Source organism: Acinetobacter sp. S-1 (assembly GCF_059579785.1).
This window is the reverse complement of the sequence record NZ_CM184207.1, coordinates 1-115,343: the sequence shown is the minus strand read 5'-3', so window position 1 is coordinate 115,343 and position 115,343 is coordinate 1. Positions and strand designations below refer to the sequence as shown.

Annotated in this window: 100 protein-coding genes, 2 tRNA genes, 3 rRNA genes and 1 pseudogene (1 of these 106 running past the window's edge); 47 read left to right on the top strand and 59 right to left on the bottom strand. The window is 40.2% G+C overall.

Features of this window, described 5'->3' with window-relative positions; all coding sequences use genetic code 11:
- Nucleotides 1–353, top strand: partial view of a phosphate regulon transcriptional regulator PhoB gene (gene phoB, locus AC52J8_RS00530; protein WP_000650776.1) — the 3' portion only. 358 nt of this gene lie to the left of the window's left edge; only the last 353 of its 711 coding nucleotides appear in the window; its start codon lies off the left edge, out of view; its stop codon occupies nt 351–353.
- A 9-nt stretch (nt 354–362) separates the two neighbouring features.
- Nucleotides 363–1,721, top strand: coding sequence for a phosphate regulon sensor histidine kinase PhoR (gene phoR / locus AC52J8_RS00525; RefSeq protein WP_086399894.1), 1,359 nt, complete (start codon nt 363–365; stop codon nt 1,719–1,721).
- 68 nt (nt 1,722–1,789) lie between these two features.
- On the opposite strand, the gene AC52J8_RS00520 is transcribed toward phoR, so the two are convergent.
- On the bottom strand, nt 1,790–2,986 hold the full coding sequence (locus AC52J8_RS00520; protein WP_198912081.1) for an alpha/beta fold hydrolase: 1,197 nt from the start codon (nt 2,984–2,986) through the stop codon (nt 1,790–1,792).
- Nucleotides 2,987–3,227: 241 nt separating this feature from the next.
- Between AC52J8_RS00520 and AC52J8_RS00515 the strand changes: the two genes are divergently transcribed.
- On the top strand, nt 3,228–3,986 hold the full coding sequence (locus AC52J8_RS00515) for an AcfC family putative adhesin (protein WP_086399893.1): 759 nt from the start codon (nt 3,228–3,230) through the stop codon (nt 3,984–3,986).
- A 26-nt stretch (nt 3,987–4,012) separates the two neighbouring features.
- Here the strand turns inward: AC52J8_RS00515 and AC52J8_RS00510 are convergent, their stop codons facing one another.
- From AC52J8_RS00510 to pncB, 4 genes are all read right to left on the bottom strand, one after another.
- Nucleotides 4,013–5,233 carry an acetamidase/formamidase family protein gene (locus AC52J8_RS00510; RefSeq protein ID WP_086399892.1) on the bottom strand — a complete coding sequence of 407 codons (1,221 nt, stop codon included), beginning with the start codon at nt 5,231–5,233 and terminating at the stop codon, nt 4,013–4,015.
- Between the two features lie 427 nt (nt 5,234–5,660).
- Nucleotides 5,661–6,512: an archaetidylserine decarboxylase gene (asd, locus tag AC52J8_RS00505; protein WP_086399891.1), complete on the bottom strand. Its 852-nt coding sequence runs from the start codon at nt 6,510–6,512 to the stop codon at nt 5,661–5,663.
- Nucleotides 6,509–7,357 (bottom strand): sulfurtransferase, encoded by an 849-nt coding sequence (locus AC52J8_RS00500; protein WP_017481840.1) that lies wholly within the window; start codon nt 7,355–7,357, stop codon nt 6,509–6,511. Before AC52J8_RS00500 ends, asd begins: the two co-directional genes overlap by 4 nt.
- 148 nt (nt 7,358–7,505) lie before the next feature.
- Nucleotides 7,506–8,720 carry a nicotinate phosphoribosyltransferase gene (gene pncB / locus AC52J8_RS00495; RefSeq protein WP_032006658.1) on the bottom strand — a complete coding sequence of 405 codons (1,215 nt, stop codon included), beginning with the start codon at nt 8,718–8,720 and terminating at the stop codon, nt 7,506–7,508.
- Nucleotides 8,721–8,888: 168 nt separating this feature from the next.
- On the opposite strand from pncB, the gene dtd reads away from it, so the two are divergent.
- The gene (gene dtd / locus AC52J8_RS00490) at nt 8,889–9,332 is read left to right on the top strand and encodes a D-aminoacyl-tRNA deacylase (protein ID WP_086399890.1); all 444 of its coding nucleotides are present in this window, start codon (nt 8,889–8,891) and stop codon (nt 9,330–9,332) included.
- A 43-nt stretch (nt 9,333–9,375) separates the two neighbouring features.
- On the opposite strand, the gene AC52J8_RS00485 is transcribed toward dtd, so the two are convergent.
- Both AC52J8_RS00485 and aciT read right to left on the bottom strand, forming a co-directional pair.
- Nucleotides 9,376–9,855 (bottom strand): SCP-2 sterol transfer family protein, encoded by a 480-nt coding sequence (locus tag AC52J8_RS00485; RefSeq protein WP_086399889.1) that lies wholly within the window; start codon nt 9,853–9,855, stop codon nt 9,376–9,378.
- A 251-nt stretch (nt 9,856–10,106) separates the two neighbouring features.
- Entirely contained in the window at nt 10,107–10,442 is a 336-nt protein-coding gene (gene aciT / locus AC52J8_RS00480; protein WP_002119105.1) for a ciprofloxacin tolerance protein AciT, read from the bottom strand.
- Between the two features lie 113 nt (nt 10,443–10,555).
- Between aciT and AC52J8_RS00475 the strand changes: the two genes are divergently transcribed.
- Nucleotides 10,556–10,828 (top strand): hypothetical protein, encoded by a 273-nt coding sequence (locus tag AC52J8_RS00475; protein WP_086399888.1) that lies wholly within the window; start codon nt 10,556–10,558, stop codon nt 10,826–10,828.
- Nucleotides 10,829–10,851: 23 nt separating this feature from the next.
- Here AC52J8_RS00475 and serB read toward each other — a convergent pair whose 3' ends face one another.
- Entirely contained in the window at nt 10,852–12,075 is a 1,224-nt protein-coding gene (serB, locus tag AC52J8_RS00470) for a phosphoserine phosphatase SerB (RefSeq protein ID WP_005804373.1), read from the bottom strand.
- 59 nt (nt 12,076–12,134) lie between these two features.
- Between serB and AC52J8_RS00465 the strand changes: the two genes are divergently transcribed.
- From AC52J8_RS00465 to glmS, 8 genes are all read left to right on the top strand, one after another.
- Complete coding sequence (locus AC52J8_RS00465; RefSeq protein WP_078224885.1) at nt 12,135–13,442, top strand: hypothetical protein; 1,308 nt, start codon at nt 12,135–12,137, stop codon at nt 13,440–13,442.
- A 241-nt stretch (nt 13,443–13,683) separates the two neighbouring features.
- The gene (ribBA, locus tag AC52J8_RS00460; RefSeq protein ID WP_002119278.1) at nt 13,684–14,805 is read left to right on the top strand and encodes a bifunctional 3,4-dihydroxy-2-butanone-4-phosphate synthase/GTP cyclohydrolase II; all 1,122 of its coding nucleotides are present in this window, start codon (nt 13,684–13,686) and stop codon (nt 14,803–14,805) included.
- A gap of 11 nt (nt 14,806–14,816) precedes the next feature.
- The gene (ribH, locus tag AC52J8_RS00455; protein ID WP_002119264.1) at nt 14,817–15,287 is read left to right on the top strand and encodes a 6,7-dimethyl-8-ribityllumazine synthase; all 471 of its coding nucleotides are present in this window, start codon (nt 14,817–14,819) and stop codon (nt 15,285–15,287) included.
- A 3-nt stretch (nt 15,288–15,290) separates the two neighbouring features.
- The gene (gene nusB / locus AC52J8_RS00450; RefSeq protein ID WP_002119137.1) at nt 15,291–15,740 is read left to right on the top strand and encodes a transcription antitermination factor NusB; all 450 of its coding nucleotides are present in this window, start codon (nt 15,291–15,293) and stop codon (nt 15,738–15,740) included.
- 16 nt (nt 15,741–15,756) lie between these two features.
- Nucleotides 15,757–16,674: a thiamine-phosphate kinase gene (thiL, locus tag AC52J8_RS00445; RefSeq protein WP_086399887.1), complete on the top strand. Its 918-nt coding sequence runs from the start codon at nt 15,757–15,759 to the stop codon at nt 16,672–16,674.
- The gene (locus tag AC52J8_RS00440) at nt 16,652–17,167 is read left to right on the top strand and encodes a phosphatidylglycerophosphatase A family protein (RefSeq protein WP_032023096.1); all 516 of its coding nucleotides are present in this window, start codon (nt 16,652–16,654) and stop codon (nt 17,165–17,167) included. Before thiL ends, AC52J8_RS00440 begins: the two co-directional genes overlap by 23 nt.
- A 16-nt stretch (nt 17,168–17,183) precedes the next feature.
- Nucleotides 17,184–18,548, top strand: coding sequence for a bifunctional UDP-N-acetylglucosamine diphosphorylase/glucosamine-1-phosphate N-acetyltransferase GlmU (gene glmU / locus AC52J8_RS00435; protein ID WP_032005035.1), 1,365 nt, complete (start codon nt 17,184–17,186; stop codon nt 18,546–18,548).
- Between the two features lie 12 nt (nt 18,549–18,560).
- On the top strand, nt 18,561–20,399 hold the full coding sequence (glmS, locus tag AC52J8_RS00430) for a glutamine--fructose-6-phosphate transaminase (isomerizing) (RefSeq protein ID WP_075383265.1): 1,839 nt from the start codon (nt 18,561–18,563) through the stop codon (nt 20,397–20,399).
- A 242-nt stretch (nt 20,400–20,641) separates the two neighbouring features.
- Here glmS and AC52J8_RS00425 read toward each other — a convergent pair.
- Nucleotides 20,642–20,936 (bottom strand): annotated as a pseudogene (locus tag AC52J8_RS00425) (hypothetical protein).
- Nucleotides 20,937–21,834: 898 nt separating this feature from the next.
- On the opposite strand from AC52J8_RS00425, the gene AC52J8_RS00420 reads away from it, so the two are divergent.
- Nucleotides 21,835–22,458: a LysE family translocator gene (locus AC52J8_RS00420; protein ID WP_000624238.1), complete on the top strand. Its 624-nt coding sequence runs from the start codon at nt 21,835–21,837 to the stop codon at nt 22,456–22,458.
- Here the strand turns inward: AC52J8_RS00420 and murI are convergent.
- The 10 genes from murI to hutC all read right to left on the bottom strand — a co-directional run bounded on the left by murI (nt 22,445) and on the right by hutC (nt 34,635).
- Nucleotides 22,445–23,245, bottom strand: coding sequence for a glutamate racemase (murI, locus tag AC52J8_RS00415; RefSeq protein ID WP_208753420.1), 801 nt, complete (start codon nt 23,243–23,245; stop codon nt 22,445–22,447). The two genes, AC52J8_RS00420 and murI, sit on opposite strands and share 14 nt — an antisense overlap.
- 23 nt (nt 23,246–23,268) lie before the next feature.
- Nucleotides 23,269–23,907, bottom strand: a complete 639-nt coding sequence (locus AC52J8_RS00410; protein ID WP_208753421.1) for an HAD family hydrolase — start codon at nt 23,905–23,907, stop codon at nt 23,269–23,271.
- Between the two features lie 104 nt (nt 23,908–24,011).
- Nucleotides 24,012–25,838: a DUF885 domain-containing protein gene (locus AC52J8_RS00405; protein WP_202733065.1), complete on the bottom strand. Its 1,827-nt coding sequence runs from the start codon at nt 25,836–25,838 to the stop codon at nt 24,012–24,014.
- A 252-nt stretch (nt 25,839–26,090) separates the two neighbouring features.
- Entirely contained in the window at nt 26,091–27,011 is a 921-nt protein-coding gene (hutG, locus tag AC52J8_RS00400; protein WP_202733066.1) for a formimidoylglutamase, read from the bottom strand.
- A 10-nt stretch (nt 27,012–27,021) separates the two neighbouring features.
- Nucleotides 27,022–28,227, bottom strand: a complete 1,206-nt coding sequence (hutI, locus tag AC52J8_RS00395) for an imidazolonepropionase (RefSeq protein ID WP_202733067.1) — start codon at nt 28,225–28,227, stop codon at nt 27,022–27,024.
- A 51-nt stretch (nt 28,228–28,278) separates the two neighbouring features.
- Nucleotides 28,279–29,691, bottom strand: coding sequence for an amino acid permease (locus tag AC52J8_RS00390; protein WP_000081461.1), 1,413 nt, complete (start codon nt 29,689–29,691; stop codon nt 28,279–28,281).
- A 64-nt stretch (nt 29,692–29,755) separates the two neighbouring features.
- Entirely contained in the window at nt 29,756–31,294 is a 1,539-nt protein-coding gene (gene hutH, locus AC52J8_RS00385; protein ID WP_000421598.1) for a histidine ammonia-lyase, read from the bottom strand.
- 87 nt (nt 31,295–31,381) lie between these two features.
- Nucleotides 31,382–33,049, bottom strand: a complete 1,668-nt coding sequence (gene hutU, locus AC52J8_RS00380) for a urocanate hydratase (RefSeq protein WP_014207979.1) — start codon at nt 33,047–33,049, stop codon at nt 31,382–31,384.
- 261 nt (nt 33,050–33,310) lie between these two features.
- A complete protein-coding gene (locus AC52J8_RS00375) occupies nt 33,311–33,886 on the bottom strand; it encodes a HutD/Ves family protein (RefSeq protein ID WP_032005044.1) in 576 nt (191 codons plus the stop codon).
- Entirely contained in the window at nt 33,883–34,635 is a 753-nt protein-coding gene (gene hutC / locus AC52J8_RS00370) for a histidine utilization transcriptional repressor HutC (protein ID WP_014207981.1), read from the bottom strand. The genes AC52J8_RS00375 and hutC overlap by 4 nt, the downstream gene beginning before the upstream one ends.
- Nucleotides 34,636–34,991: 356 nt before the next feature.
- Between hutC and AC52J8_RS00365 the strand changes: the two genes are divergently transcribed.
- Complete coding sequence (locus tag AC52J8_RS00365; RefSeq protein ID WP_086399283.1) at nt 34,992–36,104, top strand: acyltransferase family protein; 1,113 nt, start codon at nt 34,992–34,994, stop codon at nt 36,102–36,104.
- A gap of 34 nt (nt 36,105–36,138) precedes the next feature.
- Here AC52J8_RS00365 and zigA read toward each other — a convergent pair whose 3' ends face one another.
- The 3 genes from zigA to AC52J8_RS00350 form a co-directional block, all read right to left on the bottom strand.
- Entirely contained in the window at nt 36,139–37,404 is a 1,266-nt protein-coding gene (gene zigA / locus AC52J8_RS00360) for a zinc metallochaperone GTPase ZigA (RefSeq protein ID WP_086399282.1), read from the bottom strand.
- A gap of 142 nt (nt 37,405–37,546) precedes the next feature.
- Complete coding sequence (zrlA, locus tag AC52J8_RS00355; RefSeq protein WP_086399281.1) at nt 37,547–38,233, bottom strand: D-Ala-D-Ala carboxypeptidase ZrlA; 687 nt, start codon at nt 38,231–38,233, stop codon at nt 37,547–37,549.
- Between the two features lie 163 nt (nt 38,234–38,396).
- Nucleotides 38,397–39,785 (bottom strand): amino acid permease, encoded by a 1,389-nt coding sequence (locus tag AC52J8_RS00350; RefSeq protein WP_057075442.1) that lies wholly within the window; start codon nt 39,783–39,785, stop codon nt 38,397–38,399.
- 356 nt (nt 39,786–40,141) lie between these two features.
- On the opposite strand from AC52J8_RS00350, the gene fahA reads away from it, so the two are divergent.
- The 4 genes from fahA to AC52J8_RS00330 all read left to right on the top strand — a co-directional run bounded on the left by fahA (nt 40,142) and on the right by AC52J8_RS00330 (nt 43,708).
- Nucleotides 40,142–41,449, top strand: coding sequence for a fumarylacetoacetase (gene fahA, locus AC52J8_RS00345; RefSeq protein ID WP_005066628.1), 1,308 nt, complete (start codon nt 40,142–40,144; stop codon nt 41,447–41,449).
- Entirely contained in the window at nt 41,436–42,068 is a 633-nt protein-coding gene (maiA, locus tag AC52J8_RS00340) for a maleylacetoacetate isomerase (protein WP_086399280.1), read from the top strand. Before fahA ends, maiA begins: the two co-directional genes overlap by 14 nt.
- Before the next feature lie 17 nt (nt 42,069–42,085).
- Entirely contained in the window at nt 42,086–42,634 is a 549-nt protein-coding gene (locus tag AC52J8_RS00335; RefSeq protein ID WP_002119119.1) for a VOC family protein, read from the top strand.
- Between the two features lie 294 nt (nt 42,635–42,928).
- The gene (locus AC52J8_RS00330; RefSeq protein WP_005066619.1) at nt 42,929–43,708 is read left to right on the top strand and encodes an IclR family transcriptional regulator; all 780 of its coding nucleotides are present in this window, start codon (nt 42,929–42,931) and stop codon (nt 43,706–43,708) included.
- A 66-nt stretch (nt 43,709–43,774) separates the two neighbouring features.
- Here AC52J8_RS00330 and hppD read toward each other — a convergent pair whose 3' ends face one another.
- A complete protein-coding gene (gene hppD, locus AC52J8_RS00325; RefSeq protein WP_002119157.1) occupies nt 43,775–44,830 on the bottom strand; it encodes a 4-hydroxyphenylpyruvate dioxygenase in 1,056 nt (351 codons plus the stop codon).
- A gap of 528 nt (nt 44,831–45,358) precedes the next feature.
- Here hppD and AC52J8_RS00320 point away from each other — a divergent pair.
- Nucleotides 45,359–45,829: a 2-thiouracil desulfurase family protein gene (locus tag AC52J8_RS00320; RefSeq protein ID WP_068929670.1), complete on the top strand. Its 471-nt coding sequence runs from the start codon at nt 45,359–45,361 to the stop codon at nt 45,827–45,829.
- A 20-nt stretch (nt 45,830–45,849) separates the two neighbouring features.
- Here the strand turns inward: AC52J8_RS00320 and AC52J8_RS00315 are convergent, their stop codons facing one another.
- From AC52J8_RS00315 to pncA, 3 genes are all read right to left on the bottom strand, one after another.
- A complete protein-coding gene (locus AC52J8_RS00315; RefSeq protein ID WP_086399279.1) occupies nt 45,850–47,193 on the bottom strand; it encodes an MATE family efflux transporter in 1,344 nt (447 codons plus the stop codon).
- A gap of 176 nt (nt 47,194–47,369) precedes the next feature.
- The gene (locus tag AC52J8_RS00310) at nt 47,370–48,308 is read right to left on the bottom strand and encodes a bile acid:sodium symporter family protein (RefSeq protein WP_017402861.1); all 939 of its coding nucleotides are present in this window, start codon (nt 48,306–48,308) and stop codon (nt 47,370–47,372) included.
- A gap of 53 nt (nt 48,309–48,361) precedes the next feature.
- Nucleotides 48,362–49,006, bottom strand: coding sequence for a bifunctional nicotinamidase/pyrazinamidase (gene pncA, locus AC52J8_RS00305; protein ID WP_017402862.1), 645 nt, complete (start codon nt 49,004–49,006; stop codon nt 48,362–48,364).
- Nucleotides 49,007–49,334: 328 nt separating this feature from the next.
- On the opposite strand from pncA, the gene dapA reads away from it, so the two are divergent.
- From dapA to AC52J8_RS00280, 5 genes are all read left to right on the top strand, one after another.
- Entirely contained in the window at nt 49,335–50,228 is an 894-nt protein-coding gene (gene dapA, locus AC52J8_RS00300) for a 4-hydroxy-tetrahydrodipicolinate synthase (RefSeq protein WP_017402863.1), read from the top strand.
- Between the two features lie 15 nt (nt 50,229–50,243).
- The gene (locus AC52J8_RS00295) at nt 50,244–50,846 is read left to right on the top strand and encodes a lipoprotein-34 precursor (NlpB) (protein WP_079381043.1); all 603 of its coding nucleotides are present in this window, start codon (nt 50,244–50,246) and stop codon (nt 50,844–50,846) included.
- Nucleotides 50,847–50,882: 36 nt separating this feature from the next.
- Nucleotides 50,883–51,602 carry a phosphoribosylaminoimidazolesuccinocarboxamide synthase gene (gene purC / locus AC52J8_RS00290; protein WP_002119240.1) on the top strand — a complete coding sequence of 240 codons (720 nt, stop codon included), beginning with the start codon at nt 50,883–50,885 and terminating at the stop codon, nt 51,600–51,602.
- Between the two features lie 191 nt (nt 51,603–51,793).
- Nucleotides 51,794–51,997 carry a hypothetical protein gene (locus AC52J8_RS00285; protein ID WP_005804340.1) on the top strand — a complete coding sequence of 68 codons (204 nt, stop codon included), beginning with the start codon at nt 51,794–51,796 and terminating at the stop codon, nt 51,995–51,997.
- 149 nt (nt 51,998–52,146) lie between these two features.
- Nucleotides 52,147–52,983 (top strand): formate/nitrite transporter family protein, encoded by an 837-nt coding sequence (locus AC52J8_RS00280; RefSeq protein ID WP_086399278.1) that lies wholly within the window; start codon nt 52,147–52,149, stop codon nt 52,981–52,983.
- A gap of 13 nt (nt 52,984–52,996) precedes the next feature.
- On the opposite strand, the gene AC52J8_RS00275 is transcribed toward AC52J8_RS00280, so the two are convergent.
- The 3 genes from AC52J8_RS00275 to AC52J8_RS00265 form a co-directional block, all read right to left on the bottom strand.
- Nucleotides 52,997–54,262 (bottom strand): replication-associated recombination protein A, encoded by a 1,266-nt coding sequence (locus tag AC52J8_RS00275; RefSeq protein ID WP_086399277.1) that lies wholly within the window; start codon nt 54,260–54,262, stop codon nt 52,997–52,999.
- Between the two features lie 105 nt (nt 54,263–54,367).
- Nucleotides 54,368–55,540: a PQQ-dependent sugar dehydrogenase gene (locus tag AC52J8_RS00270; protein ID WP_197738956.1), complete on the bottom strand. Its 1,173-nt coding sequence runs from the start codon at nt 55,538–55,540 to the stop codon at nt 54,368–54,370.
- Nucleotides 55,541–55,650: 110 nt separating this feature from the next.
- The gene (locus tag AC52J8_RS00265; RefSeq protein ID WP_086399276.1) at nt 55,651–56,109 is read right to left on the bottom strand and encodes a YcgN family cysteine cluster protein; all 459 of its coding nucleotides are present in this window, start codon (nt 56,107–56,109) and stop codon (nt 55,651–55,653) included.
- 193 nt (nt 56,110–56,302) lie between these two features.
- On the opposite strand from AC52J8_RS00265, the gene AC52J8_RS00260 reads away from it, so the two are divergent.
- The 8 genes from AC52J8_RS00260 (at nt 56,303) to ahr (ending at nt 61,590) form a co-directional block, all read left to right on the top strand.
- On the top strand, nt 56,303–56,461 hold the full coding sequence (locus AC52J8_RS00260) for a DUF1328 domain-containing protein (protein WP_002053759.1): 159 nt from the start codon (nt 56,303–56,305) through the stop codon (nt 56,459–56,461).
- A gap of 172 nt (nt 56,462–56,633) precedes the next feature.
- Nucleotides 56,634–57,371, top strand: a complete 738-nt coding sequence (locus AC52J8_RS00255) for a dienelactone hydrolase family protein (RefSeq protein WP_086399275.1) — start codon at nt 56,634–56,636, stop codon at nt 57,369–57,371.
- A 184-nt stretch (nt 57,372–57,555) separates the two neighbouring features.
- Entirely contained in the window at nt 57,556–57,918 is a 363-nt protein-coding gene (locus tag AC52J8_RS00250) for an HIT family protein (RefSeq protein WP_014207996.1), read from the top strand.
- Nucleotides 57,919–58,058: 140 nt separating this feature from the next.
- Nucleotides 58,059–59,093: an A/G-specific adenine glycosylase gene (gene mutY / locus AC52J8_RS00245; protein WP_086399274.1), complete on the top strand. Its 1,035-nt coding sequence runs from the start codon at nt 58,059–58,061 to the stop codon at nt 59,091–59,093.
- Between the two features lie 47 nt (nt 59,094–59,140).
- Complete coding sequence (locus AC52J8_RS00240; RefSeq protein WP_086399273.1) at nt 59,141–59,677, top strand: M23 family metallopeptidase; 537 nt, start codon at nt 59,141–59,143, stop codon at nt 59,675–59,677.
- A 9-nt stretch (nt 59,678–59,686) separates the two neighbouring features.
- Nucleotides 59,687–59,932, top strand: coding sequence for a hypothetical protein (locus AC52J8_RS00235; protein WP_001287364.1), 246 nt, complete (start codon nt 59,687–59,689; stop codon nt 59,930–59,932).
- A 30-nt stretch (nt 59,933–59,962) separates the two neighbouring features.
- The gene (locus tag AC52J8_RS00230) at nt 59,963–60,523 is read left to right on the top strand and encodes a DNA-3-methyladenine glycosylase I (RefSeq protein ID WP_086399272.1); all 561 of its coding nucleotides are present in this window, start codon (nt 59,963–59,965) and stop codon (nt 60,521–60,523) included.
- A gap of 38 nt (nt 60,524–60,561) precedes the next feature.
- The gene (gene ahr / locus AC52J8_RS00225; protein WP_086376005.1) at nt 60,562–61,590 is read left to right on the top strand and encodes an NADPH-dependent aldehyde reductase Ahr; all 1,029 of its coding nucleotides are present in this window, start codon (nt 60,562–60,564) and stop codon (nt 61,588–61,590) included.
- 2 nt (nt 61,591–61,592) lie between these two features.
- Here the strand turns inward: ahr and AC52J8_RS00220 are convergent, their stop codons facing one another.
- On the bottom strand, nt 61,593–63,017 hold the full coding sequence (locus tag AC52J8_RS00220) for an aminotransferase-like domain-containing protein (protein WP_208753422.1): 1,425 nt from the start codon (nt 63,015–63,017) through the stop codon (nt 61,593–61,595).
- A 90-nt stretch (nt 63,018–63,107) separates the two neighbouring features.
- On the opposite strand from AC52J8_RS00220, the gene AC52J8_RS00215 reads away from it, so the two are divergent.
- A complete protein-coding gene (locus AC52J8_RS00215) occupies nt 63,108–63,482 on the top strand; it encodes a hypothetical protein (RefSeq protein ID WP_057085406.1) in 375 nt (124 codons plus the stop codon).
- On the opposite strand, the gene AC52J8_RS00210 is transcribed toward AC52J8_RS00215, so the two are convergent.
- Nucleotides 63,466–64,368 (bottom strand): LysR family transcriptional regulator, encoded by a 903-nt coding sequence (locus AC52J8_RS00210; RefSeq protein WP_057069173.1) that lies wholly within the window; start codon nt 64,366–64,368, stop codon nt 63,466–63,468. The genes AC52J8_RS00215 and AC52J8_RS00210 overlap by 17 nt on opposite strands.
- A 120-nt stretch (nt 64,369–64,488) precedes the next feature.
- On the opposite strand from AC52J8_RS00210, the gene dkgB reads away from it, so the two are divergent.
- Both dkgB and AC52J8_RS00200 read left to right on the top strand, forming a co-directional pair.
- Nucleotides 64,489–65,292 carry a 2,5-didehydrogluconate reductase DkgB gene (gene dkgB / locus AC52J8_RS00205; protein ID WP_017481886.1) on the top strand — a complete coding sequence of 268 codons (804 nt, stop codon included), beginning with the start codon at nt 64,489–64,491 and terminating at the stop codon, nt 65,290–65,292.
- 4 nt (nt 65,293–65,296) lie between these two features.
- The gene (locus tag AC52J8_RS00200) at nt 65,297–66,487 is read left to right on the top strand and encodes an MFS transporter (RefSeq protein ID WP_005066574.1); all 1,191 of its coding nucleotides are present in this window, start codon (nt 65,297–65,299) and stop codon (nt 66,485–66,487) included.
- 41 nt (nt 66,488–66,528) lie between these two features.
- On the opposite strand, the gene AC52J8_RS00195 is transcribed toward AC52J8_RS00200, so the two are convergent.
- Together AC52J8_RS00195 and dapB are read right to left on the bottom strand one after the other, a co-directional pair.
- Nucleotides 66,529–67,182, bottom strand: coding sequence for an START domain-containing protein (locus tag AC52J8_RS00195; protein WP_002119284.1), 654 nt, complete (start codon nt 67,180–67,182; stop codon nt 66,529–66,531).
- 50 nt (nt 67,183–67,232) lie between these two features.
- Nucleotides 67,233–68,054 (bottom strand): 4-hydroxy-tetrahydrodipicolinate reductase, encoded by an 822-nt coding sequence (gene dapB / locus AC52J8_RS00190; RefSeq protein WP_002119175.1) that lies wholly within the window; start codon nt 68,052–68,054, stop codon nt 67,233–67,235.
- 183 nt (nt 68,055–68,237) lie between these two features.
- On the opposite strand from dapB, the gene AC52J8_RS00185 reads away from it, so the two are divergent.
- Complete coding sequence (locus AC52J8_RS00185) at nt 68,238–68,591, top strand: hypothetical protein (RefSeq protein WP_086399269.1); 354 nt, start codon at nt 68,238–68,240, stop codon at nt 68,589–68,591.
- 114 nt (nt 68,592–68,705) lie between these two features.
- Here the strand turns inward: AC52J8_RS00185 and dnaJ are convergent, their stop codons facing one another.
- From dnaJ to AC52J8_RS00165, 4 genes are all read right to left on the bottom strand, one after another.
- The gene (gene dnaJ / locus AC52J8_RS00180; protein ID WP_002119101.1) at nt 68,706–69,818 is read right to left on the bottom strand and encodes a molecular chaperone DnaJ; all 1,113 of its coding nucleotides are present in this window, start codon (nt 69,816–69,818) and stop codon (nt 68,706–68,708) included.
- 103 nt (nt 69,819–69,921) lie between these two features.
- The gene (locus AC52J8_RS00175; protein ID WP_002119294.1) at nt 69,922–70,299 is read right to left on the bottom strand and encodes a membrane protein; all 378 of its coding nucleotides are present in this window, start codon (nt 70,297–70,299) and stop codon (nt 69,922–69,924) included.
- Nucleotides 70,300–70,438: 139 nt separating this feature from the next.
- Nucleotides 70,439–73,564 carry an efflux RND transporter permease subunit gene (locus AC52J8_RS00170; RefSeq protein WP_060465152.1) on the bottom strand — a complete coding sequence of 1,042 codons (3,126 nt, stop codon included), beginning with the start codon at nt 73,562–73,564 and terminating at the stop codon, nt 70,439–70,441.
- Nucleotides 73,561–74,667, bottom strand: a complete 1,107-nt coding sequence (locus AC52J8_RS00165) for an efflux RND transporter periplasmic adaptor subunit (RefSeq protein ID WP_086399268.1) — start codon at nt 74,665–74,667, stop codon at nt 73,561–73,563. The genes AC52J8_RS00170 and AC52J8_RS00165 overlap by 4 nt, the downstream gene beginning before the upstream one ends.
- Nucleotides 74,668–74,815: 148 nt before the next feature.
- On the opposite strand from AC52J8_RS00165, the gene AC52J8_RS00160 reads away from it, so the two are divergent.
- The 4 genes from AC52J8_RS00160 to AC52J8_RS00145 all read left to right on the top strand — a co-directional run bounded on the left by AC52J8_RS00160 (nt 74,816) and on the right by AC52J8_RS00145 (nt 80,858).
- Nucleotides 74,816–75,439, top strand: coding sequence for a TetR/AcrR family transcriptional regulator (locus AC52J8_RS00160; protein WP_032036289.1), 624 nt, complete (start codon nt 74,816–74,818; stop codon nt 75,437–75,439).
- A gap of 170 nt (nt 75,440–75,609) precedes the next feature.
- On the top strand, nt 75,610–78,294 hold the full coding sequence (gene ppc / locus AC52J8_RS00155) for a phosphoenolpyruvate carboxylase (protein WP_086399267.1): 2,685 nt from the start codon (nt 75,610–75,612) through the stop codon (nt 78,292–78,294).
- Between the two features lie 297 nt (nt 78,295–78,591).
- Nucleotides 78,592–79,887 carry a solute carrier family 23 protein gene (locus tag AC52J8_RS00150; protein WP_086399266.1) on the top strand — a complete coding sequence of 432 codons (1,296 nt, stop codon included), beginning with the start codon at nt 78,592–78,594 and terminating at the stop codon, nt 79,885–79,887.
- Between the two features lie 80 nt (nt 79,888–79,967).
- Nucleotides 79,968–80,858 (top strand): LysR family transcriptional regulator, encoded by an 891-nt coding sequence (locus AC52J8_RS00145; RefSeq protein WP_086399265.1) that lies wholly within the window; start codon nt 79,968–79,970, stop codon nt 80,856–80,858.
- Nucleotides 80,859–80,866: 8 nt separating this feature from the next.
- On the opposite strand, the gene AC52J8_RS00140 is transcribed toward AC52J8_RS00145, so the two are convergent.
- The 3 genes from AC52J8_RS00140 to ilvD all read right to left on the bottom strand — a co-directional run bounded on the left by AC52J8_RS00140 (nt 80,867) and on the right by ilvD (nt 85,107).
- Nucleotides 80,867–81,598, bottom strand: coding sequence for a sulfite exporter TauE/SafE family protein (locus tag AC52J8_RS00140; RefSeq protein ID WP_198912080.1), 732 nt, complete (start codon nt 81,596–81,598; stop codon nt 80,867–80,869).
- 77 nt (nt 81,599–81,675) lie between these two features.
- Nucleotides 81,676–82,965 carry a hypothetical protein gene (locus tag AC52J8_RS00135; protein WP_017386207.1) on the bottom strand — a complete coding sequence of 430 codons (1,290 nt, stop codon included), beginning with the start codon at nt 82,963–82,965 and terminating at the stop codon, nt 81,676–81,678.
- A gap of 312 nt (nt 82,966–83,277) precedes the next feature.
- Nucleotides 83,278–85,107, bottom strand: a complete 1,830-nt coding sequence (gene ilvD / locus AC52J8_RS00130; protein WP_039766669.1) for a dihydroxy-acid dehydratase — start codon at nt 85,105–85,107, stop codon at nt 83,278–83,280.
- 347 nt (nt 85,108–85,454) lie between these two features.
- On the opposite strand from ilvD, the gene fmt reads away from it, so the two are divergent.
- Nucleotides 85,455–86,417 (top strand): methionyl-tRNA formyltransferase, encoded by a 963-nt coding sequence (fmt, locus tag AC52J8_RS00125; RefSeq protein WP_086399264.1) that lies wholly within the window; start codon nt 85,455–85,457, stop codon nt 86,415–86,417.
- Nucleotides 86,414–87,718, top strand: a complete 1,305-nt coding sequence (rsmB, locus tag AC52J8_RS00120) for a 16S rRNA (cytosine(967)-C(5))-methyltransferase RsmB (RefSeq protein WP_086399263.1) — start codon at nt 86,414–86,416, stop codon at nt 87,716–87,718. Before fmt ends, rsmB begins: the two co-directional genes overlap by 4 nt.
- Before the next feature lie 40 nt (nt 87,719–87,758).
- On the opposite strand, the gene AC52J8_RS00115 is transcribed toward rsmB, so the two are convergent.
- Both AC52J8_RS00115 and AC52J8_RS00110 read right to left on the bottom strand, forming a co-directional pair.
- Entirely contained in the window at nt 87,759–87,902 is a 144-nt protein-coding gene (locus AC52J8_RS00115) for a methionine/alanine import family NSS transporter small subunit (RefSeq protein ID WP_016142648.1), read from the bottom strand.
- A gap of 12 nt (nt 87,903–87,914) precedes the next feature.
- Complete coding sequence (locus AC52J8_RS00110) at nt 87,915–89,393, bottom strand: sodium-dependent transporter (RefSeq protein ID WP_086399262.1); 1,479 nt, start codon at nt 89,391–89,393, stop codon at nt 87,915–87,917.
- Between the two features lie 639 nt (nt 89,394–90,032).
- Between AC52J8_RS00110 and AC52J8_RS00105 the strand changes: the two genes are divergently transcribed.
- Nucleotides 90,033–90,737, top strand: coding sequence for a TIGR04219 family outer membrane beta-barrel protein (locus tag AC52J8_RS00105; protein ID WP_079381041.1), 705 nt, complete (start codon nt 90,033–90,035; stop codon nt 90,735–90,737).
- Between the two features lie 48 nt (nt 90,738–90,785).
- Here the strand turns inward: AC52J8_RS00105 and AC52J8_RS00100 are convergent, their stop codons facing one another.
- The 7 genes from AC52J8_RS00100 to tyrS form a co-directional block, all read right to left on the bottom strand.
- The gene (locus tag AC52J8_RS00100; RefSeq protein WP_032012858.1) at nt 90,786–91,382 is read right to left on the bottom strand and encodes a glutathione S-transferase family protein; all 597 of its coding nucleotides are present in this window, start codon (nt 91,380–91,382) and stop codon (nt 90,786–90,788) included.
- A gap of 161 nt (nt 91,383–91,543) precedes the next feature.
- A 5S ribosomal RNA gene (gene rrf / locus AC52J8_RS00095) occupies nt 91,544–91,658 on the bottom strand.
- 186 nt (nt 91,659–91,844) lie between these two features.
- Nucleotides 91,845–94,735, bottom strand: a 23S ribosomal RNA gene (locus AC52J8_RS00090).
- A 352-nt stretch (nt 94,736–95,087) separates the two neighbouring features.
- A tRNA-Ala gene (locus tag AC52J8_RS00085) sits at nt 95,088–95,163 on the bottom strand.
- A gap of 55 nt (nt 95,164–95,218) precedes the next feature.
- Nucleotides 95,219–95,295, bottom strand: a tRNA-Ile gene (locus tag AC52J8_RS00080).
- Between the two features lie 59 nt (nt 95,296–95,354).
- Nucleotides 95,355–96,892, bottom strand: a 16S ribosomal RNA gene (locus AC52J8_RS00075).
- Together the 16S, 23S and 5S rRNA genes with 2 tRNA genes alongside form the textbook arrangement of a ribosomal RNA operon.
- Nucleotides 96,893–97,810: 918 nt before the next feature.
- Complete coding sequence (gene tyrS / locus AC52J8_RS00070; RefSeq protein WP_002115433.1) at nt 97,811–99,043, bottom strand: tyrosine--tRNA ligase; 1,233 nt, start codon at nt 99,041–99,043, stop codon at nt 97,811–97,813.
- A gap of 61 nt (nt 99,044–99,104) precedes the next feature.
- Between tyrS and AC52J8_RS00065 the strand changes: the two genes are divergently transcribed.
- Entirely contained in the window at nt 99,105–100,232 is a 1,128-nt protein-coding gene (locus AC52J8_RS00065) for an anhydro-N-acetylmuramic acid kinase (protein WP_086400376.1), read from the top strand.
- A 127-nt stretch (nt 100,233–100,359) separates the two neighbouring features.
- Nucleotides 100,360–101,202, top strand: a complete 843-nt coding sequence (locus tag AC52J8_RS00060) for an alpha/beta fold hydrolase (RefSeq protein WP_086400375.1) — start codon at nt 100,360–100,362, stop codon at nt 101,200–101,202.
- A gap of 60 nt (nt 101,203–101,262) precedes the next feature.
- On the opposite strand, the gene erpA is transcribed toward AC52J8_RS00060, so the two are convergent.
- From erpA to AC52J8_RS00040, 4 genes are all read right to left on the bottom strand, one after another.
- Nucleotides 101,263–101,598 (bottom strand): iron-sulfur cluster insertion protein ErpA, encoded by a 336-nt coding sequence (erpA, locus tag AC52J8_RS00055; protein WP_002115421.1) that lies wholly within the window; start codon nt 101,596–101,598, stop codon nt 101,263–101,265.
- Nucleotides 101,599–101,722: 124 nt separating this feature from the next.
- Complete coding sequence (locus AC52J8_RS00050; RefSeq protein ID WP_005804873.1) at nt 101,723–102,727, bottom strand: putative solute-binding protein; 1,005 nt, start codon at nt 102,725–102,727, stop codon at nt 101,723–101,725.
- Nucleotides 102,728–103,079: 352 nt separating this feature from the next.
- A complete protein-coding gene (locus AC52J8_RS00045) occupies nt 103,080–104,087 on the bottom strand; it encodes a putative solute-binding protein (protein WP_140157928.1) in 1,008 nt (335 codons plus the stop codon).
- A 255-nt stretch (nt 104,088–104,342) separates the two neighbouring features.
- Nucleotides 104,343–105,347, bottom strand: coding sequence for a putative solute-binding protein (locus tag AC52J8_RS00040; RefSeq protein ID WP_005804874.1), 1,005 nt, complete (start codon nt 105,345–105,347; stop codon nt 104,343–104,345).
- A gap of 253 nt (nt 105,348–105,600) precedes the next feature.
- Here AC52J8_RS00040 and AC52J8_RS00035 point away from each other — a divergent pair, with 253 nt between their 5' ends.
- Entirely contained in the window at nt 105,601–107,529 is a 1,929-nt protein-coding gene (locus AC52J8_RS00035; protein ID WP_005804875.1) for an ATP-binding cassette domain-containing protein, read from the top strand.
- A gap of 50 nt (nt 107,530–107,579) precedes the next feature.
- Here the strand turns inward: AC52J8_RS00035 and AC52J8_RS00030 are convergent, their stop codons facing one another.
- The 6 genes from AC52J8_RS00030 to dnaA form a co-directional block, all read right to left on the bottom strand.
- A complete protein-coding gene (locus AC52J8_RS00030; protein ID WP_496538855.1) occupies nt 107,580–108,506 on the bottom strand; it encodes a TolB-like translocation protein in 927 nt (308 codons plus the stop codon).
- A 135-nt stretch (nt 108,507–108,641) separates the two neighbouring features.
- Nucleotides 108,642–109,034: a cytochrome b562 gene (gene cybC, locus AC52J8_RS00025; protein ID WP_086400373.1), complete on the bottom strand. Its 393-nt coding sequence runs from the start codon at nt 109,032–109,034 to the stop codon at nt 108,642–108,644.
- Nucleotides 109,035–109,069: 35 nt separating this feature from the next.
- Nucleotides 109,070–111,538: a DNA topoisomerase (ATP-hydrolyzing) subunit B gene (gyrB, locus tag AC52J8_RS00020; RefSeq protein ID WP_002115497.1), complete on the bottom strand. Its 2,469-nt coding sequence runs from the start codon at nt 111,536–111,538 to the stop codon at nt 109,070–109,072.
- 52 nt (nt 111,539–111,590) lie between these two features.
- A complete protein-coding gene (gene recF, locus AC52J8_RS00015) occupies nt 111,591–112,673 on the bottom strand; it encodes a DNA replication/repair protein RecF (RefSeq protein ID WP_002115479.1) in 1,083 nt (360 codons plus the stop codon).
- Nucleotides 112,674–112,687: 14 nt separating this feature from the next.
- The gene (gene dnaN / locus AC52J8_RS00010; RefSeq protein ID WP_002115478.1) at nt 112,688–113,836 is read right to left on the bottom strand and encodes a DNA polymerase III subunit beta; all 1,149 of its coding nucleotides are present in this window, start codon (nt 113,834–113,836) and stop codon (nt 112,688–112,690) included.
- A 97-nt stretch (nt 113,837–113,933) separates the two neighbouring features.
- On the bottom strand, nt 113,934–115,343 hold the full coding sequence (dnaA, locus tag AC52J8_RS00005) for a chromosomal replication initiator protein DnaA (protein ID WP_002115442.1): 1,410 nt from the start codon (nt 115,341–115,343) through the stop codon (nt 113,934–113,936).

Sequence of the window (115,343 nt, the reverse complement as noted above, 5' to 3'; positions counted from 1 at the left end):
CAGTTCTGCGCCGCGCGAATGCATTAAGTGGCGAAAAAACCATTGATGCTAATGGCTTAATTCTTGATCCTGTAAGCCAGCGTGTTAGCTTTGGTAACAGTATTTTAGATATGGGCCCAACTGAATATCGCTTACTTGCGTTTTTTATGACCCATCCAGAACGTGCATATACGCGTGCCCAGTTGCTCGATCAGGTATGGGGCGGTAATGTATATATTGAAGACCGCACTATCGATGTGCATATCCGTCGTTTGCGTAAAGTGTTAGAACCTTTTGGTGTTGACCGATTTGTTCAGACTGTACGTGGAACTGGCTACCGTTTCTCAACACGTGCAGATTTAGCCGCAGGTTAACCAAGATTTATGTATGAACCCTACCCCGTCCCTGAACAGGTACGTGAACAAAAGCTTTTTCGCTACAGTAGTTTATGGACGTTTGCCAAACAAGATTTACGGCTTTTATTATTTTTTCTAATTATTGCCGGTTTAGTCGGTTTCGGTATTGGGTATTTCTGGAGCTGTATTTTTATCGCCTTCGTGGTGTTTTTTACACTCCAGTTGCGTTCTTTATATCTGGTCAATGACTGGATTGCGAATAAACCTTATGACGTTCCTCCAAACCTTAACGGGATTTGGGGGGCATTGTTATTTAATGTTTACCGTGCTCAGCGTCAGGAACGAATTGTTCAGGCCGAAATGGTCGGTTTAATTGACCGGGCTCAGTCTTCATTAGTTGCTCTTGCTGAAGCGGTTGTACTCATTGATGACCAACATCAAATCGAGTGGTGGAACCCTGCTGCGGAACGTTTGTTAGGAATCAGTCCTCTCGACCGTGGCCGCAACTTATTAACGATTTTACGTCAGCCAACCTTTATTGAATATTTTAACAATATTGATCAGGCACCTGATGGAATTAAGCTTCACTCAAATTTTGATGATGACCGTTATGTGCAGGTTAAACTCACAAGATTTGGTGGAGAAAGTCGTTTATTGGTGGCTTACGATGTGACTCGTATGCACAACCTTGAGCAAATGCGTAAAGACTTTGTCGATAATATTTCGCATGAGCTTCGTACCCCATTAACCGTGCTCAGTGGTTATATCGAAACCTTTACCGATCAGGAAGATATTAGCCCACGCTGGAAACGTGCATTTGACCAGATGCAATCACAAACCAAACGTATGAATGCGTTGGTCAATGATTTACTACTGTTATCAAATTTAGAAAATAATAAGAAAATTGCAAAAAACCAGATTATTGAAATGCCGAGTTTAATGAATCAATTGTTTGATGATGCTCAGGCCTACAATGCCGATTATGGACACACGCTCAATTTACATATTGATAGCCACTGTGACCTGATTGGTTCAGACATGGAAATTGCCAGTGCGTTTAGTAATTTAATTACCAATGCTATCAAGTACACACCAAAAGGCGGAACCATTACCATCGGTTGGCATGATGATGGTGAACATGCTTACTTTAGTGTGCAAGACACGGGCATCGGAATTAACCCTAAACATTTGCCACGACTGACTGAACGCTTCTATCGTGTTGATAGCGACCGTAGTCGTCAAACAGGTGGTACAGGTTTAGGCTTAGCCATTGTAAAACACGTGCTTATGCAACACGGCGCGTATTTAGATGTTCAATCTAAAGAAAATGAGGGATCAACATTTACCGCAGTTTTTCCAAAAGAAAGACTCTATAACATGACCTAAATTTGGCCCTCTCACATTCAAAAAGCCGACTCATGAAAAGTCGGCTTTTTTGTAGCATTTAAACCAATTTACTTAAAATTAGAGCAATAAGATTTTGTCTGATTTTTCTCTATTACGTTTAAAAAACTAGTGGCAAAAGTATTACTTTGACGCAATGCATCACGGTGATCGCCACCATCAATCGTTTGATAAATAGTTGGTTTTTTTAATTTACATAGCTGCTGATAATAAGCAGATGTTCCTCTAGGGTCGACTAAATGATCTTTAGAACCCTGAACAATCATTAACGGTACGGTAGGCACCATATTTTCAATAGACTGCTGTTTTAAATAAGCCAAAAGAGGTTTTAAATCTGCATTAGGGCGAAATATGCTAGAAGGAGACTTCTTCAAATCAGATTGAAGTTCAGATAAACAGCGGCTACGCGCTTGAGTTAGCACCGTATTCATTTCTGAACTGACTAAGTTTTCAGGAACAATGCTTGGTTCTGCTGCTTGTGCTCCCAATAACACAATTGGGAAAAAAGCAGCCACACTAGGTTCTGGGTTCGGATTAGTTTTCACATATTCTGCAATGCCTTCGTATTGATAGCCGCCTGGCGCAAGAGCGATTGCCCCTTTTAAATCTAGTTCGGGAGCATCTTTTTGACCATAAGCCGCCACTGTAATAGCAGCAGCCCCGCCTTGACTATGCCCCATCACCAACCACTGTTTATTGAAGTCTTTTGGCTTGAGCATATGTAATGCACGCACTGCATCAACCACTGTATGCAGTTGGCTCTTTGCATTCATGTAAGGATGCCCACCCGGTGTACCTAAACCTTGATAATCAGGTGCAACAACCGCATAGCCTCGTGCAAGCCAACCATCTAAAGCTTTGGAAGCAACTTCCTGATATGAATGAACTGGTCCACCGGCATAATCACCCGAAGGTGCACAAGTATCAGCAACCCCAGTCGTACCATGCGCCCAAGCAAGTATCGGCCAGCCATTTTTTGGTGGCGTTCCTTTTGGCAATAAAATAAAAGCCGATGCAACAATAGGTTCGCCCTGAATACCTCGACTACGATAATTTACTAATAAGCGCTGATCTGCATGAGGAAACAAATCCGTCACAGCTTGCTGTTCTAGCGACAATATTGAACCCGGTTTTTCGCTCACAATTTGCTTACCCAAATCTGTAATGGGAGCAGCCATAGCAGAACCAGACACCAAACAAGCGCTGCTAAATAAAATTTTTAAAAAAGAATTACTTTTTCTAATCAAGGGATTACTCCTCTATTATTTACAATATATCTATTTAAATAATTAATTTATAAAATATAAATTACCATAGAATCTTCTATATTTATATTCAACTCAAAATAATTTACATTTATATAGTCTCTTAAAATCTCATTAAAATATATTTTAAAGAAATGTATTATAAATATCGTTTCAAAAATTAATCCCATTTCAATAATAAAAAATATATGCTGATATTTTCTTAATTACGATAGCGATTAAAATGCCAAAACAAAAATTTATACCCTACCTGATTTTTCTTATTCTCGGTTCTCTATCTATCCATAGTTTTGCAGATGTACAAGTATATGGTCCGGGTGGGCCAGCACCCGCTATGAAAGAAGCCGCCAAACAATTCACCAATAAGACAGGAATAACAGTTCATGTGACTTCTGGTCCTACTACTCAATGGTCTGAAAAGGCGAAACTAGATGCAGATGTTATCTATAGTGGTTCCGAAGCCATGATGTCTGATTTCGAAAATACATTTTCTGAGCAAATTATAAAAGACTCGATAGAACCTTTATATTTACGCCCCGCAGCGATTTTAGTGAGAAAAGGAAATCCTAAAAATATTAAAGGATTTAAAGACCTCGCTAAATCTGGCGTTAAGGTTTTAGTTACACATGGTGCAGGTCAAGTTGGTATGTGGGAAGATATCGCTGGCAGATCTGGAAATATTCAATTAACAAAAGCTTTTCGAAAAAATATTGCCACCTATGCAGCCAACACAGGTATTGCCAAGAAAAACTGGGAAGAAAATACCAGCTATGATGCTTGGTTAGTCTTTAATATTTGGGGAATCAGTAACCCAGACATTGGGCAAATTATACCTATCGAACCAGAGCTAGTTGTCTATCGTGACACAGGCGTAGCCTTGACTAAACATAGTTTAAAAGATGCCGAGGCTAAACGTTTTGTAGAGTTTTTATCGTCTCAGCAAGGTAATGCTATTTTCAAAAAATATGGTTGGACTAAATAAAAAAGGGAGCTTGGCTCCCTTTTTTATTATTTACTCTCAAACTCTTTAAAATCAGCTTTTCTGATTTTTGCATGAATACCTTTGGTTTTATCTACTACTTGTGAAACTTCAAAATCCGTTGCTGCGCTTAAATAGGCATACGCTGTCGCTTCATCAATACCGTATTCTTGGTTTAAGAAACGAATGGCTTCACGTGTAGATTTCTTCATCGCTTCATCAAGATCTTCATCTAGACCTGGCGTAATCCAAAACTCAGCATTTTCAGCTAAAGGTTGTTTTAGCTCTTTGCCCGGTATTTTGTCCTTACCTGCTTTGAGTAAGGTAAATTTCAACGTGGCGCGGGCTGAAGCTTCTAGTGCCGTTAATGCTACTTCGCCATCCCCTTGCGCGAAATGACTATCACCCGTATAGAATAATGCACCTTTAACCTGAACAGGATAATAGGCTGTTGAACCTGCACCTAGTTCATTAATATCAATATTTCCACCATACATTGCAGGTGGTACAGAGTGAACAGGCTCAGACGTATTGGCTGCTACCCCCATAATTCCCATAAAAGGATAGAGCGGAAAACGTATTGATTTACCAGATTCTGTTTTTAATACACCTTCGTATTCACCTTTAGCATTTTTTTCGATTGGGGTGAAAATCGATACATTTCCATAACGTTCAGGATGCTCAGCCGATGCATTTTCTTGCTTTGCTTTTTTAGGAAACTCCCCTACTAAAGCACCTTTACCATGTCGATTTGAAATCACACCGTAAGGAACACGTGGCTCAACTTTAAGTACTTCAACTTTCAGAATATCACCGGGCTGTGCGCCTTCAATTGCAACAGGGCCTGTCACAATATGCGGCCCATCTTTATGAAAATCATGCTTTAAATTTGACTGCGTAATTGTTTTTGCATCTTCCAAGATTTCATTAGATTTGACACCTTTCGATTGAAAGAACTTTTCAGCATTACGCCCTTGGTCTTCAAGCAAACCTTCATGAGAAACCGTATCAAATGTCACAATACTACCCGACGGAACGGTAAGGACGGGTTTGGCATCCCGATTCGGTAAATAACCCCATGTAATGGTATTTAAAGTAGATGGAACGTAATAATTACCTTTATATTCCCCATTTTGAAGTTGAGTAGGTTGTTTTGAAATTTGATTTAAAACTTTAAAATCATTGGCATGGGTGAGTGAAATACAAAGTACAGATAAAACCGAAGCTGTCAGGCGTTTAACTTTTAACATGATTTCAGAACCTAAAAAATATGAAAGTTACAGTAAAGTCCTGAACAATTAGCAAGCATTGTGCCAAGGCTAAAGTTGTGTAATATCTAAAAAGTGCTTCATGCTTATAAAAAACTAAATAAATTTTTTAGATTTAATAACTTATCTTCAAATAAAATTAAAACCTCGACTTAAGTCTAACTTAAATATTTCTTTCTATTTTTATTTATTAATTTTCAGTCATATTAATATTTTTGCTCTATCCAGATACATATTTATACACTAGCTTATATAACGTACCAACTTAGATCACTTAATAATAATTATATTTCTATATAATATAAATCCAAACATAATTATATATTTTAGGTTTATATAATTTAAATCAAAAAAAACCCTGAATAATTAAAGTCAGGGTTTACTTGTTTTTAGGGAGCTATATAACGGACTAAACGGTATGTCCCATGCGCTCGCCCATTACAACTACAGACTCAGCTTTAAAACGTTGTTCCCATTCGATCTTATCTTTTTCAAATAAAATAACAGCTGTAGAACCTAAATAAAAACGTCCAAGCTCAGCACCTTTCTCTAGCTTTAACTGATGATGTTGCAATTCGATACGGCCTGAAGGTTTTACCTTGCCTGTTGCCACAGTTTCAATACCTGCAACAATCATTGCACCCACTAACACAACAGCCATACGGCCAAGTTCAGTATCGAACAAACACACCATACGTTCATTACGAGCAAATAATCCAGGTACATTTTCAGCAGTGACCTGATTTACCGAAAATAGCTCGCCTGGCACATATAATGTTTCTGTTAATGTCCCTGCAAATGGCATATGAACACGATGGTAATCACGCGGTGATAAATAAACTGTCGCGAACTCACCGTCTTGGAATGGCTGAGCAAGTTGTGGATCGCCAATGAGTTTCTCTACAGAGAAACTTTGACCTTTTGCTTGAAATACTTCACCCGCAGTGATCTTACCAATTTGGGAAATTGCACCATCTGCTGGTGAAACAATGCTATCTGCATTTTCATCAATCAGACGTACACCTTCTTTTAATGCACGGGTAAAAAAGTCATTAAAAGATTTATATTTCAGTGCATTGCCTTGTTCAGCAATCGATAAATCAATCCCATATTTAACTTTAAACGCATGAATAACAGCGTTTTTCACAACTGGATTTTCACTCGCAGCAACTTTACCTACCACACGGCTCAATTGATGCTGTGGTACAAGGTTTTGTGCCTTAATAAATAATTCTTTTTTTAATCGAGATGTGAAACTCACGACGGTGATTCTCCAGTAATAATAGGACTATCGAGGCGATTGCCCCATTCACTCCACGCACCATCATAGGCTTTTGCTTCCCAGCCCAAGAGTCTAGCCAGAATATAAGCCAAACCGGAACGGTGATGTGACTGGCAGTACACAACTACAGGTTGTTGTAAATCGAACCCAAGTTGTTCAAGGCGCTGCCGCGTGCGTTCAAGCGGATGCAATTTTAGATGATTTTGACGATTAAGTGCAGTACTCCATTCAAAATGGAGGGCATTTGGAATGTGACCGCCGCGTCGCGCTGCTAAACGGACACCACTATATTCATCACTCGTCCGGCAATCCCACAGTTGCACACTTTCTTGCTCAACTTGTTTGCGTAGCTCTTCATAGTTCACACGGAACTGAGCGGCATGTGATAAATCAATTTGAATTAAGTCTGTAACAGGAGAAATTTTTTCAACTTCTGCTGTAGTTGGTAAGCCTGCACCTAACCATGCATGGATACCGCCATTAATTAAACTGGTACGGGTGAATCCTAAGCAATGCAAATTCCAGATTAAACGCCCAGCCCATGCCCCACCTTCATCGTCATAAACCACAACATGATGATTAGGTGAAATATTCAATTTTTCAATAAGTGCTTGCAAACCCGCTTCATCTGGCAAAACACCAGTGGCTTCTTCTTGTTGAGCCACTAACCATTTAGGCTGTAAATGAATGGCATGTGGAATATGGAGTTGTTCATAAACCGATGCACGGCTCAAATCTATAATCCGAATATATTCATTGCCTAAATAAGGCACTAATTCTTCTGCTTCTATTAATAAATCGAGTTTAAAATCAGGGAGTGTCATCGTCATGGTTTCTTTTTATACCAGCTTATTTTCAATCTTAGCATAAGCATATATCTAACAAACTCTGATTTTCTGCTACGCTTTAGCAGAAAATCAGATATCAGCATTCTCACTTTTAAAAATAAAAAATAGTGAGACTACTTTTTACTTAAACCACTTCTTCAAGTTCTTCGATTTCAAAAACCTGACGTAAATAGGCCAAGAAAGTATCATTGTCAGTCATGGTTTTACCCGGACTATCAGAGATCTTCGCAACCGACTGACCATTACATTCAACCAGTTTCAGCACAATATTCAGCGGCTTTTGCCCCATGTCGTTGGTTAGGTTAGTTCCAATACCGAAACTCACCTGAAAACGATCTTTAAAGTATTGATGTAATTCCCATGCCTTTGGCAAATTAAGACCATCGCTAAAGGTCAGCATTTTGGTTTTGGTATCAATTTTTAATTTACGATAGTGCGCATAAGCCTTATCACCCCATTCATACGGGTCGCCACTGTCATGACGTAAGCCATCAAATAGTTTGGCAAAATACAGGTCAAAGTCGCGTAAGAAAGCATCCATCCCTACCACATCAGTTAGGGCAATTCCTAAATCTCCACGGTACTCTTGTACCCACGTTTCTAAAGCAGCTTTTTGGAAATCACGCAAACGTACATCAAGTGCCTGAAAAGCCTGTAGGAATTCATGTGCCATGGTCCCGATCGGTGTAATGTTAAGCTCTTTAGCCAACAACACATTACTTGTACCACGGAACACATTTGGTACAGTTTTATGAAATGCCGCTACGACATGTTTTTGCCAAGCAAAGCTATAACGACGACGTGTACCAAAATCAGAAACTAAAAACGGTGGATCGTTTGGCTTTTGAGATTTTTCATATTGCTGAATCAAATCGAGTTTTGCTTGTAAACGGCGTTCGCCTTCAGCCCAAACTTGATCTGTTTTGATACGGCTAAAATACAACTCGTTTACAATGGCTAGGACAAAAATCTCGAACATCATCGCCTGAACCATCGGTCCTTCAATATGAATATCTAAACGACCTTCGGCATCAATACTAGCCTGAATAAAACGACGTTTGAGTTGGAATAATTCTAAGTAATCGACAAAGTCGCTTTTAATAAATCGTAATTTTCTTAAATATTGTAGCTCGTCTTCTTTATATTTGAGATTACATAAATGGTCGAGTTGCTCGTTTAAGTCATCCAAAATATCCACTAATGGATAGACTGTATCTTCTAAGTTTCTGCAACGAAAATGATAGACACTATGTGTTTGTGGGAATTTATGCAGAACCACTTGTAGCATCGTAAATTTGTACAAGTCTGTATCTAGTAAAGAATGGATAATTGGAGACATAGTCAATGATTATTCGCTTGCTTCTTAGCATTAAAGCATATTTTTATGGATGAATTACGAGGTTTTATACCATTGTTGCAGTTCCATGAAATTTCCTTTTAAAAATCATTTAATTTAAATTCTGCTAAACTACGTTAATTCAATTAATTATAGAAATTTGCTTTAACTATGCGCGCTTTAATACAACGAGTTCTTGAAGCCAAAGTGGTTGTAGAGGGTGAAACTACAGGCGAAATCCAACACGGCCTATTAGTGTTTTTAGGCATTGGCCGAGATGATACTTTGACTATTGGCCAAAAGCTTATTGATAAGATTTTGAAATATCGAATTTTTGATGATGAACAAGGCAAAATGGGTTGGAATGTGTCTCAAGCAAATGGTGGAATCTTGCTTGTGTCACAATTTACCTTGATGGCACAAACACAAAAAGGTTTACGCCCAGACTTTGGCCCAGCAATGCCACCTAGCGACGCAAAAGCGTTATATGAACAATTGGTTGAATATACACATTCTCAATTTGAGAAAGTTCAAACTGGAATTTTTGCAGCTGATATGAAAGTTCATTTGATTAATGATGGTCCGGTGACATTCAATCTAGAAGTCGAAGCATAAATATAAAAAAACTCCCAAAATGGGAGTTTTTTATGTTTGGCAATTAACGTCCAGTTTTCTCTTTAATAAAAGCACGTGCCTGACGTACTTTATCTTTTACTGGTTTTGGTAACTTAGGCGGAATGAGCTTAGCAACTTGGTTGAACCATACCAATAGGCTGAAGTCACCTTCCATTTTAATGCTGCCATCTTGCATACCCGTCATAAATGCTGTTGGGTCACCTTTGATCAAAGTTTTTACACCTTGCTCACTGTCTGCAAATTGCAAAATAAAATCAGCTTTTTCAGGTGCGCCTGTAACAGTATCAATCTGACCATTATTAATAATGATCTGACGTGCAACACCTAAATCTGTACCGATCTGAATACGGAATGCGCGGTCATGAATCAGTTCAATAAACTTAGGGCTAGTACGCGCCAACTGCTTCATACGCAGCACTAAACCTGCTACCAACAAATCTAATGGGTCTGTACTGACATCAACAAGAGGTAACTTGACTACAGGTATGGAAGAAAGTTTCATGAACATTCACGCCTATTGTATTTTTATGAAAACTTTAGAGCAAAACTTAGCAAGGACATACCATTGCCTGTGTTTTATGCATCAATTGATATTTTTTAGCTGGCAACGCAATCTAGATGAAACGTCAACAGACCCATCTATCGTAGCATAACTGGCTATTTTTTAATAAATGCTTTGTATAATAAAAATCACGTTTCGTAAATGAAAAAGGCATGCTGTGCATACCTTTTTACCGTTAGATAACAATTTAATTATCGGCTAGAACATTGCTGCTGATCATCTTCATATACTGGCGTGTGTTCTATATATTGGCGATTTGCCAATGCCTTTTGTGCTTGTTTATCCTCACGTAACAAAATAAATGTAACCATTACCATCGCTAGACTTAATGCAGTTAAATAACTATATGTGACTGGCATTTCAAAAGTGACTTGAACTCCAAAACGGACCACTTCCAATAGCCCCCAAAAGAACATCCCTGCAAGCATAAAACCAAGCCAACGACGGTAAGGAGAAAAGAAAACAGCAACAAGCGCGACAGCAATTAAGCTGAATCCGGCGATAGCGGCAAAATTCGCTGTTACCATAGAAACCTCCGTCTTAATGAAAACGTCTAAAAACATTCGGTCTTTAATACCCGACCTCATTCCAAAAACAACTTTAATTCATGATTTGTGTTGAAGCTTACGATGCATTATGGATGTTTTTTTTTAGAAAAAAAGACCCGTTTTTTCTTAATGCGACATACTTTGTCGCAACATTCTTTTGTCATTACATTTTTGTAAAATTCAAAAAGTTCGATTCCCTATATGGCATCAATTCTGGCGTGTCATTACAAAAAAATATGCTGTTTTTAAGGACCAAAATAAGTTTTTTTCAGATTTTTTTATTGCCTTTTTTCTGTGCAAAATTTTGTCTTAACTTGCTTGTTTTTATGACTATTCTGCATAAAAAAAGCGCTACTCTGAAGTAGCGCTTAAAGCTTATCCATATAGGTTAAGCACGATTTAAATCTTTATCATGCATACCGAGTAAATACAGCACACCATCTAAACCAACACTTGAAATCGCTTGATTTGCATTTTGGCGTACTAATGGTTTTGCACGATAGGCAACACCTAAACCTGCAATCGCAAGCATCGGTAAATCGTTTGCACCATCGCCTACTGCCATCGCTTGCTCTAGAGAAATACCCATTTTATTTGCAAGTTCGCGTAATAACTCAGCTTTACGAGCGCCATCTACAATCGCACCTTTTACTTCGCCTGTTACGAAGCCGTCTTGCACATCTAAAATGTTAGCGTGAACTTCATCAATACCGAGTTTGCCTTGTAAATATTCAGCAAAATACTGGAATCCACCAGATAAAATTGCCGTTTTATAACCAAGTGCCTTTAAGGTCGAGATAAGACGCTCTGCACCTTCGGTAATGGTTAAACGCTCTGCAATTTTAGGTAAAACAGCAGCATCAAGCCCTTTTAATAATGCAACACGTGCACGGAAGCTTTGCTGGAAATCAAGCTCACCTTGCATTGCTCTTTCAGTAATTTCAGCAACTTGAGCACCTACCCCTGCTTCAATCGCCAACTCATCAATCACTTCTTGTTCAATTAATGTTGAGTCCATATCGAAACACACCAAACGGCGGTTACGGCGATAAGCGTTGTCTTCTTGCACAGCAACATCAATATTTAATTCGCTTGAAAGAAGCAAACATGCAGCACGCATGGCTTGTGCATCTAAAGTTGGGCCGCTACTTAGACCAAACTGTACACAGGCACGACGTGGGAATGCGCTATCCTTTTCAAAGTCTACACGACCTGATAAACGCGTTACTGTTTCGATGTTAAAGCCTTGGCTAGACACAATTTTTGTAACTGCTTGTAAGTGTGCCGCAGTGAGTTCTGGGGCTAAAGCCGTGACGATATAACGAGTACGTCCGCCTTCACTTACCCATTGATCGTATTCTGCGCCCGTGATTGGTTTAAAGCGCACTGTTAAGCCAATATCATGTGCTAAAATCAGAATCTCTTTCATTGCCAATGCGGTCGCAGTTTCATTATCAGAAGCGACCACAATGCCTAATGTAAGTTGATTATGAATAACAGCCTGACCTACATCCAGTATTTGCAATGAATGTACGGATAGTACTTGCATTAATCGGGTAAACTGGTTTGGTTGGTCCGGTCCTAAAAAGGATATAAGAATGATTTCTCGCATGAATTGACTCTAGTCTGAGTGACAACTATTGTAAGAATCATAATCGAATTTCAATATAATTGCCTTGGAAGTTTAACTTGATTGCGCCTAGACAAGGGCTATTTGCTAGCCTACTGATCGTTAGTTTTGCATTGCATACCTTTTTATTGGTCATTGCAACGACACACCAGCTTAATGAAAACCGTGCGAGTCAAGGTCAGCTCATGACCAGTCAGCTCGTTGCAGACAGCTTATCTGAGCTTGAACCTGCTAATACGGTGTCTTTAGCTCTGATTGCCAATCGCTATGCGACCAATCCAAGTGTTGCGTCTATTCGCATTCTTGATGCGAACAAACAGGTTCTAGCAACGAGCGGAATTTCTAAAACCCGCCAAGGCGAAATTTTTGCTCGTGATGCCCTTCAAAATGAAAAGAAAGTGGGATCTATCGAAGTTACGTTGATTCAGCCAAGTATTGGAGAAATTCTTCGTACTCAATGGCTTGCAATTTTAGCTTCTCTGTTTTTGCATGTTTTATTGTGGCTTGCCTATCGCGCGATTGCTCGTCCAACCCGTAGCGAATATTTGGCACGTATTAATGAAGAAAACCGCTTAAAGCATGAAATTCAGCAGTTAACTCAAGCATTGGCTCTAGAAAAACAAAATACGGTAACCTTGGTTGCACAAGCTCAGCAACAAGCTAAAGCGAAACCAGCAGCTCGCCAACAAGCCGAAAAAACTTCAGATTCAGCTGACCAACATACGTTGGCACTCAATATTCAGTTTTATGACCCTAAACAGTTATTAAGCAGTGTTAACCAATCGGTATCTGTTCCTTATTTCAAACTCTGCCAGCTCTTTTTAAACAAGAGTATTGAGTTATGCGTTAAGCATTACCAATTGAAACTCACAGATATTGAAGTAGTAGATGAGTTTAATGCCGACGGTGCGACACTTGCGATTTCAACCTCTCATCCACATGCCGTAGAATGTCTGCTTATGATTGGAACCGTATTCCAATTACTTTCAGATGTTTTATATAAACGTTACCGTGAAGATAAACGTTTTGCGCTGCAAACTCGTAGTGCAACATGTAATGCTGTAGAAGCTATGCAAATCGATGCAAAAGAAGCTGCTCAACGTTTAGCACAGCATCTTCACGCTAAAGAGTCTGCTTTATATCTCGAAAATGAACAACTCAAAGCAATTCAAGACAGCTACCAACTTGTTGCAATGCCAAACCCAAGCAATGTGATGACACGTCATGCATTTATGATCAATGGTATGAATGCAGAATGTGCTGAACTTGCCCAAAATATCCGGACTGAAATTTTAATGGGGAAAAAATCAATTCCACAAAATGATAGTCCAAGTAGTGCAGCTTCATAAAAAGTAACTACGCGCATCAGAACCTAGCCTTTTGGCTAGGTTTTTTTTTATTTAAATTCATAGCTTTTATTTAAAAATACTCCATTTTCTTATGATTTATTTGTATAAATAAATCTCGATCTATTCTTAGAGGTCACAAATTTGGATAAATCAGAATCATAGGCAAAATTCTCTAAACAGCGTAAACTATGCAAAATTTATTAAATAGAAATTGTCTTACGACAAAAAAAGGTGAAAGCGAATGCCGCTGAGTCGTGTTGAAGATCTTGTCGCCGATATTCGTGCAGGCAAAATGGTTATCTTGATGGATGACGAAGATCGCGAAAATGAAGGTGATCTTGTCATTGCAGCAACGCATGTTCGTCCTGAAGATATTAACTTCATGATTACCCATGCACGTGGTCTAGTTTGCCTAACGCTAAGCCGTGAGCGCTGTAAACAGTTAAACCTTCCGTTGATGGTTGACCAAAACGGTGCTCAGCACAGTACAAACTTTACCTTATCAATTGAAGCCGCTGAAGGGATTACCACGGGTATTTCAGCAGCAGAGCGTGCACATACTATTCAAGCTGCTGTCGCAGCGCATGCAAAACCAACTGATATCGTACAGCCGGGCCATATTTTCCCGTTAATGGCACAACCAGGTGGTGTTTTACATCGTGCAGGCCATACCGAAGCAGGTTGTGATTTAGCACGTTTAGCAGGTCTTGAACCAGCTTCTGTCATTTGTGAAATCATTAATGAAGATGGCACAATGGCACGCCGTGCAGATTTAGAAATTTTTGCCGAGAAGCATGGCTTAAAAATTGGTACAATTGCGGACTTGATTCACTACCGCATGACCAATGAGCAAACGGTTGAACGTCTGGATCAAAAAACCATTCAAACAGAATATGGTTCATTTGAACTTTATCGTTATCGTGAGATTGGTAACCCGGACATTCATTTGGCTTTAGTTAAAGGCGAGCCAAAAGAAGGTGTTACAACAGTACGTGTGCATGGTTTTAGTCCAATTCGCGATTTGCTTAAGCTAAATAAAGCTGATGGTGAACCTGCGTGGAACTTAGACCGTGCCCTACAGACGATTGCAGCGAGTGATCGCGGTGTTTTAGTCTGGATCGGTCAAGATCATTTGCAAGACTTGGGACCAGCGTTGGATGATTTAAATAAGCCAAAACCGGTGAAATCCAATGCAGCACTTTCACATCAATATCAAACCATTGGTGTCGGTGCTCAAATTTTGCGTGATTTAGGTGTTGAAAAAATGAAGCTTCTTAGCTCACCATTACGTTTCAATGCTTTATCTGGCTTTAATTTAGAAGTAGTGGAATATGTCACTGCTGATCAAATCACAACGAAATAATCGAGGTTGCTATGGCAATTCGCCGTATTGAAGGTTTATTACATCTCGCAAGCGAAGGTCGTTATGCGATTTTAGTGGGTCGTTTCAACAGCTTTGTTGTTGAACACTTATTGGATGGTGCAATCGACACATTAAAACGTCACGGTGTAAATGAAGATAACATTACTGTTATTCACGCTCCTGGCGCATGGGAACTCCCGATTGTTGCTAAAAAATTAGCTACATCAAACCAGTTTGATGCAATCATCGCACTTGGCGCAGTGATTCGTGGTAGCACACCACACTTTGACTTCGTTGCTGGTGAATGTGCTAAAGGTTTAGGTGTAGTGGCGTTAGAAAGCAGCTTGCCTGTCATCAATGGTGTATTAACTACTGATAGCATCGAGCAAGCCATCGAACGTTCAGGTACAAAAGCAGGAAACAAAGGTAGCGAAGCTGCATTGACTGCTATTGAAATGGTTAATTTATTAAAGGCAATTTAAAGCATGTCTCAAACACTGCAAGCCGCTTATGCAGCAAAACGTAAAGCACGTCGTTTTGCTGTACAAGGTATTTATGAGTGGCAAATGAGTCACAACCCTGTACATGAAATCGAAGCACGCACCCGTGCTGAAAATGCAATGCACAAGGTAGACTTAAACTACTATCACGAACTTCTAACACAAGTGATTGCACAGCACGAAGATCTTGATGCATTACTTATTCCGGTACTTGACCGTGAACTTAGTGCACTTGATGGTGTAGAGCTCGCAACATTACGCTTGGGTGCTTACGAGTTACGTGATCATTTAGAAGTACCTTACCGAGTAGTTCTAGATGAAGCTATTGAACTCGCTAAACACTTTGGTGGAGCAGATAGCCATAAATATATTAATGGCGTTCTAGATCGTTTAAGTTCAACACTACGTAGTGCTGAAAAACAACAAGCAAACTAATAGGTTTGAAGTTGATATGGCTGAGTTTTCTATTATTGAACAATACTTTAACAGACAATCTTACACAGATGTCACCTTGGGTATTGGAGATGACTCAGCCTTAATTACCCCTCCCGTAAACCAACAATTGGTGATCTGTGCAGATACACTCGTTGCTGGACGTCACTTCCCTCTTGATACTTCTGCCCATGCAATTGGCTGGAAAAGCTTAGCTGTCAATCTTTCAGATATTGCAGCAATGGGGGCAAAACCGCATAGTATTTTACTGGCGCTCAGCCTACCCACAATTGATCATGAATGGCTTGAAGGATTCAGTCAGGGAATTTATGACTGCTGTAATCAATTTGGTGTTGCTCTGATTGGTGGAGATACAACCCAAGGCCCTCATCTCACCATTACTGTCACGGCCATGGGCTGGATTGAAACCGGACAAGCCGTGTTACGTTCAGGTGCCAAAGTCGGTGACTATGTTTGTGTGAGCGGTCAAGTGGGTGATGCCGCATATGGTTTACAGCACCTAGGTCATCCATTACAAAAAAGACTAGACTACCCGACTCCACGTTGTCAGCTTGGACAACAGCTGAAGGGGTTAGCATCTAGTATGATTGATATTTCTGATGGATTAGCCCAAGATTTAGGCCATATTTTAAAAGCTTCAAAGGTTGGTGCCCGATTACTTTTAGAAAAGTTACCAATTGATTCAACACTAGAAGAACTACCAGAACAACAGCGCTGGCAATATGCTTTAGCTGGTGGTGATGATTACGAGCTATGTTTTACAATAACACCGCAAAATTATGAAAAACTTTTGCAAAAACAACTAGACATTAAGATTACAATGATCGGAGAGATCGTTGAGCAAACACAACTAACTTTTGAGCACTTGGGTTCAGATTACCCATTGCAAATTCATGGATACCAACACTTTGCATAAGCCACCGATTCATTTTAAGGACATGTCTTGGTTCAACCGCTGCATCGTTTTCTGTGGAGTTGGTTTCGGATCTGGTCTCGCACCTAAAGCTCCCGGTACTTTTGGCTCTGCCTTTGCCCTACTCTTCATTCCAATCTGGTTATCGCTTGGATTTAACTTAAGCTTGATCGCTATCCTCATCATGTCCTTGGTCGGGATTTATATTTGTGGCCAAACTGCAAAAGTTATTGATGTACACGATGATGGTCGAATTGTGTGGGACGAGTTTGCAGGTCAATCTATTACCTTCCTTCCTCTGCTTTATTTACAACAAATGAATTGGATGTGGGTGATTGGGGGATTTATATTATTTCGACTTTTCGATGTTTGGAAACCTTGGCCTATACGCGTTATTGATCGTCAAGTGCATGGTGGTTTTGGTATTATGCTTGACGATATTATTGCCGGTGTATGGGCTGCTCTTTGTACACTAATTATTATCCATTTGAGTTAAATCATTAGAGTTATACATGTCAACTACCGTCATTATTCTTGCTGCTGGCAAAGGAACGCGTATGCGTTCTCAGCTTCCTAAAGTACTACAACCTTTAGCGGGTCGCCCACTTTTAGGACATGTCATTCAAACAGCAAAAAAAATACACGCAGAAAATATTATTACGATTTATGGACATGGTGGTGACCACGTCAAACAAACTTTTGCACAAGAAAAGATTCAATGGGTTGAACAAGCAGAACAACTAGGTACAGGTCATGCAGTACAAATGACTTTACCCGTACTTCCTAAAGACGGTATTTCATTAATTCTTTATGGTGATGTACCTTTAGTACGTCAAACAACGCTAGAGCAACTTGTTGAAGTTTCAAGTAAAACGGGCATTGGCATGATTACTTTACATGTCGACAACCCGACAGGTTATGGTCGTATCGTTCGTCAAGAAGGTAAGATTCAAGCAATTGTTGAACATAAAGATGCAACAGAAGCTCAGCGTCAGATTCAAGAAATCAACACAGGTATTTACTGTGTTAGCAACGCAAAACTTCATGAGTGGTTGCCTAAACTTTCAAATGAAAATGCGCAAGGCGAATATTATCTAACTGACATCGTAGCAATGGCTGTTGCAGATGGTCTAGAAATCGCATCTATTCAACCAGAGCTCGCTTTTGAAGTTGAAGGCGTCAATGACCGCTTACAACTTGCTGCACTTGAACGTGAGTTCCAGCAACAGCAAGCAAAAGAGCTTATGCAACAAGGCGTAACTTTTGCAGACCCTGCACGCTTTGACTTACGCGGTTCTGTGAAAGTTGGACATGACGTTCGTATTGACGTAAATGTGATTATTGAAGGTGACTGTGAACTGGGCGATTTTGTAGAAATCGGCGCTGGTTGTATTTTAAAGAACACCAAAATTGCGGCAGGCACTAAAGTTCAAGCCTATAGCGTTTTTGATGGTGCAGTAGTTGGTGAAAATGCTCAAATTGGACCATTTGCACGCTTACGCCCAGGCGCTAAATTGGCAAATGAAGTACATATCGGCAACTTTGTTGAAGTTAAAAATACAACGATTGGATTGGGTAGTAAAGCTAACCATTTCACCTATTTAGGTGATGCAGAAATCGGTGCTGAATCGAATATTGGGGCAGGTACGATTACTTGTAATTACGACGGTGCAAATAAACACAAAACCACTATTGGCGATGCCGTTTTTATCGGTTCTAATAGCTCGCTGGTTGCTCCGGTGACCATTGGGAATGGCGCAACAGTTGGTGCGGGTTCTGTGATTACGAAAGATGTAGCCGAACAAAGTCTCTCCTTTGAACGTGCGCAACAAATTTCAAAAGCAAATTATCAACGTCCCCAAAAGGTTAAAAAATAAGAGGATTGAAGTATGTGTGGTATCGTCGGAGGCGTTGCAGAACGTTGTGTAACCGAGATTTTAATTGAAGGTTTAAAACGTCTTGAATACCGCGGTTATGATTCTGCGGGTGTTGCTTTACTGAATAACCAACAAATTTTACGTGAGCGTCGTGTAGGTAAAGTTATTAATCTTGCCGATGCAGTTGCTGAACACCAGCTTACAGGGGCTATCGGGATTGCACATACCCGTTGGGCAACACACGGTAAACCAACTGAAAACAATGCTCACCCGCATATGTCTGGTAAGGTTGCTGTTGTACATAACGGTATTATTGAAAACTACCAAGAATTAAAAGACGACCTTCAAGCTTTAGGTTACGTTTTTACTTCTCAAACAGATACTGAAGTTGTTGCACACTTAGTTGCTGAAGCATTAAAAAGTACAGATAGCCTTTTAGAAGCTGTTGAAACTGTTGTACCTCAGCTTAAAGGTGCTTACGCGCTAGGTATTATCCACAGCGATTATCCAGATGAACTTATTACTGTACGTGAAGGTTCACCACTCGTGATTGGCGTAGGTATTGGTGAAAACTTTATTAGTTCAGACCAACTTGCACTTTTGCCTGTAACTAACCGCTTTATGTACCTAGAAGAAGGCGATATTGCACGTCTTACACGTACTTCAATTGAAGTATTTGCAAATGGCGAACGCGTTGAACGTCCAGTAAGAGAGCTTGATGCAACCGTAAGCAGTGCATCAAAAGGTGAATACAAGCACTACATGCTCAAAGAAATTTATGAGCAACCAGAAGCAATCAAGCAAACAATTTCTCAAGCGCTTGATGGCAACAGCTTACGTGATGATTTCTTGAAAAATGCTGATGCAGATTTCAACAAAATTCAAAGCGTACAAATCATTGCTTGTGGTACAAGTTACCACTCAGGAATGATTGCGAAATATTGGTTTGAGCAATTGATTGGTGTGCCTTGCCAAGTTGAAATCGCAAGTGAGTTCCGCTATCGCACTCCTGTAATTGTCGAAAATACACTTTATATTTGTATTTCACAGTCAGGTGAAACTGCCGATACTTTAGCTGCACTACGTGAAACTCAAAAGCGTGCGAAAGCAAACAATATCGATATTCAGACTTTGACTATCTGTAACGTTGCTACGTCTTCAATGGTTCGTGAAACTGATCATCACTTATTGACGCTTGCTGGTCCTGAAATTGGTGTTGCTTCAACTAAAGCGTTTACGACTCAGCTTGCTGCGCTTATGTTGTTAATCTTGAAAATTGGTCAAGTTAAACAACGTATTAGCCCTGCTCTGCTTGAAGAAATTACACGTGAGTTATGGCACAGCCCGAAAGTTATTCTTGATACGCTTAAACATGATCCAGAAATTTTGCGTTTGTCTGAATTATTCGTTGAAAAAAATCACTGCTTATTCTTAGGTCGTGGTACGAATTATCCAATCGCATTGGAAGGCGCATTAAAGCTAAAAGAAATTTCATATATTCATGCAGAAGGCTATGCAGCTGGTGAGTTAAAACACGGCCCATTAGCACTTGTTGATAATGAAATGCCGATCGTCATTCTTGCTCCAAATGATGAAATGCTTGATAAGCTAAAATCAAATATGGAAGAAGTTCAGGCACGTGGTGGTGAATTATTTGTTTTCGCTGATGAAAATAGCGGAATCAATGAAAAAGACCGTCAACACGTTGTGCATATTCCAGCAGTAAACGAATGGCTAGCTCCAATTGTTTATAGCGTACCAGTTCAGTTGTTGTCTTATCACGTTGCTGTATTACGTGGTACAGACGTTGACCAGCCACGTAACTTGGCGAAGTCAGTAACTGTAGAGTAATTCAAAAAGATCATTATTAAGGCATCACTTGCTTTAATAACTGATTGATTAAGCCCGATATGTATTCAATGCATATCGGGCTTTTTTATTGCCTTCATACAGATATACAGAAGCTTTTCCACGAAAGAAAATCTAGTTTAATAGTAGAGAACACCCCCATCTAGGACCCTATGTCACAATGGACTTTTACTTTTGCGCTGATTTAAAGTTTGAGAGATCATTGCGACACAGAGATAAAGGAACTAAGCGAACTTAGCCCATTTCAGTTTTGTCGCAGCGTTGAATGCTGCTAAACAAATTAGGGGCAAAGTCCTGTGGGAGAACAGGACTTTGCAAACTGGTGTGTTTTAAACGTTGCACGATTTGAGGTGAATACACTTGCGCGAGCTGTTGGCAAACACAATTACAATTGGCTTGCATGTGTTCACCTGACAAGCAAATTCTTTTAAATTCCTGCTGAGCATTGGCTTCATCATTTGTAATACTGTAAGCACCGACCACAAGGTTTAAAAACAATATAAATTTATGAAGTTTCATATTATTCTCATGATTATTTATATCTTTAAATAAAATAAAAATATTATTCGTTTAAATATTAAAATAATTTTTTAAATAATAATTAATCCTCCCACCAGAATAGGAAAACAAAATAATTAAGATTATAAAATAAAAATAATTTATATATTTAAAAAATCAGGACATAGAAAATCCAAATTTTAAATAAATAAAATAGTTAAATGAGAGAGAAAATGAGTTTAAATTGTGGCATGGCCAACTCCTTAAAAATGGAGTCCTACCACCAAATCACCGTCAATTGATTAGGGTGGCAGAACGAAAGAGGGTTGACAGACTAGACTTAGCGACCAGCACGCGCGAACGCGTCCCCCTTCCGCCCTACCATAGAGAAAAAGGGGGCACAAAGGTTCCACATGGGAAATACTGAGGAAGTATAACCCATTTGCTAAGTACGGTCTGTCAAAACCGACTGGCAATGTAGGCCAGCAACGAAATATTAATCGCTATAATAAAGAACGTCAATTTATTTTAATGAAAAAGTTTAAATATAATAATTTAATTAATATTTAAATAATATTATCCTTATTTTTATATTTACATCTTTTAATTAAATTTAAAATATAAAATTGGGTTATATATATTTAGTTAATAAAATAGATTTATCGTTAATTTTAATTTAACAGTTTGTATAAATATATCCGATGAGAAAAGTTAAGTATAAAAAATATCTTAATCTAGGTACTCTGAGCTTAGAGTTTTGTAATTGAGATTTTTTGACAGTGACTCTAAAAGTTAGATCAAGTTATTTTGAGTTTTTATAGCCATAAATCTGATTATAAAATTGAAATACTTATAAATTTCATATACTTTAAATTGTTTAAAATTCACTCAAAAATAGTAACAATAAGATAGGTAAAACATGATTTCTTTAGAGCTTTTCATTACATTTTTAATTACTACAATTATTTTTGCTTATATTCCGGGTCCAGCAATGCTGTATACCGCTGCACAGACGCTTTCTCGTGGTAGAAAATCTGGTTTGATGGCTGCATTTGGAATTTTCGTAGGAGGTTGTTTTCATATCATAGCGGCGTCTTTAGGCTTAACGACCATCTTTCAAATCATTCCAAAACTCTATGATATTATTAAAATTTTAGGTGCTTTGTATTTAGTTTGGTTAGGCATTAAATTAATTAGATCGACCTCGTCCCCGACTCTTCAGCAAAATGTTGAAAATGGTCAGTTATCTTTGAGGCAGAGCATTCTGGTCGAAGTTTTAAACCCTAAAACCGCTATTTTTTATATCGCTTTTTTACCTCAATTTATTAATACCTCATTAGATTTTCCAGTTTGGTCTCAGTTCATCATTTTAGGGCTGATTGTGAATCTGATCTTTGTTTCTGCTGATGTGGTTTGTGTGTTTTTAGCCAATTACATTAGTCAAAAATTAACTAAATCGAAGAAGCCCCAAAAATCTATGTCAGTGATGGGTGGACTCATTTTTATGGGGCTAGGCGTTTTTCTTGGCTTTAAAAATCAGTAGTTTCTACAGGTAAATGTTTACCTAACAAAGAAAAAGTCACGTCCGCAACTTCCAACGGGTCTGAACTGGTCCAAATAATATGATTCCCCTCATTTGGACTTTCAGAACTTAAATCATATCTATTTAATTGGCGCATTAAATGTGTGGTAACTGCTTCCGAAGGCTCAATAATTTGGATATCACGACCTACAATTTCCTGAATCGTATCTGAGACAAACGGATAATGTGTGCATCCTAAAATAATCGTATCAACTTTTTGCTCGACCAACGGCGCCAAAATATTTTTTAAATAATCTTTAACTTCCGCGGTATGCGCTTTGCCCGTTTCAATTTTCTCGGCTAAACCAATACATGGCACTAAAGACACTCTAATATCTTGCGCATACGTTTCAATTAAACTTTTTAAGTTTTTGCCCTTCACCGTGGTTGCAGTTGCCAAAACCGCAATATGCTTACTTTGAGTGATTGCTACTGCGGGTTTTACGGCTGGTTCTATCGCAATAAGTGGCACATTAATTTGCGCTCTAATCGTTTCAATCGCTACAGCCGTCATGGTATTACAAGCAATTACGATCGCTTTGCATTTGCCCTGAGTAACTAGGTTTGAAATTAAATGCGTGGTTCGTGAAACAATCCAGTCGCTATCTTTGTCTCCATACGGGACATATTTCGAGTCGGCGAAATAGATAATATCTTCATTCGGAAGGGCCTGCCGAATGTACTTAAATAGAGACAGCCCGCCTAAACCAGAATCAATCATTCCAATCGGGTTGTTATTGTTATTCATGGTTTGTCCTGTATTTCATATATTTAGAAAAATTCTTTCATGGTTGCCAAGTCATTGAGCACGACTTTGGGCTGAATAGTTTTTAATTTTTCAGCCGATGTATAACCCCAACCTACCGCAGCAAAATCAATGCCTGCTTTATGTGCAGCTTCGCCATCAGTCGTTTGGTCGCCGACATAAATGGCTTGGTTTTTATTTAAATTCAAAATATTGAGAACACGCTTAATTCGTTTAGCTTTGCCAAATATAGACGAGCCACCATCAATATGGCTAAAAAGTTCACATAGTTCTGTACCAAGAATACTTTGACAGTTTTCTTTAGAGTTTGAAGTAATAATTGCGAGCATATATCCCCGCTTATGCAGTTCAATTAAGTGGTCCCGCATGCCTTCAAACATGTAAACGTCTTGGTCTCTTTCTTTCATTAAACGAATGAAATCTTTGGCAATCCAAGGCAGTTTCCACCTAGAAACATTCATCTCTTTCATAATTTCTTTTGGTGAAAGATGTTTGTACTGCTCTACTTCATGTAGCTCTACAGATTTAAATTTATACTTCTTGGCAAGCTGATTTAAAGCACCTAAAAAAAAGCTAAAGGAGTCGACTAAAGTACCGTCCATATCAAAAATAATAGCTTGGTATTCTTTTAAAGATTTTTCCATTTTAAAGTTCTGAAATAAAATATATTTTTTATAATTATATTCTGTTTTCTATTGGTTTTTAAATCAGGCCCAATGAGGACCTGACCTAAATTTCGATTTTTGTTTTAAGCTGCCGCTTTTTGTTCCTTAATCCAATTTTTAATACGTGCATCCAGAATATTTAAAGGCAATGTTCCTGCATTTAAAATCATGTCATGGAATGCTTTGATATCAAAACGGTCTCCAAGCTCATGTTTCGCGAGCTCTCGAAGCTCTAAAATTTTCAGTTGTCCCATCTTATATGCTAATGCTTGGGCAGGAATAGCAATATAGCGATCTGTCTCTGCCTGAATATCAGGCTCGTCTAAAGCAGAGTGTTCTCGCATAAAATCAATCATTTGCTGACGGGTCCACTTTTTATAATGTACTCCAGTATCGACCACTAAACGGCAAGCACGGAACAACTCACTCGATAGTCTTCCATAGTCTGAAAGCGGGTCTTTATAGAAACCAACATCTTTACCCAGTTGCTCTGCGTAAAGTGCCCACCCTTCAATATAGGCGGTGTGATTCGGCTGCTTTCGGAACATAGGTAAATTAGGCAAGTTTTGGGCAATATCAATCTGCATATGGTGGCCGGGAATCGCCTCATGGTAAGCAGTCGCTTCCATTGATATTTTGGAACGTTCAGAGAAGTCGCCAGTATTTACATATACTTGTCCGGGGCGTGAACCATCAGGCGTGCCTTGGTGATACTCCGCACCTGCCGCTTCTTTTTCTCGATATTGTTCTACAGGTAAAACTTCGACTTTATTTTTGGGTAATAAACCAAATAGCTTCGGCAACTCTGGTTGCATTTGGGCAATATATCCCCGATAAATCTCTAAAATTTCTTCACGAGATTTTGGGAAAACCGCAGGATTTGTTTTTAAAGATTGTTGGAAACTTTTTAAGTCATTGAAACCTTGTGCTTTGGCAATTTTCAGCATTTCCGCTTCTATACGAGCAACTTCTTTTAATCCGAGCTGATGAATAGTTTCAGGGCTTTCAGAGGTTGTCGTATTGTTTTCTACATAAAAGCGATAGAGCTCGTCACCGTTTGGCAAGCTCCATATACCCTCGTGTTGTCGTCCATAGGGTAAGTAATCTTTCTGAATAAACGTCCCGAGTTTTTGATAGGCAGGTCGAACATTTTGATCTATGGCCTGTAGTATTTCACGGCTTAAACGCTCTTGTTCTGCTTTCGAAATATTTTTTGGAAATTGCTTTAATGGAGAAGCAAACACACTGTCTTTCCCTGCGGGAGTTGCAATGTTATTAATCTGCTTTGCCACCTTTTCAATTAAATATTTGGGTGGCATCAAACCATCTTTTTGTCCTTGTTTCGCTAACTGAATACCTTGATCAAGAATAAGAGGAATTCGTTTTAAACGAGAAATATAGTCTTGATATTGCTTAGCATTATCAAATGGAATCGAACTAATAAATCCCGGAAATTGTAAATGTAGGCCCCACATTTGATTAAAAGGCATCTCATACAATTTCAAATCATAATTTTTAAGTGTTTCTTTCAACTGATAAATCATTAAATCTTTATTTAATTGATCAGTTGCTGAAAACCCTGTGCTATCAATCGCATCAAAACGTTTTAAAAAATTTTGCGTACTTTTTTTATCTTTCTCGATCTGATTTTTTGAAAGCTCTGTCCATCGATTGTTGTAGCGTAAATCTCCTAAAACGGTTGCAGTTTCAGGACTATTTTTCAAAGCATATTCCCACTGTTCCTGTAAAAGTTGGTTTAAAGCTTTCACGCGAACAGAGATATCACTCTTTTGTTTAGATTGTGATTTTTCGATGGTATTTGTATTTATTTCGGGGGGTGTAGCATTAGAAGAATGAGACATCCAAAATAAAACACTGATACAAGCAAAATGTAAGGTTCTGTTTTTCATTTAATTATCCAAACATATTTAACGAAGTTTAAAATATAGACAAAACAAATTACGTGCCAAGCAGCCTACAAAATAATGTAAAAATCGAGTATTTTTTAACTCAATGATTTTATAAATTAATTTTCTTTTTAATTAAATTATTTATAGTTGCTATCTTTATTCCGAATCTGACTTTAATTTACTAGAAAGTCAAAAAAAGAGCACATGAGCGATCTCAGTGCACTTTTTTATTTCTACATTAAAAATTGTTTCTCAAGAAAACAAATATTGATAAACAATGTATGCAGCCAGTTTTGCTGTTCTATTGTCTAAATCAAATTTTGGATTGCACTCAGCAATATCTAAAAGTTTGATTTTTCCAGTCTCTTGAATATGCTTAAAAATTGCTTCAAAAGTAGCTAAATCAATTCCTTTTACAGCAGGTGCACTGACTCCCGGTGCAACCGCAGCCGTGAATACATCTAAATCAATCGTAACGTACAAACAGTCTACTTTTTCGATAAAAGCATCAACCGCTGCAAGCACGTTTGGTAGGTTAAAAATATTAACCTCATGGTCACGTAAATATGAACAATTTAGAGCATCGGCTGTATCAAACAAAACTTTAGTATTGGCATGGTTGGCGACCCCAATACATAAATAATTAAATTGTTTTTGATGCTGCTCTGAAAGTCTTGCTGCTTGTAAAAAAGGTGTTCCAGAAGTTGCATGCTCTGCTTCACGCAAATCGAAATGGGCATCGAAATTAATAATGCCTATTTTTTTATCTGGTGCGTGGGCTTGTACATATTGGAACAGACCGCTAAAGCTACCAAATGCGACTTCATGTCCACCACCAAGTACAATCGGTTTTAAACCATTTTGTAGGCTGGTTGAGACTTGCTCCGCCAACTCGGTTTGTGCTTGCTCTAAATTGTCATATTCACAGGTCACTGTACCCAAATCGACAATACTGACTGGACGATGGATAGGTAAATTGGCAAGCTGATTACGGATTGCATCTGGCGCATCAGCAGCACCGACTCGGCCTTTGTTACGCTTCACGCCTTCATCAGAGCTAAAACCAATCAACGCAAATTCAGCATGTTGGGTTTTATTCATAATATGGTGAATACGTTGGTGTGCTTCACCTTCGCCATCATGGCGACCTTGCCATTTAAATGTGTGATTCATGTGACACCGTTTAAAAAATAACTTCTTGTCCATGCTGAACGACTCGCTTAGGCAAATCGCCGCCAAGCCAGTAAACAATTTCAGATGGATGCTCAATATCCCAAGCTATAAAGTCAGCGACTTTACCCTGCTCCAAACTGCCGTGTGTTTGCTCTAAACCAAGTGCTTGTGCAGCATGAATGGTGACACCCGCTAATGCTTGCTCAGGCGTTAAGCGGAAAAGTGTGCTGCCCATGTTGAGCATTAAACGTAAAGAAAGTGCTGGAGATGTACCCGGATTTAAATCACTCGACAGCGCAATACGCACTCCGTGTTTAATAAGACTTTCAATCGGTGGATACTGTGTTTCACGCAATAAATAAAAGGCACCCGGTAATAACACAGCGACCGTACCCGACTCTGCCATGGCTTTGACATCGTCTTCAGTCATGTACTCTAAATGGTCTGCCGACAAAGCATGATAACGTGCTGCCAAGCTTGAACCACCTAGCGATGAAAGCTGTTCGGCATGAAGCTTAACCGGTAGATTCAAAGACTGTGCTGTTTTAAAAACACGTTCAACCTGAGCTGGTGAAAATGCCAAATGCTCACAGAATGCATCAACTGCATCGACTAAACCTTCTGCATGCAGTTTAGGCAACATTTCTGTACAGATATGCTCGATATAAGCATCGCTTTGGTCTTTGTACTCTGGCGGTAACGCATGTGCAGCCAAGCAAGTGCTTTTTACCGTCATTGGTAAAGCTTCACCAATTTGACGGATCACACGCAGCATCTTGCGTTCATTTTCGTAATTGAGTCCGTAACCAGACTTAATCTCGATAGTGGTTACACCGTCTTGTTGCATACAGCGAATACGTTTAAGTGCTGAGCTTAGTAATTGTTCTTCGCTTGCTTCACGTGTTGCACGAACTGTACTGGCAATACCGCCACCGCTTGCTGCAATTTCAGCGTAACTTACGCCTTGCAAGCGTTTTTCAAACTCAACACTACGGTTGCCACCAAATACGCTATGCGTATGACAGTCGATCAATCCCGGGGTAACCCAAGCGCCATTTAAGTCAACTGTTTCGGAATAAGTGTCGGCAGGAAGTTGTTGTTGTTTTCCAATCCAGTGAATGAGATGCCCTTCTGTGACGATTGCAGCATCTTCAATGTAGGAATATTGCCCATTTTGCATGGTCGCAATGTGGCAATTTTGCCAAAGTTTTTTCATTAGCCCATCCTCAAAACTGCCTAATAGTTCAACCATTAGGCAGTTCATTTGTTAGCTTTCTATCTCAACATTTTGCTGGATAGGATTACTTTCCTTTCCCAAGCTCTGCTCTGGCTTGACCCAAATGCGATAAGCAATCGTTAACAGAGCAAGCCAAGTGATTCCCACATAAATTGCAGGACGTGAATCTGGGAAATACCCCATCATGACTAAGATGAACGCCATAAAACCAATCGCAAACGCAGGTGCATATGGCCAACCCCAGATAGGGAAATCAAGTGCTTTAATCTCAGCAGTAGATAACTTACGGCGCATCGCAACTTGCGACAGCAAAATCATGAGCCACACCCAAACAGTTGCAAAAGTTGCAATTGATGCAATGATCATGAATACATTTTCAGGAATCAGGTAGTTCAGCACCACACCAATTAATAGCACACCTGCCATAACCACTACGGTCATCCATGGCACACCATTACGTGATAATTTCTGAAAAACTCGAGGTGCTTGACCACGATTTGCCATGCCATAAAGCATACGGCCAGCACCAAACACATCACTATTAATTGCCGAGATTGCAGCGGTCACCACCACCATATTTAAAATATGCGCAGCAGATGGAATTCCTAGATTTTCAAAAATTTGAACGAATGGACTACCTTGGCTACCAATTTGATTCCATGGGAAAATCGACATGAGTACAAAAATGGTCAATACATAGAAAAGTAAAATACGTACTGGAACAGCATTAATTGCTTTTGGTAAAGTGGTTTTCGGATCTTGTGACTCACCTGCTGTAATACCAATAATTTCGATACCACCGAAAGCAAATACAACCACAGATAAACATGCAACTAAGCCGGCAATCCCATGTGGCATAAAGCCATCATAAATCCATAAGTTTTGAATCCCCGGAACTACACTGCTATGGTCAGCATGGAAGCCGTAGAACATTAAACCGATTCCACCTAAAATCATGGCAACAATGGCGCTCACCTTGACAATAGACAGCCAAAACTCGAGTTCGCCAAAGACTTTAACGTGAATGAGGTTAATGGCACCTAAGAACATAATCAGGGATAAAATCCAGATCCACCGTGGTACATCGGGATACCAGAACCCCATATAAATACCAAAAGCAGTCACATCGGCAATTGCAACAATCACCATTTCAAAGACATACGTCCAACCTGTCGTAAAACCAGCCAATGGACCAATGTACTGTGATGCATAGTGGCTGAATGAGCCAGAGACAGGATTATGGACAGCCATTTCACCCAATGCGCGCATAACGATATAAATTGCAATCCCTGCAACGATATACGCAAGTAATACTGAAGGCCCTGCCATTTTAATGGCAGTTGCCGAACCATAGAAAAGCCCAGTTCCAATTGCTGAGCCCAATGCCAAGAAACGAATATGGCGGGTGTTTAAACCCCGCTGTAGTGTGGAGTTTTGTGACATTATAATCTCCAATCCTTGAGGATATTTAGTTAGATTCGGCCACTCCATGTGACCGTTTTATCAATCACACTTCAGATAAACTAGGGAGTAGTTTTGGAATAATTAACTCGTTTAAGCAGCCGCTTGAGAGTAATTCACTTGCTTGCTCAATATCAGGAGCAAAGAAACGGTCTTCACTGTAGTAAGGCACTTGAGCGCGCAAGATTTTACGAGCTTGTTCAAGTTTAGGCGAGCTTTTTAGGCCTTCACGGAAGTCTAGACCCTGACAAGCGCCTAACCATTCAACAGCTAAAATGCCACGGACGTTGTCAGCCATATACCAAAGACGTTTACCAGCATTCGGAGCCATTGATACATGGTCTTCTTGGTTGGCAGAAGTCGGTAAGCTATCAACACTTGCTGGATGTGCAAGCGCTTTGTTGTCACTCGCAAGAGCAGCAGCGGTAACTTGAGCAATCATAAAGCCTGAGTTAACACCACCATTTGCCACCAAGAACGGTGGAAGCTGTGACATGTGACGGTCCATCATCATCGAAATACGGCGTTCAGACAGTGAACCAATTTCAGCAATCGCCAATGCTAAATTATCTGCCGCCATTGCAACAGGTTCTGCATGGAAATTACCACCAGAAATCACATCACCTTGTTCAGCAAATACGAGCGGGTTATCCGATACAGCATTTGCTTCAATTTCTAATACTTCAGCAGCCTGACGGATTTGGGTTAAACATGCCCCCATCACCTGTGGTTGGCAACGTAAAGAGTACGGGTCTTGAACTTTGCTACAATCTTCATGTGAATGTGCAATTTCACTTGAGTCTGTTAATAGGTCACGATAAGCCGCAGCTACATCAATTTGACCACGTTGGCCACGTACTTCGTGAATACGAGCATCGAATGGGGCACGTGAACCCAACATTGCTTCAACACTTAAACCACCACAAACCGTTGCAGCAGCAAACAAGTCTTCCGCTTCAAATAAGCCGCGTAAAGCATAAGCGGTCGAAACTTGTGTACCATTTAAAAGTGCTAAACCTTCTTTAGCTGCTAAAGAAATAGGTTCTAAGCCTGCAACTTTTAAAGCTTCAACTGCGGGTAACCATTCGCCCTTATAGCGCGCCTTACCTTCACCAAGTAACACTAAAGACATGTGTGCAAGTGGTGCCAAGTCACCTGAAGCGCCTACTGAACCTTTTAGTGGAATGTGTGGGTAAACTTCGGCATTAATTAAGGCCAACAAAGCATCAATCACTTTACGACGAATACCAGAGAAACCACGCGCCAAGCTATTTGCTTTCAATAGAATAATTAAACGAACCATTGCATCATCAAGTGCTTCACCTACACCTGCCGCATGTGAAAGAACCAATGAACGTTGTAACTTTTCTAAATCTTCAGGAGCAATTTTGGTTGAAGCAAGTAAGCCAAAGCCTGTGTTAATACCGTAAGCTGTACGTCCTTCATTTACAATTTTCTCAACGCAAGCCACGCTTGCGTTGATTGCAGATGAAGCACTTTCATCTAATTTAACTTTGATCGGGTTGAGGTACGCTTGACGTAAATCGGCTAAGGTTAGTTTTCCCGGTTGGATTAATAATTCCATGTTGGCTTCCTAATTTTTTGCACTATATTCTGCTGAGACGGTGCTTTTCACAATTGCAAAAAGCACCGCTAGTTCTTCCGTGTATTTTTATTGCGTGATCATTGGCAAGTGTAGGCCTTGCTCTTTCGCACAGTTAATCGCAATTTCATAACCTGCATCGGCATGACGCATAACACCTGTTGCAGGGTCATTGGTCAATACGCGAGCAATACGTGCAGCAGCTTCATCTGTACCATCACACACAATCACAACACCTGAGTGTTGAGAGAAGCCCATACCTACACCACCACCGTGATGTAAAGACACCCAAGTTGCGCCGCCTGCTGTATTGAGCAACGCATTTAATAAAGGCCAGTCTGATACTGCATCTGAGCCGTCTTGCATTGCTTCAGTTTCACGGTTTGGACTTGCAACTGAACCTGAGTCTAAATGGTCACGACCAATCACAACTGGTGCAGACAATTCACCGCTACGAACCATTTCGTTAAATGCCAAACCAAGTTTTGCACGTAAGCCTAAACCAACCCAACAAATACGCGCAGGTAAGCCTTGGAAGCTAATGCGTTCACGTGCCATGTCTAACCAGTGATGTAAATGTTCATCATCAGGAATTAACTCTTTAACTTTGGCATCTGTTTTATAAATGTCTTCTGGGTCACCAGAAAGCGCTGCCCAACGGAATGGACCAATACCACGGCAGAACAATGGACGGATATAAGCAGGTACGAAACCTGGGAAATCAAAAGCGTTTGCTACACCTTCTTCTTTCGCCATTTGACGGATGTTGTTGCCATAGTCAAATGTTGGAACACCCATTTTTTGGAAATCAAGCATCGCTTGTACGTGTTTTGCCATCGACTGTTTTGCAGCTTTTACAACAGCTTCCGGTTCAGTTTTCGCACGTGCACGATATTCATCCCAAGTCCAGCCTACTGGTAAGTAGCCATTAAGTGGATCATGTGCACTTGTTTGGTCAGTCACCATATCTGGACGTACACCACGGCGTACAAGCTCAGGTAAAATTTCAGCAGCGTTACCATGAAGCGCAATTGAAATTGCTTTACCTTCTTTTGTATAGCGGTCAATACGCGCTAAAGCGTCATCTAAATCAGTCGCTTGTTCATCTACATAACGCGTACGTAAACGGAAATCGATGCTTGCTTGTTGGCATTCAATGTTTAAAGAACACGCACCTGCAAGTGTTGCAGCTAAAGGCTGAGCACCACCCATACCGCCTAAACCAGCAGTAAGAACCCAACGGCCTTTTAAATCACCGTTGTAGTGTTGGCGGCCTGCTTCAACGAAAGTTTCGTAAGTACCTTGTACAATACCTTGGCTACCAATGTAGATCCACGAACCTGCTGTCATTTGACCGTACATTGCAAGAGCTTTTGCATCTAATTCGTTGAAGTGTTCCCAGTTTGCCCAGTGTGGTACAAGGTTTGAGTTTGCAATTAAAACACGAGGTGCATCTTTATGAGTTTTAAATACACCTACTGGCTTGCCTGATTGAACTAATAACGTTTCATCAGTTTCAAGATTTTTTAAAGTATCTACAATTTTGTCGAAACATTCCCAGTTTCGTGCTGCACGACCAATACCACCGTATACAACCAACTCTTTCGGGTTTTCTGCAACGTCCGGATCAAGGTTATTCATCAACATACGTAATGGAGCTTCAGTTAACCAACTTTTAGCCGTCAATTCAGTGCCGCGTGGCGCACGAATTTCTACATCACGAAATTTTGTTGTCATTGTTGTCACAGGCGGACTCCTTCCTTTGAGCTTACATCAGCAGAACATCACTTGTTTCTGCATTTGTATAGTAATGTATTAACTTGTATATACATCCATATACTACACAAATATTTTTTGGCGTGAAGAGGGTGACTGATATTTTTTTAATAAAATTGAATAAGCTTATGAATTAAATTAGTTTATTTTTATATCAAGCATAAAAAAAGCACATATCTTTTCAGTAGACATGTGCTTTTGAATAAGCAAATTACTTAGGTTTTAACGTTGAATTAGCTCCATGACATAGCAGCTTTTGAGTTGTTTTTTGGGAAAACTAATCGATGTCACGCCAGCGTTTTTCTCAATTTTTAGTGTTTCTTGAGCAGCAAGCTGAACGGAATGATCATCAACGTTCACTTCCGTTTCACTACCCTGATTAAAAATGAAAATCAGGTCTGCCGAACTGATAAATGCCTGCTCCGCTGTATCATTCAACCACTGAAAACGAGCATGAAACTTTGCAGGATCATAAATTAAATTTAAATCTCGAATTGCACCGTCGACCAGTTCACTTTGGACCTGACTCTCGCCATGGAAAGCAAAAATATCACCTTGATTCAGCGTTTTGGCAGGAAGATCATCGACATGCAATACCATACCCTGTCCATCGAGTACGCTAATAATGCGCTGCTTATTGGGAAATAGCGAAAATGGCCCAGAAGTGGTCACATCTGCCATCGAAATACGCCAATCGAAATCAGCTTCACCTTGGCTTCTGGCAATTTCTAAAGTAAAACCTGCACCATTTTTCCAAAGCATTTTTGTATATTGATCGGCCCTGATCAGTTCAATCATGGGTTAAATTTCCCTTCGAGATAGTAGCGGCTACCCGGATAAATCAGACGCGCACTTGAAATGAGTTGTTTGTTTGACCATGTACGGCGACGGATCAGTAAGCATGGTTCAGCTTTGGTAATCTTTAACCACTTACACTCTTGAGGAGATGCTAAAACTGCCTCAACAATATGCTCACCTTCTGACACAGGTGCTTTTGCCATGAGGTAAGCATTCGGGGTAATGGTTTTAAAATCTTGTTCTAAATAATCTGGAATCAGTGCTGCATCAACTAAACGATCTTCGACCTGAACAGGTACATCATTTTCATAATGCACAATAATCGAATGAAATAATCTTTGCCCTTCGCGAGTCTGCATTAACACGCTTTGCTCTGCATTTGCATAAACTTGTTCTAGGACTAAAACTTCAGCGTGGTGCTTATGGTTTCGTGCAATAATCTCATCGGCAATATTATTAATTTGAAAAAGTGCAGTTCGGCCTTGCCCTTCAGCAACGAAAGAACCAACGCCTTGAATTCGAACAAGTAAGCCTTCTGTTGTTAACTCACGTAGCGCACGGTTTACCGTCATGCGGCTACAACCGAGTTGATTAACGAGTTCACTTTCCGAAGGAATTTTTTTATTTACAGCCCAAGAGCCTTCATAAATCTTTTGTGAAATCAGCTGTTTTACACGTTGGTATAGAGGAACTGGACTATCAGCTTCAATCGAAAGCTCAGCATGTTCTTGTTTTGATGTTCTGGGCATAACTAATTACTCAAAAAAGGCAGCAGGCAAAAACAGTATTTTAGTTGACATGCTATGTATATACAACCACATACAACATGTTAATTGATGGATTAAATAGATTTTAAAAAGTTTAAAAAATAAACATAGCTCAATAAGAGCTAATTTAAAGTTTTATGTAGAGAAATTCAAATATATAAAGGCTTTATCAATATTTATTTAATGGTTATTTCTGCTATGCCTGTGCTCAATTCAAGGATGTAAAAAGTATTGTCTTTTCTGATTTACGAAATGATGCTTAAAATTTTTATTTAAAATAACTGATCAATAGTATTCTTCTGCCACACAGTATATTAATAAAACTGGAAGCACATCGAATGCGTAATTATAAAATAGATATTCTGCGTGGAATGTCTATCCTTTTGGTTCTTTTACACCATTTTAATATTCCCTATAAACTTAAAGATACATGGTTAGGTTTTGATTTCTTAGGTGAAGCATTTAGCACAGTCATCGCAAGAAATGGAAATTATGGCGTCACCATGTTTTTTGTGATTTCGGGTTTTTTAATTACCCATCACACTTTAAAACGAGACAAACAATTTTCTGCAATTAACCTCAAGCATTTTTATATCCGACGAGCAGCGCGTATTTTACCGTGTCTGGTATTACTCATTTTAGGTGTAAGCATACTTGGTTCATTTGACTTAAAACCCTTTATGAACCAAGCGCCGAATGGCATTGAGGTCTCTTATCCTTTAACCATATTTGCAGCCTTAACTTTCTGGATGAATATCCTGATTATTAAATTCGGTTGGGTAAACTACGCTTTGGGAGTGTTGTGGTCGCTCTCTGTGGAAGAAGTTTTTTATTTTGTTTTTCCATTATTGTGCTTGCTTACGCGTAGTAATAAGGTCTTTGTTGCTGTACTAATTGGAGTCATTTTATATGGCCCTTATTTTAGATCTTTGCATTTTGGAGAAGAAAGCGGCGCCTATTTATATCACTATTTTTCGAGTTTTGATGGTATAGCAATTGGCTGTTTAACTGCCATTTTCTCTCATAAATATCGACCAGACTGGACTTATAAAAAACCTCTTTCGTGGTTGATTATTTTGAGTATGACCGCTCTATATTTATATGCGCCAATTAAAGAAGTCAGTACATGGGGTATCAGCTTATTTGCTTTTGCTACAGGTCTACTCATTTTGTGTTTTCAGCATCCTTCCGAAACACAGGCGCATAACCTATTGACCAAAGTGATGGTCTGGTTGGGGCAAAGAAGTTATGAAACTTATTTGTTTCATCTGGTTGTGCTGGGCCTTATGAAGGTTGCTTTTATTCCGGCTCAAACTGACTCTAGCATCAAAATTATGCTTTTAATTGGCTATCTGATTTTAACTTTCATCATTAGCGCAGCAATTGAAAAATATTATTCCACCCCACTTAACACCTACATTCGAAAGGTTTTCATTAAAGATAAATCATAAAAAAAAAGCCCCTTTTAAATAGGGGCTTTTTTAATTAAGCAATCAACATGGTTTCATCATCTTGCTTAAAAGGGTTCGACCAGCTCTGCCAAGCTTGTGGACCTAAAGCCATTTCTTCATCATTTAATAAACAACGGTCTAAGCGTTCTATTAAAGCTTGCTCATCCATTTGCATACCAATTAAAACCAGTTCCTGACGCGCATCTCCTGTGCGTGCATCCCAATTTTTCTTAATTTCTTCAATGCTGGCTAGGTCACTCGGCCAGTCTTCTTCTGCAACGGCGGCCCACCAATAACCTGCCAAGCCGTGCCGTGCCATCGCGCCTGCTTGTGACCATGAATAAGCCAATGTCGGTTCGGCAGCCAACCAGAAAAAGCCCTTAGAACGCACGACTCCCGGCCATTCAGCCTGAACCAAATCATAAAAACGCTCTGGATGGAAAGGTCGGCGAGCGCGGTAAACAAAGCTGCTGATTCCATACTCTTCAGTCTCTGGCGTATGCTCACCACGTAACTCTTTTAACCAGCCTGGTGCTTGGGCAGCTTCATTAAAATCGAATAATTGCGTATTTAAAATTTTATCTAAAGCGATCTTTCCAAATTGAGCAATTTCAATTCGGGCACGCGGGTTTAGAGTTTTTAAAATCGCGATAAGTTGGTCTTGCTGGGCTTGGTCAATCAGATCAATTTTATTCAGTATAATCACATCACAAAACTCGATTTGATCAATAAGAAGATCGACTACAGTTCTTTCATCTTGCTCACCTAATGATTCGCCACGTTGTTGCAGTGAGTCAACTGAACTGTAATCTTTAAGAAAATTAAAAGCATCGACTACCGTGACCATGGTGTCGAGTCGAGCGAACTCATTGAGTGAGTTTCCATCTTCATCTTCAAAGGTAAAGGTTTCTGCAACAGGTAATGGTTCTGAAATGCCTGTCGACTCAATCACCAATTGGTCAAAGCGTCCTTCATCAGCTAACCGTTTAACCTCAACCAATAAATCTTCGCGTAACGTACAACAGATACAGCCATTACTCATTTCAACCAGCTTTTCATCCGTTCTTGAAAGCTCTGCCCCACCTTCACGTACTAATGCAGCATCAATATTCACCTCAGACATATCATTGACAATCACGGCAATACGGCGGCCTTCACGATTATTTAAAATATGGTTGAGTAATGTGGTTTTTCCTGCACCCAAAAAGCCTGATAAAACAGTGACGGGAAGCTTGGCAAATGAGTTGGCGATTGCAGTGCGCATGGCTTGATCTCTTTGAATAATATTTAAACTGATCATGGCTGGCCATTTAAATATGGCCAGATCACAGGCGTAATCTATTTCTAAACCACAATAATGTTATGTTATAACATAACTATTGATCAAGTTTTTATTCCGCTTTTATTTAAATCAATTTACTTAGTCATTGAAAAAATTGCTTTTATAGTCCCTGACAAATTGAGGTTTTATAGTGATGGTCAGGCCCCCATGCACGGAATCCTTGGCTATCAATATGGATTTGCCCTGAAGCATAAACACCTAGTCCCATATTAAGCGCTTGGCCTTTTGTGGCCCAAAACTGACAAAGTTTGGTTTTAGTTTGCTGAATATTGAATTGGTCTAAATCGGTAGGCTGTTCTGGGCCAATTCGAAAATCAAGCGCTGCATTAAAGACATGTCGAGAAGCATCAGCACCACCTGCACAGCGGTTTAGAGACAACGCTCGGTAGACCGAAGTCACTTCAAAATCATTAATTACGCCATCCTCAACTAACGCTTTTAAAATGCTAAGCGTCGGAACAATATTGGACCAAATCTCTCTTGGTGGCACCGCATAAGGCTCAACTCCACATTTTTGCCAATCTCGAGCCGAGCTTAATAATTCATGGTCTGGAACTAAATTCGCAAGCCCTTTTTGCTTAAGAAATTGCTTGTAAGCTTGTACAGCCTGTCGATGGTCTGCTGAAGCTAACCACGCAACATACGCCTCGGGTTGAGACTTTATTTTGACCACTGGTTTTGTAGGTTGAGGTAAAGGTGTTTGGGTATGCAGTGGGGTTGTTGGCTTGGGTGTTTGAGTGCTACATGCTGTGAGAGATAATAAAATTAAACCGAAATAACGCTTCATAAATATGCTCTATCTTCACCAAAAATGGGAAAATTGCTCATCATTAAATTAATGAAATGTTATATTATAACAATAATAAAATCCTTTAATTTCTGTTGCTAAATTTTAAAAATAAAAAAGGACGCCTGTCAGACGTCCTTTTTAGATACAACTCAATAATTTATTAAATATCTGCTTCTAAGGCAGGTACAGACTGCTCAGCTTTTAATTTTCGGCGTTTAAATTGGTAAGCCACCATCAAACACAAAATCCAGCCAGGAATCATCATGACCGCAACACGCATATCTGGTGTTAAAGACATCACGACCAAAATACCCAGCATAAACAGTATGCATAGATAGTTGCTAAACGGATACATAAAGCTTGGGAACTTCGTTGTTTGCCCTTGGCGCTGCATATATTTGCGGAATTTTAAATGCGTCCATGAAATTACAACCCAGTTAATTACAATCGCTGCAACCACCAGCATCATGAGTAAACCAAATGCTTTTTCAGGGAAAATATAATTTAACAGTACACATAAAATAGTGACTGCCGCAGAAAGGATCACTGCATTGGTTGGAATACCGCGTTTATTAATACGTGCAAATACTTTTGGTGCATTTCCTTGTTGCGCAAGGCCTAACAACATACGGCTACTGCAATAACTTGTCCCGTTATAAACTGAAACAGCAGCAGTCAAAATTACAAAGTTTAATAACGTTGCAATGCCTTGGCTATCTAAAGAAGCAAAGACCATTACAAACGGACTTCCGCCTTGTGCCATTTGGTTCCATGGGAACAGCGAGAATAAAACAAAAAGCGTCGCAATATAGAAAATCAAAATACGGTAAATAATTTGATTCACAGCTTTAGGTAAAGTTTTATCAGGATCACGTGCTTCAGCTGCAGTAATACCGAAAAGCTCAATACCACCAAAAGCAAAAATAATGACCGCCATTGCCATCACTAAGCCTTCAACACCAAACGGGAAGAAACCGCCAAGTGCCCAGAGGTTTGAAATGCTTGCCTGTGGACCTGCTGTGCCTGTTGCAAGTAGATATGAACCAAAGCCAATCATTGCAAGAATTGCTAAGATTTTGACAATAGAAAACCAAAATTCCATTTCGCCAAAAAACTTAACGTGTAGCAGATTAATGCCATTAATTAAGACAAAGAAAGTTAAAGCAGATGCCCACGTCGGGATTTGCGGCCACCAATATTGAATGTAAAGACCAATTGCGCTTAGTTCTGCCATACAGACGAGTACATTGAGTACCCAATAGTTCCATCCTGACATGAACCCTGCAAATGGTCCCCAATATTTGTAGGCAAAATGACTAAAAGAACCACTGACTGGCTCTTCAACTACCATTTCACCAAGCTGACGCATCATTAAAAAAGCAATAAATCCTGCAATGGCATAACCGAGGATGACCGATGGACCTGCTAATTTAATCGATTGTGATATACCAAGAAAAAGCCCTGTGCCAATCGCCCCACCCAATGCAATAAGCTGGATGTGCCGATTACTCAAACCATGTTTCAGGTTTCCTTGCTCTTGTGCTGACATATGATTATTCTCATCCGTGTCACGTAATTTTTTTCCAATAAATTACGTATATCATAAATTGATCAAACTTTCATAGAGATTCATGAAAAAATAATTGCGTGACTTTTCTCATGACCGCGAATGAAAACAGAAAATACAAGAAATGACAATTATTATGAAATGTGTAATTAAATTATGTATTGCGTAATTTGATGAATTCAGTATTATAGAGACATGAAGCAATTGGTTGTGCTCGGTCTATATCAAACTCATAAGGCAAAAGATGATCTAAGCAAAGGTTAAAACTTATTGAGTAGCTCAGTCCTAGACCGAACTTTTATTTGTATAAGACCCGAGATAAAGACAAGGAAGCGAAAATGGAACAAAAACTAAACTCTTTTATTGAAGTTTCACCTCAATCAGATTTCACTATTCATAATTTGCCTTACGGTGTTTTTAGCAGAGCTAACGAAAGTGAGCGTCAAGTTGGTGTAGCTATTGGTGATTGGGTGATTGATCTCGCTGCTCTTGAAAAGCACGGTCTTTTAAAACTTTCAGAACAAGACACATACTTTAACCAGCCTACTCTGAATAAATTTATCGAGTCTGGCAAAGCCAACTGGTCAAAAGTTCGTAAGACACTACAGTCTCTTCTCTCGGTTGAAAATTTAACGCTTCAAGAAAATGAAGCATTGCGTCAGGAAGTTTTGGTTAAGCAAGACAGCGTTACTTTGCATTTACCACTTCAAGTATCTGGTTATACCGATTTCTATTCTTCTAAAGAACATGCGACCAATGTAGGCTGTATGTTCCGCGACCCTAAAAATGCTTTACTGCCAAACTGGACTGAATTGCCTGTTGGTTACAATGGCCGTGCTAGTTCTGTTGTAGTCAGTGGCACTCAAGTCGTACGTCCATCTGGACAAATTAAACTTCCAAATGAAGAGCGCCCAGTTTTCTCAGCTACGCGTAAACTCGATTTCGAACTTGAAACAGCATTTGTTATTGGTAAACCAACAGAGCTTGGCCAGCCAATCTCAATTGAAAATGCTTGGGATCATATTTTTGGAATGGTATTACTCAATGACTGGTCAGCACGCGATATCCAGCAATGGGAATATGTGCCTCTAGGCCCTTTCAATTCAAAATCATTTGCTAGTGCCATCTCACCTTGGGTAGTCACACTTGAAGCACTTGAGCCATTTAAAGTGGAAGGCCCAAAACAAGAGCCTAAACCTTTAGCGTATCTACAAGAAAATATCGCGAATAGTTATGACATTAATTTGAGTGTTGAAATTCAAAGCCCGAAATCGGCACAAGCTGACGTGATTTGCCAAACTAATTTCAAATATATGTACTGGTCTATGGCTCAACAGCTTACTCACCACACCATTGGCGGCTGTAATGTTCAGGTTGGTGATTTAATGGGTTCAGGTACCATTTCAGGTTCTACACCTGACTCTTATGGCAGCTTGCTTGAGCTTACATGGAACACCACCAAGCCTTTAACACTTGCCAATGGTGAAACTCGTGGTTTCTTGCAAGACGGCGATACCCTGATCATGAAAGGTCATTGTGAGAAAAATGGTATTCGCATTGGCTTCGGTGAAGTTCGAAATACAGTCCTTCCTGCATTAAATTTCGATTTTGCAGAAACTTCGGAGCCTGACTATGAAGCTGTATAGTTACTTTCGTAGCTCTGCAGCCTACAGAGTACGGATTGGTCTAAACATTAAGGGTTTAGCTTATGAGACTGTTCCGGTTCATCTGGTAAAAAACGAACAGCAAAGCGAAGACTATTTAGAGTTAAACCGCAGTGCTCTAGTCCCGACTTTAATTGACGGCGATTTAACCTTGTCCCAATCGTTAAGTATTTTGGAATATCTGGATGAACAATACTCAGAAACCAAATTACTTCCAAGTGATGTGCAAGAGAGAGCAAAAGTTCGCGCTTTTGCTCAAGCAATCGCTTGCGATATTCATCCATTAAATAACTTACGCGTACTGAAATATTTAAAAAATGACTTAAATGTTTCAGATGAGCAGAAAAACTATTGGTATCAGCACTGGATTATTAAAGGCTTTCAAAATCTCGAACAGTTACTTCAAGATTCAAATGGACAATTTTGCTTTGGACAACAAGCAACTATTGCCGATTGCTGCCTGATTCCACAGGTCTACAACGCGAAACGCTTCAAGATTGATTTATCTGCGTTTCCAAAAATTGAATCGATTTATCACCATTGTTTGTCTATCCCAGCCTTCTATAACGCGGCACCAGAACAACAATCAGATTGGGAATAGTAAAAAGGAGTTTTAATATGACATTTGCCATTAAAAAAATACATCACGTTGCATATCGTTGTAAGGATGCGAAAGAGACCGTTGAGTGGTATAAAAAAATGCTCAATATGGATTTCATTTTAGCTTTTGCTGAAGACCATGTGCCATCAACTAAAGCCTTTGACCCTTACATGCATCTATTCTTAGATGCTGGTCAAGGTAACGTTTTGGCATTTTTTGAATTGCCAACTCAACCAGAAATGGGTCGAGATGAAAATACACCGCAATGGGTACAGCATATTGCTTTTGAAGTTGAAGACTTAAATGCGCTGATGGCTGCCAAGCAACATTTAGAAGAAAATGGCGTGAAAGTCTTAGGTGTGACTAACCATGGCATTTTCCATTCGATTTACTTCTTCGATCCAAATGGCCATCGTTTAGAACTAACTTATAACGATGCTCATGCTGAAGAAAAAATTGCAAAAATTACAGAAGAAATGAAAACTGAAATGCTAGAGGAATGGAGCAAAACCAAACGCGCTCCGCACCATACTCATTTCTTGCATGAAGAAGAGTTAGGAACCTAATTTTTAAAGAGCGCACTAAAAAATCGGCATTGATTAGAATTGTTTTAAGAGCAGTTCTATATCAATGCCGATTTATATTATTTAAAACCGCTAAATTTCTAGAAAATTGCGCTATAAATAAGAGCATAGTGATTTTAGAAAATTGTTGGTTATTAAACATGTCAATTTCGCTAATAGAAAAAGGTGATTTCTATTTTTCACTAGGCTCAGGCATGATGTAAAACGCGCCAATTTCAATTTTTGTTTTGATCGTCACTGTTTAACAGCTGAAGTAAATTTATTAAGGGTATTTAAATGATTGAAGAAAAAGTATCTGGGGGGGTTCAATCACTTGAAGTCGGTTTATCTGTACTAAACGCCCTTTTGGAACACAATCAACCTATTATTCTCAAAGATCTGTCTAGCAAGCTAGAAATGCATCCTGCAAAGGTTCACCGCTATCTGGTTAGCCTTATTCGCATGGAATATGCAAAACAACTTGATGATGGGCAATATGCTTTAGGTGATCAGGCATGGCGCTTAGGTCTCAACTGTGTCCAGCATAGCGACACACTACAGCTGGTACAGCATTTAATTTACGACCTACAAAACAAAATTGGTTGCGGTATACAAATTAGTAAATGGTCACCAAAAGGCCCTGTCGTAGTTCAATCGATTGAATCAAACCACCCTATTTCGATTGTGACTAAAGTCGGCTCGATTATGCCTTTAGTCAATTCTGCTGCGGGACGTTTATTTGCTTCTTATCTTCCAGAGCATTTTGTTCGTCCTTTAATGGAAGCGGAATGGCAAAAGCATCAAGAACTTGGTCTAAACATCGCACCACAAAACTGGCAAGCATTTACAGAGCTTAAAGACACCATTCGCCAGCAACAAATGTCGGCAGCGAAAGGTGATTTATTGACAGGAATTAATGCGGTGGGTTTACCTGTATTTAACTCAAATCAAAGCATTGAGTTTTGTATTGTCGCATTGGATAGCGAAATGTTTTTACCAGTCGACCCTCACAGTAAAACGATTGAAATCTTAAAAAATGAAGTGAACCTCATCAATCAATATATTAAAAGTCGCTAATCAATAGCCATAAAAAAACCAAGAGATCAAACTCTTGGTTTTTTTAGATCAGGAATAAAGCTCAGCTTATTTAGTTTCTAAAACACCACGGCGAATCTGGTCACGTTCAATCGACTCAAATAACGCCTTGAAGTTACCTTCTCCAAAGCCGTCATCATCTTTACGTTGAATAAATTCAAAGAAAACTGGACCAATCATGTTTTCAGAGAAAATTTGCAATAACAGCTTTTTCTGACCGTCTTTAGTATTACCATCAAGCAAAATACCGCGCTGTTTTAATTCATCAGTCGGTTCACCATGCTCAGGTAAACGATCTTCTAGCATTTCATAATACGTATTTGGCGGCGGTGTCATAAATTTCAGACCAAGGCCTTTTAACTTATCCCAAGTCGAGATTAAGTCATCACAAATAAACGCGATATGCTGAATACCTTCGCCATTAAAGTCAGATAGGAACTCTGCAATTTGGCCGTTTCCTTTGTCTGAATCTTCGTTTAACGGAATACGGATCTTACCGTCAGGTGCTGTTAATGCTTTAGACGTTAAACCTGTATATTCACCTTTAATATCAAAGTAGCGAATTTCTTGGAAGTTAAAGATTTTTTCATAGAAGTTTGCCCAATACTCCATACGGCCTTTGTAGACGTTATGAGTTAAGTGGTCAATCTCGTTTAAGCCTGCCCCTACTGGACGTTTCTCGGCATCATCAAAGAAAACAAAGTCATTTTCATAAATATCACGGTCAACTAAAAAGATTGGCATACCACCAATACCTTTAATTGCCGGAATGTTGAGCTCCATTGGCCCAACTTTTGAATACATTGGTTCAGCACCAAGCTCTACTGCTTTTTGGAAAGCCTTTGCTGCATCACGTGTTTTGAAACCCATCGCACAAGCAGATGGACCATGTTCATTAAAGAAGAATGAAGCATAAGATTCTGGCTGATAATTCAGGATAATATTGATATTTCCTTGACGCCATAAGTACGCTTCTTTCGATTTATGCTTGGCTACTTTTGAAAAGCCGATTGTTTCAAAAACTGGATCTAATTCATTTTCTTTTGAAACAAACTCAATAAATGCAAAACCGCATAATTCTAATGGGTTCTCTAAAATATCCATCTAGTTTCCCTCTGGTGATTACCTGTTCCGTTTATCTCTATTGCTGATGAACTCAGCTCCTTTCTCTATAGAATACGTTGCTATTGGGTGAAGACTTGAACCGTCAAATTGGCTTAACCCAACGCATCCTATGAGAAAAAAACGAGTCATTAAAACGAAGATATGATGAGCGTAGAGCCTTTAATGATTAATTTCCGTTCCATGTGGTGTTTATTTTCCATACACACTGTCCTTTGTTATCTAAAAGTACGATTGAGATTTTTCAATAAACCCTTAAAAATCGTCTTTTCCTAAAAATCATTTATAGATTTATGGAGACCAACATCCTTGTTGGATCTCCAATGGCCATTTACCTTGAATTAGATGCTACTAAAAACAAATAAATTATGCAATACATAACTTAATTATGAATTGCATAATTTTAGTAATCTTTTAATTTGCCTGTTTTTAAAATCAATTGTCATATTTCATATTCTGTTTATGATTCTTTATCTTCAAAAATCTCTCTTGCTTTGAGTTTGGAAAACTATGCTTTTAGTCAGCGCATGTTTAATTGGTGAACCTGTTCGATATGATGGTAAATCCTGTCCAAATACCCGACTTAAGCAGCTATTAATCAATAAAAAAGCCCAAGCATTATGCCCAGAGCTATTAGGTGGTTTTACCACTCCCCGTTTACCTGCAGAAATTGTGGGCGGAACAGGTCAAGATGTGCTTGATGGCAAAGCAAGAATTACTGATTCATCTGGTTTAGATGTAACAGAATTATATTTAAAAGGTGCTTACCGCACCCTAGAAGTTGCACAGCAAATAAAAGCGACTTGTGTGGTTTTAAAAGAGAATAGCCCATCTTGTGGTAGCCAAAAAATTTATAACGGTACTTTTCAAGGTGAGAAAATTACGGGAGTTGGAATCACCACGGCGCTTTTGCAGCGCCATGGCTTTGAAGTAATTTCTGAAAATGAGATTGAAGATTGGTTAGTAGAACATCCTCTTTAAGAGTGTGTTGATCTACCTAATCAAAAACCTCTTAATTGTTTTCTAAAATGGAAACAGATGGCACTCATTAGACAAGCCACTAAATAACTTATGGCAGCCATCCACCAGAAGCCATAAATTCCCATCGCAGAAATCGAGATATCTTGCCAATACATTCCTTTGTAGGCCATCCACCAACCACCGCCTAATCCGAAACATAACACCACGACCAAGAAAATCAGCATTGGTAAAATCGACACATCCCAACAACGCAGCAAAGAGGTCAATAACGTCATTAAGCCATCTAGAAAGTGAGACATACAGACAATCAACAGCAGTGATGCTGCCAAAATCTGAACAGCCAAATCATCTGAATATAACGTGACAATTAAGTCCCTCTCCAGCCATAAACACAGGGATAGACTGCCACTCACTGCCATAATCACCCATATACTTTGTCTGGCAATTTTGTTTGCTTCTTCCATGTTTCCGCTGCCCATAGATCGTGACACTAAAATGCTATAAGCCGAGGCAATTGACGAAGGAAAAATAAACATGAACCCGCCAGTGCTCGCGACAATTTGATGGGCTGCAGACACCACACTCCCGAAAGGTAAAATCAGAATAGCAACCGAACAAAATGCAACAACATCCATCAACGCCATGATTGCTGTCGGGATACCTATTTTTAAAATCATACGCAGACTTTGGCGGCTATCTTCAACTGACTGCTCTGGTTGTTCAATAAAGATGTAGCTTTTCTCTAAGAAAAACAGGTAATAAACAGCCAACATAAACCACCGCACAATGAGAGTGGCTAACAAAGCCCCTATCGCACCGAGTGGCGGAATTGAAAATAAAGCAACACCATAAATTAAAAGATAGGACAAAATAATTTTAAGAATGAAGAAAATGCTATCTGATAGTAAAACCTTATGCGCATTTTCAGTGACCTGAGACAAAGCTGTAAATAAGCGCATCAGTAAATGGGCAGGTAAAATAAATACCAAAGCCCAAATACAGTTTTTAGTAATTGAAATGACATGTTCAGATGCTCCAAACAATTTTGGTAAATCACGGAACAAGTAAAGCAAGCCAATACTCAGCAATGCCGAACATAACATCAGCCAAATGCCTTGAATAAAAATTTGACGAATGCGTGGTATGTCATGGCAACCATAAGCTTCTGAAAGCTTGAGCATCACACCTTGCAGAATTCCCATACCAATGACATAAACCACTGTATATAAAGATAAGGTCACCGATAATGCTGCTACATGATCGTTACTAAAATGCCCTACATAAGCAATATCAATCAATCCACTTAAAACTAGAATTAAATTGCTTGAGAGCATGGGAATAAATAATTTAAAAATCTGGTTCATCTAGAAAATGCCTTATTTTTCTTTACGATTTATACTCATATTCACGTTATTTTTAGTGCATCAATTCAAAGCAAAAGACATACCAGTTCTAGCTTTAGCTCCCCTAAAATATGCTTTAAATAAAAAGGCCAAACTATTCGTTTGGCCTTCTTTCCTAATGAATGTTGTTTATACAGTTATTCTTGTTTGTGTTTACTTGCCCAATAAGTCGCAAGTGCAGGCCCAGAAATATTATGCCAAAGACTGAAAATCGCGCTTGGTACTGCTGTAATTGGAGAAGCAGCAAAATGGACTGCTGCAAGTGCAACACCTAAGCCTGAGTTTTGCATCCCCACCTCAATAGCAATGGCCTTACTGTCCGCATAAGGTAGTTTAAAGAAACGTGCCGCGGTAAAACCTAATAAATAGCCAAGCCCGTTATGTAAGATCACTACGGCTAAAATGAGCAAGCCCGACTGTAAAATTGCTGCTTTGCTTCCACCAATAATCGCGGCCACAATCGCTACAATTGCAATGACCGAAACTAAAGGCATCACTTGAATATAAGATTCGACCTGACGTTTAAGCCATGTTCTTAAAATCAAACCAAGCACAATAGGCAGTAGCACCACCTGCGAAATCGAAATAAACATTGAAGCTGCATCAATCTTTAGCCATTGGCTGGCAAGCAGATAAAAAATCGCTGGGGTTAATACAGGTGCTAAAAGTGTTGATACCGATGTGCAGGCTACCGATAACGCCACATTGCCTTTGGCCATATAGGTAATCACATTTGAAGCCGTTCCCCCTGGGCAACAACCCACCAAAATGACCCCAACCGCAATTTCAGGCGGTAAATTAAATAATTTACATAGAACATATGCTAAGCCCGGCATCACCACAAACTGCGCAACCACCCCAATCAATACCGCTTTAGGGCTTTGTAATACCCCTTTAAAGTCATCGACGGTCATGGTCATTCCCATACCAAGCATAATAATGCCCAAAATCCATGGAATGTACGCTTTGAGCCAGACAAAAAATTCAGGCTGCCATAGCGCTAGCGCTGCAAAAACAATCACCCATAGGGCAAAAGTCTTTTGAATAAATTGGGTAAAGCGTAGGAATGCAGCCATACTTTCTATCCCTAAAAATTAAAATATGAAAGTTAAAAACCAGAGCAATATACTTAGCGCTCACTCAACAGATCAGTCGACTGAATACGGACAACACCTTGCTGCTGCATGTTTTGCCACGCTTGTTCTAACGAACCATTCAGATCAATCCCTTTACAAGCATCTTCAACCACTAAAGTTTTAAAACCTTGCTTAACTGCATCTAAAGCAGTCCATGCTACACAAAAGTCCGTAGCAATTCCGACCACATAAACCGTATCAATACCGCGCTCTTTTAGATAACCCGTTAAACCCGTCGTTGTAGAGTGATCAGCTTCTATAAAAGCCGAGTAGCTATCAATATGAGCATGAAAGCCTTTTCGAATAATCAGTTGAGCTGTCGGAATATTTAAATCAGGATGAAACTCGGCATCTTGAGTACCTTGTACACAATGCTTAGGCCAAAGCACCTGTAGTCCATAGTCGAGTTCAATTGTTTCAAATGGCTGCTTGCCAAAATGATTGGCTGCAAAAGAGATATGATTATCCGGGTGCCAGTCCTGAGTCAGGACGACATTTTCAAAACAACCAGCAAGTTGGTTAATGGTTGGAATAATTGTATCGGCGTCGGCAACTGCTAAATTTCCACCCGGTGTAAAACCATTTTGTACATCAACTACGATTAAAACCGCATTTTGTGGTTGTTTATTCATTTTCATGTCATCTTCAATCCCAACTGGGAAATTGCATTCTATGTTGCCACAAAAAAAGCCCATATTAAGTAAGGCTCAGTCGAATCAAGCCGTATTGTTATGTTTACTGGGTATTCTTAGCGCGCAATAATGAAAACATCCTATCTTTTCCTCAAGTTTACATCGCGATTATCCGTTAGGCGTATTGTTCTTATGCGTCTGATCAGTCATAATTTGCATAATTGTCATTCAACAATCTGTTATTGTTAGAACTGGACAATCAAAATACTGCAACCATCCCACATTTTGTTTTTCTTACCTCAGATTCGGATGGATAAATAGGATATTTTTAAAAATGACTCAGCAAGCACAGACCATTCAAGGCTCAATCGTCGCAATCGTCACACCCATGTTGAAAGACGGCGGTGTAGATTGGAAGGGTCTTGAGAAGCTGGTTGAGTGGCACATAGAACAAGGTACAAACAGTATTGTAGCCGTCGGTACAACCGGCGAAGCCTCAACATTGAGCATGGAAGAGCACACACAGGTTATTAAAGAAATTATTCGTGTAGCCAATAAACGTATTCCAATTATTGCCGGTACTGGTGCAAACTCAACCCGTGAAGCAATCGAATTAACTAAAGCTGCTAAAGAGCTTGGCGCAGATGCAGCTTTACTTGTAACACCATATTATAACAAGCCAACCCAAGAAGGCCTTTACCAACACTATAAAGCGATTGCTGAAGCTGTTGAATTACCGCTTATTCTCTATAACGTACCTGGTCGTACTGGCGTAGATCTTTCAAATGACACAGCTGTACGTTTAGCAGAGATCTCGAATATTGTTGGCATTAAAGATGCAACAGGTGACGTACCTCGTGGTAAAGCTTTAATTGAGGCGTTAAACGGCAAGATGGCTGTGTACTCAGGTGATGATGAGACAGCATGGGAACTTATGCTTCTTGGCGCTGACGGCAACATCTCGGTTACTGCAAATGTTGCCCCTAAAGCAATGAGTGAAGTATGTGCTGTTGCGATTGCCAAAGATGAACAACAAGCGAAGACGCTTAACAATAAGATTGCAAATTTACACAATATTCTATTTTGCGAATCAAACCCAATTCCTGTGAAATGGGCACTACATGAGATGGGACTGATTGATACTGGTATTCGTTTACCACTCACTCCTCTCGCTGAGCAATATCGCGAACCTCTCCGCAATGCCCTAAAAGATGCGGGAATTATTTAATAAGAGCAATTTATGATGCAATTACGTCTTGGTTTAGTCCTTGCAGTTTCAGCCTTAAGTTTAGCTGGTTGTGGTCGCTTCGCAATTAATAATCATTCTTTAGATTATAAAAATGCCAAGCAACTTGCCCCGCTTGAATATCCTGCCGATGCAACTGTACGACCAGCGACACCTTTGTATCCTGCACCAACTGTAGAACAGCGCGCTATCGATAACGCACCGAAGTTTGAAAACAAGCGTGGCAACCGCTATGCACTGCCACGCCCTGAACAAACGCAAGGTAATGCTACAGCAGATGCCTCTGCTCAAACGACGACTGCGCTTGGACGTCCTCAGCTTGTGACTGACGGTAATAAAAACCCGTTGTTAAAAGTTGATGGAAATACAGCCGAGATCTGGCAATACACCAAAGCAACTTTAAGTACTTTAAATTTCAACATCATCGCTCAAGGCAGTAATCAAGCGACGATTAAAGTAAATGACAATACTTATGTGCTTAAACTTACTGGTGTAGGTTCTAGTCATACTCTTGCTCTATTTAATGTAGATAACACTTTTGCAAGCCCAGATGTGGCTGCTGAAGTGCTAAACCAGATTTACCAAAATTGGCCAGCCTAGTCGTTTACTAGGCATTTTTTTTAAAAAGGTTCCCTCATGTTAAAACAAACCTTGCTCTATACTGGTAAAGCAAAATCTGTATATGAAACAGACAATGCCGACCATCTGATTTTAGTCTTTCGTGATGATGCCTCTGCGTTCAACGGCGAAAAAATCGAACAACTAGATCGTAAAGGCAAGGTGAACAACCGTTTTAACGCCTTCATCATGGAAAAACTTGCTGCTGCGGGTATTGAAACGCATTTTGAAAAATTGCTTTCTCCAACTGAAGTGCTTGTTAAAAAACTTCAAATGATTCCAGTTGAATGTGTAATTCGTAACTACGCAGCTGGTTCTCTATGCCGTCGCTTAGGTGTAGAAGAAGGTAAAGAGTTAACTCCTCCTACATTTGAATTGTTCTATAAAGATGACGGTCTAGGCGACCCAATGGTTAACGAATCTCAAGCGATTGCTTTAGGTTGGGCGACTGCTGAACAGTTAGAACAAATGAAAGTTTTAACTTATAAAGTAAACGATGTATTAAAAGCTTTATTTGCTGAAGGCAACATGATTTTGGTGGACTTCAAGCTTGAATTCGGTGTTTTCCATGACCGCATCGTGCTTGGTGATGAGTTCTCTCCAGACGGCTGCCGTTTATGGGATAAAGACTCTAAGAAGAAACTCGACAAAGACCGTTTCCGTCAAGGTTTAGGCGGTGTTGTTGAAGCTTATGAAGAAGTTGCTGCTCGTTTAGGCGTAGATTTATCTGACATCTAATCAGTAAAACTTCATAAAAAACCGGGCTAAAGCCCGGTTTTTTTATATTCAGCGCCATGCGCCCCAAACAATGTAGACAGATTTGTCTATTTCTATAAATTAACACTTGCATAAGCTTAATTTAAAACACTAAAATCTAAAAAAACACAAAGTACTTCACAATAATTAAATTTAAAAACTCGGGTGAACCTATGGAATTATCTAAGCTTGAAAAGAGATTAATGAATCATCCAATCCATTTTGGTGAAAATCCTTTGGTCTTATTAAACAACTTTAGTACTTCTGCCTTAAAACAAGGCTGGAGTCAGGCAGAGGTTGAATCTGTTATTGCTAAAGCCTCTCAAGGCGACTATATGGCACTCATCCGTACTTTAAGAGCTTATACTTTTCTTTGATTTTGTGATTGATGATCTGACCATTGTGCATTCGATTTATAAAAAGACACATAAAGCTGTTATGAATAGACTAGATTTATCCTGAACACTGCCTTAACAATAAATAAAACAATAAATATAAGATATTTATTCAGTGAGGAGTAAACCTGATGGACCATGAAATAGAGGAAAAGAAAATCGAGAAAACTTTAAGCTGGCGTGAAAAAATGGCAGTCGAAGAACATGAGAAACTGTCACCCCGTCTGGTTTATGAAATTATCCGCCGTGATGGTGCCGAAGAGCTTGATCGTCCAACAACTGCACTGATCTTTTCAGGGATTGCCGCGGGTTTAGTCATCAGTTTTTCATTTGTATTTAAAGCGATTATTGCTGCTTATCTCCCAACTGATGCAGTCTGGACCGATTTAATCACTAATGTGGGTTATACCATTGGGTTCTTGATCGCTATTTTGAGTCACATGCAACTCTTTACCGAGAATACTATCACCACAGTTGTGCCTTTATTTAATCCCTTTACTTTCGATAAATTACGAGCAGTGGGCCGCTTATGGGGCATTGTGATTCTCTGCAATATTATTGGAACAGCTTTGGCGAGTTTATTTTTCCTAACTACTCACCTGTTTACGCCAGATATTGACAAAGCACTGGATGAACTCGCACATCATGTGGGTTCCTTTTCTGCAACCCAGAATCTGCTCAAAGGCATTATGTCAGGGCTGTTAATTGCTGCCTTGGTCTGGATGTTGCCTTCAGTCAGTAATAAGTTTCTGCTCATCTTTTTCATGACGTATCTGATAGGACTGGGTGACTTTACCCATGTAGTGGTTGGTTCTACAGAAATGTCCTATCTAGTCTGGCAAGGAGAAGCTTCTATTAGTAAGTATCTGTTTACTTTCCTCATCCCTACCACTATCGGCAATATTATTGGCGGTACAGGCGTGTTTACTCTACTGATTTATGGTCAGGTCACTGAAGAGCTGGAATAGCATAAAGCAGGAACTATTGTTCCTGCTGCCATCTGCGTTGCTGTAAACGCTCACCTTCAACCTCACGCTTATTTCTTGCAGACTCATAGAGTTTGGTTCCCTTCAACTCAGGCGGCAAATAGTCTTGCAGCACAAAGTGCTCAGGGTAATCATGAGGATAGAGATAATTAATACTATAGCCTTGCTGTTTCATAAGCTTGGTTGGCGCATTTCTCAAATGCAAAGGCACAGGTAAATTTGCCGTTTTTTCAGCAAGTTCTAGAGCCTTATTAATCGCTAAATAAGTACTATTACTTTTTGCACTCGTTGCTAAGTAAACTGCTGTTTGACCTAGAATAATTCGAGCCTCAGGCATACCCACCGCTTGTACAGAGCGGAAACACTCACCTGCAAGCAATAGCGCATTTGGGTTGGAGTTTCCGATGTCTTCTGAGGCTGCAATCAGCATACGTCTTGCAATAAAAACCGGATCTTCTCCGCCTTTAAGCATACGAGCCATCCAATATAGCGTTGCATCTGGATCACTGCCGCGAATTGATTTAATAAAGGCAGAAACAAGGTCGTAATGCTGCTCGCCAGATTTGTCATAACGCGCAATATTTTGCTGAGCGACTTTTACCACAACCGCATTAGTAATCGTGTTTTCAACTTCGGGTTCAAAAGTACTTGCGATCAAGTCCAGTAAATTAAGCGCTTTACGTGCATCACCTGCTGCGAACTGAATGAGCGCATCATATTCTTCTATATGAATGTAACGTTCTTTTAAGAATTTATCGCTTTGAAGTGCATTGTTGAGTAATGTCTGAATTGCCTCACTGTCTAAACTATTTAAGGTATAGACCTGACAGCGTGATAAAAGCGCGCTATTCACCTCAAAAGATGGATTTTCAGTAGTCGCGCCTATTAACGTAATTTTGCCTTTTTCAACTGCACCCAATAAAGCATCTTGCTGTGATTTATTAAAACGATGAATTTCATCAATAAAAACAACAGGTGTCAGTAAATCACCACTTTCTGCAATCACTTCACGTAATTCTTTTACGCCCGTATTCAGCGCAGACAAGCTCACAAATGGACGGTCTATCGCCTGCGCCAAAAGTAAAGCAATTGTTGTTTTACCAACGCCTGGTGGACCCCAAAAAATAATAGAAGGCAAATGTCCCTGATCAATCATTTGACGTAAGGGCGCTTGTTCACCTAATAAATGGTCTTGCCCAATAATTTCAGACAAGTCTCTTGGGCGCAGGCGTTCGGGAAGTGGAATATGGGTGTCTGACATCTCAAATGGCTTTATCGTCTTTTCACTATAGTCTATTGTGTCTCACAGAAATCTACAATTTGAATCTATGAGACACGTTCTTTATTTACAGGCTCTTGCTTAGCATTAAGAGGGTTTCTTACTCAGCTTGAGTAAACGCGCATTTGGGCCGTCTTCAATCACCCAAATCGAACCATCTTGTGCTTCATGCAACCCACGAATACGTTTTTTCATATCCAATCTTTGCACTTCTTTCACGGGCTTATGTTGTAAATCCACCACAATAATCGCTTCGGAAGATAACCCGCCAATTAAGGCTTTATTTTGCCATGCAGGAAATCGTTGTCCGCGATAAATGATCATACTCGATGGAGAGATAACAGGAGTCCAGTCAATTTCTGGTGCTTTAAACTCTGGCCGAGTGTGATGATCTGGAATAGGTTGGCCCGAATAATGGTCTCCATTTGAAACGATTGGATAACCATAATTTTCACCTTTGGCAATAATATTAAGCTCATCACCACCTTTAGGCCCCATCTCAACCACCCACAGCTGTCCTTGGCGGTCAAAAGCCATACCTAACGGGTTACGGTGTCCCAGTGACCATATTTCAGCAGTGACCCCGCCTTGCTTATAAAAAGGGTTACCTACAGCCGCGGTGCCATCATCATTTAAACGCAAGATTTTACCCAAGTTACTTTTCATGTTTTGGGCAGGATCAAACTTTTGTCGCTCACCTGAACTGACCCACAGCTTACCATCTGTACCAAAAAGCATGCGATGTCCATAATGGCCTTGTCCTGAAACTTTGGGTACTTGCTGCCAAATCTGCTTTATATCGGTGAGTTTTGGCTGATTAGGATTAGATAAATCTAGTTTCGCACGTGAAATCACTGCGCCAGATCCACCTTGTCCTTTTGTAGCATAGCTAAGATAAACCCAATGATTCTTGGCAAAGTCAGGGTGTAAAATGACATCTCCTAAACCACCCTGTCCTCCATAGTTCACCGCTGGAACACCTTGCACATCCAACATGTGCTTACTTTTAGGGTTAAAAATTTTTAATTTACCTTGCCGTTCAGTCACTAATAAACGCTGATCAGGCAGACTGGTCACAGCCCAAGGCTCATTAAAATGTGAGATTGCTTCAACCTGATAAGTTTGTTTGACGGCAACAGACTGATCTGCTTTTGCAGTCGTATTTTGTTCAGGATTTTTTGAATTGGTATTATTAGACCCACAGGCCATTAACAAAAAAAAGCTACTACATAATAAGGGAGCTGCTAATCGTCTCATCATTTTTATCTCCTTTTGTTTTTATTGTTATATTACGGAGATGAGCAAAAAAATTACGATAAAAGTGTTACTTTATTATACTCTGTAATCAAACATTCTCTTTTAAGACTAAATTAGCGCACCCACCGCACAATATAATCTTCAAGATCATCTTCATGTACATCAACTTCGGAAATACAACGTCCTGCAACTGACTTTTTCGCCTTAACCACGCTTTGTCTAGAACCCGTATTTAAATAATGCCAAGAAGGTAAATTCTTGCCTTCATTCAAGCGCTTATAAGCACAGCTTGAGGGCAGCCAATGAATTGTTTTTAGAGACTCTACCGTTAATTGTAAACAATCAGGTACTTGCTGCTGACGATTTGGATAGTCCGTACAACGCCCTGTACCACAATCGAGTAACTTACAAGCCACTTTGGTATAAGCCACCTCATGTGTATCTTCATCTTCTAGTTTGACCAGACAGCATAAACCACAACCATCACATAAAGCTTCCCACTCAAGTTGAGTCAGTTGCTCTAATGAATAATTTTTCCAGAAGAGTGGTCGGTGGGAGGTCTCGGTAGACATAATCTTTTAACAGCTGATGAGATAAAACGATGTATTAGTATAGCATTGAAGCGGCCTGTACTAAAAAAGAAGCTGTATTTCTGACATCACAAAATGATTGTTTAATATACATTTCAACCACATAAACGACACATTCGGGCTAAAAAACACACTATATAGTTAAATGACAATGAAAAATAAGGAGGACAGCATTATGTTCCGTTGGGCGATAATTTTTGCAGTGATTGCACTCATTGCCAGTCTATTAGGGTTTGGTGGTGTTGCAGGACTATCTAAAGACTTTGCCGTGATTTTATTAGTTGTGGCTGTAATTCTAGCTGTAATTGGGTTCATTTCCCGAGGCCGGACTTAAATTTAATCATCACCATATAAAAAGAAGGAACTGGTTTCCTTCTTTTTTATTGCGTAGAAATATCTATCTTTTTATTTTGATGTAGTTTTTTACATAGTTCTTTATTTTACTTCTTATTTTTTATGCTTTAATCAAGCGTGTTTAAACCAAGTTTAATTTCAGGATTAATGTCATGAGTACAGCAATTAAAACCCGTGAAATTCAATATACTGCACCAGATGGCAGCCATTTAATTGGTTACTTTGCGGCTCCAGAGAGTGAAAAACCGGTACCAGGTATCATTATTGGTCCTGAGTGGTGGGGTCGTAATGAATATACTGAGCAACGCGCACGTGAGCTTGCTGAACACGGGTATGCAGCTCTTGCTATTGACATGTATGGCGATAAAAAAGTCACGACAACAGCAGCTCAAGCCTATGAATGGATGATGCAGACATTTGAAGATTTAGACACGGTGACTGATCGTGCTAATGCAGCACTGCAAACCCTTGCTGCCCAACCAGAAGTAAATAACGAGAAATTGGCTGCGATTGGCTTTTGCTATGGTGGTAAAGTCGTGTTGGATCTTGCTCGCTCAGGTGCTCCACTTAAAGCAATTGTAACGTTCCATGCCACATTAGCACCGAAGGCTCCTGCTCAAAAAGGCAACATTCAGGGTGAAATTTTAGTTCTACATGGTGAACTAGACAGTATGGTCACCTTAGAAGATGTTGCTAATTTTGAAAAAGAGATGCAAGCTGCTGAGGTTAAACACGAGGTAGTGGTTTTAGAAGGTGCTAAACATGGCTTTAGTAACCCGCTTGCCGATGAAAGAGCTAAAGCGAACGGTGTGGACCTTGGCTACAATAGCGAAGCGGAAAAACAAGGCCTTGCTAAAATGTACGCTTTATTAGATCGTACTCTAAAATAAAAGAAGCAAATTTGGAGCAAATGGTTTTTTTGCATTTGCTCCCTTAAATGTTTATGACTTTGCAATATTTTTACTGTATTTTTTAAACCATACTTCAATAACTATACTCCCGTTGAGCTAGAGCAAAGCCTAGTCTTATTTCCCGCACTCGGGGTTTAATGGAATAACATGAGAGGATACAACAATGACTGACAAGAAATGTCCGTATTGCGAATTTGATGAATATGACATCATTGATAAGAATGAATTTGCCGTAATTTTGCCTGATTCTAATCCGTTATCTAAAGGCCACTGTGTAGTAACACCACTACGCCATGTTAGTTCTTTTTTTGACATTACGTCTAAAGAACATCAAGGCTTACTTACACTTCTTGAAATTGCCCGTCATGAGACACAGCTTCGTCATCAACCAGATGGCTTTCATATTGGCTTTAATGATGGTGAAGTTTTTGGAAAAACTTCAGATCATTTCCACATTCATGTCATTCCTTACTATAAAAACCAACCGTTGAAACTTGATCAACGTTGGGGTGTACAAAAGGATTAATCCTTTTTACCCATAGAACAGGGACTAAATTTTTGATGTAGTCCCTGTTTTTATATGTCCATTTTCTTCATTTGCTTTAAACAAAATTTCACCCAAATTTCAGCTATAATTTAGCCCTTACTTCTCTTCTATAGCTGTTCATGCCTGAATTTTCTTTTTCTGATGCCCTCTTAAACTGGTTCGATCAACATGGTCGTCACGATTTGCCTTGGCAAGTTGCCGATGATCCGTACAAAGTTTGGGTTTCTGAAATTATGCTACAGCAAACTCAGGTGAAAACGGTCTTGCAATATTTTGATCGCTTTATGGAGCGCTTTCCGACGGTAGAAGCTTTAGGTCATGCAACTTGGGATGAAGTAGCACCTTATTGGGCTGGCCTAGGTTATTACGCTCGTGCCCGCAATTTGCATAAAGCGGCTGGTCTTGTCACTCAGCAAGGTAAATTTCCTGAAACGCTAGAAGAATGGATTGCGTTACCCGGCATTGGTCGCTCTACCGCAGGCGCGCTCATGTCTTTAGGTTTACGCCAGTATGGCGTCATCATGGATGGCAACGTGAAACGCGTCTTATCCCGTTTCTTTGCAATTGAAGATGATTTAAGTAAACCACAGCACGAACGTGAAATGTGGAAACTGGCTGAAGAGCTTTGCCCGACACATCGTAATCATGACTACACTCAAGCGATTATGGATCTCGGCGCAACCATTTGTACGCCTAAAAAACCGCTTTGTTTATATTGTCCAATGCAAGCTCATTGTCAGGCTTATCAGCAAGGGTTAGAACAAGAATTACCTTTTAAAAAACCGAAAAAAACACCGCCTGTTAAAACAGCAGATGTTCTTATTATTCAGTGCGAAGGTGAATGGTTCTGGCAACAACGTCAAGCGCATGGTCTATGGGGCGGTTTATTCTGTTTACCTATTTTAGAAAATGAACATGAACAACTGAGCTTAAGCCAACAATTCAAACTACAACCTCAAGCACAAACTTTTCAGATCAGTCATAGCTTCACTCATTTCACATGGTTACTTAATGCTCACGTGTTCCACGTGGAACCTGATCAAAAAGAACATCTGGCTATTGAACTTGAAGGTCAATGGTTGAGTCCGGAACAAGCCATTGCCAAAGGTGTTCCAACCGCGATGAAAAAATTGATCTCGACAAGCCGTTCATGACATAGTGAGTAAAATAATTTTGATATGGCTGTGACAGGGAGTATTTTGTGCGACGTTTTGTTTCTCATTTCTCACTTGGTTTTCTGATTATTCTTTTGGCTGCCTGTGCTAGTGCACCTAAAAAACCTGCCCCACTTCCACCCGCTCAAGTCATCAAACTCAAAAGTATGCAGCTTCCAAATCGACTGCCTGTGCCTGTAAAAGGTATTGACCGCAATGAATTAAAAGACACTTGGGGAGCTGCTCGGAGTCAGGGCCGTAGTCACGAAGGAATTGATATTTTGGCTCCACGTGGAACCAAAGTGTACAGTGCAACCGAAGGACTCGTTGCAGATCTTCGTAATAACAATTTGGGTGGCAAAGTGATCTGGATTTTAGGTCCAGCAGGAACATGGCATTATTATGCCCATCTTGATGGTCACAAACGTGGCTTAAATGTAGGCGACTATGTCAAAAAGGGCGACCTCATTGGTTATGTCGGCAATACGGGCAATGCACGTTATACTTCACCTCATCTTCATTATGGTCTTTATCTAGATGGTAAAGGTCGTGGTGCTGTTAATCCTTATTCATATTTACGCTAGGAACATTTTATGTCGGAAGCGCTGATCAATCGCTTAGTAGAGTTTGCCGAGTCTGGTAACCAGCAAAAGATCATTTTAAATGGCAATAGCTATCAAGGCTGGATCATGGAAATCAGCGATGATGCCCTACTAATCAGTACTGGTTTTTCAGACAAAGTCGGCAAAGACTTTTGGCTGAAGTTTGAAGACTTAACACAAGCAGAACTGTATTATTGGGATACTCGCCCAAATGAATGGGTGTTATTTAAACTTTAAAATTCTAAGATAAATATAAGGAGCATTATCATGAAAACTCAACGTTGCGGATGGTGTTCCGACGATCCACTCTATATTGCCTACCATGATGAGGAATGGGGTAAACCCGAACACAACGAGGCACGATTATTTGAAATGCTTTGTCTCGAAGGTCAGCAAGCCGGCCTCTCATGGATTACCGTATTGAAAAAAAGAGAAAGCTACCGTCAGCATTTTTTTAATCATCCGATTGCAGACATTGCTTCATTTACAGATGATTTTTTAGAACTAAAATTATCCGATGCTGGCTTAATTCGTCACTTGGGGAAACTCAAAGCCATTCGTGATAATGCTATTGCTTGGCAAGCGCTCAAAGTACAAGTCGGTGATGTTCCTACATGGCTTTGGCAGTTTGTAGATGCAGCTCCACAAAACAACGATGTTGTAGATTATCGTAAGGCCCCTGCTCAAACCGAACTGAGCGTAAAACTTTCCAAAACTCTTAAAAAGAATGGTTTCAAATTTGTTGGCCCAACCACCTGCTATGCTTTTATGCAGGCAGTAGGCATGGTCGATGATCATGAAAACGATTGTCAATTTAAAGCTTCATAACCCACCAGAACGGTTCAAAGCCGCTTAAGGAGTTTCCGATGAGCAATAATACGATTCAAGCTTATGCTGCAATGCAGGCAGGTGAAAAACTGGTTCCCTATCAATTTGACGCAGGTGAATTACAACCGCATCAGGTTGAGGTAAAAGTTGAATATTGTGGTTTATGTCATTCTGATATTTCTGTTTTAAACAATGAATGGCGTTCGACCGTGTACCCTGTGGTTGCAGGTCATGAAATTATTGGACGAATTGTTGCTTTGGGTTCAGAAGCAAAAGGTCTACAAATTGGGCAACGTGTCGGCATTGGTTGGACAGCTGAAAGTTGCCAAGCCTGTGATGAATGTATTGGTGGTCAGCAAGTACTGTGTACAGGTGGAAATGTTGCAACAATCGTAGGACATGCGGGTGGCTTTGCCGATAAGGTTCGCGCAGGTTGGCAGTGGGCTATTCCCCTCCCTGACGATTTAGACGCTGAAAGTGCAGGCCCTTTACTTTGCGGCGGAATTACCGTTTTTGATCCGCTACTCAAACACAAAATTCAGGCAACGCATCATGTCGGTGTAATTGGCATTGGTGGTTTAGGCCATATAGCCATTAAGCTACTTAAAGCATGGGGCTGTGAAATCACTGCTTTTAGTTCTAACCCAGATAAAACGGAAGAACTCAAAGCAATGGGAGCCGACCATGTGGTAAATAGTCGCGATACAGCAGCAGTAAAAGCTCAAAAAGGTAAATTCGATTTATTGCTGAGTACCGTGAATGTGACTCTAAATTGGTCTGCTTTTATTGCAACACTGGCACCAAACGGAACCTTACATTTCTTAGGCCTTACGCTTGAGCCTGTTCCTGTTTCAGTTGGCTCTCTTATTGGTGGTGCTAAGTCAGTGACTGGTTCACCTACGGGCTCACCTGCTGCACTACGTCAGCTTTTAAAGTTTGCTGCACGTAAAAAAATTGCGCCTCAAATTGAGCTATTTCCGATGTCACAGCTCAATGAAGCAATTGAGCGTCTACACTCAGGGCAGGCACGCTACCGCATTGTGCTTAAAGCAGACTTTGCAGAATAAGACTAACTCGCTGTTTTAATCTGTTGCCGTGACCAGTCCGCTAAGTCTTTAATTGCTTGGCGGACATCTGCTGTTAACTCGTGACCTGCATTTAAACGAATAAAATGCCGATAGCGTTCATCCTCACCAAAAACATGACCGGGAACTACAGTAATTCCGTGAGATTTTGCAGTGTAATAGAGCGCCAAACTATCTACAGTTTTAGGTAACTGCATCCATAAAGCATAACCACCTTCTGGTTGACTCAGTGCAATTGGAATACCTTCAAATGCATTTAAAATACAACTACGATACTCCTCGACTTGCCGCATCAAATTCGGTCTTAACTGCTCTAAATGCTCCCTATAACCACGACTATAAATAAAATCAGCTAGACCTAATTGTAGCGGTGTATTGACCCCAATATTACTGGCTAACAGCTCAAGCCTTAAATGTTCTAACTTTGTTGTTAAACAGAACCATCCTACGCGATACGCACTCGATAACGACTTAGAAACCGATCCACACCAAATCACATAGCCTTCACGGTCCCAATAGCGTATAGGTAATGGTCGCTCACCACTGTAGCCACACTCTCCATAAATATCATCTTCGATAATAAAGCACTGATACTTTGCTGCTAATTCGGCAATCTTTTGTTTTTCTGCATTACTTAAACAATATCCTAGAGGATTTTGATAGTTGGCTGTCATTAAGCAAACTTTAGCCAAACCCTGCTTCATAAATGATTCTAAGCGCTCAAGATCGATACCACGATGATGCGCTGGAATTTCAATAATCTGCCGTTTTAAACTGGCTATAAGCTGTAGTTGTCCATTAAAAGTAGGCGTCGGGATTAAAATACTATCGCCTACTTCTGTTAGATGTTGAATCACCAAAGATAAAGCAGGCATGCAGCCATTGGTAATAAAAATATCTTCTACCGCGATAAAAATCCCATCTTCACGCCAATGATCAGATAACGCTTTTCTTAATTGCTCATGCCCTTGTTTATTACAATAAAGAAAGTCTTGAGGCTGACAATTTTTTAAAGCCCGTTGAATAGAACGACGTAAACCTTGCACAGGAATAAAATGAGGCGTTAACTGAATAGAGCCTAATGGTACAAGATGGCTTTGTAAGGCAGCTTCCTGAATTTGATTATGCAATTCCAGATTTGAAACTTGTCGAGGTAAAGACAAGAAATCTGGACTTTCAGGAATGGGGCCCGATTGTGCACGAGCAACTACAAAATAACCTGACTTCGGCTTTACATAAATAAGCCCCCTCGCCTCAAGTAACTCATAACAACTTTTTGCTGTACTTAAACTAATGCTGTGCTGACGAGCAAAATCTCGTAAAGAAATAAGTTTCTGGTGAGGTTTAAGCTCATCTTGATAAATACGATGTGCTAATTGATTGGCAAGAACCTGATATTGGAAAGTCATTCTGTGCTGCTTTTTTAAAAATTTCTGTATCTGTACTGGTTTATAGAACACCTTTAGGCTATAGAAATCAACTCAGAAAGTAGCAAACTCATGAAATTAAAAGCTATATTGTTATTTACTATTGTTTTAGCTGGTTGCCAACAACAACCAAAAGATGAGCAGTACAGACATACTGTTTGCCAAAGCCTCATAGAAGGTTATTTAAAAATGACAAATCAACAAGACTATAAAATGGAGCAACGCACTGATGACGAGACCAATGCGATTTCTCATTATCAATATAAACGGAATAGCTCAAATGAAGTTGTAATGGTGAACTCGGTTTATTCCAAATTATATTTTAGCTGCCGAGAACATCAAAAAAGCTATTTTCTGTCTCAACATTCATCAGAGGGACAAACGACTCCTCTTTTAGAAGTTCATTTCCCAACTGACAGTTACACTACTTTTAGAGAGCGTTTTTAAAACCGTCTTTTAACTGTTCTGCCAAAAACTCAATAAATAAACGAATTCTTTTTGGTAGATGCTCTTGTTGATAATACACAGCATGGATGCTTTGATATTGATGTTCAATTTGGTCTTCAAATAAGGCTATCAATCGCCCTTCTTCAATGTCTTTCCAAATTTCAAATTCAGATAGTCGTGCAATACCATGTCCTCTAATCGTCAGCTGACGCACAGTTTCCCCACTCGATGCTTTAATTTTTGATTGCGCAAAAAAATATTCATCACCAACTTTAATCGGCCAACTATTGATATATGTAGGCCTGGTAAAACCAATCAAATCATGTTGTTCAAGCTGTTCAGGTTGTGTCGGTGTACCCTTAATTGCTAAATACTCAGGGCTTGCAACGATAAATAAGCGACTTTTACACACCAGTTTGGCATGAAGACTTGAATCATTGAGCTCCCCAAACCGAAATGCGACATCAGTTTTATGTTGCAGCAGGTCAATCACCTGATCATTACTATTTAACTCAATTTCAATATTTGGATAGCACTCACGAAACTTATGCATTAATGGCGCAATTACGTGTAAGACAAACGGCGTTGCTGAATCAATGCGAATGAGCCCTGCAGTGCCCTGATCAGACTTTTGCAGTTCTTCTTCGGCAGCGTTCAGCTCATTTAAGATTTTACGGGCCTTTACAAGAAACTGCTGCCCTTCTTGTGTGAGTTTTAATTTACGTGTGGTGCGCTCCAATAAGGTCACATCTAACTTCGCTTCCAAGCGTGTTAACGATCGACTGACCCCTGAAGGCGTTTGTTTTAAATGTTCTGCCGCTGCAACAAAAGAACCCGTATCAACGATTGCAATAAAGGCAACTAGCTCTTCAATTGTTGATTTCATGTCTTATTCCATTATTGACTAATGATCAAAGATATTTTGCTTATTCATCTATTTTTTCGCAACAATAAAAACAGCAAAATGCACATCAAGTTAAATGATTATTCAAATTTAGGTAAACACATGAATATTCCACGTTTTGGTCTAGGAACTTTCCGTCTTAAAGAACAAGCAGTTATTGATTCTGTTAAAACTGCTTTAGACGTAGGTTACCGTGTCATTGATACTGCTCAAATTTATGATAATGAAGCTGCGATTGGTCAAGCAATTGCCGAAAGCGGTGTATCACGTCAGGACTTATTTTTAACCACAAAAATCTGGGTAGATAATTTTGCTCAAGATAAGTTTATTCCGAGCTTAAAAGAGAGCTTACAAAAGCTTCGTACTGACCATGTTGACCTCACTTTAATTCATTGGCCAGCACCGGACTTAGGCGTTTCTATTCCTGAAGTTATGCAGCTTCTACTTGAAGCGAAACAACAAGGTCTTACCAAACAAATTGGTATTTCAAACTTCAATATTGCGCTTACCCAACAAGCAATTGACACAATTGGTGTAGAGCATATTGCAACCAACCAGATTGAGCTAAGTCCTTATCTTCAAAACCATAAGCTTGTGAATTTCTTACAAGAGAAGAATATTGATGTGACTTCATATATGACTCTTGCATACGGCAAAGTGCTTCAAGACCCAGTTCTCGCTGAAATTGCAGCAGCGCATAAAGCAACAACAGCACAAATTGCACTAGCGTGGGCATTGCAACGTGGTTTTGCTGTCATTCCATCTTCGACTAAACGTGAAAACCTGATTAGCAACTTAAAAGCACAGGATATCGAGTTAACTTCAGCTGAAATGCAAATGATTGCCGAACTTGATCGTAACAGTCGTGAAGTTAGCCCAGAGCCATGGGCACCAGTTTGGGACTAAACTCATGAACACTCAATCAAATACGGCGTTCTCGTTATTGGCATTGGCAATAGGTGCCTTTGCCATTGGCACCACGGAATTTTCTCCAATGGGGTTACTTCCGAACATCGCTAACGATTTAGGTATTTCAATTCCAACGGCCGGAATGTTAATTACAGGTTATGCACTTGGTGTCATGCTAGGTGCCCCATTCATGACCCTATGGTTCGGTGGTTTTGCACGACGTAATGCGCTTATTTTGCTGATGGCGATCTTTACGGTCGGTAACCTAATCGCAGCCTTTTCACCAAGCTATATGAGCTTATTAGGTGCACGTCTCATCACAAGCTTGAACCATGGTGCTTTCTTCGGGATTGGCTCTGTTGTAGCGGCAAGCATTGTACCCGCGCACAAACAGGCCAGTGCTGTAGCCACCATGTTTATGGGTTTAACCATTGCCAATATCGGTGGTGTACCGTTAGCAACATGGGTTGGGCAAAACATTGGCTGGCGTATGTCTTTCCTTGCGATTTCTTTGCTTGGTGTAATTACCATGCTCGCTTTATGGAAAGCGCTCCCTCAAGGTATGGTTGCCCAAAAACCAAATGTGAAAGCTGAGTTGAAAGTGTTAACGCGTACTCCTGTGGTCCTTGCGCTACTCACCACCGTACTCGGTGCAGGTGCAATGTTTACGCTCTACACCTATATTGCGCCAAGTTTGACTGAGTTTACCCATGCTTCACCGACCTTCATTACGTTCATGTTGGTGCTGATTGGTGTCGGTTTCTCAATTGGTAACCATTTAGGCGGACGTTTTGCAGATTTGTCCATTAATAAAACTTTGATTGGTTTCTTGGTTCTGTTAATTGTGATGATGGTGACTTTCCCAATCCTTGCGCAAAGCCAGATTGGAGCAGCAATTGCATTAGTGATCTGGGGGGCAGCAACCTTTGCTTTAGTACCACCTTTGCAAATGCGTGTAATGTCAGTCGCTCATGAAGCACCGGGACTTGCCTCTTCGGTAAATATCGGTGCGTTTAACTTAGGTAATGCCGTAGGTGCAGCAGCAGGTGCGTTAGTACTCGATTTAGGTTGGGGTTATAGCGCAGTATCATTTGCTGGAGCATTACTAGCTGGCTTAGGTTTGTTATTGGTTTTATTTCAAATCAAACGTGAAAGTAGCCCTGCACAAGCTTTACAGCAGTGTTCAGATTAATAAAAAAAGCGCCTGATCTCAGGCGCTTTTTTTTAGGGTATTTATTTTAAAATATCTGGTAATTTAGGGTGTTCATAAATCGGACTAGTCACTTCCCGCTTCATTTTAAGCAACATCTGGTAAGGCTGCTGTTGAACAAACATATTTACAAAGCTCAACGGAATTGCACCAGCAGGATCAGCATAACCACTGGTCGTTACTTTCACCTTATTATTTGCAAGTTTCTGGAATGTCCAATCCCCTTCATAGCGTGTTAAACGCACTACATCAGGTTGTATCGGATAATTTCCACTAATTGCAGTATTTTTAATTGTCACAACGCCATTTGCAGCCTTGCTCATTTTTCCTTTTACAACCACATCGCGATCTTTCAAAGGAAACGGAAAATCCAACACCATATACAGTGTGAACTCACCTTTTTTCTCATCTTGAGACAACATTTCAACTTTGCCCATATAAGGCACCCACTGGTCAGCACGATTTACATCTAAAATCACAGCGACAGCGCGCTCAAGTGGCACATCAAATGTCGTTTCTGCTTTATATTGAAAGACTGGATTATCAGTTTTTTGATAGGTCCAGACTTTAATATTATTGCGGTCTAAGCTGAGTTTAGCTTTTTCTGTAGAAGCAGCCCCCGTCCAGAGGCTGCTTAAGCAAAGAAGAGTGGTCAAAGCAATTTGTTTTTTATTCATGTTCTGCTCTATCTTGTTTTTCTCGCTACACATGGAATACGGACAGGGTTTTAAACCTGTACGTCGTTCAATCCTAAAACATCTTTCATGTCATATTTACGCGCTTCACGGCCCACAACCCATGCAGCAGCTCGTACTGCACCAGCAGCAAAGTTCATACGGTTAGTGGCTTTATGAGTCACTTCAACTCGCTCACCTTCACCAATAAACATGACTGTGTGTTCGCCAACGATGTCACCACCACGAATAGTTTCAAAACCAATCGTTTGACGGTCACGTGGTCCTGTATGCCCTTCACGGCCATACACAGCAACTTCTTTTAAGTTACGGCCTAAAGTATCTGCAATTGCTTCGCCCATCATTAATGCTGTACCTGACGGCGCATCTACTTTATGACGGTGGTGAGCTTCAATCACTTCAATATCTACTGTATCGCCAAATACTTTTGCTGCAAGCTCAAGTAACTTGATTGATACATTTACGCCCACTGAATAGTTCGCAGCGTAAACCACTGGGGTATGCGTAGCAACTTCGTCTAACTCAGCTTTTTGCTCATCTGACATACCTGTTGTACCAATAACCATGGCAACCCCAGCTTCACGGCAAAGCTTTAAATGCTGAGCCGTTGCAACTGGTGCAGTAAAATCAATGATTACATCGCAGTCTTTAAGAACTTCTGCCAAGTTTCCTGAAACCTTCACACCCACTGAACCAATACCAGCAAGCTCACCTGCATCAGTGCCCACCAAACTACTTTCCGGACGCTCTACCGCGGCAGCTAATTGATAGCCTGCCTGTTGAACTGCTTGAATAAGCGTACGGCCCATACGACCGCCTGCACCTAAAATACCAATGCGTGGAGCTGCTGACATAATCTTCCCAATCTTCGGTTTTACGTAATTTACCTACTATATCAAAACTCTTTGCTCATCTTAAAAAGTAAAAATTATTTTTTGAGTTAGGACGAAATTTAATCTGTTTTCACAAAAGTTAAAGAATTGATCGGCAGACTACGGAGCCACGAATGAGAAAAAGATGACTATAAGGAGTTCAGCATGCATTCGAGAATTATTGGTTTTACAGTAATGATGGGGATTATGAGTTCAGTGGCATTTGCAGAGCCTGCAATCCAGCCAGGAGACACATTAGAAAGCTTATCTAAAGCGCGCATTACAACAAACGTAAATACTCAAACAGCAACGCCTACAGCTCAAACAAGCGATGCCAATGCTGACGTTAAAGTTGAAGATATTGACCCAATTATTGGCGAAAAAACAGCAGAAGCACCGAAAGTAGCTGTACAGGCAGAAGCAGTAGCCGCACCAGTGATCGAAAATGCTCCTACTCTTGCTTCTAGCGAACCGACTGTAAGTATTAATGATATTGATGTTGCTCATCCTACAGAGTAAGCAAACGTAATTTTCTTTTAAGCAGAATAAAAATAATAAGATGAATCAGCGCAATAAAAAGGCGGATATTTTATCAATATCCGCCTTCTTTTTAATTTCTTATCTAATCAAGTATTAATCGAACAAACGATCAAAGAATGATTTTTTCTTCGGTGAAGAAGCACTGTCTTCGCCATCAAAAGAAGCTTGCAACTCTTTAAGTAATTCACGTTGACGAGAATTTAAGTTGACTGGTGTTTCTACCACAATACGGCAGAGTAAATCACCCACCATGCTGCTACGTACTGGACGAACGCCCTTACCACGTAAACGGAATAATTTACCTGTTTGAGTTCCCTCAGGAATCTTCAAGCTAACGCGACCTTCCAAAGTTGGAATTTCAATTTCTTTACCAAGTGCAGCATCAGCAATGCTCACTGGTACGTCCATATAAAGATCTGCGCCATCACGTTGGAAAATTTCGTGTTCACGAACGACGACTTCAACGTACAAGTCACCTGATTGGCCATCACGAATTGCTTCGCCTTTACCACTCAAACGAACGCGGTCACCATTATCTACACCCGCTGGAATTGTAACTTCCAACGTTTGCTGGCGATCGGCAACACCTGAACCATGACATGCCTGACAAGGGTTTTTAATAATTTTACCTTGACCACGACACGTACCACATGTTTGTTGTACAGAGAAGAAACCTTGCTGCATACGAACTTGTCCTGAACCATGACAAGTTTTACAGGTTTCAACATCTTTTGGATTTTTAGAACCTTTACCATCACACACATCACATGGTGCTGGAGCAGTAAAGGTAATGGTTTTTTTAACCCCTTTTACAGCTTCTTCAAGGGTAAGTTCCATTACATAGCGTAAATCTGATCCGCGACGTTGACGCTGTTGACGTCCACCACCACCGAATGCGCCACCGAAGATATCACCGAACTGGCTAAAAATATCTTCTGCACTAAATCCGCCGAAGCCACCACCGCCCCCGCCAAAGCCACCTTCGAACGCATTATGTCCCATGCGATCGTACATGCTACGCTTTTCGCTGTCCGATAAAACTTCATAAGCTTCAGCAGCTTCTTTAAATTTCTCTTCAGCTTCGGCATTGTCAGGGTTTCTATCAGGATGATATTTCATCGCCAATTTACGGTAGGCTTTTTTGATCTCATCATCACTTGCGGTTTTTGAAACGCCTAAAACCTCATAATAATCACGTTTAGCCATTTTTGGCGGTGCTCCTCACGGAATTTTATCAATACTCTATTGCCGACTAAATGGGGGGCTTTAGCCGAATTTACAAGGGGGAAATGTTTAAAAAATAGATATATTAAAAAACTGCCTTATTTTTTAAATATTTAGACAAGCCTTTTAACCATGCATTTAATAGAAATAACCACGCAATAGCGCTAAAAACTACGCCAGCAACCGTAGAGGCTGTGACCCAAAGATTACTATCCCATGCAAAAAAGAAGAGCGGAATAAACCAGACAACAGCAAAAATTGCCATAAATAGAAATAGAATCGCATTGCGCATAATCCATAGCGCATGCGCATGAATCCAAACTTCTGCATTATCTACAACTGCCACTTTACGAGCGACCAAATAAGCAAAGGCCGCAAAAATAACCGTAAACAATGCAAGAAACATGAACGCATAAGAAATTACTATATAACGGCGATGCTGTTCGATATGGTCTTGCCCCATCTGTATTTCACCTCAATTCACTGCATTTTGCCTATTTTTTATGCAGTGAAATAATCCTGTATTTTTTGTGTAAAGACAGGTGCTACTATATTGGAGTTTTCAATATTTCGCACCTTTATTCACAAAAAATTTATGTATTTTATGCGGTTTTTTTCACCTTAAACCACGCTGCATAGAGTGCAGGTAGGAAAAATAATGTCAGTAGGGTGGCAACAATCAATCCGCCCATGATCGCAACTGCCATCGGACCAAAGAAAATACTTCTAGAAAGTGGAATCATGGCCAGAACAGCGGCTAAAGCAGTCAAAATAATGGGACGGAATCGACGCACTGTCGCCTCAATAATCGCCTCCCATGTTGGATGTCCTGCTTGCCTGTCTTGTTCAATTTGATCAATCAAAATAAGCGAGTTACGCATGATCATCCCAGAGAGTGCAATTGTGCCCAACATGGCCACAAAGCCAAATGGTTTGTTAAATAATAGTAAGAATAAAACAACACCAATTAAACCCAGTGGAGCTGTTAACAACACGATGGTCGAGCGAGACAAGCTTTTGAGCTGAATCATCAGTAATGTCATGACCACAGCCAAGAACAGTGGCATACCCGCATTCACAGAATTTTGCCCACGTGCAGACTCTTCTACAGTTCCACCCACCTCAATGAGATAGCCACTTGGCAATTCAGCACGTAACTTATCCATTGATTCAGCTAACTCACCCACAACGGTAGCAGGCTGCAAATTGGTACGAATATCTGCGCGAACAGTAATCGTCGGTAAGCGGTTACGATGCCAGATCAAACCATCTTCAAACTTATACTCAATCTTCGCGATTTGAGCTAAAGGTACAGTGGTTCCATTGTTCGTTGGCACAGCTAAGCTTGCCAGTGAAGCCACTTCAACGCGCTCTGCTTGGTCCCCGCGTAAGCGAATTTCAATAAGTTCACGTTTTTCACGATATTGCTCAATCGCACTACCAGTAATTGATGCATTAATGAAATTCGCTAAATCCAGACTAGAGACACCCATTTGTCGAGCACGGTCTTGATCAATTTGAATGGAAATGATCTTACTTGGCTCGCCCCAATCTAAATGCACATTGGTGGTATTCGGGTTTTCACTCATTACTTTAGCGACTTGCTGTGCTTCTTTACGTACCAGATTTAAATCTTCACCTGACACACGATATTGCAATGGATAACCCACAGGTGGGCCATTTTCGAGTAATGACACACGAGTACGGACTTGTGGGAGTAACTGCTTAATTTGTGTTTCTAACGAACGACGAATGTCATCACGATCATCAAGTGATGATGCGAGTACAACAAACTGAGCAAAGCTGGCTTGCGGTAATTGCTGGTCTAAAGGTAAATAAAAACGTGGTGAACCTGTCCCTACATAGGCCACATAGTTATCAATACCTTTTTGTTTAGACAAGAATTTTTCAACCTTTTTCACAGCTTGTTCTGTTGCTGTTAAAGAAGCACCTTCTTCAAGCTTTAAATCGACTAAAATCTCAGCACGGTTTGAAGGCGGGAAAAACTGCTGAGGTACCATCTTAAACATCAGCACAGAGAGCACAAAAATCCCCACCGTCGTTGCAATCACGGTTTTACGATAGGTCACACAAAACTCGACCATCTTTCTAAAACGTAAATAGAAACTAGATTGATAAGGATCGTAATGATGGTCCTGTGAAATTGCCACAGTTTGCGGTTGTGGTTTTTTAGTTAATCTTGCCCACAAACGGACATACCAAGGGGCCTGATGTCCTAACTTGGTAAAGTCTGGTAATAGCTTTTCACCTAAATAAGGTACGAATAAAACTGCCGCGATCCAAGATACCAATAAAGCAATGGTCACAACCTGAAAAATAGAGCGTGTGTATTCGCCTGTACTAGACTGAGCCGTAGCAATCGGTAAAAAACCTGCCGCGGTAATCAATGTTCCCGTGAGCATCGGAAATGCGGTAGTTTTCCACGCAAATCCGGCGGCTTTAATCCGGCTATAGCCCTGCTCCATCTTAATGGCCATCATCTCGACGGCGATAATGGCGTCATCGACTAACAGACCTAACGCCAAGATCAAAGCACCAAGTGAAATTTTATGCAGTCCGACATCGAATAAACTCATACCGGCAAAGGTCATTGCTAAAACTAAAGGAATAGAAAAAGCGACCACCAATCCCGTACGGAAGCCTAAAGAGAAAAAACTCACTAACAAGACAATAATGACTGCTTCAGCGAGTACCTTCACAAACTCATGAATACTGCGTTGTACTGCTACAGGTTGGTCAGAAACTTTCTGCAATTTCATGCCGAGTGGCAAGGTCTTTTGCAGTTGGGCAAATTCTGTTTCTAGATTTTTACCAAGGGCAATAATGTCACCGCCTTTACGCATCGAAACAGCAATGCCAATACCATTTTCACCCATGAAACGCATACGTGGTTGAGCAGGCTGACTAAAACCACGATAAACATCAGCAACGTCACCAAGCTGGATGGTTTTATCACCGACCAATAAAGGTGTTTTTTTAATTTCATCAATGTTTTGTAGATGACCACTTACTCTAATTTGAATACGGTCTGTACCCGTTTCAAAAAAGCCAGCACTTGCCATACTATTTTGCTTTTGTAAGGCTTCTTGAATCGCTGTAACTGGAATTCCGAGCTGTACCGCTTTAGTGTTAGAAATCTCAACCCAGATTTTTTGATCTTGTAGACCAATCAATTCGACCTTACTGACATCTTTGACTCGTTGAAGCTGTAATTGCAAACGATCTGCATATTCTTTCAAAAGTGCATAGTCAAAGTCTTTGCCTGTCAGTACATAAATATTACCGAAAGTGTCCCCAAATTCATCGTTAAAAAATGGGCCTTGTACACCGTTTGGCAGTTCATGGCGAATATCATTCACTTTCTTACGGACGTTATACCAAACGTCAGGAATCTGTGCCGATGTCAGCGAGTCCTTGGCAACAAACGTAACCATCGACTCACCTGGGCGGGAGTAAGCCATAATCTTGTCATACTGCCCTGTTGTCATGAGTTCCTTTTCGATACGGTCAGTCACCAGCGTTGAAACTTCTTTCGCTGTTGCTCCCGGCCAATAGGTTTGTACGACCATGACTTTAAAAGTAAATGGTGGGTCTTCACTTTGTGAGAGTTTTGAATAAGAGATCGCGCCGATAATGCCAAGTAACAGCATAAAATAAAGGACAATACCTTTATTATTTAATGCCCATTCCGAGAGATTGAATTTCATGGCTGGTTTGCTCCCTGAATTTTCACCGCACGATTTTCACGGTCAATCGGGTGAATCTTCTGCTTATCACGTAGCAAATGCACACCACCAATCACCACCCAATCATTTGGCGTTAAACCAGATAGCACGGGTACACTGTCTCTACCATATGCACCAACCGTAACAGGTACTTTGCGTAAAGTTTGATTCGCATTAACAACCCAGACATAAGGCTGATTATCTGTTGCTGAAACGCTCGAAAGTGGCACACTCATCACGTTGGTTTGAGTTGAGGTAAAAAATACGCGTGCACTTTGTCCAAGTTGGATAACAGACTGCCCTTCTTTGAGTGCAACTTTCACTGTAAAGGTACGAGACTGATCCGCTGCCGGAGAAACTTCGCGTACATATCCGGCAAACCTTTCATTCGGTTTAGACCACAAGGTGATCCAAGCGCCTTGACCAACTTTAATCTCGGCAACTGCTTGTTCAGGAACACCAATAACAACTTCACGCTCTCCATCAATTGCCAGTTGATAAGCAGCTTGTCCTGCTGCCACGACTTGTCCAATTTCTATGTTTCGCGCTGTAATAACACCATTTTTGTTAGAAACGAGTTGGTTATAACCAGTTTGGTTGGCAGAAACCTCATAGTTAGAACGAGCTTGTTGTAATGCCGCTTGTGCCGCGTCATATTGATTTTTTACAGTGTCATACTGCGAACGGCTCACTGCATTAATCGGGAGTAATTGTTGAAAACGTTTAAGTTCATCTGCTGCTGTTTTTGCCGAAGCCTGTGCATTATCCAGTTGGGCTTTAGCAGCATTTAATTGTAACTGAGCATCTGCCACATCGAGTTTTGCTAATACTTGTCCAACTTTAACTCGGTCGCCTACATCCACATAGCGCGCCGTAACTTGTCCACCAACCCGAAATGCCAAAGCCGTTTGTTGTCTAGCCTGCACATCCCCTGCATAGCTTTTTTGTTCATTGAGTGTGGTTAATGGCTGCGCCACCATCACATAGGGTATTTCTTCTGTTTTGGGTGCTTCTTTACTGCATCCCATTAATGTGACCGTACAAACAATCACCATACTCATGATGAGAGGTTTTAACAGATTCATATCTTATCGCTCTTATTCAAACTGATTTTTTAAGGCACAATATGCTTGCATCATAGTTTGTTTGTTTTTTAATTAATATACCTACGAGTACATTAATTAAAAAAAACTTATAAATATTTATTTTTCTAAACTTTTATTAGAGGGTTTTGTGCAAACAGTTAATCAAAGTGGTCGCCCCAAAGATCTGGAAAAGCGTGCTCGTATCCTACAAGCCGCGAAAGCTATTTTTTTAAAATCCGGTTATCACGGTACTAGCATGAACCAGATTGCACAGGAAGCAGGCGTTACTAAACTCACGGTTTATAACCACTTTCAAGATAAAGTGAACCTGTTTATCTGCGCGATTACGGAAACTTGTGAAGAGACACTGTGCACTAAACAATTTGACTTAGATACATCGGCAGACTTCTATCAAACACTCTTTATTGTATGTTCACGTGCCTTACAAATTATTTATTCACCTGAAGCATTAAAGCTTGATCATGTATTGTTGGAGCTTGCAGCCGAACAGAACCCACTCGCCCTACAGTTTTTTGAAGCTTCACATACACGAATGGAAAATCAATTAGCTGAGTTTTTTCAAAAAGCTGCTCAATTAGGTTTCATTCAAGCCGATGATCCAATCTATCAAACAGAACTGCTTTTGACCTTATTGCTTGGTGTACGCCATCACAAGGTTTTACTGGGCATTACTGCTGCCCCAAATGCACAGGAGCTAGAGCAAATTATTCGCGACGCAATTGATTTATTCTTGCTCAAATATCGGAATTAAACCAAAGTCCGATTGTCAAAAGTTGCGCTGAGTGCATGCCAGCTTTTAAGACACTACAAGCGAATTAAATGTTATTTTTTAAGCAAAAATTCACATTTTCTTACGCTCAAAGCTTGGAATGTTTGTTAATCGCGCTATATTCGATAAGAATAAGAACAGGAGAAAATAGCATGGTTCAGCAAATCGATGCGCCACTGCGTGAGGATGTCCGCTTACTTGGTAATTTGTTAGGTGAAACCCTAAAACAACATGCAGGACAAGAACTGTTTAATCAGATCGAGCAAATCCGTGCTCTTGCCAAAGGTGCACGTGATGGTCAAGCTGAAGCCGAAAAGCAACTAGAACAATTATTTTTAGAACTGCCCGATGAAGAGTTACTTCCTCTCACCCGCGCTTTTTCTCACTTCCTCAATTTTGCGAATATTGCCGAGCAATATCATGTGGTCCGTAGCCGCAGACAGGCAGAGTTTGATTCGGATGCAAACTCTCCGAATCCGCTGGTTCACTTATTTCAAAAATTTAAAGATAAAAGTATTTCAACAGAAAAACTATTTCAGCAAATTTGCGATCTTAAAATTGAGTTAGTACTTACGGCGCACCCAACTGAAGTGAGTCGTCGTACCCTCATTCAAAAATATGATGATATTAACGCTTGCCTCTCACAGCTTGATCAGCAAAAACTCACCCCACGTGAACGCCAAAACGCACTTGCGAACTTAAAACAGCAAATTAGTTCGGCTTGGCAAACAGATGAAATCAGACAGCACCGTCCGACTCCAGTTGATGAAGCAAAATGGGGATTTGCCACAATTGAGCAAACACTTTGGAATGCTGTACCTAAATTCATTCGCGAGTTAAATGAATTAGTTCAAGAAAACTGCCAACTCAATTTACCACTGAATATTGCACCAATACGTTTCGCATCTTGGATGGGCGGAGACCGTGATGGCAACCCAAATGTTACCCATCAAATTACCCAAGAAGTGCTGTGGTTATCACGCTGGCAAGCTGCCGATCTGTATTTAAGAGATATCGAAAACTTACGTTGGGAACTTTCAATCCAGACGTGTTCTGAAGAAATGATTCAGGCAATTGGTAGCCAACATGCAGAACCTTATCGTGAATATTTACGTGCTACACGAGAGCGTTTAAAAGCGACTCGACACTGGTTAGCTCAGCGTTTACAAGGCTTAGAAGCAGACGACAGCAATGTCATTAAAAGTAAAGACGAACTCTTACAGCCTTTATTGCTGTGCTATCGCTCTTTAATCGACAGTAACCTACCTGAAATCGCGAATGGTCAACTACTCGACTTTATCTACCGTGTGAACTGTTTTGGTATTGAACTACTTAAACTCGATATTCGCCAAGAATCAGGTCGTCATCGTCAAGCCATTTCAGCAATTACCGAATATTTAGGTTTAGGTAATTTTGAGTCATGGACCGAACAAGCGCGCCAAAATTTCCTCATTCAGGAATTACAAAGTAAACGTCCACTTTTACCGAAATATATTAATGAACCTGAAGGCAGTTTAATTGGTCACCCAGATGTACAAGAAGTATTTGCAACCATGCGTACTTTGGCAGACCAACCACCTGAGTCTTTAGGGGCTTATATTATTTCTATGGCTGAATATCCAAGTGATGTTTTAGCTGTATTGTTATTGCAAAAAGAAGCCGGTATTCAGCATCCTTTACGTGTAGTGCCTTTATTTGAGACTTTAAAAGACTTAGATGGCGCAGCAACTACCATGAATACGCTGTTCAATATGCATTGGTATAAACAGCACATTCAGGGTAAACACGAAGTCATGATCGGTTACTCCGACTCAGCAAAAGATGCCGGTTTTATGTCTGCCAACTGGGCGCAGTATCGTGCTCAAGAAGAGCTAACTGCAATTGCTCAAAAACACGGCGTACAGTTAACGCTATTCCATGGCCGTGGTGGTTCAATTAGTCGTGGTGGTGCTCCAACACAACAGGCACTATTTTCACAGCCGCCTGGTTCGATCTCTGGTGCAATTCGTGTCACAGAACAAGGTGAAATGATCCGTTTCAAATTCGGTTTAGAAGGTATTGCCATGCAAAACCTTGAAATCTATACCGCAGCAACGCTTGAAGCGACATTATTACCACCACCAGAGCCTAAGGCTGAGTGGCGTGAAATTATGAACCGTATGACTGATCATTCTGTTAAGGTTTACCGTCAAACTGTTCGTGAAAACCCTCACTTTGTGAAATATTTACGTACCGTCACTCCTGAACTTGAATTACAAATGTTGCCATTAGGCTCGCGTCCTGCAAAACGTAAAGTGAGTGGCGGCATTGAGTCTTTACGTGCGATTCCATGGGTATTTGCTTGGACACAAATTCGGTTGATGTTACCAGCATGGCTAGGTACAGGTGCTGCCATTAATGAAGTGATTGCCGATCAGCAAAAAGCGACACTTGATGAAATGCTTCAGCAATGGCCTTATTTCCAGACGCTAATTGATATGCTGGAAATGGTATTGTCTAAAGCCGATGCCAACATCGCACTCTATTACGAGTCTCATCTGACTGAAGATGAAGATTTGAAAGTTCTTGGTAACCAATTACGCCAACGGCTAAAAGATGCTGTGCAAACTTTATTAACCTTAAAAGATGAATCAAAGCTTCTGAGTAATAATGATGTTCTTGATCAATCCATGCAGGTTCGTAAACCATACTTACTTCCTTTGCATCTTTTACAGGCTGAACTCATGAAACGCCGCCGTGATTATCTTGCTGAGCGTCAGGCAGAGCACACCCCTGTTGACCATGCACTTATGGTGAGTATTGCGGGTATCGCTGCTGGCTTACGTAATACAGGCTAAGCTAATTTTACCAATTGTTTTATAAAGCAGTGCATATCGATGTGCTGCTTTTTACTTGCAAAGTTCTTTATTTTTCTTATATTTTCTCCGATTTTCTATTTTTTTGAATATTTTTTAAAAATCATAAAATTAATTTTTATGAGAAAAAAATAACTAATTCCTTATATTTAGAATTCATAAAATTATACCAATCGTTAAAAAATAATGACTTTTCACTAACATACTTCTCTGTAGAGATTAAATGCACTCTCAAGAAAGAGTATCATGGCAGCAATTAAAGAATAATGAGCTTATTTTATGTCCAATTGGTTTCCAAAATGGCAGCCTTACCAAGGTGATATTGATCATCGGCCAGTCTCTACCAATGAATATCTCCCACCCGTTCAAAGTGCTGTTTTGGGTATTCAACATGCATTTGCCATGTTTGGAGCGACTGTTTTAGCACCCTTACTCATGGGTTTTAATCCTAACCTTGCTATTTTAATGTCTGGAATCTGTACCATACTGTTTTTCTTAATTACAGGTGGTCGTGTTCCAAGTTACTTAGGATCAAGTTTTGCCTTTATTGGGGTGGTTGCAGCTGCAACTGGGCATATTACAGGTTCAGGTGCCAATCCAAATCTATCTATGGCTTTAGGTGGAATCGTAGCATGTGGCGTTTTTTATGCCATCATCGGTTTTATCGTGATGCTTACTGGTACACGCTGGATTGAAAAACTCATGCCGCCTGTGGTGACTGGTGCCATTGTGATGATTATTGGTCTGAACCTTGCACCTGTTACGATTAAAGGTGTTGCAGGCCAACCATTTGAAATGTGGATGGCCTTAATTACCGTACTTTGTATGGGTAGTATCGCAGTCTTTACTCGCGGCTTATTGCAACGTTTGCTTCTATTGGTCGGTTTAATTTTGGCATATGCAATTTACGCTATCACCACCAATGGGCTAGGTTTGGGTAAACCAATCGATTTTAGCCAAATTTCAGCAGCTGCGTGGTTCGGAATTCCAAGCTTTTCGCATCCTACTTTTGACACAAATGCTATGCTAATTATTGCGCCAGTTGCGCTTATCTTAGTAGCAGAAAATCTAGGACATATTAAAGCTGTTGGCGCGATGACTGGTGAAAACCTGACTCCACAATTAGGTAAAGCATTTGTTGCAGATGGTTTGGCAACAACATTATCTGGTAGTGTCGGCGCTCCAGGGATGACTACTTACGGTGAAAACATTGGTGTGATGGCAGTCACTCGTGTGTACTCAACCATTGTTTTTGTAATTGCGGGTATCTTTGCAATCTTCTTAGGTCTATCTCCAAAATTTGGCGCGGTAATTAGTACGATCCCAAGCGCAGTTTTAACAGGTGCATCTATTGTTGTGTTTGGTTTAATTACCATTGCTGGAGCCAAAATCTGGATCGAAAACAAAGTCGACTTTTCTAACAATAAAAACCTGATTGTAGCTTCGGTCACGATTATTTTAGGTGCCGGTAACTTTGAATTATTGTTCGGTAACTTCAATTTAGGTGGTATTGGTACCGCAACTTTTGCAGCCATTATTTTAAATTGGCTGTTTAGTTTAAAAGATAAAACCTAAATTCAAAAAGGCAGCGCAAGCTGCCTTTTTTTATTACGATTTAGTATGATGACTTTTTAGCCTTCAACACGTTCCCTGTCATGCGTTTTGATTTTTTTGATTTACAGCTGGTTCTTCATATTGTCTCTACGGGTAGCCTAACCAAAGGTGCAGACCGCTCTGCAATTTCACTTCAAGCTGCCAGCGAACGCATTAAAAAACTCGAACAATATTTTGAAACGCCATTATTTATTCGCCAGACGACGGGAGTGGAGCTCACCACAGCAGGTCACGCATTTGTAGAGCATGCGCGTCAACTGATGATACAAAAAGAGCAGCTCGAACAAGAAATGCAGAGGTTTAGGCCGCCTACAACAGAGTCATTAACGCTTTGGTGTAACTCTTCTGCTCAAAGCGAATATTTGCCTCCGTTATTACCACAATATTTGGTGCTTCATCCCGAAATGAACATTGATTTACACGAGGCAGAAAGTTCAGAAATTGTAGAGGCATTAACGCAAGGAGTTGCAAATCTTGGGCTGGTCTCCAGTTTTTTTGATACCAGACATTTGCAAACTAAGGAATTTGCGAGTGATCCATTAGTTCTGATTTGTCCTCCTACTCACAATTTAGCTCAATACCAAGAGCTGAATTTGGTAGAGGCTTTAAGTTATGGTTTTATTGGTCTTAAGCCCCACCATTCGTTGCAACAGTCCATCGAAACTCAAGCTAAGCTATTGGGCTTTAACATACAGTACCGTTTGCGCTTACCTAATTTTGGTGCGATTGCGGAAGTAGTCGCCAAAGGTGTCGGAATTGCGATTATGCCGGCTCGTGCTGCCCAGCGTTTGCAATCGGACTATGACTTTCATTCCATTCAACTAATAGGCGCGTGGGCAAATCGTAAACTGCTTTTGGCCACACAAAATTTTAATCAGCTACCTAATAGTTATAAACAATTTTCAGATTTTTTATTGCAACATCGCCCTTAAAAATTAGCTTAATGCAAAATCATATAAAGCCCTAATGATACCAAACCTATAAAAAAGATACGGCGAAATAACTGCTCATTTAACCGATAACGGATTTTTTTACCTAAGCACATTCCAACGAGCGCTGCCAACAATGCAGCGAAAGATAAACGATAATCTAATGTCATTCCCGACATAGGGTTGTGGTGTAAAAAGACTGCAAGACAAATGGTAGAAACAGTAAACGTTAGTCCTAAAGCCTGAACCAACTCATCACGCTTTAAATGTAAAGACTGCAAATAAGGAACGATTGGAATAATAATGACACCAGTTGCTACAGTCACTGCCCCGCCGATATATCCAATAATCGGTGATAGCCAATGTTCATACTTCCCTAAGTGAGGAAGTTTCTTCACGCATAGACCATAGAGTCCATATAGGGCCAACATGCAGCCTAATAAAATTTCACTACTATGCCCATGACTTTGACTTAAAGTAGGTAAAAAGCTCCATATTGAACCTACTATAATGCCCACAAGCAAAGTCCAGAAACGGCGAATAAAAACCCAGACATGTCCTTCAGCAAAAAGTTGCCAGACATTGGTGACCATTGAAGGGACAATGAGCAGAGAGGCTGCCTGAAAAGGGCTCATTGCGATGGTGAGTAAGCCCATCGATACCGCGGGCAATCCTAAACCGATCATGCCTTTAATCATGCCAGCGAAGGCAAAGACCACTATAATAATTGCTAAAAAAGTCACTGTTTATCTCCGATTCCTTAAAGGATATGCTACGGAAAAAACAGGTACTGCCCTATTCTTGTTTTTAGGAGTAGGCCTCAATTAAAAGTTGAGGCTGTTTTATATTTTTCTTCTAATACATTGCTAAAAATACTTTCGATCATCCACACACGATACAAGCTATTAAATACGTAGGTCTGACCATCAATACGCAGCTCTAAAACCGGTAAATCAGGCTGATGCTTGTCTTTGCAAAGTGCATCATTTTGCACCAAAACAGATTGAACATCTTGATCGGTTAGCTGCTCAATCCCAAGTTGCTGCTGTAACTGTTGAAAATGTTTTAAGAAAGATAAATCTTTTCCTTTCGTCCAAACTGCCTGCAATATTGTAAAAATTGTATCGATTTGCTGATTCTCTTGCACACTATAGAAAAGCTTTGCCATCTCTAATGTGCTTTCCTCAGTAGGACGACAAAATGGCGTAAAGGCCACACCTGTTCGTTTAGAAACACGTGTTGCCAAACTCCAGTCAAACCAGTCTCGACCTTGATAACTTAAAGGGTAAACTTTTAGTTGAATATCATAATAATCAGCCAGCTCTTCCTTGATATAGGCAAGTAACAGCCAACTCATTGGATCTTCTAAAGCAATATAGATATCAAGCTCAGGATGAAGCGTCTGAATCTCGGTAAGTGCCTCCGCATCATTAATCAAATGTTCACGCCATTCGATATGATTAATTAAAAAAATTGGATTGCCCGTCAGTAACTTTTGCTGCTTCAGACGACGAGTTAAACGTAGTAAATCATCTACTGCGTGATATTTACGTCCACCAAATTCAAAGTATGCCGCGGGTACAGGCTCATCCGTAAAAATGCGTTCTGAAAAATGTTGAGGAAGCTGATGTTTAACTGCCATGGCATGTAAAGTACGCAACTTTCCATATTGTTGTTGCCAAAGCATGTGGAAAATATCTTCTAATAAATGGAAGAAATTCTGACCTTGTAATGGGGTTCTTTTTAATATGACTGCCGCTTGTTTTAAAGATTCTGGGCTTGGGATTTCTGGAAATTCATCAAAACCGAAACGATGTTGTTTGGCTAATATCTTGGCATCATTCAGACAATAATTTTGCCACTCTTCATGCGACATGCTGTTTGGAGGTTCAGAAGCCGTATGCGAAATAATAATTTTTAAAGGCTTAAGTTCATCACTTAAAATTTCATCTAGCTGAGACAATTGCTGAACAGCCAAATAGCTATACACATCATCAAGTCGTAAATAAATACTTAAACCATTTTCCGTGGGTAACACCGCTTGACGAGAAGGCTTTTGGTAAAACCAGCTCGATCGAATAGGGTCAAACCAACGGCGTAGCAGTGACATGAGTTGTGCCTCTAAAAATAAATCCTAAGCGAGATCAAAGATTGTTTTGATCATAATGCAAGGTAAAACAGTAGTCGAGATTGAAATATAACTACCTTAGTTCACGCAGAAAATAAGTCATGTTTTTAGCAAGTTTCTACGTAGGTGAAGATTTTATCACCATTTTATGGCAAACCCATAGAATGATCTAAAAACACCTTTTTCTACAAGCTGATTTTTTTTACCAGACATGAAAAATGCACCCCTAACATGATAGCAATTCATCGTGTTAAAGGGTGCATGATTCCTAATCAATTATTAAAATTGAATATTTTATAGAACGCGTACAGCTCCTTTCGCTGCACTTGTTGTATGCATTGCATAAACTTTTAACGCTTTTGATACTTTACGTTTACGTTCTTCTTTCGGATGCCAGCCTTTCGCTTCTTGCACTGTACGACGATGTGCCATAGTCGCATCATCAACGTTTAAGTGAATGGTACGGTTTGGAATATCGATTTCAATGGTATCGCCATCTTCAACCAAACCAATTGCGCCACCTTCAGCTGCTTCTGGTGAAACGTGACCAATCGAAAGACCTGATGAACCACCAGAGAAACGACCATCTGTTACCAATGCACAGTCTTTTCCTAAACCTTTCGATTTAAGATAGCTAGTTGGATACAGCATTTCTTGCATGCCTGGACCACCACGTGGACCTTCATAACGAATCACAACAACATCACCAGCTTTAATGTCATGACCCAAAATTGCATCTACAGCTGCATCTTGGCTTTCAAATACACGTGCTGTGCCCGTAAATTTCAAGATTGATTCATCAACGCCTGCAGTTTTCACGATACAACCATCAAGCGCAATGTTGCCGTATAGAACAGCTAAACCACCATCTTTAGAGAATGCATGTTCTGCATTACGGATAACGCCTTTTTCACGGTCGCCATCTAATGTTGAATAATAGCGATTTTGCGAGAATGCAACTTGAGTTGGAACACCACCTGGAGATGAACGATAGAATTCATAAACGTCTGCATCTTCAGTACGAATAATATCCCACTTATCCAACGCATCTTTTAAAGTTTTCTCGTGCACTGTCGGTACAGATACATCAAGTAAATTCGCACGATCAAGCTCACCTAAGATCGCCATAATGCCACCCGCACGGTGTACATCTTCCATATGAACGTCTTGTTTTGCAGGCGCTACTTTAGACAGTACAGGAACTCGACGTGATAATTCGTCAATATCGTCCATTGTAAAATCAACTTCTGCTTCACTTGCCGCAGCCAATAAATGCAGAACGGTATTGGTTGAACCACCCATTGCAATATCAAGAGTCATCGCATTTTTAAATGCAGCCTTGGTTGCAATTGAACGAGGTAAAATGCTTGCATCTTCTTGTTCGTAATAGCGCTTAGCCAATTCAACAATAAGCTGGCCTGCTTTTAAGAATAATTTTTTACGATTTGCATGCGTCGCAACAATCGAACCATTACCCGGTAAAGATAAACCTAAAGCTTCTGTTAAACAGTTCATCGAGTTTGCAGTGAACATACCTGAACATGAACCACATGTTGGACATGCCGAACGTTCAAATTCTTCAACTTCTTCGTCTGTATAACTTTCATCAGCCGCAACAACCATTGCATCAACAAGGTCAATCGCTTTTTCATTACCACGGAACTTAACCTTACCAGCTTCCATTGGTCCGCCAGAAACGAAAACAACAGGAATATTCAGACGCATCGCAGCCATGAGCATTCCTGGAGTAATCTTGTCACAGTTTGAAATACACACCATGGCATCTGCACAGTGTGCATTCACCATATATTCAACTGAGTCAGCAATCAAATCACGTGATGGTAAAGAATAAAGCATGCCGTCATGCCCCATTGCGATCCCGTCATCTACTGCGATCGTATTGAACTCTTTAGCAACACCACCTGCTGCCTGAATTTCTGCTGCGACAAGCTGCCCTAGATCTTTAAGATGTACATGGCCCGGAACAAATTGAGTAAATGAGTTGACCACCGCAATAATCGGTTTGCCGAAATCCTCATCTTTCATTCCTGTTGCACGCCATAAGCCACGTGCGCCAGCCATATTTCTTCCGTGTGTCGATGTTTTTGAACGATAGTCAGGCATTAGTGTTTCCAACAAGTTGTGCTTGAGCGGAATTTTTCCCGCTCTGGCGAATGATACTGATATAGCGTTAGATCAGTCGGAATATTGACTCATCATCATAATTTGATCATTCTCCATTCTATAGAAGCAAATAATATTCGGAAAGCCAAGAACAGTAATAGACAGTCAATATTTAGCAAAACTTACATGAATAATTTTTTATTTTTTCATAACCTTTTTTTATCAATAAAAGTTTTTCAATAATTTTTTGTTCACTATTTAAAAACTAAAATGCTCAATCGCCATGATTTTAGGGCTTCAATCGTTTTTCACGTATACTACGCCTAAACTCTTTTTGGATTGCATTTGTGAAAATTATTTTTGCTGGCACCCCCGAATTTGCTGCAACAGCATTGGCGGCTTTATTAAAAACTTCCCATGAAATTATCGCGGTTTATACTCAGCCAGATCGTAAATCGGGTCGTGGACAAAAACTAACGCCATCTCCCGTAAAACAACTTGCACTTGAGCATAATATCCCTGTTTATCAACCCCTTCACTTTAAAGCATCTACAGAAGAAGGACTCGCAGCTCAACAAGAACTGGCAGCTTTAGGCGCAGATGTGATGGTGGTTGCAGCCTATGGTTTAATTCTTCCACAAACTGTGCTCGATACACCGAAATATGGCTGTTTAAATATTCACGGATCACTATTACCTCGTTGGCGCGGTGCAGCACCAATTCAGCGTGCGATTGCAACAGGTGATGAAGAAACCGGAATCACCATCATGCAAATGGCTGCCGGTTTAGATACAGGCGATATGATGTATAAAACCTATTGCACAATTACTGCCGAAGATACCTCAGCGACTTTGCATGACAAACTCGCAGCTCAAGGTGCAACAGCAATTTGTGCGGTACTTGAGTCAGAAGAAACACTACAAAAATATTTGGCAGAACGCGAAGTTCAAGACGAAAGCTTAACGGTCTATGCTCATAAGCTCGTAAAATCAGAAGCTCGTATTGATTGGGCAATTGATGCTATTCAAGTTGACCGAAATATCCGTGCTTTTAACCCTTGGCCAGTCGCTTTTGTTCAACTTGATGAAAATAATGCTCTGCGTGTCTGGAACTCTCTAGTTTCTAGCCAAACCAAAGCAAGTGCCCAAGCTGGTGAAATTATTGCAATCGATAAACAAGGTGTGCATGTTGCCTGCGGTGAAAATACATTTATTTGTCTGACTAGCGTGCAGTGGCCGGGTGGTAAAGCATTAAACGCTCAACAAATTGCGCAAACTCAAAAACTTCATGTAGGACAAATTTTGCCATGAGTCAGGTTACCTCAAATTCCTCACGTTTTAACCTGCGTGCTCAAGTCGTCCAGACGTTACTAAAAGTTCAGCAAGGCCAATCACTCGCTAGTATTTTAAATACACAGCTCAATCAAGTAGCAGAGCGCGATCGCGCTTTGTTTCACGAACTTGTTTTAGGTACATTGCGCCAATGGTTTGCTCTTAAATCAATTAGCCTGCCTCTACTCAGCAAGCCTTTAAATAATGAGACAGTAGAAACCTGTCTTTATGTTGGTCTTTATCAAGTTTTATGCACGCGTATTGCAGCACATGCTGCTATTTCAGAAACAGTAGATGCAACAAAACAACTTGGTTTCCCTGCACTCAGTGGTATTGTTAATGCAATTTTACGCCGAGCTACTCGTGAAACTGATGACTTTCAGCAAGGCTTACAGCAGGCGCATGGCTTACCAAGCTGGCTTTTCAAACGCTTAAAAAAGGATTGGGGTGAACAAACGGAATCTCTCTGCCAATCTTTGAAGCAAGTCGCGCCTTTAACTTTAAGGGTGAACCAGCGTCATATTGGCCGCGATGCTTATTTAGCAAAACTACAAAGTTTAGAAATTCAGGCACGTGCATGTACTTTGTCTGAAGCAGGTATTGTTCTTGAACAATCTGTACAAATTACTCAACTACCTGGTTTTGAACAAGGTTGGTTTTCTGTACAAGATGAACACGCTCAGCTTTGCGCAACATTATTGCCAGATTTGAACGATAAAATAGTAGTTGATGCGTGTGCTGCCCCAGGCGGTAAAACTGCTCATTTACTTGAAAAATTTAAACCTGCTCAGCTCATTGCGATTGATCAGGACCCAAGCCGTTTGGTGCGTGTAACTGAGAACTTAAATCGCTTAGCACTTGATCAAAGTCATACAGAGATTTTAGCAGCCGATGCAACCAAGTGGACTCCTGCACAGCCAGTAGATTGTATTGTGCTCGATGCACCTTGCTCTGCTACAGGGGTTATTCGTCGTCATCCTGACATACGCCTATTGCGCCAATCTACCGATATAGCTCAAACCATTGAACTACAAAAGCAGATCTTGGACCACATGTGGCAACAGCTTAAAGTTGGCGGCACATTGCTTTACATCACCTGTTCAATTTTAAAAGCTGAAAATGAACAGCAAATGATGACTTTTTTTGCTGAAAATCCAAATGCAAAAGAGATCAAAATTGATGCTGATTGGGGAATCGAGCAAACTCATGGTCGCCAATTACTGCCACAAGCGCAGTCTGGTGATGGATTTTATTATTGTAAAATCCAAAAAATTGCATAAAAAAAGCAGGCTTAAAGCCTGCTTTTTTTCTCGATCAGTATCAAAGTGTGTGCTGATCTTTTACTTCTTCTAAAACGTCATCTAACTCTTCAGGATGCTTCGATAAATGGATAATGGATAAAACCAAGCCACCCCATAAAAACACCATCGAAATTACCATCATTACGATTGCTGAAGTATTCATTATTCTATCCTCCTAGCGATCTTTCATTTTGCTTAAAACAATTGCAACAACTGCACAGAAAATCACACTGCCCCAGCCGAATACACCTTGTAAGCTCATACTATAAGTATCATAGCCATTTTTGATCAAATTAAATACAGTCATACTGAGTGTAGTTAACAAGATTAACGATGTAATGACTGTTAAAGTGAAATCCCACCCCTTACCTAATTGAATAGTTGAGATGCGATTCACGTGATCACGAAGTTCCATTAAAGCAGAACGCTTAAACCAAGCCACGGTAATAATAGAAAGTAAAGCACCGCCAATAATACCGATGTTATTGATAAAGTGGTCAACAATATCAACCAGCTTAATTGCGTTTACACTTGAGAATAAAATAATTGATACAAGCGCACTACCACCACCAATAATGGTTACAGCTTTTTTACGACCCCATTTCAATTTATCTTGCATTGCTGCAATAGGTACTTCCAAAATACTCACCATCGAAGAAATACCTGCGACGAAAAGTGAAGAGAAGAATAAGAAACCAAATAAATCAGCACCTGTACCTAAACTTGAGATAATTTTAGGGAATGCAATAAATGCTAACCCAATCCCGCCACTCACAACATCTTTAACTTCAGTACCTGCCGTATGAGCCATAAAACCAAGCGCTGCGAAGATACCAATACCAGCCAAAATCTCTGTTGATGCATTTGCAAAACCAACGATTAAACCAGAACCTGTTAAATTCGTTTTTGGTTTCAAATAAGATGCATAAGTCACCATGATCCCGAAGCCGACAGAGAGGGAGAAGAAGGTATGGCCATAAGCCGCTAACCAAACTTTATAATCCATCATTGCTGACCAGTTCGGCGTAAAGAAAGCATTTAAGCCTTGAACCGCGCCTGGTAAACGTAATGATTGAATCACTAAAATAGTGAAGAGAATGAATAATAAAGGCATGAAAATCTTATTCGATAATTCCACACCTTTTTTCACACCACCATAAAGAATGATTAGAGTAAGTGCCCAAATCCCAACAATTGGCCAGAATAAATGACCTACAAACTGTAAATCAAAACCAGTTGCTTTTGTGGTCTGCAAATAGGTATTAAAGAAGAAACCTTCTGGATCACTTCCCCACATTTGGCCAATAGAGAAGTAAACATAACTACCAGCCCAAGTGAGCACACTTGCATAGTACAAACCAATGATGATACAGACACAAACTTGCCACCAACCTAATGTTTCCCCGCCTTTAAATAGGGCACGATACGCTTTAGGAGGTGAACCCGTACTACGATGTCCTACCGCATAATCTAAAAATAGTAACGGTAAACCAGCAGTAATGAGTGCCAATAGATAGGGAATAAGAAACGCACCGCCACCATTTTCATAAGCAACGTATGGGAAGCGCCAGATATTACCTAAACCTACAGCCGAACCAACGGCTGCAATAATAAAACCAGATCGTGACGTCCAGTTTTCACGAGAATCTGTCATAGAACACCTAATGTTAAAAGATTACTTATTTTTACTGCTATTGTTGATTGTTATTCCGCATGCAAAAAAAGAACCAAAAAATACTTTTGTGTTTGTAGAAAATAAAAAGCACCTTTTGAGTATTTTTATTCCCTTAACAAACAAGCAAAAATAGAAAATTCTTCCTTAAAGATTTTTGTCCATTTTTTGCCCCTATATAGCTGAACAATACCTGTTTTTATTTCTTTTTACTGTAATTTCCGTCAGAAATTTTACGAATTTTCTGAGTTTTTTTCACAATTGGTTATTTTTCAGCTAATATTTACGTTCTACTACTTGTAGATCAAAATTATTATTCAATGCAATTTTATTGCCATCTCTGAAAATATTTATTTAATTACTCAACTTGTCCACTAATTTATTTTTAACTCCCTAGTTATCAATTAAAATTTAATAAGTCCGATACGATTGACAAAATTTATACTAAATTTTCTAAAAGATTAAATTCATTTAAATTAAATAAAAAATATTAATTCATTGAAATAAATAAAAATTTTTAAGGTTTAAAAATTTACTCATATCACATACCTCAGATCCTTATTTTTTATCAATGCATCTGTAGCAAGATGTCTATATCATGCGCTCAAAGATTTCTTTTATGTGGATGTAAAAATGAAAATATTAAAAATATCTTTATTAACGCTCGGGATGGGCTTAAGTGGCTTTGCTCAAGCAGACTTCGTAGGAGTAAAAGGCGATGTAGGTTACTGGTTCTATGACGGTAAAGCTAATATGTCTTCTCAATCACCTGAAGATCAAGATTTAGATCAAAAAGGTAGTGCTCAAATCTCATTAGCAGTAGAACACCCAATTCCATTTATTCCAAATGCAAAAATTCGTTATGTAAATTTAGATACCGAAACTAAATCAGAAACTTTAGGTCAAGCCAACTATAAAGTTGATTTAGATCATAGCGATTTTATCCTCTACTACGAGTTACTAGATAATATCGTAAGTGTAGATGCTGGTCTTGGTGCCACTGTATTAAATGGTGATATTACTGCGTATACAGGTAAGCGCGTGGATATTGATAAAACATATCCTATTGCTTATTTATCAGGTGAAGTAAAACTTCCGTTTACAGGCTTAAGTGCTAAAGGTGAAGCAACTTATACAAACTTTGATGATGCACGAATTACAGATGCACTGGCAGAAGTAAAATATAAATTTGCAGATAACCTACTCATTGATCTGGGTCTAACAGCAGGCTATCGCGTACTTAATATCGACTTAGATGACTACGATAATAATGACCTTAAATTTGAGTTTAAAGGCCCATATGTGGGTCTAGAAGCACATTTCTAAATCAGAATTTCAGAAATAAAAAAGAACTCGATATGAGTTCTTTTTTATTTAAATCATATCTACATAACCTAAATATTCTCGAATCCTTTGACACCACGCTTGAATATTTGGATATAGCTCCAAATCAAAACCACCTTCCTCCGCGACATGCGTGTATGCATACAAGGCAATGTCAGCAATAGTTAATTGATCTCCAACAAGATAGTCGTGATCTACTAAAGCTTTATCCATAATAGATAGTGCTTTATGGCCTTTTGGCTGTAAATTATGGTATTCCTCTATTCTTTCTGGTGGTAACCCTAAATATTTATTAATAAAACGAGCAACTGCAATAAAGGGCTCATGGCTATACTGCTCAAAGAACATCCATTGGTACATTTTTGCTTTAATAAAAGGATCTGTAGGAATAAATTTTGTTCCTTCAGCCAAGTAACCTAAGATAGCATTCGACTCACTCAAAACACGACCATCTTCTAGGACTAATACAGGTATTTTTCCATTAGGATTTAAGGACAAAAAATCAGCTGATTGAGTTTCTTTGTTTAAAATATCAACGTGGATCCATCTATGATTAATATTTAATAAGGAAAGTAATAGTTTTATCTTATAGCAGTTACCCGAACCGACATCACCATAAATTATCATAGATGCTCTTCCCTTATTATGCATACTTAAAAGATTAATTTTCTTATTATTTATAGCACAACTCTTCCTTGGTATTTTTATATTTATTTCCCCACACATATATTTTTTATCACAATAAAGAAACACCCCCATTCATTAGAACGGGGGTGTTTAGAATAATGAGCTGGCGATGACTTACTCTCACATGGGTAACCCCACACTACCATCAGCGCTAAGAGGTTTCACTTCTGAGTTCGGGAAGGGATCAGGTGGTTCACTCTTGCTATGGTCGCCAGCACAACTGGTATGGATACTTGCTTCGTTTTATTCACTGTGTGATACGTTGCGTTTTCCAAATCTTTACAGATGGGCTGATTGGTCTGATTTTTCGTTGTTCATTTTAGCTAGTAGTATAACTAAATCAAGTTGCTTTGCATGTTTATGAATCGATTGATGCTTCATATACAACTGCTTGGGTGTTGTATAGTCAAGCCTCACGAGCAATTAGTATTGGTCAGCTTCACATATCACTATGCTTCCACATCCAACCTATCAACGTCCTAGTCTCGAACGGCTCTTTAGAGGAATAAATTCCTAGGGAAATCTTATCTTGAGGTAGGCTTCCCGCTTAGATGCTTTCAGCGGTTATCCCTTCCGAACATAGCTACCCGGCGATGCGACTGGCGTCACAACCGGTACACCAGAGGTTCGTCCACTCTGGTCCTCTCGTACTAGGAGCAGATCCTCTCAAATTTCCAGCGCCCACGGTAGATAGGGACCGAACTGTCTCACGACGTTCTAAACCCAGCTCGCGTACCTCTTTAAATGGCGAACAGCCATACCCTTGGGACCTGCTTCAGCCCCAGGATGAGATGAGCCGACATCGAGGTGCCAAACACCGCCGTCGATATGAACTCTTGGGCGGTATCAGCCTGTTATCCCCAGAGTACCTTTTATCCGTTGAGCGATGGCCCTTCCATACAGAACCACCGGATCACTAAGACCTACTTTCGTACCTGCTCGACTTGTGGGTCTCGCAGTTAAGCGCGCTTTTGCCTTTATACTCTACGCGTGATTTCCGACCACGCTGAGCGCACCTTCGTACTCCTCCGTTACTCTTTAGGAGGAGACCGCCCCAGTCAAACTACCCACCAGACACGGTCCTCGTCCCGGATAACGGGACAGAGTTAGAACCTCAACATTACCAGGGTGGTATTTCAAGGACGGCTCCATTGGAACTAGCGTTCCAACTTCAAAGCCTCCCACCTATCCTACACAAGTAAGGTCAAAGTTCAGTGTCAAGCTGCAGTAAAGGTTCACGGGGTCTTTCCGTCTAGCCGCGGGTACACTGCATCTTCACAGCGATTTCGATTTCACTGAGCCTCTGCTGGAGACAGCGCCGCCATCATTATGCCATTCGTGCAGGTCGGAACTTACCCGACAAGGAATTTCGCTACCTTAGGACCGTTATAGTTACGGCCGCCGTTTACTGGGGCTTCGATCAAGAGCTTCGCTTACGCTAACCCCATCAATTAACCTTCCAGCACCGGGCAGGCATCACACCCTATACGTCCACTTTCGTGTTTGCAGAGTGCTATGTTTTTAATAAACAGTTGCAGCGGCCTGGTTTCTGCGGCTGTCGTCAGCTCAGGAAGCAAGTTCCATCACCAACAACAGCGTACCTTCTCCCGAAGTTACGGTACCATTTTGCCTAGTTCCTTCAGCAGAGTTCTCTCAAGCGCCTTGGTCTACTCGACCTGACCACCTGTGTCGGTTTCGGGTACGATTCCTGTGTAACTGAAGCTTAGAGACTTTTCCTGGAAGCATGGTATCAGCCACTTCACTGTACAAGTACAGCTTGCTATCGGATCTCAGTATAGAGTACCCCGGATTTGCCTAAGATACATACCTACATCCTTCCACCTGGACAACCAACGCCAGGCTGACTTAACCTTCTCCGTCCTCTCATCGCATTACACAGAAGTATTGGAATATTAACCAATTTCCCATCGACTACGCCTTTCGGCCTCGCCTTAGGGGTCGACTCACCCAGCCCCGATTAACGTTGGACTGGAACCCTTGGTCTTTCGGCGAACGGGTTTTTCACCCGTTTTGTCGTTACTCACGTCAGCATTCGCACTTCTGATACCTCCAGCATACTTCTCAATACACCTTCATCGGCTTACAGAACGCTCCCCTACCACTTGACTAATGTCAAATCCGCAGCTTCGGCACATAGTTTTAGCCCCGTTACATCTTCCGCGCAGGCCGACTCGACTAGTGAGCTATTACGCTTTCTTTAAAGGGTGGCTGCTTCTAAGCCAACCTCCTAGCTGTCTATGCCTTCCCACATCGTTTCCCACTTAACTATGATTTTGGGGCCTTAGCTGGCGGTCTGGATTGTTTTCCTCTTGACTACGGACGTTAGCACCCGCAGTCTGTCTCCCGGATAGTACTCATAGGTATTCGGAGTTTGCATCGGTTTGGTAAGTCGGGATGACCCCCTAGCCGAAACAGTGCTCTACCCCCTATGGTATTCGTCCGAGGCGCTACCTAAATAGCTTTCGGGGAGAACCAGCTATCACCAGGCTTGATTAGCCTTTCACCCCTATCCACAAGTCATCCCCTGGCTTTTCAACGACAGTGGGTTCGGTCCTCCAGTTAGTGTTACCCAACCTTCAACCTGCTCATGGATAGATCGCCTGGTTTCGGGTCTATACCCAGCAACTAAACGCCCTATTAAGACTCGATTTCTCTACGGCTCCCCTATACGGTTAACCTCGCTACTGAATATAAGTCGCTGACCCATTATACAAAAGGTACGCAGTCACACCACGAAGGTGCTCCCACTGCTTGTATGCATGCGGTTTCAGGATCTATTTCACTCCCCTCACAGGGGTTCTTTTCGCCTTTCCCTCACGGTACTGGTTCACTATCGGTCAGTCAGGAGTATTTAGCCTTGGAGGATGGTCCCCCCATATTCAGACAAGGTTTCACGTGCCTCGCCCTACTCGTCATCATTATGTGTGCCCTTTCGTGTACGGGAATATCACCCTCTACGTTCGCACTTCCCAGAGCGTTCCACTAAAACACACATAACTTAATGGGCTGATCCCCGTTCGCTCGCCGCTACTGAGGGAATCTCAATTGATTTCTTTTCCTAAGGGTACTGAGATGTTTCACTTCCCCTCGTTCGCCTTGCAACACTATGTATTCATGTTGCAATACCTACCTTAAAGTAGGTGGGTTCCCCCATTCAGAAATCTCCGGATCAAAGGATATTTGCCGCCTCCCCGGAGCTTTTCGCAGGCTATCACGTCTTTCATCGCCTCTGACTGCCAAGGCATCCACCACATGCACTTAATTACTTGACTATACAACCCCAAACAGTCGTCAACACCTACAAGTGAGTGTTGTCCGTGCGATTCTTCATCGCTACTATCTGTTGTCTGTGTACTTAAACACTGTACAGCTTCAATCTAAATTCATATACCAAAACGCTTGATTCAGTTAATTTGCTAGTTCTCAATTCATCTAGATTAATTGCTTAATCTAAACTCTTGAGTGAACAATTTATTTCAGACTCAATTTTGCCAATCTGTTAATGAATAAACACGCCTTCGTCAGGTCATGCTTAATACCGTGATACTTAAATCACAGAAGTTAATAAACCAAGACCGAAATCTCTATTTACTAATTTCTGTAATCCGAACTTATCTTAAGTTCTGGTGGAGACTAGGAGAGTCGAACTCCTGACCTCCTGCGTGCAAAGCAGGCGCTCTACCAACTAAGCTAAGTCCCCAGCTTACATCATCAGTCATGTATCTTTTATCTATAACTTCAACCAGTCAAAGTCATGGTGGGTCTGACAAGACTTGAACTTGTGACCCCACGCTTATCAAGCGTGTGCTCTAACCAACTGAGCTACAGACCCTCAGATACATCTATGAAGAACAACTTGTTGTGGATTCTTACCAATCGTCAATCTTTCGTTAAGGAGGTGATCCAGCCGCAGGTTCCCCTACGGCTACCTTGTTACGACTTCACCCCAGTCATCGGCCACACCGTGGTAACCGCCCTCTTTGCAGTTAGGCTAGCTACTTCTGGTGCAACAAACTCCCATGGTGTGACGGGCGGTGTGTACAAGGCCCGGGAACGTATTCACCGCGGCATTCTGATCCGCGATTACTAGCGATTCCGACTTCATGGAGTCGAGTTGCAGACTCCAATCCGGACTACGATCGGCTTTTTGAGATTAGCATCCTATCGCTAGGTAGCAACCCTTTGTACCGACCATTGTAGCACGTGTGTAGCCCTGGCCGTAAGGGCCATGATGACTTGACGTCGTCCCCGCCTTCCTCCAGTTTGTCACTGGCAGTATCCTTAAAGTTCCCGACATTACTCGCTGGCAAATAAGGAAAAGGGTTGCGCTCGTTGCGGGACTTAACCCAACATCTCACGACACGAGCTGACGACAGCCATGCAGCACCTGTATGTAAGTTCCCGAAGGCACCAATCCATCTCTGGAAAGTTCTTACTATGTCAAGGCCAGGTAAGGTTCTTCGCGTTGCATCGAATTAAACCACATGCTCCACCGCTTGTGCGGGCCCCCGTCAATTCATTTGAGTTTTAGTCTTGCGACCGTACTCCCCAGGCGGTCTACTTATCGCGTTAGCTGCGCCACTAAAGCCTCAAAGGCCCCAACGGCTAGTAGACATCGTTTACGGCATGGACTACCAGGGTATCTAATCCTGTTTGCTCCCCATGCTTTCGCACCTCAGCGTCAGTGTTAGGCCAGATGGCTGCCTTCGCCATCGGTATTCCTCCAGATCTCTACGCATTTCACCGCTACACCTGGAATTCTACCATCCTCTCCCACACTCTAGCTAACCAGTATCGAATGCAATTCCCAAGTTAAGCTCGGGGATTTCACATTTGACTTAATTAGCCGCCTACGCGCGCTTTACGCCCAGTAAATCCGATTAACGCTTGCACCCTCTGTATTACCGCGGCTGCTGGCACAGAGTTAGCCGGTGCTTATTCTGCGAGTAACGTCCACTATCTCTAGGTATTAACTAAAGTAGCCTCCTCCTCGCTTAAAGTGCTTTACAACCATAAGGCCTTCTTCACACACGCGGCATGGCTGGATCAGGCTTGCGCCCATTGTCCAATATTCCCCACTGCTGCCTCCCGTAGGAGTCTGGGCCGTGTCTCAGTCCCAGTGTGGCGGATCATCCTCTCAGACCCGCTACAGATCGTCGCCTTGGTAGGCCTTTACCCCACCAACTAGCTAATCCGACTTAGGCTCATCTATTAGCGCAAGGTCCGAAGATCCCCTGCTTTCTCCCGTAGGACGTATGCGGTATTAGCATTCCTTTCGAAATGTTGTCCCCCACTAATAGGCAGATTCCTAAGCATTACTCACCCGTCCGCCGCTAAGATCAGTAGCAAGCTACCTCTCTCCGCTCGACTTGCATGTGTTAAGCCTGCCGCCAGCGTTCAATCTGAGCCATGATCAAACTCTTCAGTTAAAATCATTTTGTACCTTATTTAAAGACAAGGTACCAATTCTGGCTCATCAATTACTGACTTAAATTTCGCTCAAATAAACTTCGAGTAATTTAAACCAATCAATCAATGAAAATTATTTCGATTAATCAATCAGTAAAAATCCACACAAGTTGTTCTTCAATTCTCTTAATGATCTTCTTCCTGGTTCGTCACCAGCAAGCTAGGTCGGCTATATTACTCTTAATCTCTTAAAAGTCAACAGGTAATTTCGATATTTTTAAAACTTATTCTCAAACCAACTTACCATCAAATTCATTACTTAAAGCAATCAACTTAATCACAAGTAACTGTTTTTCAACAAGTTTCTATCTGCATCACCGCCGATGGATGTGCATTATAGACCATCTCAGTCCCTTTGCAAGGGGTATTTCAGCCTTTTTCACTTGAGTGCCGTTTTTTTCTACTATTTTGCGAAAAAAGTGATATATATGGCTTTTTTTTAGACATTTCCCCTACCTTTTATTAGCTTTTTATATTTAAGAATTTAGGACATTTTTAATTTTCTATGTCTTTAATAGAGTTTATAGACATATATAGACCCTTAATTCTAAAGAATCTAAAGAATCTAAAGAATCTAAAGAATCTAAAGAATCTAAAGAATCTAAAGAATCTAAAGAATCTAAAGAATCTAAAGAATCTAAAGAATCTAAAGAATCTAAAGAATCTAAAGAATCTAAAGAATCTAAAGAATCTAAAGAATCTAAAGAAATAATAGAGTAAATACTCTATTCCCAGCTATATTTCTTCTTACTTTTAACTTACTTCATTTATTATTAATTATGTTTAGATGGTTCCACGTGGAACGCTTAATTGGTTTTGTGTTCCAGAAATAAAAAAAAGCAGGATTACTCCTGCTTTTTTAATCTATAACTTTTTTATTAGTCAGTGAAAATTACACGTGCAATTGCTTTTTTACCTGATTGAATAATAAAGCTTCCGTTTTCTTTTACAGAGAAACTTGCATCAACAGCATTCCAGTCAACTTTTACCGCACCACGAGCTACCGCATCTTTTGCCGCAGCTGCATTCGGATTTAGGCCTGCTACACGTAAAATCGTAGCAATAAAGATTTCTCCTCCAAACTCACCAAGTGAAATAGTCACTTCTGGTGTGTCTTCAGGTACTTCACCTTCTGTAATACGGTTACCAGCACTCTTGTGGGCATTAGCAGCAGCTTCTGCATCATGGAAGCGTTCAACTAGCTCAAGCGCAAGGATACGTTTTACTTCCTGAGGATTACGACCAGCAGCAATTTCATCTAATAAAGCTTTGATCTCATCAAGAGATTTGAAGCTTAATAAATCGAAATAGCGTTCAATTAAAGAGTCTGGCATTGATAAAACTTTTTGGTACATTGCCCCTGGTGTATCAAATACACCAATATAGTTACCTAAAGATTTAGACATTTTATTTACGCCATCTAGACCTTCTAGAATCGGCACAGTGATACACACTTGAGATTCTTGGCCATAACGGCTTTGTAAAGTACGACCCATAAGTAAGTTAAAGGTTTGGTCTGTACCGCCTAACTCAACGTCAGCTTCAAGCGCAATTGAGTCATATCCTTGAACTAAAGGATATAAAAACTCATGAATTGCAATCGGCTGATGATTGCTATAGCGCTTAGTAAAGTCATCACGCTCTAACATACGTGATACGGTTTGCTGACTTGCTAATTGAATAAGGTCAGCAGCAGACTTTTGATTAAACCATTCTGAGTTAAAACGTACTTTTGTTTTATTCGGGTCTAATATCTTGAATACTTGTTCTTGATAAGTTTTAGCGTTGGCTTCTACTTGTTCACGTGACAACGGTGGACGAGTTGCGCTTTTACCAGTTGGGTCACCAATCATTGCTGTATAGTCGCCAATTAAGAAGGTAACTTCATGGCCCAAGTCTTGGAAAGTTTTTAGTTTATTAATAAGAACCGTATGTCCTAAATGTAAATCTGGTGCTGTAGGGTCAAAACCAGCTTTAATTTTAAGAGGGCGATTCTCTTTAAGCTTTTTCAGTAAATCTTCTTCTGAAATAATTTCGTGCGTGCCTCGTTGGATGAGGGCAAGCTGTTCTTCGGCGGGCAAGAAATTTGACATCACAAAACCTAAACACATCAGTTATTCAATTTGTGCGATATACTAACATTTTTTCAGCGTCTTGCAGGGGAAGTTGCATATGAGCGCAATCTATATCGGCGTAATGACTGGCACTAGTATGGATGGTGTGGATATTGTAGCGGCTTCATTTGAGCCACTACAGCTTCATGCCACTCTTACAGTTCCATTCGAACCCGAGTTACGTGATGAGCTTATGGCGTTGACTTTGCCCGATGACAATGAAATTGACCGTATGGGTAAAGCTGATGTTGCTCTAGCCAAAATGATTGGTGATGGGATTAATACTCTCATTGAAAAGCACCAATTAGACCGTAGCCAAATTAAAGCAATTGGGTCGCATGGGCAAACCATTCGCCATCGTCCAGAACATGGCTTTACGCTACAAATTGGCGATCCCAACATTATTACTGAAATTACTCAGATTCCGGTTGTTTCAGATTTTCGTCGTAGAGATATGGCAGCGGGGGGCCAAGGCGCACCATTAGTTCCTGCTTTCCATCAAGCATTATTTCAACATCCAAGTATTCATCGTGTGATTTTGAATTTGGGTGGTATTGCTAATGTGAGCATGCTGCCTGCCAATAACAGTGACGGCGTATTTGGTTTTGATACAGGTCCTGCAAATATTTTGATGGATGCGTGGTGCCATCGCCATACAGGTCATCCATATGATGAAAATGGTGATTGGGCTGCTTATGGTCATCCTATCCGCTCTTTACTCGACCGCCTTTATGCCCATGAGTATTTTTCTAAAGAACCGCCTAAGAGCACGGGACGTGAAGACTTTAATATTGACTGGTTAGATGACCAGTTAATCGATTGGCGAAATGACTTAACTTATGATGAGTTAGAAGATACACCTGAAAACATTCAAGCAACCCTATTAAAACTTACTGTGCGTGCCATTCAAAAAGCAATTTATCGTTCTGATATGGAAACAGGTGAAGTATATGTATGTGGTGGTGGTGCTTATAACTCTTATTTACTAGAACAATTACGTTGGCGTTTACGTAAACATAATTGGTCTGTTCAACCTACCGATGTGTTAGGACTTTCCCCTACTTGGGTCGAGGCTACAGCATTTGCATGGTTAGCAATGCGCTTTGTAGACGGTTTAAGTGGAAATTTGCCAGCAGTCACAGGCGCTTCGGATTTCAGAATTCTAGGCACGATCACGGCAGTATAAAACTATTTATTGATTTGTTTGGTTAGATTCGACCTCATAGCACATTTACTGACCCGAAATGCTGTTATTTAAATGAGCATAAAAACTCATGATAAATGCCGATAAAAATAATTTAAGGCATGTTTGTATGGATCTGACCAAACGTATTCATCAATATACACGCGGGGCTTGGACATTCGATGTGATTGATTCAGGCCCTATAGATGGTCCTCTCGTTGTTTTATTGCATGGTTTTCCAGAAACTGCTCATAGTTGGGAGCAGACTTCGGAATTATTGCATGAGCATCAATTTAGAACACTTGCGATTCATCAACGTGGTTATAGTTTAAATGCTAGGCCTCAAAGCCGATTTAAATATACATTGAGTGAACTTGTAGAAGATGTGACAAGTTTAATTGAACAGCTTGGCCAGCCAGTTTATTTAATTGGGCATGACTGGGGCTCGGCAATTGCTTCAGGCGTTGCTATGAAGTATCCACAATATATTCAACATCTCACTTTAGTTTCTGTACCTCATCAAGCTGCATTTTTAAAAGCTTGTTTAAGCAGTAGACAACTTTTTAAATCTTATTATTTTGCAATTTTTCAGTTACCGATTCTGCCCGAACTTTTATTTAAAAAACTACCTAAATTGGGTCGTAAGTTTCTAAAGTCATCAGGAATGACTGAACAGCAAATTGCGATATTTGAGGCTGAGTTTATAAAGGAAAATAGATTAACCACGGCGTTGAATTGGTATCGTGGCTTTTTTTGGGACAAACCTCAAAATCCGTTTAAAGCCATAGATGTCCCCACTCTTTTTATTTGGGGTAAACATGATATTGCCGTTACAGAAAAAAGTGCCGAGCTAAACTCACATTATTTTAAAAATAGTTATGAAGCAGTTTTTATGGATGCATCGCACTGGATTCCATATCAGAATGCACCTGAACTGGTGCAATACTTTTTAGAATCTGTCCGTACAAAATAATGATTTGATCAATAAAAAAACCTCTCAAAATAGAGAGGTTTTTTAAATTTTAAAATTCTTTTAAATCGAGAATGAAGAACCACAACCACATGTTGTTGTTGCATTCGGGTTTTGTACGATAAAACGCGAACCTTCAAGACCTTCTACATAGTCAACTACTGAACCAATGAGGTATTGGTAGCTAAGTGAGTCAACCAGCATTTTCACATCGCCATTTACGAATTCTGCATCATCTTCATTTACGCTTTCAGCAAAATTGAAGCCATACGAAAACCCTGAACACCCGCCTCCTGTTACATATACACGTAACATGAGATCGTCATTCCCTTCACTATCACGGAGTTGGCGTACCTTATTGGCAGCATTATCTGTCAAAACTAGAGCTTGGGCATTCATGATGATTGTTCCTCGGATTTTGCTGTGCCTTTCAAAATAAAAAAGACCCTATATTGAGTATAGCATAATCAATATAGGGTCTGTCTTCGAAGTTTAAAGCGAATCTTGAGTATTTTTATCAAGATTATTTGTAATTCTCATCCTGTAAGCCACATTCGAAGTTCTTAGCATCTTGCTTGCAACGGAATTGCCATAGTAGTTTCATCATGCGTTTATCATACACACCGCGTTGTGTAAGGTTAATTCGAGACTCACGCATGAGCTTTTGGTAGCCCGGTTTATCGGCTGCTGGGACATCCATCCAGTATTTTTGTGGAATATCCGCTTTCATTTTACCCAAGATCGTAAAAGCACGTGGTAGCTGACCTGAGACCCACTCTCTAGATTTCTGTCCAAAACCAGCTGGGAACTTATCAGGTCGGATAATAATATTTCCTGTGACCTGTAAGATTGGATAATTCACGATCGCACCTTTTGTACCTAAACCTTTTTGTAGTTCCAAAGGTTTAAATGCTGCTGCTGGCGCACCAATAATATCAACTTGATGGTTATTAAATTTCGCACCGAAATTTGTTACGTCAGCACTAACCGCCTGTGCCCCGACCTGCTGAACCATAATTTTTTGTGCTTCATCATAGTCAAGAACAGCAATTTTCTTACCTGCGGCTTTCGCTACCGTATTGATGCTACGGTCATTTACCAAAAGGTAAGCATCACCAACCGGAATAACACCGACAACCTCATAGCGACCATTAACCATATATTTACTAAAAGTCGGACTCGCTAAACCTTGCATCACTTTTACAGCAAGCTTGAGGTCAGGAATCGCTCCAATTGCGTCTAATGAACCCGTAAATGAGTTAAATTGGCGACCACGCATCCCTGACACGCTAATACCATCACATTTACCTGCTTTAAAATCTTCGGCAATCACGGCTTCATTCTGGTTTACTTTAAGCTCGATATCAGCTCCCCAGTTTTTTGCGGCAAGTTGATAATCCTTCATCAGCGCATAAACATCGCCATTTTTTCCAACGAAGTCAAAAACACATACTGTTTGTTTAGCCTCGGCTGCAAAAGAAACTGTGGTAAGTCCCATCGCAAGTAATAGCGTTTTGGAAAATTGCATATTCTTTTTCCTTTCCTTGTGGAGTTTTTTGTTTTTCGATACCAAGAAATTTCACACCATCAGGTATGAATCGGATAGGCTTCATATAAAAATCATGATGGAATATTTGTATAGACCGTTTTTGCTTTTATGATTTTATTTCCCTGAAAAATAGATAGCGAATGACCTATCTATTAGCAATTATTTTAATCACTCAAGTCCTTGATCTATTTTTATACCTTCATGTTTCCTTATGAAGTTTTTATCTAAATTTAGCTTAACGTCTTTCTATTTATCCACAATGGCAGAACTGACAGCGCATATAAAACAAAAAGCCTAGAACTCAGTCTAGGCTTTCTGAAAGAAATTAGGATTATTCACCAGGCATTGAACATTCAAAGTTAGCCTTGTCTACAGAACAACGTGCTTTTTTGAGTACAGACATCATTCCAGCATCGTAAACACCGCGTTTAGTTAAGTCCATACGGCCATCACGCAACATTTTTTGATACTTAAGTTTGTCTTCTGCACTTAAGTTCATTTTGTATTTGCCAGGAATTTGCGCTTCTAAACGGTTGATCATTGCAAAGCTCTTCGGTAACTGTTTAACAAACCAGTCACGAGATTTTTGACCAAAACCAGCTGGGAATTTATCAGAACGTAATACTAGATCTGCTGTAACGTGTAATACAGGGAAATTCCACATTACACCGTTTGCGCCTAAACCTTTATTTAATTCTAATGGTTTGTAAGCGTAAGCAGGCGCACCTACCATATCTACCTGACCATTGTTAAATTTAGCAGCAAAGTTTGAGATATCAGAAAGAACTGCTTGAGCACCTACACGTTGCACCATAATTTTTTGTGCATCGTCATAGCCAAGTACAGCGAATTTTTTACCCGCAGCTTTTTCAACAGAGTTGATGTTTTTGTCGCGTACGAAAATGAATGCTGAACCTAGCGGAGAAATACCAGCAACTTCGTATTTTTTACCACCCATATTCGTGGTCATTTTTGCTGCATTACGCGCATCTAATACATAAGTAATTGCACGTTGAGCGATTTGGTTATTTGGAACACCACCAAGTGAGTCGATAGATCCTGCGAATTTGTTATATTGGCGTGCACGCATTGCTGTCATTGCTACAGCATCACATTTACCCGCTTTAAAATCATTATCGGCAACAGCCTCGTCCTGACGAGGAACTAAGTTAATTTCAGTACCCCAGCCTTTTGCAGCAAGAGCCCATTCTTCCATCATTTTATATGAGTCGCCTGCTTTTCCTAAGAGGTCGAATACACATACGGTACTCGCTGCTTGCGCTGAAGCAGAAAAACTAACAACAGAAGCGGCAGCCATAGCAAGTACGATTTTTTTCATTTTCTTCATCCTTCCACGGAACAGATTTTTTGTTTGAAGTTTCCTTTCAAACACAGATATTAATCATGTTTTTTAGAAAAAAATAGAGCTTTTACTCAAATATTTTTATCTCATTGAACCATTGTTTGTTGGTTTTAAATTATTTATTAAAAGGAAAAATCGCTAATTTTCCGTAAGTTATTTTTTATATTCACAATTTTCATACCCATATTCAGCTTTGAAATATATGTAGCGTTTTTGTGTTTAAAAAATAAACTACTCTCCATTAAGCGTACATTCAAAATTTGTCCGTTCAACTGTACAGCGGGCGCGCTTTAGCACACTCATCATTGTTGCATCGTATACACCTTGTTTTGTTAAGCTGAGGCGACCTTCACGTAAAATTTTTTGATATTTAGTTTTGTCTTCTGCTGAAAAATTAATTTTAATTTTTGAGGGTACGCCCATTTCTAGCCGTTTTATCATGGCAAAATTCTGAGGTAATTTTTGTATAAACCAAGCACGTGACTTTATACCGAAATCTGTGGGGAACTTATCACTTCGGGCAATTAAATCACCCGTAACGTTAACTACGGGGAAAGTAAACATTGCCCCTTTCACGCCGACCCCTTTACCAATCTCTAAAGGTTTATAAGCATAGGCTGGTGCCGCAATTGCATCGACTTGGCCACTATTAAACTTTTTCACAAAATCGGTAATTTCTGAAGGAATGGGCTGAGCGCCAACGCTTTCCACCATAATTTTTTGTGCTGCGTCATATTGCAAAATAGCAAACTTAGTCCCACGTACTTTTTCAATTGAGTTGAGGTTTTTATCTCTTACAAATAAATAAGCCAATCCAATCTGAACAATACCAACGACCTCGTAATTGGTTCCAGTTTGTGTAGTCACCATGCGATGTTTATTACGCTTATCTAAAACATAACTAATAGCTTTTTGGGCGATTGCATTACTGGTTACCCCTCCAATCGCATCAATTGAACCTGCAAATTTATTATAATTTCGCGCCCGCATGGAGGTCATATAAGCGGCGTCACATTTTCCTTCACGCAGTCTACGGTCAACTAAGCCTTCATCTTGAAATGGAATTAAAGTGATATCTGCTTGCCATTCTTTCGCTGCAAGCGCCCACTCTTCCATCATTTTATAGGATTCACCTGACTTTCCTAATAAATCAAACACACAGACACTTTGCCCAGCATGTACTGTCCCCACAGCACAGCAAAATACTGCACCAATTATCCCCAATCTTTTTTTCATTTGACTTTCCTTAGTCTAGTTTTATTAGTAGCTCATTAATCAACCAAATTTCAAACTGTTTTTATTTTAGCCATATTTTTTTAAAAGTATTCTATCTTGTTCAATATTTTGAAAATTTCGGATGAATAGCGAAATTTAGAATGTCTGGATATATCTAATTATTAATACCTGCTCACTAAAATCCGGAAAGTTTTGTTTTCATCGGCAGTTCTCTTTAAAATACAGCATCCCTAACTCACCTCGATACAATAAGATGATTCAATTTGACCAAGTTTCTTTACGCCGCGGTGGACGTGTTCTATTTCAAAAAGCGTCTATGCAATTACACCCAGGTTGGAAGATTGGTCTAACTGGTGTAAATGGCGCAGGTAAATCGACCTTATTTGCTGCATTACTTGGAAGTTTAGGTGCAGATGAAGGTTCACTTACTCGTCCGACAGGCTGGACCGTGGCGCATATGGCGCAAGAAGTAAAAGCCCTAGATATGCCTGCAATTGATTTTGTTCTTTCAGGTGATGAAGAGTTTTGGGATATTCAAAATAAGCTTGCTCAACCAGATCAACTGACTGATTTTGAACTGGCTAAATTGCATGGCCGCTTTGATGAAATTCATGGTTATTCAGCGCCCTCTAAAGCTGCGCAGCTCATGGCAGGCCTTGGTTTTCTAGAAAATCAATTACGTTTGAACGTTGAGAGCTTCTCAGGTGGATGGCGTATGCGCTTAAATTTGGCGCGTACCCTCATGAGTCGTTCTGATCTACTCTTACTGGATGAGCCAACAAACCACTTAGACTTGGATGCAATTCTGTGGTTAGAAGATTGGCTTAAAGCCTATGAAGGTACACTCATTCTAATTTCGCATGACCGCGACTTTTTAGATGCGATTACAGATCATATTCTTCATATTGAAAATCAAGAACTCACGCTTTACACCGGAAACTACTCTACATTTGAAACCACACGTAGTGAACGTCTTGCCCAGCAACAACAAGCTTTTGAAAAGCAGCAAGAAACACGTGCTCACTTACAAAAGTTTATTGACCGTTTTAAGGCAAAAGCGACTAAAGCTCGTCAAGCACAAAGTCGTATTAAACAACTTGAGCGCATGCAGCAACTTGCACCAGCCCATGTAGATACGCCGTTTACATTTAGTTTCCGTGAACCGACTAAAATGAGTTCACCGTTGCTGACTTTAGATAATGCCAGCATTGGTTATGGTGATAAGCAAATAGCCGAAAAAATTAGATTACAAATTACACCGAACTCACGTATTGGTTTGCTTGGGATGAACGGCGCAGGTAAGTCAACATTGATTAAGAGCTTGGTTGGTGATTTACCACTCTTGGCAGGTGAACGTAAAGCTTCCGAGCTGCTTAATATTGGTTACTTTGCGCAGCACCAGATGGATGCTTTAGATGGTCACGCTAGCCCAATGCTACAGCTTGCCCGTATAGCAGATAAACAAATCAGTGAAGCCACTCTACGTTCGTTCTTAGGGAGTTTTGGCTTTAGTGGTGAACGCATGGATACACCATGTGAAAGCTTTTCTGGTGGAGAACGCGCTCGTTTAGCCCTAGCACTCATTGTATGGCAGCGTCCAAATGTTTTAATTCTCGATGAACCAACAAACCATTTAGATCTTGATATGCGTCATGCACTGAGCATGGCATTACAAGATTTTGAAGGTGCCGTTGTTCTGGTTTCCCACGAACGTCAACTTATTGCAAGTGTATGTGATGAGCTTCTTTTAGTACACGGCGGTAAATGTACTGAGTTCGAGGGTGATTTACAGGACTATGCTAAATGGCTACGTGAAGCACGTCAGCAACAAATCAATGCTCAGACTGCTGTGGCACAGAATAATTCGTCCTCTGCCGCTCCAGCGCCTGCTAAAGTTGATAAAGAAGCACAGCGTAAAGAAGCTGCTCGCCGTCGTGAACAGACTCGACCTATTCGTAAAAATATTGAAAAGGTTGAATCACAAATTGAAAAGCTACAACCACAGCTCGCCAAAATTGAAGAATCCTTAGCAGACACATCTTTATATGAGGCTGCACGTAAGGATGATCTACTCAAACTTATGAATGAGCAGACAGAGCTGAAAGCTAAACTTGAGCAACACGAAGAGCAGCTTTTGGAACTCATGATGGAATTAGAAGAAATGGAAGCTTCTTTTGATTAATCCATTTTCTAAAATAAAAAAGCCGATTTCTTAATCGGCTTTTTTATTGATTAGTAAGGCGTATAAAAAGCCCCCAATTCATTTAAATTGGTATTGATCGGTAAAGGCCAAACACTGCTTGATAAGCTGTCAGCAATATATAAATCGTATCCGCCTCGACTCCCTGTTTGTCCTGCAAGAGATACCACCATGTAACGCTGATCTAAAGGAGCTGGATCGGAAGTATCATAATTGGTGTTGTTAAATGGCAAACGTGTAGTTTGTTTATTAGCCATATCATAAATATAGATCTGGTCATGAGGATTTGTTGGGCTATACCAGCGCACATATAAGAACCGACTTCCTTGCCACCTTACTGGATAATATGAAGCGATATTGGTCAGTTGTGTATCATAAGCACCCGACTGATCAATACTAAAAATTCTAGAATTATTTCCAGCACCTTTTGCATACAAAATTTGAGTGGTATTCACCATCGGATAAGGCATCGATTCTTCTATATCCCAACCATTTTGAGTCACAGAAGTCATCGTCCGATCCGTCATTTTAATGATTTTTAGATCACCATTTTGTTTAAAAATAATACGCTGGTTATCTATAAATTTAGGGTCTTCATCGCGCTTATTATTGCCCTGAGTTAGGTTAATGGGTAACTCAGTGCTTCCGACTTTCCAAACATACACATCCCATGCATCGCCATAATGCTGTCCAGAATTCACTCCCATAAACGTTAACCATTTTCCATCTGGAGAGAAATGGCCATTCATCATATGGTCAATTTTCCAATTTGCGCCGAGTAATGTGGTCTGCTGTGTTGTGAAGTTATAAAGATAAAGCTTACTGTCCCATGCCTCATAATCACTATAACGATGAAATACTAATTTTCCATAAAAGGTGGGAGCTATCGCAGCATGCAGTTGAAATAAACAATTAAAAAATATGATTCCAATGCATAAGAGTTTTTGTATTTTTTTCATAATTATATTTCCTATTGTTATTAGTAAGTACCGCATAGAGAATATAACTTCGAATAGTTTACTTGTTAAACAAAATACTTTTTTCGGATACAAAAAAGGGCTAATGATGATTAGCCCTTTACCATAAAAAATCAATTATCTAAATTTTTTATGATTTTCATTTCGTATTTTGACTAAATTAATTGCTTCAGTTTTGGCTAGATCTAATTGTCCTTGCTCAACTAAAACAGTTACTTTATCAATCTCGGCAACAAGCTGATCTAAACCAGCTTGATACTCTTTTACCTTTACATTTTCTGATGGCAAACCTTCGAGTTTATGCGGCAAATATTGCTTAGAAGAAACTGCTGCTTCACGCATTACCACAAGCTGTTTTTTCGCGTTATCAGCATCTTTCGCTTCAGCAAATGCTTCCGTACTCTTAGCTAAAGTTTTCATATTCGTTTCTAGGTCTGCCGCCCAAACAGCAGAACTTCCTAAAAACACACATGAAATTAATAGGCTAGCTAATAATTTCTGACTCATCATTCTCTCCCTAGACTGATTTAGAATCATGTTATGAATTAAGCATCAATATCCGCATTTAAAGCATTCTCTTCAATGAATGCACGACGTGGTTCAACATCATCACCCATTAAGCAAGAGAACATACGATCTGCTTCAATCGCATCATCAATTGTCACCTGCAACATATTACGGTTTTCAGGGTCCATTGTTGTTTCCCACAGCTGTTCAGCATTCATCTCTCCAAGACCTTTATAGCGTTGGATCATCATACCGCGGCGTGAATCTTGCAAAATGTGCTGCCAAACTTGATGGAAGTTAGCCACTTGAATACGGCGGTCGCCTTTTTGTAAAAAAGCACCATCTTCAAGTAAAGTGAACCAACTCTTCGAGTTTTTGAGTAAACGTGCATATTCAGCTGAATTCAATAAAGCTGCATCAAGCAAGTACGCATGTGGCAGATTATGAACATAGACAGTAATACGTGGCCAGTAATGTGCAGATTTTTCACCCTGAGCATTTTCACGCTCAAATGCCTCTAAAGAGATTTCCGGACGTAAGCTTGGCTGTAATCTGGTAATGATATCGCGTACCTGATCAGCCCATTGTTGTACATAAGCTTCATCATGGTTTTGATCACTCTTGAATGCCTCTACTTCAAGTAAAGCATCCAATAAGCTTGCTGGATAACGTAAAGTTAAGCGCTGTAAGCTCTTTTGTGAAACTTGATAGTCTTGAATCACTTTCGCCAGTGCTTCACCAGTAATTGCAGGTGCTTCAGCATTGGTATGTAGAGATAGCTCATCAATTGCATTTGAGATGAGATAAGTTTCCAATGCATCATTATCTTTGATGTATTGTTCTTGCTTACCTTTCTTCAATTTATACAAAGGTGGTTGAGCAATATAAATATGCCCACGCTCAACCAATTCTGGCATTTGACGGAAGAAGAACGTTAACAACAAGGTACGGATGTGAGAACCATCGACGTCGGCATCGGTCATGATAATGATTTTATGATAGCGAAGCTTATCAGGGTTATATTCTTCACGACCAATACCACAGCCAAGTGCAGTGATTAAAGTACCCACTTCCTGACTAGAAATCATTTTGTCAAAGCGTGCACGTTCAACGTTCAGGATTTTACCTTTCAACGGTAAAATAGCCTGCATTTTACGATTACGGCCTTGCTTAGCACTACCACCAGCAGAGTCACCCTCGACTAAATATAATTCAGAAAGTGCAGGGTCTTTTTCCTGACAATCTGCCAATTTACCTGGTAAACCTGCAATATCAAGTGCACTTTTACGACGTGTCATTTCACGCGCCTTACGTGCAGCATCACGTGCACGCGCAGCATCAATAATTTTACCGGCAATTGATTTTGCAGCTTGCGGGTTTTCAAGTAAGTAAGCAGAGAACTCTTTGTTCATTGCTTGCTCAACCGCTGGTTTTACTTCACTCGATACTAGTTTTTCTTTAGTTTGAGAAGAGAATTTCGGATCAGGTACTTTTACCGAAATAATCGCGGTTAAACCTTCTCGTGCATCATCGCCTGTCACATTGACTTTTTCTTTCTTGAGAATATTTTCATTTTCAAGATATTGGTTAAGACCACGCGTTAAAGCTGCACGGAAACCTGCTAAATGAGTACCGCCATCCTTTTGAGGAATATTGTTGGTAAAACAACGCACGTTTTCTTGATAACTTTCATTCCACTGTAATGCAACTTCTACACCAATACCGTTTTCTGTATCAGCAGTGAAATGGAAAATCTCGTTTAGATGAGTTTTACCTTCGTTAATGTATTTTACAAACTCAGATAAACCACCTTCGTAGTCATATACGTGCTCAAGGTTAATACGTTCATCACGTAAAACAATACGCACGCCCGCGTTTAAAAATGAAAGCTCTCGTAAACGACGCGCTAAAATTTCAACGTTAAAAATAGTTTGACTAAAAGTTAGTTCACTTGGCCAAAAACGTACAGTTGTACCACTGCTATCCGTTTCACCAATCACACGTAATGGATATTGCGGATCACCGTGGTGATACTCTTGTTCGTGCACTTGGCCAGCGCGATTAATAATTAAATGCAATTTACTTGAAAGCGCATTTACAACTGAAACGCCTACGCCGTGCAAACCACCTGAAACTTTATAGCTGTTGTCGTCAAACTTACCGCCTGCGTGCAAGATCGTAAGAATTACTTCCGCTGCAGACACCCCTTCTTCAGGGTGGATATCTGTTGGAATACCACGGCCATTATCAGAAACACTCACTGATTCATCTTCGTGAATTGTGACAATAATTTCGTCACAATGCCCAGCTAAAGCTTCATCGATTGCGTTATCGACAACCTCGAATACCATATGGTGTAAACCGGTACCGTCGTCTGTATCCCCAATATACATACCCGGACGTTTACGAACTGCATCTAATCCACGTAATACTTTAATACTAGAGGAATCATAAGCCTTTTCATTGGTTTGTTCTGTTTGAGAGGCTGATTGAGACTCTGAACTCATGGTTTCTCCCTAGCAAATATAGGTTTATTCAAAGATGGGTAACATCAAAAAATTATGGTGAAGCAAGACTAACTTGACCGGATTCAACATTGAATAATTGATATGAAATAGACAGATCATGTAAGTGTTTTTTTACCGATGCATGATCTAAAGTTGTCATAAAAACCTGGCTACCAAGTTGGCTTAATCGTTCAATTAAACGTTGTTGTGCGGTTAAGTCTAATTCTGCTGTCAGATCATCTAATAATACCACAGTTTCCTTATTACTCGCATGTAACATTGCAATTTGTGACAGTTTTAAGGCAATAATCAAGAGTTTTTTCTGACCTCTTGATAAAACTACATCAGCATGTCCAAACGGGGTTTTTAAGCGCAAATCTGCACGATGTGGGCCATATTCGGTATAGCGTCGTTCGATGTCTTTTTGGTGTTGATTCAGCAAGTCTTGCATGAGTCCCTGCTCTGTATGAAAACCGGGACTATATTCCAGTTCAATCTCTAGATCAGGTAGCAATTGACTTAAATCATTTTGAAAAAAGACATTCCATTGTTCCACAATACTTAAACGCTGAGAGTGTAAAATTTCACCATAATCACTCAACATTTTATTCCACGGCTCTAAATCCGCTAGAGAAATATTCCGTCTGGTTTTAAGTAAAGTATTACGCTGCTTTAATGCACGAGAATAATATTGCCAAGCAAAATAAAACTCAGGTTCCACGTGGAACATCAGCCAATCTAAAAGCTGGCGCCGAGGTTTCGCCCCATGGTCAATAATATCTGTACTTTGTGGATCAATATGCTGCAAAGGAAGCAGTTTAGCGAGTTGTCCTTGTGTAGCTACTGTATCGCCATTAACCTTCATCAACTGCTCACCAGAGGCCAACTTTTGCATGCCAATTTTTTCAGTTGCAGATTGCGCGAAGACAATCGCATCTTCAGCAGAGTATTGAATATAATTTTTAGGTATATGGGTACGGAACGACCGCCCTGTTGCAAGCAAATGGATTGCTTCCAGTATTGAAGTTTTTCCTGAACCGTTAGCGCCATAAAATACATTAAACGGTTGCAACCCTTGGAGTGCAACCGTTTTTAAATTACGCACACGTTCAATATTTAAACGCGTAAGATGCATATTAGATAGCCGGATTATACACGCATCGGCATAACGACATAGGTTTGATCAGGATGTGCCGGATCTTGAACCAATACAGATTGATTTGCCTCAGTCATGCTCATATTTACATCATCACCATCAAGCACACCTAAAACATCCAGTAAATATTGTGCATTAAATGACATTTCAAGCGGTATGTTTTGATACTGAATCGCTAAATCTTCAATCGCTTCGTCTTGTTCAGGGTTATTTGCACGTAGCTGTAAAGAATCCTGATTAAAATTCAAGAAAACACCACGTAATTTCTCATTACTCAAAATTGCGACGCGTTGTAATGATTGTTTAAACACATCATGGCTAATTAATACATGTTTATCGCCACCACGTGGAATTACACGACGATAATCAGGGAATTTTCCATCAATCAACTTTGTAGTAAAGCGAACAGTGATATCGCCCTGCTCTTTGTCACGGCTTGGCGTATTAATTGTGACATTTAACAATTCACGACCAATCAGCAACGTTAATTGTTCATCTTCAATGCTAAGTAAACGCTGTAATTCACCAACAGCTTTACGAGGCACAATTGCTTGGACCAATTGAGATGATGTAGAAGAAGCAGTAATTTCACAAAGTGCTAAACGGTGACCATCTGTTGTTACTGCACGTAATTGATTTTCATCAATTTCTAATAAAGTACCCGTTAAATAGAAACGTACATCTTGTACGGCCATAGCAAAAGCCGTTTTTTCAAATAAACGCTTTAACTCACGTTGAGTGACCTGTACTTGTGTACCTTGACTATTTTCAGTGGTCAATAATGGATAATCTTCTGCCGGTAAAGTACCTAATACAAAACGGCTATTACCAGATTTTAAAATACATCTTTGATCTTCTGTAATTTGTAAGTCAATCAATGCAGCTGTAGGCAATGATTTACAAATTTCCATCAACTTACGAGCAGGAACAGTTGTTTCACCTGCTTCAATGCATGCCCCTTCTGTTAAAACAGTACTGGCAACCAGCTCGACTTCTAAATCAGAACCGGTAATGGTGAGTGCCTGAGCATTAGTCTGAATTTTGACGTTTGAAAGAATATTCAATGTATGACGACGTTCTACCGCACCGACAACATGCGATAAAACATTGAGTAAGCTTTCTTTAGCGATTTTCAAACGCACGATTCATTCCTCTAGCAACTTGGAGCAAATATTTCATTTTTTAGCTGTGTACTATGCTGCACTTACGTAGACTTTGCAACAACGTCTTATCATTTCATTAACTCTGGAGTAGACGTAATAGATTTTTATAATCTTCGTCAAAAATCGGATCTTCTTCACGTAGACTTACTACTTTTTCACAAGCATGCATGACTGTACTGTGGTCACGTCCACCAAAAGCCATTCCAATTTCGGGAAAACTATCACCAGTCAACTCACGAGCAAGTCCCATTGCTAACTGACGTGGTCGCGCATAGATTCGAGTCCGCTTTGGTCCTACCAATTCTTTTAAAGGAATACGGAAATATTCACTAACCACACGTTGGATATTTTCTACACTAATTGTACGTGCACGGATTGCCAACACATCTTTTAAAGACTCGCGGACAACATCAAGATCAATTGGTGCACCTTTAAAACGAGAAATTGCGACGACTTTATTGAGTGCGCCTTCAAGTTCACGTACGTTGGCAACTACTTGTTGGGCAATAAATAATGCACAATTTCGAGGTAAATCAACGCCGCTATTTTCGGCTTTTTTCAATAGAATTTCGATACGAGTTTCAATATCTGGCGGTTCAACGCCTACTGAAAGACCCCAAGAAAAGCGAGAAACCAAACGCGGGTCTAACTCGGTCAATTCTTTTGGATAACGATCTGAAGTTAAAATAATTTGTTTAGATTCATCAAGTAATGCATTGAATGTATAGAAGAATTCAACCAAACTTGCTTCTTTACCTGCTAAAAGATGAATATCATCGACCAACAATAAATCTAAAGAACGGCAATTTTTCTTAAATTCTTCAACTTTGCCTTTTTGCAAAGAACTTACAAAATCCTGAACGAAGCTCTCAGAGGTCATATACATCACCCGTGCATTAGGCTTGGCTTGCAATAAAGCATTACCAACTGCCTGCATCAAGTGAGTCTTACCCAATCCTGTCGGACCATATAAGAATAAAGGGTTATGCTGTGAAGCACCTAATTGTGTTAATACCTTTCTACATGTTTCAGCAGCCATCTGGTTCGAACGGCCTTCAACAAATAAAGAAAAAGTAAATTGGGGGTTTAATAGTTTCTTTTTCGGTGTTTTTGGGTTCACTACACTATTAGTAGTAGGTGAACTGGAAATAGAATCTGGTTCTTTTTTTACTTTAATACTTTGTTGGGGCGCAGTTTGCAAAGCAGCAGTTGTAGTTGCTGGCTGCTCACCTGATGACAAAATACTACCAGGACGAGAATCAACTAAAATCTCAACCTGACGTACTCGCCCTTCTGATAACTGTTCGGCCAATATAGAAATTAATTCTAGATGGTTCTCTTGAATGTAACGCGTCCAATAAGGATTAGGTGCATAAAGACGCAGTGTCCCTTCTACTTCTTCAGCAACTAATGGGCGAATCCACATCGCAAAGACGTTATCAGAGAGCTCTTGTCGCAAGCGAGTTAAGCAGTCTGTCCAAAGCAT

Excerpts from the sequence above, each read along its gene's own strand:
- phoR (WP_086399894.1), top strand. The coding sequence starts at position 363 with ATGTATGAACCCTACCCCGTCCCTGAACAGGTACGTGAACAAAAGCTT.
- AC52J8_RS00515 (WP_086399893.1), top strand. The coding sequence starts at position 3,228 with ATGCCAAAACAAAAATTTATACCCTACCTGATTTTTCTTATTCTCGGT.
- AC52J8_RS00510 (WP_086399892.1), bottom strand. The coding sequence starts at position 5,233 with ATGTTAAAAGTTAAACGCCTGACAGCTTCGGTTTTATCTGTACTTTGT.
- AC52J8_RS00500 (WP_017481840.1), bottom strand. The coding sequence starts at position 7,357 with ATGACACTCCCTGATTTTAAACTCGATTTATTAATAGAAGCAGAAGAA.
- pncB (WP_032006658.1), bottom strand. The coding sequence starts at position 8,720 with ATGTCTCCAATTATCCATTCTTTACTAGATACAGACTTGTACAAATTT.
- dtd (WP_086399890.1), top strand. The coding sequence starts at position 8,889 with ATGCGCGCTTTAATACAACGAGTTCTTGAAGCCAAAGTGGTTGTAGAG.
- AC52J8_RS00485 (WP_086399889.1), bottom strand. The coding sequence starts at position 9,855 with ATGAAACTTTCTTCCATACCTGTAGTCAAGTTACCTCTTGTTGATGTC.
- aciT (WP_002119105.1), bottom strand. The coding sequence starts at position 10,442 with ATGGTAACAGCGAATTTTGCCGCTATCGCCGGATTCAGCTTAATTGCT.
- AC52J8_RS00475 (WP_086399888.1), top strand. The coding sequence starts at position 10,556 with ATGTTTTTTTTTAGAAAAAAAGACCCGTTTTTTCTTAATGCGACATAC.
- serB (WP_005804373.1), bottom strand. The coding sequence starts at position 12,075 with ATGCGAGAAATCATTCTTATATCCTTTTTAGGACCGGACCAACCAAAC.
- ribBA (WP_002119278.1), top strand. The coding sequence starts at position 13,684 with ATGCCGCTGAGTCGTGTTGAAGATCTTGTCGCCGATATTCGTGCAGGC.
- ribH (WP_002119264.1), top strand. The coding sequence starts at position 14,817 with ATGGCAATTCGCCGTATTGAAGGTTTATTACATCTCGCAAGCGAAGGT.
- nusB (WP_002119137.1), top strand. The coding sequence starts at position 15,291 with ATGTCTCAAACACTGCAAGCCGCTTATGCAGCAAAACGTAAAGCACGT.
- thiL (WP_086399887.1), top strand. The coding sequence starts at position 15,757 with ATGGCTGAGTTTTCTATTATTGAACAATACTTTAACAGACAATCTTAC.
- AC52J8_RS00440 (WP_032023096.1), top strand. The coding sequence starts at position 16,652 with ATGGATACCAACACTTTGCATAAGCCACCGATTCATTTTAAGGACATG.
- glmU (WP_032005035.1), top strand. The coding sequence starts at position 17,184 with ATGTCAACTACCGTCATTATTCTTGCTGCTGGCAAAGGAACGCGTATG.
- glmS (WP_075383265.1), top strand. The coding sequence starts at position 18,561 with ATGTGTGGTATCGTCGGAGGCGTTGCAGAACGTTGTGTAACCGAGATT.
- AC52J8_RS00420 (WP_000624238.1), top strand. The coding sequence starts at position 21,835 with ATGATTTCTTTAGAGCTTTTCATTACATTTTTAATTACTACAATTATT.
- murI (WP_208753420.1), bottom strand. The coding sequence starts at position 23,245 with ATGAATAACAATAACAACCCGATTGGAATGATTGATTCTGGTTTAGGC.
- AC52J8_RS00410 (WP_208753421.1), bottom strand. The coding sequence starts at position 23,907 with ATGGAAAAATCTTTAAAAGAATACCAAGCTATTATTTTTGATATGGAC.
- AC52J8_RS00405 (WP_202733065.1), bottom strand. The coding sequence starts at position 25,838 with ATGAAAAACAGAACCTTACATTTTGCTTGTATCAGTGTTTTATTTTGG.
- hutG (WP_202733066.1), bottom strand. The coding sequence starts at position 27,011 with ATGAATCACACATTTAAATGGCAAGGTCGCCATGATGGCGAAGGTGAA.
- hutI (WP_202733067.1), bottom strand. The coding sequence starts at position 28,227 with ATGAAAAAACTTTGGCAAAATTGCCACATTGCGACCATGCAAAATGGG.
- AC52J8_RS00390 (WP_000081461.1), bottom strand. The coding sequence starts at position 29,691 with ATGTCACAAAACTCCACACTACAGCGGGGTTTAAACACCCGCCATATT.
- hutH (WP_000421598.1), bottom strand. The coding sequence starts at position 31,294 with ATGGAATTATTAATCCAACCGGGAAAACTAACCTTAGCCGATTTACGT.
- hutU (WP_014207979.1), bottom strand. The coding sequence starts at position 33,049 with ATGACAACAAAATTTCGTGATGTAGAAATTCGTGCGCCACGCGGCACT.
- AC52J8_RS00375 (WP_032005044.1), bottom strand. The coding sequence starts at position 33,886 with ATGATTGAACTGATCAGGGCCGATCAATATACAAAAATGCTTTGGAAA.
- hutC (WP_014207981.1), bottom strand. The coding sequence starts at position 34,635 with ATGCCCAGAACATCAAAACAAGAACATGCTGAGCTTTCGATTGAAGCT.
- AC52J8_RS00365 (WP_086399283.1), top strand. The coding sequence starts at position 34,992 with ATGCGTAATTATAAAATAGATATTCTGCGTGGAATGTCTATCCTTTTG.
- zigA (WP_086399282.1), bottom strand. The coding sequence starts at position 37,404 with ATGATCAGTTTAAATATTATTCAAAGAGATCAAGCCATGCGCACTGCA.
- zrlA (WP_086399281.1), bottom strand. The coding sequence starts at position 38,233 with ATGAAGCGTTATTTCGGTTTAATTTTATTATCTCTCACAGCATGTAGC.
- AC52J8_RS00350 (WP_057075442.1), bottom strand. The coding sequence starts at position 39,785 with ATGTCAGCACAAGAGCAAGGAAACCTGAAACATGGTTTGAGTAATCGG.
- fahA (WP_005066628.1), top strand. The coding sequence starts at position 40,142 with ATGGAACAAAAACTAAACTCTTTTATTGAAGTTTCACCTCAATCAGAT.
- maiA (WP_086399280.1), top strand. The coding sequence starts at position 41,436 with ATGAAGCTGTATAGTTACTTTCGTAGCTCTGCAGCCTACAGAGTACGG.
- AC52J8_RS00335 (WP_002119119.1), top strand. The coding sequence starts at position 42,086 with ATGACATTTGCCATTAAAAAAATACATCACGTTGCATATCGTTGTAAG.
- AC52J8_RS00330 (WP_005066619.1), top strand. The coding sequence starts at position 42,929 with ATGATTGAAGAAAAAGTATCTGGGGGGGTTCAATCACTTGAAGTCGGT.
- hppD (WP_002119157.1), bottom strand. The coding sequence starts at position 44,830 with ATGGATATTTTAGAGAACCCATTAGAATTATGCGGTTTTGCATTTATT.
- AC52J8_RS00320 (WP_068929670.1), top strand. The coding sequence starts at position 45,359 with ATGCTTTTAGTCAGCGCATGTTTAATTGGTGAACCTGTTCGATATGAT.
- AC52J8_RS00315 (WP_086399279.1), bottom strand. The coding sequence starts at position 47,193 with ATGAACCAGATTTTTAAATTATTTATTCCCATGCTCTCAAGCAATTTA.
- AC52J8_RS00310 (WP_017402861.1), bottom strand. The coding sequence starts at position 48,308 with ATGGCTGCATTCCTACGCTTTACCCAATTTATTCAAAAGACTTTTGCC.
- pncA (WP_017402862.1), bottom strand. The coding sequence starts at position 49,006 with ATGAAAATGAATAAACAACCACAAAATGCGGTTTTAATCGTAGTTGAT.
- dapA (WP_017402863.1), top strand. The coding sequence starts at position 49,335 with ATGACTCAGCAAGCACAGACCATTCAAGGCTCAATCGTCGCAATCGTC.
- AC52J8_RS00295 (WP_079381043.1), top strand. The coding sequence starts at position 50,244 with ATGCAATTACGTCTTGGTTTAGTCCTTGCAGTTTCAGCCTTAAGTTTA.
- purC (WP_002119240.1), top strand. The coding sequence starts at position 50,883 with ATGTTAAAACAAACCTTGCTCTATACTGGTAAAGCAAAATCTGTATAT.
- AC52J8_RS00285 (WP_005804340.1), top strand. The coding sequence starts at position 51,794 with ATGGAATTATCTAAGCTTGAAAAGAGATTAATGAATCATCCAATCCAT.
- AC52J8_RS00280 (WP_086399278.1), top strand. The coding sequence starts at position 52,147 with ATGGACCATGAAATAGAGGAAAAGAAAATCGAGAAAACTTTAAGCTGG.
- AC52J8_RS00275 (WP_086399277.1), bottom strand. The coding sequence starts at position 54,262 with ATGTCAGACACCCATATTCCACTTCCCGAACGCCTGCGCCCAAGAGAC.
- AC52J8_RS00270 (WP_197738956.1), bottom strand. The coding sequence starts at position 55,540 with ATGATGAGACGATTAGCAGCTCCCTTATTATGTAGTAGCTTTTTTTTG.
- AC52J8_RS00265 (WP_086399276.1), bottom strand. The coding sequence starts at position 56,109 with ATGTCTACCGAGACCTCCCACCGACCACTCTTCTGGAAAAATTATTCA.
- AC52J8_RS00260 (WP_002053759.1), top strand. The coding sequence starts at position 56,303 with ATGTTCCGTTGGGCGATAATTTTTGCAGTGATTGCACTCATTGCCAGT.
- AC52J8_RS00255 (WP_086399275.1), top strand. The coding sequence starts at position 56,634 with ATGAGTACAGCAATTAAAACCCGTGAAATTCAATATACTGCACCAGAT.
- AC52J8_RS00250 (WP_014207996.1), top strand. The coding sequence starts at position 57,556 with ATGACTGACAAGAAATGTCCGTATTGCGAATTTGATGAATATGACATC.
- mutY (WP_086399274.1), top strand. The coding sequence starts at position 58,059 with ATGCCTGAATTTTCTTTTTCTGATGCCCTCTTAAACTGGTTCGATCAA.
- AC52J8_RS00235 (WP_001287364.1), top strand. The coding sequence starts at position 59,687 with ATGTCGGAAGCGCTGATCAATCGCTTAGTAGAGTTTGCCGAGTCTGGT.
- AC52J8_RS00230 (WP_086399272.1), top strand. The coding sequence starts at position 59,963 with ATGAAAACTCAACGTTGCGGATGGTGTTCCGACGATCCACTCTATATT.
- ahr (WP_086376005.1), top strand. The coding sequence starts at position 60,562 with ATGAGCAATAATACGATTCAAGCTTATGCTGCAATGCAGGCAGGTGAA.
- AC52J8_RS00220 (WP_208753422.1), bottom strand. The coding sequence starts at position 63,017 with ATGACTTTCCAATATCAGGTTCTTGCCAATCAATTAGCACATCGTATT.
- AC52J8_RS00215 (WP_057085406.1), top strand. The coding sequence starts at position 63,108 with ATGAAATTAAAAGCTATATTGTTATTTACTATTGTTTTAGCTGGTTGC.
- AC52J8_RS00210 (WP_057069173.1), bottom strand. The coding sequence starts at position 64,368 with ATGAAATCAACAATTGAAGAGCTAGTTGCCTTTATTGCAATCGTTGAT.
- dkgB (WP_017481886.1), top strand. The coding sequence starts at position 64,489 with ATGAATATTCCACGTTTTGGTCTAGGAACTTTCCGTCTTAAAGAACAA.
- AC52J8_RS00200 (WP_005066574.1), top strand. The coding sequence starts at position 65,297 with ATGAACACTCAATCAAATACGGCGTTCTCGTTATTGGCATTGGCAATA.
- AC52J8_RS00195 (WP_002119284.1), bottom strand. The coding sequence starts at position 67,182 with ATGAATAAAAAACAAATTGCTTTGACCACTCTTCTTTGCTTAAGCAGC.
- dapB (WP_002119175.1), bottom strand. The coding sequence starts at position 68,054 with ATGTCAGCAGCTCCACGCATTGGTATTTTAGGTGCAGGCGGTCGTATG.
- AC52J8_RS00185 (WP_086399269.1), top strand. The coding sequence starts at position 68,238 with ATGCATTCGAGAATTATTGGTTTTACAGTAATGATGGGGATTATGAGT.
- dnaJ (WP_002119101.1), bottom strand. The coding sequence starts at position 69,818 with ATGGCTAAACGTGATTATTATGAGGTTTTAGGCGTTTCAAAAACCGCA.
- AC52J8_RS00175 (WP_002119294.1), bottom strand. The coding sequence starts at position 70,299 with ATGGGGCAAGACCATATCGAACAGCATCGCCGTTATATAGTAATTTCT.
- AC52J8_RS00170 (WP_060465152.1), bottom strand. The coding sequence starts at position 73,564 with ATGAAATTCAATCTCTCGGAATGGGCATTAAATAATAAAGGTATTGTC.
- AC52J8_RS00165 (WP_086399268.1), bottom strand. The coding sequence starts at position 74,667 with ATGAATCTGTTAAAACCTCTCATCATGAGTATGGTGATTGTTTGTACG.
- ppc (WP_086399267.1), top strand. The coding sequence starts at position 75,610 with ATGGTTCAGCAAATCGATGCGCCACTGCGTGAGGATGTCCGCTTACTT.
- AC52J8_RS00150 (WP_086399266.1), top strand. The coding sequence starts at position 78,592 with ATGTCCAATTGGTTTCCAAAATGGCAGCCTTACCAAGGTGATATTGAT.
- AC52J8_RS00145 (WP_086399265.1), top strand. The coding sequence starts at position 79,968 with ATGCGTTTTGATTTTTTTGATTTACAGCTGGTTCTTCATATTGTCTCT.
- AC52J8_RS00135 (WP_017386207.1), bottom strand. The coding sequence starts at position 82,965 with ATGTCACTGCTACGCCGTTGGTTTGACCCTATTCGATCGAGCTGGTTT.
- ilvD (WP_039766669.1), bottom strand. The coding sequence starts at position 85,107 with ATGCCTGACTATCGTTCAAAAACATCGACACACGGAAGAAATATGGCT.
- rsmB (WP_086399263.1), top strand. The coding sequence starts at position 86,414 with ATGAGTCAGGTTACCTCAAATTCCTCACGTTTTAACCTGCGTGCTCAA.
- AC52J8_RS00115 (WP_016142648.1), bottom strand. The coding sequence starts at position 87,902 with ATGAATACTTCAGCAATCGTAATGATGGTAATTTCGATGGTGTTTTTA.
- AC52J8_RS00110 (WP_086399262.1), bottom strand. The coding sequence starts at position 89,393 with ATGACAGATTCTCGTGAAAACTGGACGTCACGATCTGGTTTTATTATT.
- AC52J8_RS00100 (WP_032012858.1), bottom strand. The coding sequence starts at position 91,382 with ATGATAATTTATGGTGATGTCGGTTCGGGTAACTGCTATAAGATAAAA.
- tyrS (WP_002115433.1), bottom strand. The coding sequence starts at position 99,043 with ATGTGTTTAGGTTTTGTGATGTCAAATTTCTTGCCCGCCGAAGAACAG.
- AC52J8_RS00065 (WP_086400376.1), top strand. The coding sequence starts at position 99,105 with ATGAGCGCAATCTATATCGGCGTAATGACTGGCACTAGTATGGATGGT.
- AC52J8_RS00060 (WP_086400375.1), top strand. The coding sequence starts at position 100,360 with ATGGATCTGACCAAACGTATTCATCAATATACACGCGGGGCTTGGACA.
- erpA (WP_002115421.1), bottom strand. The coding sequence starts at position 101,598 with ATGAATGCCCAAGCTCTAGTTTTGACAGATAATGCTGCCAATAAGGTA.
- AC52J8_RS00050 (WP_005804873.1), bottom strand. The coding sequence starts at position 102,727 with ATGCAATTTTCCAAAACGCTATTACTTGCGATGGGACTTACCACAGTT.
- AC52J8_RS00045 (WP_140157928.1), bottom strand. The coding sequence starts at position 104,087 with ATGAAAAAAATCGTACTTGCTATGGCTGCCGCTTCTGTTGTTAGTTTT.
- AC52J8_RS00040 (WP_005804874.1), bottom strand. The coding sequence starts at position 105,347 with ATGAAAAAAAGATTGGGGATAATTGGTGCAGTATTTTGCTGTGCTGTG.
- AC52J8_RS00035 (WP_005804875.1), top strand. The coding sequence starts at position 105,601 with ATGATTCAATTTGACCAAGTTTCTTTACGCCGCGGTGGACGTGTTCTA.
- AC52J8_RS00030 (WP_496538855.1), bottom strand. The coding sequence starts at position 108,506 with ATGAAAAAAATACAAAAACTCTTATGCATTGGAATCATATTTTTTAAT.
- cybC (WP_086400373.1), bottom strand. The coding sequence starts at position 109,034 with ATGATGAGTCAGAAATTATTAGCTAGCCTATTAATTTCATGTGTGTTT.
- gyrB (WP_002115497.1), bottom strand. The coding sequence starts at position 111,538 with ATGAGTTCAGAGTCTCAATCAGCCTCTCAAACAGAACAAACCAATGAA.
- recF (WP_002115479.1), bottom strand. The coding sequence starts at position 112,673 with ATGCATCTTACGCGTTTAAATATTGAACGTGTGCGTAATTTAAAAACG.
- dnaA (WP_002115442.1), bottom strand. The coding sequence starts at position 115,343 with ATGCTTTGGACAGACTGCTTAACTCGCTTGCGACAAGAGCTCTCTGAT.